Source organism: Luteimonas sp. 100069, assembly GCF_003813845.1.
GTDB classification, from domain to species: Bacteria; Pseudomonadota; Gammaproteobacteria; order Xanthomonadales; family Xanthomonadaceae; genus Luteimonas; species Luteimonas chenhongjianii.
On sequence record NZ_RPFN01000004.1, the window covers coordinates 1 to 114,178 of the forward strand.

The following is a 114,178-nucleotide window of genomic DNA, read 5'->3' on the forward strand; positions in this document are numbered from 1 at the left end:
GCTCGGGTGGCTGTGTTGTCGGGGCTGCGCGGGCTGGGGTCGGCGCGGGCGTCGGCCCTCACCCCAACCCCTCTCCCGGGGGGAGAGGGGCTTTGAGCGCGGAGCGGCGGCTCGGGTGGGCTGTGCGCGCCCGAGGCTGCGTGGACTTGGCATCGGGGCGAGGTCGGCCCTCACCCCAACCCCTCTCCCGGAGGGAGAGGGGCTTTGAGCGCGGAGCGGCGGCTCGGGGCGGGCTTTGGTGTCGGGGCTGCGTGGACTTGGGTCGGTGCGGGCATCGGCCCTCACCCCAACCCCTCTCCCGGGGGGAGAGGGGCTTTGAGCGCGGAGCGGCGGCTCGGGGCGCCGGAGCCCCTCTCCCTCTGGGAGAGGGGTGGGGTGAGGGCGACCGGCGCTGCGAAGGCCGATCCCAGGCAATCCCAGCGCGCGGCTTACTCGTCCCGCGTCCAGTCGGACCCGCGCTTCGCCGGCTTCACTCCGGGACGCCCCCCGCTCTTGGGGGCCGGCTTGCCCGCGGGGCGGGTCTCGGCCTTCTGCGCCAGGCGGGTCGCCAGCTGGCCGGCGGCGCCGGCGAGTTCGTCGCGCAACTTGAGATAGTTGCCGACCCGGCGCGGTTCGAGGATGCCCGCTTCCACCGCCGCATGGATCGCGCAGCCCGGTTCGCTGCCATGCGTGCAGTCGCGGAACCGGCATTGCGCGGCGATCGCCTCGACATCGGCGAACCCGCCTTCGGCAAGGTCTTCCTCGCCGGTCGGCTTGAGTTCGCGCATGCCGGGCGTGTCGATCAGGCAGGCGCCCGATGGCAGCGGGATCAGCGCGCGATAGGTCGTGGTGTGGCGCCCGCGGTCGTCGGTCTCGCGCACCGCCGCGGTCTTCATCCGTTCGGTGCCGAGCAGGCTGTTGGTCAACGTCGATTTGCCGGCGCCGGAACTGCCCACCAGCACCGCGGTCATGCCGGGCCGGAGCCAGCGATGCAGGCCCTCGACGCTGCGGGGATCGCGCGCGTTGACCGGCACCACCGCAACACCCAGCCCGGCGATCTCGGTCAGCGCCTCGACCGCGGCAGCGATGTCGGCCTCGGGCTTGTCCGCCTTGGTCAGCACGATCACCGGGGTGCCGCCGCCCTGCACCAGCAGCAGGTAGCGCTCGATGCGCCGCGGATTGAAATCCGCGTCCAGTCCGCAGACCACGAGCACGGTGTCGATGTTCGCGGCGATCAGCTGCTGCTTGTAGTGCTCGCCGGCCGCGGCGCGCTTGATCGCACTGCGCCGGGGCAGCATCGCGACGATGCGCTTGCCGTCCTCGACCAGCACCCAGTCACCGACCGCGGCGCGGTCTTCCGGCGCGATCGTGCCCTTGCGATATCCGCTCCGGCGCAGCCACTCGGGCAGCGATTCGACCGGGATCGCCTCGCCCGGCGCGCCGGCGACCAGATACCCCGAGCGGTGCTGTTCGACCACGCGCATCGGCAGCGCCTGCGGATGGGCTTCCATCACCTGCGCCCATGCGCCAGAAGGCGCCCCGTCGAATGGCCAGCCGATCGCGCGCAGCGCGGCGTCGGCGGAAGTCACGGGATCGGGCGGGCAGTCTGCATGGGCGGATTCTACGTGCGCCGGCGCCGCGCGGGCGATCCGTGGCCTCGGCACCACAGCCGGGACGCGGCCGCGACCACGCGGTTTTCCGCTAGCATCCGGCGACATGCCCGCGCCGAGCCCCGCTCCGATGTCCGCCCCCTTCAAGACCCGCGAACGCCTGACCGAAGTCCGTTACGAGATCCGCGGTGAACTGGCCCGGCGCGCGCGCGAACTCGAGGCGCAGGGTCGCACGCTGATCAAGCTCAACATCGGCAACCCGGGCGCGTTCGGGTTCCGTGCGCCGGAACACCTGCAGCGCGCGATCGCCGAGCGCATCCACGACACCGATCCTTATACCCACCAGCAGGGCCTGCCGGCCGCGCGCGAGGTCGTCGCCGCGCATCACATCGCGCGCGGCGCGCGCGACGTGTCGGCCGAGCGCGTGTTCGTCGGCAACGGGGTCAGCGAACTGATCGACATCGCCCTGCGGGCGCTGCTCAATCCCGGCGACGAGGTCCTCGTGCCCTCGCCCGACTATCCGCTGTGGTCGGCGGCGACCATCCTCAATGACGGCCGCCCGGTCTTCTACCAGTGCAAGGAAACCGACGGCTTCCTGCCAGACCCCGATGCGCTCGAGGCGCTGGTCTCGCCGCGTACGCGCGCGATCGTGCTGATCAATCCCAACAACCCCACCGGCGCGGTCTATCCGCGCGCCCTGCTCGAGCGCATCGTCGCGATCGCCGCCCGCCATGGCCTGCTGCTGCTCTGCGACGAGATCTACGACGGCATCACCTTCGATGGCGCTGCGTTCGAGCCGATCGCGCCGATTGCCGGCGACGTGCCCTGCGTGTCCTTCGGCGGACTGTCGAAGGTGCATCGCGCCTGCGGCTGGCGCGTCGGCTGGGCTGTGCTGTCGGGCGACGAGGCACGCAGCCGCGACTTCCGCAACGCGATGGACCTGCTCGGAGCCTTGCGCCTGTGCGCGAACGTGCCGGGGCAGTTCGCGATCGAGGCCGCGCTGACCGGCACCGACACGATCAGTGCACTGTGCGCGCCGGGCGGCCGCCTGCACGAAGCGCGCCGCGCGGTGGTCGAAGCCTGCGAGGCCAGCGCCTATCTGCGGCTGGTCGCGCCGGCCGGCGCGCTGTACGCGTTCCCGGGCATCGCCGAGGCGGATGCGCAGGGCTTCGACGACCATGCATTCGCCCTCGAGCTGATGGAATCCGAAGGCGTGCTGGTGGTGCCGGGCAACAGCTTCAACGTGCCCTACCGCAACCATTTCCGCGTGACCCTGCTGCCCGAGCCCGCGCAGCTGCGCGAGGTGTTCGCGCGGATCGAGCGCGTGCTGGAACGCCAGATCGGCGACGCGCGCAAGGTCGTACCGCTCGCCACGCGCCGGGCGCGCACGGCATGAGGCCGGCGCGCTATCTCGCGTTGGGCGACAGCTACACGATCGGCGAGGGCATCGCGCCCGAGGATCGCTGGCCGGTACGGGTGGCCGATGCGCTGCGCGCGACAGGCATCGCCCTCGACGAGCCCGAGATCATCGCCACCACCGGCTGGACCACCGACGAACTCGACGCCGGCATCGACGCCGCCGCGCCCGAAGGGCCGTTCGACCTGGTGAGTCTGCTGATCGGGGTCAACGACCAGTACCGCGGCCGCGATGTGGCCAGCTACCGGCCGGCGTTCGCCTCGCTGCTCGAGCGCGCGATCGGTTTCGCCGGCGGCGAGCCGGCGCGCGTGTTCGTGCTCGCGATTCCGGACTGGGGCGTGACCCCGTTCGGCGCGCACTCGGGCCGCGATGTCGAAGCGATCGCGCGCGAGCTCGATGCCTACAACGCTGCCGCGCAGGCGATCTGCGCTGCACGCGGCGTCGCTTTCGTCGACATCGCACCGGTCAGCCGCGCCCTTGGCGGCGAGGTGGAAATGCTCGCCGACGACGGCCTGCATCCATCCGCCGCGCTGCACGCCGAGTGGGCGCGACTGGCATTGCCGGTGGCGCGCGGCTTATTGTCCCGGGCATGACTTCCAACGCTTCCGATTCCACCTCGCTTGCCGATACGCCGCTTTCGACGACACCGTTTCCGCGCGAGGACGCACGCGGCATCGCCCGCGCGTTTCTGCCCGGGCATGTCCTCGGCAACCGCTACGACTACTACTACACGCTGACGAAGCTGCGGACCGATCCGCTGTATCCGGGCGTGTTGCAGGCGCTGCGGCCGACCACTGCACCGGTGCTCGACCTGGGCTGCGGGCTTGGCCTGCTTGCACACGCGCTGCGCGCGGACGGGCAATCGCTTCCCTTCACCGGCGTCGACATCGACGCGGCCAAGATCCGCCGCGGACGCGCAGTCGCCGCGCGCGCGGGACTTGCCGATGTGCGCCTGGATGTGCTGGATCTGGGCGTCGGCCTGCCCGATCACCGGGGCAGCGTCACCATTCTCGACGTGCTGCAGTACCTCTCGCCGGAGCGACAGCGCGAACTGCTCGGCAACGTGATCGCGATGCTGGTGCCCGGCGCGCGCCTGGTGATCCGCAGCGGACTGGCCGACGACACGCCGCGCAGCCGCACCACCCGCATCACCGATCGACTCGCCAATCTCGCCGGCTGGATGCAGGAGCGCGCGAAGAGCTACCCCACCGCCGACGGGCTGCGCAGCCAGCTCGAGGGCGCCGGGCTGCAGACCACGCTGCGGCCGCTGTATGGCGACACGCCCTTCAACAACTGGCTGATCACCGGCATCCGCGCATGACCGCCCGCGACGGACTGCCGCACGCGCCGATGCTGGCGCTCGACGATCCGTCATGGACCCGTCTTCAATGCGCCCACGGTTCGGCGCGCGGTATTCCCGCGCTGCTCGCGCAGCTCGATGGCGCCGGCGAAGACCACGTGCGGGGCGAACCCTGGCAATCGCTGTGGACCGCCATCTGCGATGGCGGGGAGGTGTACCCGGCCGCATTCGCCGCCGTGCCGCACATCGTCGCGATCCTCGCCGAGGCGCCCGAGCGCGCCACGGCCATCCACTTCGCGCTGCCGGCCCGCATCGAACTCGCCCGCGCCGCGCGGGATGCGGAGATTCCGGACTATCTGATCGACGGCTATGTCACCGCGCTCGCGCGGCTGCCGCTGCTCACCGGCCTCGTCGCCACGCCGGCGTGGAACGGGCGGATGTGCAGCGCCGCCCTGGCCGCGACCGCGGCGGCGACCGGTCAGCACGCAGTTGCCGAACTGCTGCTGGAAACCGACGACCTCTGCGAGGTACTCGCAGGGTTGCAGGACGCTTAGCGGTCGATGCGCTGATCGGCGCACACGGCGGAATGGCGAGCGCGTCATCTTCCGGTCCGCCCGCTGGTTGCTGCCACCCTCACCCCAACCCCTCTCCCGGGGGGAGATTCGCCATGCCGGGCGCCGAGGGCCGCAGGGCGGCTGACGATTGAAGTGACGCGCGGACTGCAGCTGTGCTCAGAACAGCCCGCTCCCGGAGGGCGCTCGCCCGCCGCGCGGCCGATCGGTGGCGGCCTGGGTCAGGCGGAGGCGTCTGGCAGCGTCGCGCGCAAGCCCTTCGCCTGCATGCGCGCGAGGACCCGCTCGACCATCGCGACGTTGCGGCCGTGCTTCGCGCCCTCGTGCAGCAGCACGATCGCGCCGGGGGCCAGATCGGCCTCGATGCGTGCGACCACCGCGTCCACGTCCGCCTTCACCGCATCGAAGCCGCGCGCGCTCCAGCCGACGCGGGCAAGCCCCGCCTCGCGCAGCGGCGCGTGCACGAAGGGATTGGTATGGCCCACGACGGAGCGGAACCACGCCGGCGCACGGCCGGTGATCGTGCGCAGCGTGTTCTGGCAGTCGAGCACCTCGCGCCGCATCCGCGCCGGCCCCAGCGCCCAGAACCGGGCCTGGGGATGGGTCTGGCTGTGGTTGCCGATGCCGTGGCCACGCGCGGCGATCTCGCGCACGAGATCCGGCCGGGCGGCGGCGCGCTCGCCCACCAGGAAGAACGTGGCCTTCGCATCGTGCGCATCGAGCAGGTCGAGCAGCGCGCGGGTGTCGTCGGAGGGGCCGTCGTCGATCGTCAGCCAGACATCCTTGCCCGGCAACCGGGTCAGCACCGGCCCGTACAGGCGCGATGCCGGTGCCAGGACGCCCCACAGGCAGATCGCGTGACTGTCCAGCAGCAGCGGCAGGCCCACCGTCCACCCCAGCCGCCACCAGACCAGGGCGATCAGCAGCTGCGAGGCGATCAGCACCGGCAGCCAGAGCTGCGGGCGACGGGGCGGGCGGTGCACGGACATGGCGCGCATGATGCCATCGACCCCGCCGCGCAACGCCGCGTTGCGGGCGCCCAAAGCCCGTCGCGGGCTTGTATCGGCGGCCCCGCGGTACCATGTCGGCCGTCCCCCGCACACCGGATTTACGCCATGTCCCTCGACCCCGCCGTCCGCGCCCGCATCGAAACCCTGCTGCAGGGCAACCGGGCCGTGCTGTTCATGAAGGGCTCGCCGACGACCCCGCAATGCGGCTTCTCCGCCAAGGCCGTGTCCGCGCTGGAAGCGGTCGGCGTCGACTACGCGACCGTCAACGTGCTCGAGGACGGCGAGATCCGCGAGGGCATCAAGGCCTACGGTGACTGGCCGACGATCCCCCAGCTGTATGTCGACGGCGAACTCGTCGGTGGCAGCGACATCATCGAGCAGATGGTCGGCAGCGGTGAGCTGCACGGCCTGTTCGGCGTTGCCCCGCCCGACCGTACGCCGCCGTCGATCTCGATCACCCCGGCCGCGCGCGAGATGATCGCCAAGGCGGTCGGCGACGCCGGCGGCGACTACGTGCTGCAGGTCGACATCGACGCCAGCTTCCGCACGCGCCTGCAGCTGGCGCCGCGCAGCGCCTCGGCGATCCTTGCCCGGGCCGACGGTATCGATGTGCAGTTCGACCTCGCCGGTGCCCGCCGCGCCGACGGCATGACCATCGATTTTGCCGACGACATCCGCGGCCGCGGCCTGGTGATCGAGAACCCCAACGCGCCCAGGCCCGTGCAGGAGATCAGCCCGGCCGAGGCCAACGACCGCCTTGCGGCCGGCACGCTGACCCTGGTGGACGTGCGTCCGCCGGAAGAACGCGCCACGGCGAGCGTCGCGCGGCCGTTCGAGGTCCTCGACGGCGACGCGATCACCCGCCTGCAGCAGCTGCCCAAGGACACGCCGCTGGCGTTCCTGTGCCATCGCGGCGGCCGCAGCCAGCAGGCCGCCGAGCATTTCCGCAACCAGGGCTTCACCCAGGTCTACAACGTCGTCGGCGGCATCGACGCCTGGAGCGACAGCGTCGACGGCAGCGTGCCGAAGTACTGAGCCGTTCAGGCCTTGCGGGGCCGGCGCCACGCGCGTCCGGCCATCCGACGCGCGGGCCGCCAGCGGCGGGTGCAGGGGCCGGCGACCGGAGAACGATCGCCTGCCGCGCGCCGTTGCGTGGAGCCTGGCGCACCCGGCCGGATGATGCACGGGGACCAGGCCCGGTCCGGGCCGAGCGCCGCCGGTCCGGTTAATGCGGTCCCAACGGCGCGTGCGCAGTTCCTCAAGTCGTGGCCGGGCCTGCCGCTAGGACAGAGTCCGCATCCGCGTGCGCGTAGCGCATCGGCGCGCCGTCCTTTCCCGTGAGCCCCATGCCCGCACCGACCGCTCCCAATGCCACTTCGCGCATGCGCGACGCGCCCGACGGCAGCGGAGGGGCAATCGATTCCCGGGCGCTGGTCGCCCTGTTCGCCGGTGCCGACGATCCCCAGCAACTGCTTTCGGCCTTCGCCGACGGCGTCGCCGGCCTGCACGACGAACTCGGCAGCCTGGGTGGCTACCTGCAGTCCGCCCGGCGCAGCGAGGACTGGCCGGCCTACGGGCGGGCGATGCGCCAGCTCATCGACAAGTACATCCGCACCGTCGAACTGGATGCGCCGCCGCCGACCGATGCGCAGGCACTGCGGCTGCGTGACCTGCTGCGGCATGCGGTCGGCAGCGCACTCGCCGGGCTGCTGCGCAGCGAGCCTGCGCTCGCCGACGAAGCGATCGCCCTGGCTGCGGATCTGCGCGGCTGGACACCGGGCCAGGACCTCGACGCACTGTCCCGACGCATCACCGACCTGTGCCATCGCGTCGGCGTGCATGGCCAGGACGCAGAGGAGCACGTTTCGCTGCTGCTCGGCCTGTTCGACCTGCTGCTGGAGAACATCGGCGAGCTGCTCGACGAGAAGAGCTGGCTGCATGGCCAGATCGGGCAGATCCGCAGCCTGCTCTCCGGCCCCCTGAGCCGCTCGGCGATCGAGGGCGCGCGCACCGAGCTTCGACAGATGCTCTACCGCCAGACGCTGCTCAAGACCGGCATAGACGAATCACGGACCGCGATGCGCGCGATGATGGGCACCTTCGTCGAGAGTCTCGACGGCATGGCCGCGCAGACCGGCGAGTACCAGGACCGCCTGACCGGCCACGCGGTACGGATCCGCGAGGCGCGCAGCATCGGTGAACTCAACGGGCTGCTCGACACCGTGCTCGAGGACACCGGGCACATCCAGGCGCGCGCGGTGCGTGCGCGCGACGACCTGGTGGCCGCCCGGCGCGAGCTTGAAGAGAGCGAGCGGCGCCTTGCGCAGATGGAGCAGAAGCTCAGCGACGCCGCCGGACTCGCCCGCGAGGACGAACTCACCGGTTGCCTCAACCGCCGCGGCTTCGATGAAGCCTTCGCGCACGAGACAGCGCGCGCGCGGGAAGACCGGCCGCTGTGCATGGCGCTCGTCGACCTCGACGATTTCCGCCGGCTCAACGCAGTCCACGGCCATCTCGGCGGAGACGCCGCGCTGCGCCACTTCGTCGACATCGCGCGCCTCACCCTGCGTGACCACGATGTCATCGGCCGCTTCGGCGGCGAGGAATTCGTGATCCTGATGCCGGCCATGACCCTGCCGCACGCCCTCGCCGCGATGGCAGGGCTACGCACCGTGCTCTCCCGGCGCCCGCTCGTCCAGGAGAATGCCCGGATTCCGGTGACCTTCAGCGCCGGCATCGCCCTGCGGCGCCCTTCGGAGTCCTTCGAGTCGCTGCTCAAGCGCGCCGACCAGGCCATGTACCAGGCCAAGCGCGCAGGCAAGGACCGCAGCGTGGCCGCATCGGGCTAGGGGGCCACCCCGGCCTCGGCCGGATCGTGAGGTCGGCCCGACCCGCTACACTCCCGCGTCCGCATCGAGGGGAACCGCATGCTGCCGGGCTGGGTACTGCTGCTGGTGTCACTGGGCTACGCGGCGCTGCTGTTCGGGGCGGCCTGGTACGGCGACCGCCGTCCCCTGTATCCGCAGCGCCCCTGGTTGCGCACGGCTGTCTACTGCCTCGCGCTGGCGGTGTACTGCTCGTCGTGGACGTTCTACGGCGCGGTCGGGACCGCGGCGCGGCAGGGCCTGGGCTATCTGCCGATCTACATCGGCCCGCTGCTCTTGCTGGTGTTCGGCTGGCGGATCCTCGAACGACTGGCGTTGATCGCGCAGTCGCAGAACACGGTGTCGATCGCCGACTTCATCGGCTCGCGCTATGGCCGCTCGCAGCGGCTGGCCGCGCTGGTCGCGCTGATCGCGCTGATGGCGGCGGTGCCGTACCTGGCCCTGCAGTACAAGGCGGTGGCGATCAGCCTGGGCGTGCTCGGCGGACCGGACGACCCGGTCACCCCGTTCGGCGATCCGGCGTTCTACGTCGCCGCCCTGATGGCGCTGTTCGCGATCCTGTTCGGCACGCGGCAAGTGGATGCCACCGAGCATCGGCCCGGCATGATGCTGGCGGTCGCGCTGGAATCGCTGATCAAGCTCGTGGCGCTGGTCGCGGTGGGCATCTTCGCGATCATGTGGCTGGACGCGCGCGAGCTGCACCTGCTCGAGGCCACCCGCGCACTGGTCGGCAACGCGCCGCCGACCAGCTTCCTCGCGCAGTGCCTGCTGGCATTCGCCGCACTGATCTGTCTGCCGCGCCAGTTCCACGTTGCGATCGTGGAATGCGGAGACGTGCGCGACATCCGCCGTGCGCGCTGGCTGTTCGGCGGCTACCTCGTGGTCATCTGCCTGATGGTGCTGCCGATCGCGAGCGCCGGCGTCGCGCTGTTCGGGCGCGACGGGCCGGTGGCGCCCGACAGCTTCGTGCTGGCGCTGCCGATGGCGATGAATGCCGATTCGCTGGCGCTGTTCGCCTACATCGGTGGCTTCTCCGCGGCGACCGGCATGGTGATCGTCTCGTCGGTGGCACTCGCGACGATGGTCAGCAACGACCTGGTGATGCCCCTGCTGTTGCGCCGCGGCTATGCCGAGCGCCACGGCGGCAACGTGGCGCGCACGGTGCTGTGGATCCGCCGTGTCGCGATCATCGGTCTCGCCGCGCTGGCCTACGGCTACTACCGCGCCAGCGGCAACGAGACCACGCTGGCCGCGTTCGGCCTGATGGCCTTCGTCGCGGTGGCCCAGTTCGCGCCGGCGCTGATCGGTGGGCTGTACTGGCGCGGCGCGAGCCGGCGTGGCGTGGAGGTGGGCCTGCTGATCGGCTTCGGCGTGTGGATCTACACGCTGCTGCTGCCCACGCTCACGCAGTCGGGCTGGCTCGATCCGCAGTGGCTCGCCAGCGGGCCCTTCGGCATCCACTGGCTGCGTCCGCACGCGCTGTTCGGGCTCGCCGGCTGGGATCCACTGACCCACGGCACGTTCTGGTCGCTGCTGCTCAACGTGGGCGCCCTGCTGCTCGTGTCCGCGCGCTGGCGCCCGACGCTCGACGAGCGCCTGCGCGCGGCGCCGTTCCTGGACCCCTACGCCGAACGACGAACCTTCGCCTCCGAGGAATGGAGCGGCAATGTCGACATCGGCGACCTGCTGACCCTGACCGGACGCATCGTGGGCGAGCGCACCGCGCGCGCGGCGTTCGACGAGCACGCGCAGGCGCAGGCGCAAGGCAAGCCGCTTGTGCACAACACGCCGGCCGACCGCACCTGGCTGCAGTTCACCGAGCGCCAGCTCGCAGCCGCAGTCGGCGCCTCGTCGGCGCGCCTGCTGATGACCAGCGCGCTGAAGGGCTCGGGCATGGAGGTCGACGAAGTCGTCGCGATGCTCGACGAAGCCGGTCAGGAACTGCGTTTCAATCGCGAGGTGCTGTCGTCGACGCTGGAGAACATCGACCATGCGGTCAGCGTGGTCGACCCCACGATGCGGCTGGTCGCGTGGAACCGCAGCTACCAGCGTCTGTTCGGCTATCCCGACAACATGCTCTACGTGGGCCGGCCGGTCGCCGACCTGATCCGCTACAACGCCGAGCGCGGGGAGCTTGGCCCACGCGACGCCATCGACATCGACACCGAGATCGACAAGCGCATTGCCTACATGCGCGCCGGCTCGCCACACGTGTCCGAGCGCGTGCTCGGCAACGGCAAGGTCATCGAGCTGCGCGGCCAGCCGCTCCCCGGCGGCGGCTATGCGACCAGCTACAGCGATGTGACCGACTACAAGCGCGTCGAGCGCGAGCTGCGCGACATCAACGAGACCCTGGAGCATCGCGTCGCCGAGCGCACCCGCGAAGCCGAGGCTGCGCAGGAGTCGCGCTCGCGCTTCCTCACCGCGGTGAGCCATGACGTGCTGCAGCCGCTCAATGCCGCGCGCTTGTTCACCTCCGCGCTGCGCGAAACCCAGGATGGCGCGGAACAGAAGCATCTCGCCGAACGCGTCGACACCTCGCTGCGCGCCGCCGAGGAACTGCTCGACGGTTTGCTCGATGTCTCGCGCCTCGACGCGGGCGCGCTGAGGCCCGAGATCGTCGACTTCGACGTGTCCGAACTGCTGCGCCAGCTTGCCGGGCAATACGCGCCGATGGCGAAGGCGCGCGCGCTCGATATCCGCCTGCATGCACCGCCCATGCCGGTGCGCAGTGACGCTCGGCTATTGCGCAGGGTGCTGCAGAACTTTCTTGCCAATGCGCTGCGCTACACCCGCAGCGGTCGCATCGTGCTGGCGGCGCGCCGCCGGGGCGACCAGGTAGCGCTGCAGGTCTGGGATTCGGGTCCCGGCATTCCCGAACACCACATGAGCCAGATCTACGACGAATTCCACCGCTACGAACAGAACTTCGACTGGGACGGGCGCGGCTTGGGCCTGGGCCTGTCGATCTGCCAGCGCATCTCGCGCCTGCTCGGCCACACGCTCGATGCACGTTCGACCGTCGGCCACGGCAGCATGTTCTCCATCACCGTGCCGCGCAGCACCCTCGCGGTGTTGCCGCCCATCGTGCCGCCGACGCCGCTGCAGGACGAATCGCTGCACGGCCTGCGCGTGCTGTGCGTCGACAACGACGACGACATCCTTGCCGGCATGCGCGCCCTGCTGCGGCGCTGGGGCGTCGAGCCGCTGTGCGCCAAGACCATCGACGAAGCGATCGCGTGCATGGAACAGGGGCCTGACGTGCTGCTGGTCGACTACCACCTGCACGACCGTCTCGACGGCCTGGATACCCTCGATACGCTGCGCGGCATCGCACCCGACGTGCCCGGCGCCCTGCTGACCGCCGACGGCAGCGACACGCTCAAGCAGACCGCGCGCATCCGTGGCTACACGGTGCTCACCAAGCCGGTCAAACCGGCCTCGATGCGCGCCTTCCTCGGTGCCCAGCGCATGGCCGCCAGCGCGCGGCGCGCGCGCACGGCCTGAGCGCCGCAGCGGCGCGCGGACGCACAGGCGCGCGCCGATCGACCCTGCCCGGTGCCGCCGCGCCGTTCGCCGCCTGGAAAGTGCCCCATGTCGAACGCGCCGCTGCCGTGAACGCCGGGCGCGGTGGCCACGCTGATCACCGATGCCCAGTCGCGCAGCGTGATCGCGCGGATTCGCAGCGCGGAATGACGGATTTCTAACGCGTCCGGTTGCTAGGCTTGCGCCTTCGCAACGCGATGGACGCCGCATGAGTACACGCTATCTGATCCGACTGCCCGAACCCGAACAGGCGCGCGCCTCCGGCGTCCATGCGATCCGCGCGCAGGGTGCCGCCGGCATCGCCGCCGAAGTGGAAGACGCGCTGCGCGGCAATGCGCTGTTCACGCGCTGGCGCTCGGAGCAGCCCGACCCCGACGACGTCGACGAGGCCCTCGGGGTCACCGACCCGTCCGCCCGGGTCACCGGCGAGGATCGGGATCTCGGCGTCGATCTGGTCGTGAACACGTCCATCTCCAGCACCGTGCTCAAGCATCGCCTGCGCCTGCTTGCCGGCAGCGCCTGGGAACTGCGCGACGTCCGCGCCGGCTGAGTGACCGCGCCTCCGCCGAGCCAGGTGCTGCTGTCGTGGAGCGGCGGCAAGGACGCAGCCTGGGCCCTGCACGTGTTGCGCCAGCGCGGCGATGTCGATGTGGTCGGGCTGCTGACGACGATCGTCGAAGGCGCCGATCGTGTGTCGATGCAGGACATCCGCGTCGAGGTCGTCCATGCGCAGGCCGCGTCCGCTGGCCTGCCGCTGATCGAGATGCGCGTGCCGCGGCAGCCCGACAACGCCGTCTACGGCGCGCGCTTGGCCGAGGCGCTGCAGGTCGCACGTAGTCGTTGGCCATCGCTGCGCACGCTCGCGTTCGGCGACCTGTTTCTGGACGACATCCGCCACTGGCGCATGCAGCAGTGCGCGCGCCTGGGATGGGAGGCGGCGTTCCCCCTGTTCGGGCGGGACACCGCCGCGCTGGCGCGCGAGATGCAGGCCGGCGGGCTGCGTGCGGCGCTGTGCTGCGTCGACACCACGCAGCTCGACGCCAGCTTCGCCGGAAGCGACTTCGATGCCGACCTGCTGGCCGCGCTGCCGGTGCAGGTCGATGCCTGCGGCGAACGCGGCGAGTTCCACACCTGCGTCCTCGACGGGCCGATGTTCGCCGCGCCATTGATGCTGGCGCGCGGCCCCACCGTCCTGCGCGAGGGGCGCTTCGCCTGCACCGACTTCCTCGCGCGCACCTGAGCCCCGTGCTCGCGCGTTGATGCGGGAGAGGAGTCAGCCCCCGTCGCGCAGCGCCCGGGCGTGATGCGCGATGTGCTCGCCGATGAAGCTGGCGATGAAGTAGTAGCTGTGATCGTAGCCGGGTCGCATGCGCAGCTCGAGCGGATGGCCGGCCGCTTCGCAGGCGGCGCGCAGCACTTGCGGCTTGAGCTGGCCTTCGAGGAACTCGTCGGCCTCGCCCTGCTCGATCAGCAGCGCGAGCCGCTCGGGTGCATCGGCGATCAGCGCGGTGGCGTCGTACTGGGCCCATGCGCTGCGGTCGTCGCCGAGGTAGGCACCCAGCGCCTTTTCGCCCCACGGCACCTGGCTGGGCGCGACGATCGGCGAGAACGCCGACACGCTGCGATACCGACCCGGATTGCGCAGGGCGATCACCAGCGCCCCGTGCCCGCCCATCGAATGCCCGCTGATGCCGCGCGCATCCGTCACCGGGAAGTTGGCCTCGATCAGCGCCGGCAGCTCGCGCACCACGTAGTCGTACATGCGGTAATGCGTCGCCCAGGGCTGCTGCGTGGCATCGACATAGAAGCCGGCACCCTTGCCGAGGTCGTAACCGTCGGCATCGGGTACGTCGTCGCCGCGCGGACTGGTATCGGGCGCGACCAGGATCACGCCGTGCTCGGCGGCATAGCGCTGCGCGCCGGCCTTGGTGATGAAGTTCTGCTCGTTGCAGGTCAGGCCCGACAGCCAGTACAGCACCGGAAGTCGCGCCCGCTCCGCCTGCGGCGGCAGGTACACCGCGAAACGCATCGTGCAGTCGAGCGTGTCGGAGGCGTGTTCGTAGACATCCTGCCAGCCACCGAAACAGGCGCGGTGTTCGATGCGTTCGATCGCCATGTCAGCGCTCGCCCTGTGCGGCAAGGCGGACCTGGAGGGTCTTGAGCACCGCCGGATCGCCGCGGGTTTCGATGCGCGCTGCCTGGGCAAGCGCGCGGATACGCAGTGCGTAGAACGCTTCGGGAAGTTCCTCGTATTCGTCGGGCGCGGCGATCATGACCCCCGCCGTGATCAGGCCCGCCTGCTTCCATTCGCGGTCGAGGGCGGTGAGGATCGCCCCGTCGATCAACTGCAGGTCCCGCTCGTCCAGGCGTTCGATCGCGTCGCGCGCTTCCTGTCCGACCTCGACACTGTCGAGCATCGCCGCCAGGGCGGACTTCTCCACGGGCCCGGCCATCAGTAGTGCACCACGGAGCGGATCGACTTGCCTGCGTGCATGAGCTCGAAGGCGTCGTTGATCGCGTCCAGATCCATCGTGTGGGTCACGAACGGCGCAAGTTCGATGTCGCCCTTCATCGCGTCCTCGACCATGCCCGGCAGCTGGCTGCGGCCCTTGACGCCGCCGAAGGCGGTGCCCATCCACTTGCGCCCCGTAACCAGCTGGAACGGACGCGTGCTGATTTCCTGGCCGGCGCCGGCGACGCCGATGATCACGCTCTGGCCCCAGCCGCGGTGCGCGCACTCGAGCGCGGCGCGCATCACGTTGACGTTGCCGATGCACTCGAACGAATGATCGACGCCCCAGGTGGTCATCTCGACGATCACCTGCTGGATCGGCTTGTCGTGGTCCTTCGGATTGATGCAGTCGGTGGCGCCGAATTCTTTGGCGAGTTCGAACTTCGACGGATTGGTGTCGATCGCGATGATGCGGCCGGCCTTGGCCTGGCGCGCCCCCTGGATCACCGCCAGGCCGATGCCGCCGAGGCCGAACACGGCGACGCTGTCGCCCGGCTGGACCTTGGCGGTGTTGTGCACGGCGCCGATGCCGGTGGTCACGCCACAGCCGAGCAGGCAGACCTGCTCGGGATTCGCTTCCGGGTTGATCTTGGCCAGCGACACCTCGGCCACCACGGTGTACTCGCTGAAGGTCGAGCAGCCCATGTAGTGGTAGATCGGCTCGCCGTTGTAGGAGAAGCGGGTGGTGCCGTCGGGCATCACGCCCTTGCCCTGGGTCGCGCGTACTGCCACGCAGAGGTTGGTCTTGCCGCTCTTGCAGAACAGGCACTCGCCGCACTCGGCAGTGTAGAGCGGAATCACATGGTCGCCGGGCTTGACCGACGTCACGCCCTCGCCGACCTCCACCACGATGCCCGCGCCCTCGTGGCCGAGCACGACCGGAAACAGGCCCTCGGGATCATCACCCCACAACGTGAACGCGTCGGTGTGGCAGACGCCGGTGTGGGTGATGCGGACCAGCACTTCGCCCGCCTTGGGCGGGGCGACGTCGATCTCGACGATCTTCAGCGGTTCGCCTGCGGCGAACGCGACTGCGGCGCGTGACTTCATGAGGGAACTCCCGGAAACGGTGATTACTTGAGATAGGTCCGCACCAGCGCGACGGCATCGTCGACGCTGGCGCGGCGCTGCTCGGGCGATTCGGCCGGCTGGCCGAGCTCCCCGCGCAGGTGGCTTTCGAGCACGCCCGACATCACGCCATTGACCGCCCCGCGCAACGCCGCGAGCTGCTGCAGCACGGGGCCGCAGTCGGCGCCGTCCACGAGCGCGCGCTCGAGCGCATCGAGCTGCCCGCGCATGCGCCGCACGCGGGCCAGGACACGCTTCTTCTCGTCGGGGGAATGCGGCATGACGTCCGGCCTGAATACTCCCGGGGAGTATACGCCAGCGCGCCTGACGGGTCAGCCGGTCGGAGACTCGTCGGGGATCAGGCCGGCGCCGACCAGCATCCGGTGCACACGCTCCTGCACATAGGCATCGTGCTCTTCGGGCACCTGCTCGATCAGCGGCGCGGCTTCGTCGGAGAATGCGTCGAGTACGCCGTCGTGCGGCGTCTGCGCCATCAGTTCCCGGAGCCGCGCTTCGAGCCGGGCGAGCATCGCGTCGATTTCGGTTCTGGTCTGCATGGCGACCATCGTGGACCTGCCGATGTCATGCAGGTGTCGATGCGCAGCCGGCATACGGACCGCTCAGCGCGACTTGCCGGCCACCGGCACCGCCACTCGCGCCCAGGTAGGCGCATGGTCGCTGGCCTTCTCCTGGAGCCGCGCCCAGCGATCGACGCCCACTTCCTCGAGCCCGCCGGCCAGCACCGGATTGAGCAGTATGTGGTCGATGCGCAGGCCGCGGTCGCGCTCGGCATGCTGGCGGAAGTAGTCCCAGAATGTGTAGACCACCTCGTCACCGAACACCTCGCGCAGCGCGTCGGTCCACCCCTGCGCGAGCAGCGCCGCATAGGCCTCGCGCACCTCCGGCTGGATCAGCGCGTCCTTGCGCCATGCCTTGGGGTCGTAGACGTCGATGTCGTCCGGGATGACGTTGAAATCGCCGAGCAGCACCACCGGATGCGGCAGGTCCACCAGCGTGCGCGCGTGTTTCGCCAGCCGCGCCATCCAGCGCAACTTGTAGTCGAACTTCGGACCGGGCTGCGGATTGCCGTTGGGCAGATACAGCGCGCCGACGACAATGCCGTGCGCCGCCGCCTCGAGGTAGCGGCTCTGCGTGTCCGTGGGGTCGCCCGGCAGACCGCGCCGGTTCTCGACCGGTATCGCGTCGCGGGCCAGGATCGCCACGCCATTCCATGACGACTGGCCGTGCCAGATCGCGCCATAGCCCGCCGCCTCGATGGCCGCAGCCGGGAACGCGGCGTCGGTTGCCTTGAGCTCCTGCAACGCGACGATGTCCGGCGCCTCGTGCGCCAGCCATTCGAGCAGGTGCGGCAACCGCGAGGCGATGCCGTTGACGTTGAAGGTGGCGAGTTTCAGGTGGCGCTTTCGGGGGGCCATGCGGTCGGGCTCCGATCGGGTGACGTGTTCCTCGGCGGTCGCTTCCGCGTGGCCGGCAATGCCAGGAGCAGACGGGAACGCTCAGCGGTCCCAGGGCAGCCAGCGGTGCCTGGGCACCTTGCGCGACGCCACCAGCACGATCACCGCGCTCGACAGCAGGATGCCCGAGACCAGGCCGCCGACGGCCAGCAGGCCGCGGGTGGAGATCGAGACCGCGCCGTCGACCGAGGCATTGCCGACTCGGATGCGCAGGCTTGCGGTGTGCGCGGGCGAGGTGTCGGACAGGTCGATCGTGCGCTGGAGGTCGCGTGCCATGGGAGTCTCCGGTACCGGGAAGACCCGCATGCTCTCAGGCGCGCCGTGAAAGCAGAGCGCGAACTCGGGGGCCAAGCACTGCACGCCGATACCGCGCCGCCATGCTGCTGTTCGACGCCTGCGGCAACGGCAGGCGCCCCCGCTCGCCGATGGCCCGGGTGGCCCACCGAGGCGGCAGAAGCCCGCTGGCGCCACCCGACCTCGAGCCCGCCACGCTCGCGCCAGCTATCGTCGTGCTTGTGGGCGGCGACGTCGGCGTCAGTGTCGAACAAGCGATGCTGCGACGCTGAGCTGCAATCAATCCGCGGGCGTGGGCATCGCCGCATCGTCGAGCGCGGTCGCGCGCTGCCAGGCAGGACGCGCCTGCAGCCGGGCGGCGTATTCGACGAACGCGGGCCGCGGCGGCAGCGACTTGAACAGCTGCCCCCAGATGACCTGCGCGCCGGCATAGACGTCCACCGCGGTGAAGCGCTCGCCGGTGAGCCAGGGCGCTGCGGATGCGGCCGCGTGCTCGAGCGTATCGACGGTACGCTCGAAGCTGCCATAGCCGACCGTGCCCGCACGCTCCGGCGGCGCCAGCAGGTCGAGCGCTTTCGCCGAGACCGCGGCCTCGAGCGGGCCGGCGGCGAAGAACATCCAGCGGTAGTAGGCAGCGCGCGCGGCCGGGGTCGGCGCGGGCAGCAGGCCGGCCTGCGGAAAGGTCTCGGCGAGATAGGCGCAGATGGCCGCGGTCTCGGTGACCACGACCCCTTCATGCACCAGCACCGGCACCTTCCCCATCGGGTTGAGCGCGAGGAACTCCGGGGCGCGCATGGCACCGTCGTAACCGGTCAGCTCGACACGATAGGGCTGGCCGACTTCCTCGAGCATCCAGCGCGCGATGCGGCCGCGCGACATCGGGTTGGTATAGAGGACAAGCGCTTCGTTGGCCACGGGCGGTGCTCGCGTTCGGGGAGCGGCCGAGTGTGCGCCCGACGCGCCGCAGGCGGCAATCGCGGCGACCGCTGAGCGTTTCGCAGCGCCGCTCTCAACCGGTGTTCTGGATCCCGGCCGCAATTCCGTTGACGGTCGAGACCAGGGCCCGCAGCAACGCCTCGTCCTCGCGACCGGTCTCGCGCCAGCGCCGCAGCAGTTCCACCTGCAGCAGGCTGATCGGATCGACATAGGGATTGCGCAGACGGATCGACAGCTGCAGTCGATAGTCGTCGGCAAGCAGCACATCCTGCGACTTGAGCAGCAGGATGGCATCGCGCGTGCGCAGGAATTCGTCGAGGATGCCCGGGAAGAACGCCTCGTGCGCGTCGCCGGCCAGCTGCGAATAGCGTTCGAAGATCGCGATGTCGCTCTTGGCCAGCAGCATCTCCACATCGTCGAGCGCTGCGCGGAAGAACGGCCAGTCGCAAGTCATCTCGGTCATCGCCTGCTGGCCATGCACGACGATGCCGTGCTGGAGCGCGGTGCCCAGCCCGTACCAGCCGGTGAGTCCGGAACGATTCTGCGACCAGGCGAACACCCAGGGGATCGCCCGCAGGTTGCCGATGCCGCCTTCGCGCCTGCGCGATGGACGCGAGCCGATCTGCAGCCGTTCGATCACGTCGATCGGCGTCGCGGTGCGGAAGTAGTCGGGAAAATCGCTGCGCTCGTGCACCAGCGCGCGGTAGTGCGCGCGCGACACCTCGGCCAGCTCGGCGGCGATCGCGCGCCAGCTGTCTTCGCGCGGGTCGGGCGCGCGCGGGCGCAGGGTCGCCTGCAGCACCGCGGCGGTCGACTGTTCGAGGTTGCGCAGCGCGAGCGCACGGATGCCGTACTTGCGGTGGATCACCTCGCCCTGTTCGGTCACCCGCAGGCTGCCGTCCACCGAACCACGCGGCGCCGCATCGATCGCGCGGCCGGTCTTGCCGCCACCGCGGCTCACCGAGCCGCCACGGCCGTGGAAGAACACGATGCGCAGGCCGGCCTCGCGGGCGAGCGCGGTCAGCTCGACCTGGGTGCGCTGCAGCGCCCAGCGCGAGGCCAGCAGGCCGCCATCCTTCGCGCTGTCGGAATAGCCGAGCATCACCACCTGCCGGTCGCCCCGCGCGGCCAGGTGCGCGCGGTAGCGCGGGTCGTCGAACAACGCGCGCATCACCGCGGGCGCGGCCTGCAGATCGTCGACGGTCTCGAACAGTGGCGACACGTCCAGCGGCACCTGGCCGGCCTCGACGCAACCGGCAATGCGCGCGAGCGCCAGCACCGCCAGCGCATCGGCCGCGCTGCGCGCCATCGAGATGATGTACAGGCCGGTCGCCGCAGCGCCATGGCTGCGGCGCAGATCGGTGACCGCATCGAACACGCCGAGCGTCGAGGCAACGCTCTCGTTCGACATCGCGCCCCCGGCCCCCGGCGGCGCGTCGAGCATCGCGTGCAGTCGCGACACGCGCGTTTCGACATCGAGCGCGCTCCAGTCGCTGCCGTCGATGTGGCCGAGCACCTCGTCGTGCACCGCCGAATCCTGGCGCAGGTCGAGCGCAGCGAGATGGAAGCCGAAGGTCCGCGCGCGCCACAGCAGACGCTCGAGCGCGAACAGGCCGGCGTGCGCGCCGCGGTGCTCGCGCAGGCTCGCCTCCATCAGTGCCAGGTCGTCGAGGAATGCGGTGGCGTCCGGGTAGCCGGCGCGGTGGTCGGCATCGGTCAGGCGCAAACGCAGCTGCATCAGGTCGAGCAGGCGCCGGTAGGGCATGTCGGCATGGCGCGGATTGAGCACGGACTCCGCATCCGGCAGCCGGCGCCGGTAGTCGTCGACGCGCGCGATGACCGCTTCGTCGACCGACACCCGATCGGAGGTCTGGGTCAGCACGTTACCCAGCGCGCGCAGGTCGCGGCGGTACTGCGCCAGTGCCTGGCTGCGCTGCGCGCCGAGCGCCGCGCGCATGGTGTCGGCGTTGACGTTGGGGTTGCCGTCCATATCGCCGCCGACCCAGGTGCCGAAGCGCAACACCTGCGGCAATGCGGGACGCGTGCCGTACACGGACTCGATGGCATCGCCGAGCGCCTCGTAGAACACCGGCAGCACGCGATAGAGCACGTTGGACAGGTAGTAGCCGACATGCTCGACCTCGTCGGCGACGGTCGGCTTGCGCGCGGGCGATTCCGAGGTCTGCCAGGCCGAGGTCAGCGCCAGCACGATGCGCTCGTCGTCGGCGCGACGCTCGATCGGCGTGCGCTCGCGATCGATGTCGGCAATCAGGCGCTCGACAATCGTCCGCTCCTTCTCCAGCAGCACGCGGCGAACGGCCTCGGTCGGGTGGGCGGTGAACACCGGCTCGATGCTCAGGCGTGCCAGCACGGCCTCGAGCTGTGGCAGATCGACGCCGGCGTCCCGCAGCGAACGCAATGCCGCTTCCAGCCCGCCAGGCTGCGGGCCATCGCCGGCGCGCTGGTAGTCGCGGCGGCGGCGGATGCGATGGACACGTTCGGCCAGGTTGATCGCGCCGAAATAGGCGGCGAATGCCCGCACCAGCGCGTCTGCATCGTCGAGCGAAACCCCGGCCAGGCTCTCTGCGAGCGCGTCCACCGGCGCGCCCATCTCGCGCCGCGCGATCGCCGCCCGGCGCACACCTTCCACCTGCTCGAGCAGGGCTGGCGAGACCTGTTCCGAGAGCATGTTCCCGACCATCGCACCGAGCCGGCGCACATCGTCGCGAAGCAGGCGGTCGGTCTGGGCGAATCCGATATCGCGCAGCGGCGGCAGATCGTCTTGGGCACTCATCCGGTCACGTTATACAAGCCCCACGTGACTGTCGCGCAAGCGGATCAGTAGGCGAACTCGCGGAACACGTGGTCGATGTCGCCTTGCCAGGGACCGTGGAACAGTTCGAGCTTGCGCTCGGCCGGCGTCTGCCCCGACTCGGCGATCTCGATCAGGGTGTCGAGGAACACGCGCTCGTCCTGGCCGCTCGAATTGAGCTGGGCGCGGCGCTGCAGGCCACCGGCGGAGATCTTCAGCGCCTCGATCGCGAGGTCGCGCAGCGTGCCGCCGCGGAACGGCGTCTTCAGCGCGAGCCTGGGCACGTCGTCGCGCAGGGCGTTGCGCTCGGCCATCGTGAAGTCGCGCACCAGATCCCAGGCCGCATCGAGCGCCGTGTCGTCGTAGAGCAGGCCCACCCAGAACGCAGGCAACGCGCACAACCGGTTCCACGGGCCGCCGTCGGCGCCGCGCATCTCCAGGTACTTCTTCAGTCGCACCTCGGGGAACGCGGTGGTCATGTGGTCCGACCAGTCGCGCAGCGTCGGCAGCTGGCCCGGCAGCGCCGGCAGTTCGCCGCGCAGGAAATCGCGGAAGCTCTGGCCGGCGGCGTCGTGGTAGACGCCGTCGCGATACGAGAAGTACATGGGCACATCGAGCAGGTAGTCGACATAGCGCTCGTAGCCGAAACCGTCCTCGAACACGAAATCCAGCATGCCGGTGCGGTCGGGATCGGTGTCGGTCCAGATCTGCGAGCGGTAGCTCAGGTATCCGTTCGGCCGGCCTTCGGTGAACGGCGAATCGGCGAACAGCGCGGTGGCCACCGGCTGCAGCGCCAGCGACACCCGGAACTTCCTGACCATGTCCGCTTCGGACGCGTAGTCGAGGTTGACCTGGACCGTGCAGGTGCGGGTCATCATGTCCAGGCCGAGGTCGCCGACCTTCGGCATGTAGTCACGCATGATTTTGTAGCGGCCCTTCGGCATCCACGGCATCTCGTCGCGGCGCCACTTGGGCTGGAAGCCCATGCCGAGGAATCCCAGGCGCAGTTCGTCGGCGACGCTCTTGACCTCGAACAGGTGCGCGCCGACCTCGCCGCAGGTCTCGTGGATCGTCTTCAGCGGCGCGCCGGAGAGTTCCAGCTGGCCGGCCGGCTCCAGGGTCACCGAGGCCGCGTCCTTGAGCAGGGCGATCGTGCGGCCGTTCTCGTTCACGGGTTCCCAGCCGAAGCGGGTGAGCCCACGCAACAACGCCTCGATGCCACGCTCGCCATCGAAAGTGGGCGCGCGCAGGTCGTCGAAGCGGAAGCCGAACTTCTCGTGCTCAGTGCCGATGCGCCAGTCGGCGCGCGGCTTCTCGCCTGAGGCAAGCACCTCGACGAGCGTCGCGCGGTCGGTGATCGGGGTGTCGGCGGTATGGCTGGGGCTGGACAAGGTGACGGACTCGCAATCGGGCCAAGCCCGCACGCCGGCACTATAAGCGTCCGGCCGGTGGATGTCGGCCCTGCCGACGTGTCGTGACGCCCGCGTCACGCCGCCACATATGTGCTGAGGCGATGGCCGCCACCCAGATTCCGCACCGTCCGTCTCCCGAGCGCCACCGCGGCGAACGGGTGGGCTGGCTGCGCGCGGCGGTGCTCGGCGCCAACGACGGCATCGTGTCCATCGCGGGCCTGGTCGTCGGCGTGGCTGCCGCGGGCAGCCCGTATACGACGGTGCTGCTGACCGGCGTCGCCGGCATCGTGGCCGGCGCCATGTCGATGGCCGCAGGCGAATACGTGTCGGTGCGCTCGCAGGCCGACACCGAGCAGGCGGATCTGAAGATCGAGCGCAGCGAACTGCGCGATGCCCCGGAAGAGGAGCTCGAGGAGCTGGCCGGCATCTACCAGGCCCGCGGCCTCGATGCGGCGCTGGCGCGACAGGTCGCGGAACAGTTGACCGCGCACGACGCGCTGGCCGCGCACGCACGCGATGAGCTCGGCTTCACCCCCACGCTGGCCGCGCGTCCACTGCAGGCCGCAGGGGCGTCGGCGGCCGCGTTCTGCGCCGGTGCGGCGCTGCCGATGGTCGCCGCCCTGATCGCGCCTCCCGCCTATGCGGAACCGGCGATCATCTCCACGACATTGATCGCGTTGTTCATCTCCGGCGCCCTCGCCGCATGGGCCGGCGGCGCGCCGATCCTGCGTGGCGCGCTGCGGGTCGCGTTCTGGGGCGTACTTGCGATGGCTGCCGCCAGTGTGATCGGGCGGCTGTTCAACGTTGCGGTCTGAGGCGGCACCTGATGCCGGGCCGGCGCCTCAGGAGCGCGGGCCGCCGATTTCCAGCCAGCGTGCGATCACGCCGCGCGCCTCGTCGACGCCGATCTTGGATTCACCCGAGAAGGTCTGCACGCTGACCTTGTCGCCGTGTTCGGCCTGCAGCTCCTTGCGCACCGCCTGCAGCGTGTTGCCCGCCGCGCCACGGCCGAGCTTGTCGGCCTTGGTCAGCAGCGCATGGGCGGGCATTCCGTTTTCGACCGCGAAGGCGATCATCTGGCGGTCGTAATCCTTGAGCGGATGACGGATGTCCATCACCACAACGAGGCCCTTGAGCGCCTCGCGCTCGCGGAAGTAGCGGGCCAGGAACGCCTGCCAGTGCGCCTGCAGGTCACGGGGCACCTTGGCATAGCCGTAACCGGGCAGGTCGACCAGATAGCGGTTCGCATGCGACGGAAGATCGAAGAACACCAGCTGTTGGGTGCGACCGGGGGTCTTGGACACCCGCGCGAGCGCGTTCTGCTGGCACAGGGCGTTGAGTGCGCTGGACTTGCCGGCGTTGGAGCGGCCGGCGAACGCGACCTCGAAGCCCCCGTCGGGCGGAAGCTGCTGCGGGGTGTGGGCGGCCAACAGATATTTGGCGCGTGCAAATGGATTCGACATGGCGATAGCTTGGCACGACCGGCGCCGGACTGCCCGCCGCGCGGTTTGACCGGCCCGGTGCAGGCCAACATAATCCGGGGACTTGCGCCCGGCATCGGCTGGACGCGGCATCGAAGCTCTCGGAGCCCAGCAATGCGCCACGCTCGTGCTTTTGGTATCGCCGGTCTTGTGGTTCTGGCCGTGGGCGCTGTCGCGTTCGCGCAGTCCACGGTTCAACCGTTGCCCGACGCGCCCCCGGTCGAAACCCGGGATCTCAACGACAATGCCGTGGCCGAGCTGGCCGAGGCGACCTATGGCGATGCCCAGCGCGGCGCCCAGCTCGCCGGCACCTGCGCGGCCTGCCACGGACTGGACGGCAATGCCGACGCCGACCCCTCGCTGTATCCGCGCATCGCCGGGCAGAACGAGCGCTATGTCGCCCACCAGCTGGCGCTGTTCAAGAGCGGCCAGCGGCAGAGCCCGATCATGCAGCCGTATGCGATGCCGCTCAGTGCGCAGGACATGCGCGACCTGGGCGCGCATTACGCCCAGCAGTCCAGCGGCGCCGGCATCGCCGACGATGCCGTGGTCGAGAGTGGCCCCTACGCGGGCATGAAGTTCTACGAGATCGGACAGACGCTGTTCCGCAGCGGCAATACCGAACGCGGCATCCCGGCGTGCATGGCCTGTCACGGCCCAGCCGGCAGTGGCAATCCCGGCCCGGCCTACCCGCATGTCGGTGGTCAGCAGGCCTGGTACAGCGCGGCCCGGCTCTACACCTATCGCGAAGGCCAGACCCTCGAGGACAACCGCCATCTGTTCGATGTCATGGCCTCGGTGGCCAGGCAGCTGAGCGACGAGGAAATCGAGGCCCTGGCCAGCTACATGCAGGGCCTGCACCATCGCCCGGACCCGGCCATGCTGGCGGCGATCGAGGCCCAGGCCGCGGCCACGCCGGCGCCTGCGACGATGCCCGAGAACCAGCCGGTGCCGGCAACCGACCCGTCCGCGCAGCAGGCGCAGGACGCGGAGCCGGCGCCGCAGGCCCAGTGATGGGGCAGCGGCCGATCGGCCTGGCAGGCGTGCCCTCGTCAGAGCCGCGCCGCACCGCCGCGATCCCGCACCGCATGTGCGCCGGGCCAGCCATCCTCCGCCTGTTGGAACATCCACGATGAGTGCATTCCCCACCTTCAATTGGCGTCCGCTGGTGCTGCTTGCGCTGCTCCTCGGCGCATGGCTGCCGGCCACCGCCCAGCCCCATGCACCGCTCGAAGGACGCGACTACGCGTTGATCGCCGACGGCCAGCCCTGGCAGCCCCTGGACGGCAGGATCGAGGTCGTCGAGGTGTTCTCCTATGGCTGCGTGCACTGCTTCCGTTTCCAGAAGCTCCTGGATGCCTGGCGCGCGAAAGCCCCGGCCGACGTGCGCCTGACCTACGTGCCCGCCGCGTTCTCGGCCGGCGACAACTTCGCGCGCGGTTTCTTCGTCGCGCAGGACCAGGGCCTGGACGCGCGCAGCCACCACGCCCTGTTCTCGGCGGTCCACGACACCGGCGCCCTCCCGCGCAGCGGCGCCAGTCCCGAGGCGATCGCCGCGTTCTACGTCGGCCAGGGTGCGCGCTCTCAGGCGCGCTTCGCCGCCGCGATGGCCAGCCCCGCGACCGACGAAAAACTGAACGCCGCGCGTGCCTTTGCCACACGCAGTGGCGTAGAGGGCACGCCCACACTCATCATCAATGGCCGCTACCGGGTGATGGGACGGTCGCTGGAGGAGCTCCTCACGGTGACCGACCAGCTGATCGCACGCGAACGCGCCGCGCGCTGACGCCACCCGTCGAACGATTTCCTTCAAGAGAGTCTCCATGAAGATCCGCCACACCCTGCTCGTGATGCTTGCCCCCATCCTTCTCGCCGCCTGCGGCCAGCAGCCCGACCCGGCCGCATCGCCCACGCCGACGGCGCCGAGCGCGGAAACCGCGCCCGCCGACACCATGTCCCCGCCGGTCGCCAGTGCACCGGTCCGCGCCGACGACCGCGCCGAGGCCCAGGAGGCCGCGCCCAACAACAACCCGGTGACCGCGCCGCAGGGCCCGGCCCCGGTTGCCGGCAAGGACTACGTGGAGATTGCGGGCGGCCAGCCCTTCGCCAGCGCCCCCGGCATCGAAGTGGCCGAGGTGTTCGCCTACTGGTGCGGCCATTGCGCCGCGTTCGATCCGCTGGTCAACGCCTGGAAGGCGCGCCTGCCGGCGGACGTGAACTTCGTCGCGGTGCCGGCTGTGTTCAACGATCAGGACCACTTCCCGCGCGCGTTCTACGCATCCGAGACGATGGGCACCCTGGACCAGACCCACACGCCGACCTTCAACGCGATCCACATCGACGGGAAGCTGCGGCCCAATGCCGATCCGGCCGCGATCGCCGCGTTCTACGGCACCCTCGGGATCGACCAGGCCCGCTTCGCCAGCACGATGCAGAGCTTCGCGGTCAACGCCAACCTCGGCCGCGCGCGCCAGTTCGCCACGCGCAGCGGCGTCGAGGGCACACCGTCGATGATCGTCAACGGAAAGTACCGGGTGATCGGCGGTACCTCGCTCGAGGACATCCTGCGCATCACCGATCATCTGGTCGCGATGGAGCGCGCGGCGCAGTAAGCGCTTGTCGTGAACGTTCCCGACGCCCCCTCCGATGAGTTTTCGCGCCGGCTCAAGCTGCTGAGCGCGAACATCCAGGCCGGCTCCAGCACGCGTCGCTACAGCGACTACGCGACGCGCAGCTGGTCGCACGTGCTCCCGGCCGGCAAGCGCAACGCGCTCGACGCGATCGCCACGCTGGCGGGCACCCACGACATCGTGGGCCTGCAGGAGGCTGATCCGGGCAGCTGGCGGTCGGGCTTCACCAACCAGACCCATTACCTCGCCGAACGTGGTGGATTCGAGTACTGGACCCACCAGCCCAACCGGCGCGTCGGCGCGGTGGCATCGAGCGCCAACGGGCTGCTGAGCCGGCTCGAGCCCATCGAGGTCACCAACCATGCCCTGCCCGGCCGCATCGGCGGCCGCGGCGTGCTGCTGAGCCGCTTCGGCGAAGGCAACGAGGGCCTGGTGGTCGCGGTGGCGCATCTTTCCCTGGGCGCGCAATCGCGGCATTCGCAGCTGTCGTTCATTGCCGAGCTGCTGGCCGACCATCCGAACGCGGTGCTGATGGGCGATTTCAACTGCACCTCCGACCGTCCGGAGATGTCCGCGCTCTATCGCGGCACCTCGCTCCAGCCGCCGTCGTGCGCGGTGCACACGTTCCCGAGCTGGCGTCCGCAGAAGGCGATCGACCACATCCTGGTCACCAGCAACCTCAAGGCCGCCGGCATGAAGGCGCTGCCGGCCGCGTTCTCGGACCATCTGGCCCTGTCCACCGAACTGCATGTGCCAGACGCCGCGTTGCGGCGCTGAGGGTTCGAACAGTCTGTAGACGGCGGAGCGCAGCGTCCTCGTCGTGCCCATGCGGCCGACTCGCGGATGCCGACCTGCCGCCCTCACCCCAACCCCTCTCCCGGAGGGAGAGGGGCTTCCTTTCGCGGCTCACAGCTCACGCTTCGCGCGCCGGGGCAGGCGCGCCTGCCGACTCAGAAATCGATGCCCACGCGTGCGTACACGAAGCGGCCGGGCAGGTCGTAGGTCGAGGCGTCATAGCCGTTGAGGCTGCAGCTCAGGCACACCGGCGGCTCCTTGCCGGTGAGGTTGTTGACGCCCAGCGCCAGACGCGTGCCCTTGAGCCAGGCGGTGTTGTGCCAGGCCAGCTGCAGGTCGTGGTACGTGGTCGAGCCGAGCCCGTTGATATCAAGCGCGCTGTCGTCGCAGATCGCAAAGCCATTGGCGCCGCCGCAGGATTCGACCAGCCGGTCGATGTAGCGCATCGTCCACGCCAGCGACCAGGGGCCGCGGGTCCAGTCGGTGGTCAGGGTGCCGCTCCATTCGGGAATCGCGCTGTTGTTGACCTCGACGCCCGGACGACGCGGCTCCAGCTCGCCGGTCTCGTTGGCCAGCTCGTAGCGCGTGACCCACGTGGTCTTGGCATCGAAGCGCAAGCGGCCCCAGTCGCGCTCGGGCAGCGTCCATGCGGCGGAGAAGTCCCAGCCATCGGTCTTGATCGTGCCGAGGTTGGCCAGGATGTCGTCGAAGCGGATGATCTGGCCGCGCTCGCTGCGGTCGTAGGACGCGCAGGCGAGCGGATCGCGCGTGGCGATGCAGCGATCGAGGATCGCCTGCGCATCGGGGGCCTGGATCGCATCGTCGATGTGGTGGCGATAGAAGGTCACGCCGAGGTCGAGACGGTCCGACCACCACACTTCGTCGGCGAACGACGGGCTCCACACCGAGCCGATCATCAGGCTGCGGCTGCGCTCGGGTTCGAGCGCGGCATTGCCCGAGGTCACGACCGAGATCTGCGAATTGGTCTGCTCGTAGCCCGGCGGCACGCCGTCCGCGGCGCAGGCCGGCGACGGCAGGGCGGCGCCGGAACACGGATCGACGAGCGTGGCGTCGAAGCGGCTCAGCGTGCCGTAGAGCTCGCCGATCGACGGTGCGCGGAAGCCTTCGGCATAGCTCATGCGCCACAGCAGTTCGTCGACCGGCTGCCAGCGCAGGCCGACCTTGCCGGTGGTCTCGCCGCCGAAGGTCGAATAGTCGGAATAGCGACCGGCGATGCTGAGGTCGAGCGTCTCGCCGAACGCGGTGTCGCGCATCAGCGGCACGCTGAACTCGGCATAGGCCTCGTTGACGTCGTAGTCGCCGCGGGTGATGCCCGAGGGCACGCCGTTGTATTCGCCAGCGACGGTGATCGGATCAGGCGTGTAGCTGCCGTCGTACTTGCGGTATTCGAGGCCCGCGGCGAAGGCCAGTGGACCTGCCCACATCTCGAACAGGTCGCCGGTGACGTTGGCCGAGGCCAGGGTCAGCGCATTGCTGCTCTCGTCGCGGACGATCGGCTGGATGAAGGCGAGCATCTGCGGCGTGATCGTGCCCGGGCCACCGAACAGATTGAGCGGCGTGCACCCGGCGATCCCCGCACATGCGGCCGGGTCGCCCAGCGCTTCGTTGATCCGCCGGATGTTGTAACTGCCGGTATTGGTCTGCTCGGCGCGACTCTGGCTGCGCACCAGGTTCACGTCCCAGTTCCAGGTGCGCACGCCCACCGCGAAGGTGCCTTCGAGGCCACCGGCGGCATACCAGGTCTTGACGTCCTGCCGGTAGCGACGCGGGCCGCCTTCGACCGGACGGCGCCCGAGCAGGAACAGGTTCGGATTGTCGCCCTCGGTGGTGAGGTCGAAGCCGAACGGGTTGAACGGGTTGAGCGCCGAGATCGTGAGCGTGCTTTCGGCGTAGGCGTTGTACACACCGGCGTCGGTGCCGAGGAAGATCGGCTCGGGCGCGGCCTGGTTGGCCGAAGTGCGCTCGTTGTAGAGCACGCGGACATGGCCCGAGACCTGCGGCGTGAACTCGAAGCGCACCTGGCCGAACACCGACTTGCGCTCCGACGGCGTCAGCAGCAGGTTGTTGGGCGCGAAGTTGTAGCGGTTCGCGGTCCCGAACCGGATGTAGTCATCGATGGTCGTGCCGCCCGGGAAGCTCGCGTCGTTGGGCAACGTGATGTCGCAGGTGGCCGAACCGGGAATCGGCGCGCCGCTGTCGTCGGTTCCGAGCGGGCACAGACCGCCATAGGTATTGTTGCCGTCCGCAGGCGCAAAGAGGAACCGCCCGCCCGGCGTCGCCGAACTGCCATTCGACAGCCCGGTGCCGGGCACCGGCACGCTGGCATTGGCGAATTTCGACGAAGCGATTTCCCGCTGCTTGTAGTACGAAGCGCCGAGGAACCACTGCGCACGCTCGTTGGTGCCACCCCAGCCCAGGTCCGCGCCCCAGGTGGCGCCACCGAGACCGTCGTACTCGCCGTAGTGCAGGTCGAGCGTGCCGCCCTCGGCGTCGCGCCTGGTGATGATGTTGACCACGCCGGCGATCGCGTCGGAGCCGTAGATCGAGGACGCGCCGTCCTCGAGCACTTCGATGCGATCGACAAGCGCGAGCGGGATCGTGTTGAGATCGACCGCCGACCCCACGCCCGACCCGGAGGACTCGTTGACCCAGCGGATGCCGTCGACCAGCACCAGCACGCGCTTGGCGCCGAGATGCCGCAGGTCGACCGTCGCCGCGCCTGCGCCCACGCCGCCGCCGTCGGGCGGGAAACCGAAGTTGCCGCTGGAATTGAACTTGGTGTTGAGCCCGGCCCCGCTGCCGGTGAGGTTCTGCACGATGTCGGCGATCGAGGTGAAACCGCTGCGATCGATGTCCTCGCGCGTGAGCACCTGCACCGGTACCGCGGTTTCCAGTTCGGCCTTACGGATGCGCGAACCGGTGACCTGCACGGTATCGAGCGTGCGCGCTTCGGGCTGCTGAGTGGGGGTCTGGGCGGTGGCGGCGGCCGGCAGTGCCAGCAGCAGCGACAGCTGGACTGCGGCAGCGAGGCGGTGTCGAGGCATCGTCATGTGTGCAACTCCGTGGGCGGATGGTGTGCCGGAGCCCCTGTCCTGCCGGCAATTCCTTGTAACGAATCCTTAACCTCGCTGCACCTAGGGTCAACCCCAGCTTGACCGTCAGTTGGCAGCCTCACCCGCCGTCGGCAGTGGAGGCAAAGCCGCGGCCTGCTCGGCCACCGCCCGGACCAGGGTGTCAGCCGCGTCCATGTCGAAGCCTTGGGCGGCGTACCAGTCGGGCGCGTAGTAGCTGTGCGCGTAGCGCTCGCCGCCGTCGCACAGGATGCTGACGATGGAACCGCTGCGCCCCGCCGCGCGCATCGCATGCGCGGCATGCAGCACACCGATGACGTTGGTGCCGGTGGAGCCGCCGACGCGCCGACCCAGACGCGTATTGGTCCAGCGCATCGCCGCGAGGCTCAGGGCGTCGGGCACCTTGAGCATCGCGTCGACGCAGCCGGGAATGAAGCTGGCTTCCGCGCGCGGGCGGCCGATGCCCTCGATCCGCGACGGCGGTGCCGGGGCCGGGTCGCCCGTCGCTTCGCCGACGATGCAGCGTGCGTAATGGGCGAAGAACGCGGAGTGCTCGGGATCGGCGCACAACACCCGGGTGTCGTAGCCGCGGTAACGCGCGTATCGTCCGATCGTGGCGCTGGTGCCGCCGGTGCCGGCGCTGCAGACGATCCAGCGCGGAACGGGATGGGCCTCATGCGCCATCTGCTTGAAGATCGACTCGGCGATGTTGTTGTTCGCGCGCCAGTCGGTCGCGCGCTCGGCGTAGGTGAACTGGTCCATGAAGTGGCCGCCGGTCTCGCGCGCAAGGCGCACCGAAGCCTCGGCGATACCGCAGGCGCTCGGCACCAGATGGCAGCGTCCCCCGTGGAATTCGATCGCAGCGATCTTCTCCGGCGACGTCGACGACGGCATCACCGCGACGAACGGCAGGCCCAGCAGCCGCGCGAAATACGCTTCCGATACCGCGGTCGAGCCGCTCGACGCCTCGACCACCGTGCTGCCCGCATGCAGCCAGCCGTTGGCCAGCGCATAGAGGAACAGCGATCGCGCGAGACGGTGCTTGAGGCTGCCGGTGGGATGGCTCGATTCGTCCTTGAGGTAGACGTCGATGCCGGGAAAGCCGGGCAGCCCCAACGGAATCAGATGCGTGTCGGCCGAGCGGTTGAAATCGGCTTCGATCTTGCGGATGGCCTGGGCCACCCAGTCGCGCTGTGACATGGGGCGCTCGCGTGGAGGTCGACGCGCCGCATCGGCCGGCGGCGCGGCGCACAGCTTACGCCGGCTGACGGAGGCGTGCCGGGCCGTGTCGGCGATGACCGCGAAGGCGGGGTCTTCCCCTCGCGAGCCCCCTCGGCCAAAGCAGTGGACGCGTCGACCGCTCCCGGAGGGAGCGGTATCCGCCATCACCCTTCCCCGCGACTTCCGCTTCAGCCCAGACGGCGCCGCACGATACGGTCGAACACGGCGGCCGCGACCGGCAGCAGGCCGTCGTCGAAACGGAACGTCGGGTGGTGGCACATCGCGCTGTCCATGCCGAGGAACATGTAGGCGCCGGGCCACTGCTCGAGCAGATAGGAGAAATCGTCGGAGAACGGATACGCGCGCAGGTCGGTCTTCACGTGATCCGCGCCGAGCACGTCGGCGATCGCCTCGGCCGCCAGTGCAGCCTGTTCGGGCGCGTTGACGCAGGGCGGGCACGAATGCGGAATCTCGAGCGCGATGCGGCAGCCGGAGATCTGCGCGTGGCCCTCGCACAGCGCGCGCAGGCGCTTGAGCAGCTCGTCGTGCACGTCCTTCGACAGCGAGCGGATGGTGCCGCTGAGCGATGCTGTCGAGGGAATGATGTTGTGGGTGGTACCGGCCTGCAGCGAGCCGACGTTGATCAGCGCCGCTTCCATCGGATCGATGTGGCGACCAACGATCGCGGAGATGTCCACGGCCAGGCGGGCCGCGACCTGTAGCGGATCGTTCGCCCGGTGCGGCGCGGCGGCGTGCCCGCCGACGCCTTCGATCGCGATCTCGAACACCGCCAGCGACTGCAATGTGGCGCCGCTGCGCACGCTGGCCTCGCCGGTCGGCAGCGCCGGCATGTTGTGGAAGGCATAGACCTCGTCGCAGGGCCAGCGGGTCAGCAGGCCATCCTCGATCATCCGGATCGCGCCGCGCCCGCCTTCCTCGGCCGGCTGGAAGATCAGCACCACGCGGCCGCTCGCCGGCGGATGCGCGACCAGGTGCCGGGCGGTGCCCAGCAGTGCCGCGGTATGGCCGTCGTGGCCGCAGGTGTGCGCCACGCCCGGGCGCTGCGAGCGATACGGCAGCTCGCCCCGCTCGCCGGCGACTTCGTCCATGGGCAGCGCGTCCATATCGGCGCGCAGGCCGATCGACATGCCCGGCTTGCCGCTGTCGATCACCGCGACGATGCCGGTGACGCCCAGGCCCGTATGGACCTCGAGTCCGAGCGCACGCAGCTCGCGTGCGACCAGCGCCGAGGTCTTCACCTCCTCGAACCCCAGTTCCGGCCAGGCGTGGATCTCGTGGCGCCAGGCGGTCATCTGCGCCGCCAGCGCGGCGACGGGCTCGGGAATGGCGGGAAGCTTGGCGGTCATGGGAAGGTCCAGCAATAGAAGGGGCTTGCCTGTGCGCGGGGCGCAGGAAGGCGCGACGCTTGAGTCCTGCGCAGGCTCAGCGCAGTTCGATGCCGATCGCGGCGGCGGCGTCACGGGCGATGGTGCGTGCAGCGTCGACGTCGCCTGCACGCGCCAGCGTCACGCCGACCCGGCGCTGGCCGTCCACCCGCGGCTTGCCGAACAGCCGCACCGCGCTGTGCGGCGCGCGCAGGGCGACGTCGACATTGGAGAACACCGGCACGCCGGTGCCCTGCGCGAGCAGCGCGCACGAGGCGGCCGGGCCGGCCTGCAACACCACGCCGTCGGCGTCCACCGGAACCGGCAGGCCGAGGATCGCGCGCGCATGCAGGGCGAACTCGCTGAGTTCCTGCGAGGCCAGCGTGACCAGGCCGGTGTCGTGCGGGCGCGGCGAGACCTCGGAGAACCAGACCTCGTCACCCTTGACGAACAACTCCACGCCGAACACGCCACGGCCGCCCAGATCATCGGTGACCGCGCGCGCCACCTCGCGTGCGCGCTGCAATGCCGCCGGCGACATCGCCTGCGGCTGCCAGCTCTCGCGGTAGTCGCCGGCGATCTGCACATGGCCGATCGGCGCGCAGAACGCGGTGCCCCCGGCATGGCGCACGGTCAGCAGGGTGATCTCGTAATCGAAGTCGATGAAGCCCTCGACGATGCAGCGCCCCGCACCGGCGCGGCCGCCGGTCTGCGCGTAGTCCCAGGCCGCATCGATGTCGGCCTCGCTGCGCACGGTGCTCTGGCCCTTGCCCGAGGACGACATCACCGGCTTGACCACGCAGGGCAGGCCGACCGCATCGATCGCGGCGCGGTATTCCTCGCGGGTGTCGACGAAGCGATAGGGCGAGGTCGGCAGGCCGAGGGTCTCGGCGGCAAGCCGGCGGATGCCTTCGCGGTCCATCGTCAGCCGCGTGGCGCGCGCGGTCGGCACGACATTCAGGCCGCCCTGCTCCAGCGCGACCAGGGTGTCGGTGTGGATCGCCTCGATCTCCGGCACCACCAGATGCGGCTGCTCGGACTCGATGAGCGCGCGCAGCGCGGCCGGATCGAGCATGTCGAGCACATGGCTGCGGTGCGCGACCTGCATCGCCGGGGCGTCGGCGTAACGGTCGGCGGCGATGACCTCCACGCCGAAACGCTGCAGCTCGATCGCGACCTCCTTGCCCAGCTCTCCCGAGCCGAGCAGCAGCACGCGGGTGGCGGAGGTGGAGAGCGGCGTGCCGAGAGTGACCATGGATGCGGACCGGAAGGACTGGGGTCGCCATTCTAGTGGGTGACGCACCGGACCCTGGCCGCAGCCGCGCCCTCGGCCGCTGGCCCTTTCGCGGGCATGGGCCGCCTGGGTCCGACAGGCCTGCGCGCCGGGCGCCGCGACAGCCGTGCACGCCTGCACGGCGCTTCAGGCCGCCTTCGCTATAGTCGGTCGCCGCTCTCGACATGCCGATGCCGATGCCGCCGACCCACCGTGTGAACCCGCCGACATTCCGCTCAGTGCTCACGCGCGCACTGCTGCTCCTGTTCGCACTGGGCCTGCCCCTGGCCGTCTGCGCGCAGGCGCCCGACGACGCCGCGTTCCGCGCCGCGATGCAGGCCGCCGAACGCGGCCAGCCGGTCGACCCGGCGATGCGGAGCCATCCCGCGGCCGCCTGGCTGGAGTTCGCCTCGCTGCGCCGCAATCTCGACACCCTGCCGCTGGCGCAGGGGCGCGACTTCATCGCCCGGCACCAGGGCGCGCCGGTCGCCGAGGTGTTCCGCGAAGCCTGGCTGCGTGCGCTGGCCAAGCGCGAGGAATGGGCCGCGGTGCGCGAAGCCTGGGCACCGGGCATCACCAATACCGCGTTGCGCTGCATCGAACTCGACGCGCGCGCGCGCACCGGCGCCACCGACGCCCAGTGGACGCGCGATGCCCAGGCCCTGTGGCGCAGCACCGGCGCCTCGCTGCCGAACGAATGCGATGCGCCGCTCGCGACGCTCGCAGCGCGCGGCGGCCTCGACGATGCCCTGCGCTGGGAGCGCTTCGACCTGGCCGTCGCGGCGCAGGACGTCGGCGTGATGCGCAGCATCGCCCGTGGCCTGTCCGGCAGCCAGCAGGCCCTTGCGGAGGACTACGCCGCCTTCATGCAGGCGCCGCACGACCGGGCGCTGCAGTGGCCGAAGACCGCGCGCAGTCGTCTCGTCGCCTCGCACGGCCTGGCGAAATACGCCAAGGACGATCCACTGGGCGCCGAGCGCCGGCTGCCGGCGCTGGCGGAGGCGCTGGGCTTCGGCGAAACCGAGAACGGCCGCGTGCTGTACCAGGCCGCGCTGTGGACCGTGGCCTCCTATCTGCCCGATTCGGCGCGGCTGCTCAACCGCGTGCCCGCGAGCGCCTACGACGAACGCCTGCACGAGTGGCGCGTGCGCGAAGCCCTGGCGCGCAAGGACTGGGCGGCGGCACTGGCCGCGATCCGCAAGATGGGCCCGGCCCAGCGCAGCCAGTCGCGTTGGACCTGGTTCCAGGCGCGCATGACCGAACTCACCGGCGATCGCAGCGGCGCCCAGCCGCTGTTCCGCGAAGCGGCGAAACAGCCCGATTTCCACGGTTTCCTGGCCGCCGACCGGCTGGGCCAGCCGTATGCGCTGTGTCCGCTGGACTTCTCCCCCTCGAGCGATGCGCGCGCCAGGGTGGCCGCCGATCCCGCCCTGATGCGCGCACTTGCGCTGTACCGCATCGACCGTCCTGGCTGGGCGGCGCGCGAATGGGCCGACGCGCTCACCCGCTTCGACGACACCCAGCGACGCATCGCGGTGCAGGTCGCGCAGGAAAGCGGCTGGTACGACCGCGGCGTTCTGGGGCTGGGCCGCCAGCCGGAGGAATCGCGGCTCTACACCCTGCGCTTCCCGCTGACCCAGCAGGCGCTGATCGAACGCGAGTCGCAGCGGCACGGCCTCGACCCCGCGTGGGTCGCGGCGGAGATCCGCGCCGAGAGCACGTTCAATCCCAATGCGCGCTCGCCCGCCGACGCCCGCGGCCTGATGCAGGTGATGCCGGCGACCGGCGCCGCGGTCGCGCAGCGCCTGGGCCTGCCCTGGAGTGGGCCCGAGGGCCTCTACGACCCGGCCACCAACGTCGCGATCGGCACTGCCTACCTGCGCGAGAAGAAGGACATGTACCAGCTGCCCTATGTCGCCATCGCCGCCTACAACGCGGGGCCGACACCCACCGGCCGATGGCTGGCGCAGCGTCCGGACATGGACCCCGACATCTGGATCGAGACCATCAGCTATCGCGAGACGCGCGAGTACGTCGCCCGCGTGCTGGCCTTCAGCGTGATCTACGACTGGCGGATGTACGGCAAGGCCGCACCGCTGGATGCACGCATGCGTGGCACCAGCGACGCCCGTACCCGGACCTTCGCCTGCCCGGCCAGCTGACGCGCCTTGCCGCGCGGCACCGGCGTCGTGGCGTCGCCCTCTTCAGTCGCGCGAGGCGTATACGGCCGAACACGCGCTTCTGCTGGGACAGGTGGAGAGGGTCGCGGAACTCCGGCGCTCCGCGCGGCGCGGCCACCCGCGAGTTTTCGCGCGACTGATGCGCAGCCCGGCCCCGACCGCTCAGCCTTGAGCGCCGCCCGGATTGGCAGGGTCCGATCGATCGTGTTCGTGATCGCCGGGCGAGACCGCCAGCCCGTGCGCGGCGGCGCGCTCCTCCCAGCGACGGCGTGCCAGCCGCTGCATGTCGTCGACGCGATCGCTCTCGTCGACGATCTCCTGGCCGAGCAGCGTCTCGACCACGTCCTCCATCGTCACCAGCCCGCGGGTGGCGCCGTACTCGTCGACCACCAGCACGATCTGCTGGCGGCCGTCGAGCAGGAAATCCAGCAGCGCGGTCAACGGCATGCCTTCGGGCACGCTGCGCAATTCGCGCGCCAGTGGCCGCAGCGGCCCGCCGCCCTCATCGCGGGCCTCGGCCTGTAACAGTTCGGCACGCAGCACGAAGGCATCCGCATCGTCGATGTCCTGCCGGTATATGGGGATACGCGAGAACGGCGCGACGCGTGGATCCGCAAGCGCCTGCGAGACCGTGGTGTCGTCGCGCAGCGCGGCCACCACCGGGCGCGGGGTCATCACGTCTTCGGCGCGCAGCTCCGCCATGCGGAACAGGTTGCGCAGCACCCGCGATTCGCGCGGCAGGATGTCGCCGCTCCGTTCGCCCACGCCGGCCATCGCGATGAACTCCTCGCGATTGAAGACATGCGCCCGGCGCCCGCGCGAGATCAGCCGCGTCAGCATGTCCGACAGCCGGATCAGCGGGTACAGCACCACGATCAGCAGGCGCACGAAGCTGGCCACGGGCGCGGCCAGCTGGCGCCAGTACTGCGCGCCGAGGGACTTGGGCACGATCTCCGACAGGAACAGGATCAACAGGGTCGCCACTGCCGAGAACACACCGACCCAGGCGCTGCCGAAGGCATCGGATGCCTTGGCTCCGGCGCCGACGGCGCCGGCGGTGTGGGCGATCGTATTGAGGGTGAGGATCGCGGCCAGCGACTGGTCGATGCGGTCGTAGCGCAGCGTCTTCAGCGTGCCGGCCAGATGCGGACGCTCGGCCCGCAGGTGGGCGATGAACGACGGCGTGATGCTGAGCAGCACCGATTCGGCGATCGAGCACAGGAAGGACAGCACGATCGCCAGGCCCAGATAGACCAGCATCAGCGTGATGTCGAGGACGTCACCCGAGCCGGCCGTCGCCGTCGCTGCCGCCGCGGGTAGCGGCAGGGCCAGCAGCAGACCGAACCACCGGGGCGCCGGGCGTCGCAGGACGGGCACGGGAAATCCGGCTGACGGCGGGCCAGTCTAGGCGGCCGGATGTGCAGCGCATGGCATCATCCGGTGATGGAGATCTATCTGGTGGGTGGCGCGGTGCGCGACCGGTTGCTCGGACTGAGCCCGGGTGACCGGGACCACGTGGTCGTGGGCGAAACCCAGGCTTCGATGGAAGCGGCCGGCTTTCGCCCGGTCGGGCGGGATTTCCCGGTCTTCCTGCATCCCGCGACCCAGGAGGAGCACGCGCTCGCGCGGACCGAGCGCAAGTCCGGACGCGGCTACCGCGGCTTCGTCGTCGACGCCGATCCTTCGGTCACGCTGGAGCAGGATCTGGGGCGCCGAGACTTCACGATCAATGCGATCGCGCAGGCGCCGGACGGCACGCTGATCGATCCTTACGGCGGCAGGTCCGACCTCGAGGCACGGGTGCTGCGTCACGTGGGCCCGGCGTTCTGTGAAGATCCGCTGCGGGTGCTGCGCGCGGCGCGGTTCATGGCGCGTTTCGCGCCCTTGGGCTTCACGGTCGCCGACGAGACCATGGCGTTGATGCGCGGCATGGTGGACGCCGGTGAGCTCGAGGCGCTGACGCCCGAGCGGGTGTGGCAGGAGCTGGCGCGCGCACTGGCATCCCGGTCGCCTTCGGCCTTCCTGCGCACGCTGCACGACTGCGGTGCACTCGCGGTGGTGCTACCGGAAGTGGACGCGCTCTACGGCGTGCCGCAGCGCGCCGAATTCCATCCCGAGGTGGATACCGGGGTCCACGTCGAGCTGGTCGTCGACATGGCCGCGCGCCTCGCGCCGGGGGATGCGCGCATCGGATTCGCCGCGCTGACCCACGATCTGGGCAAGGCCCTGACCCCTGCAGACAGATGGCCGCGCCATGTCGGCCACGAGCACACGGGCATCCGGCCGCTCGAGGCCCTGTGCGCGCGACTGAAGGTGCCCGCCGAGCACCGCGATCTCGCGATCATCGCCTGCCGTGAGCACCTCAACGTCCACCGCATCGAGGAACTGCGCGATGCCACGCTGCATGACCTGATCGCGCGGTGCGACGGCTTCCGCAAGCCCGCACGTATCGACCAGCTGGCCACGGTGTGCGAATGCGACAAGCGCGGCCGGCTGGGCAGTGCCGAGGCTGCCTACCCGCAGGCCGACCTGCTGCGGCGCGCCCATGCCGCGGCGCTCGCGATCAATGCGCGCGAGCTGGTGGCCGAAGGCATCACCGGCCCGGCGATCGGCAAGGCGCTGCGCAAGGCCCAGATCGCGGCGATCGCCCGGTCGCGCAGTCCGGACTGAATCCCGAGGCGGATCCGCGGGCGCGCACCTGGGCTGTGCGCCTGGTGCATCGCGCGCGAACCGTCGATTCCCTAGACTTCCGGCCCCCAGGACACTGCTGCCATGCCCACACGTCGTCACCTCCTGATCGGCGCCGGCAACCTGCTGCTGGCCGCCGCCGCGTCGCCGCTGCTCGCCGCCGCCGACGACGACGCGACGCTGGATGCAGCGCTGGCCGCGCTGGAACAGGCCGCCGGTGGCCGGCTCGGCATCGCCCTGTTCGATACCGGCACCGGGCGCAGGCTGGGCCGGCGCGAGAAGGAACGCTTCCCGATGTGCAGCACGTTCAAGGCGCTGCTGGCAGGGGCGGTGCTACACGCCGTCGAACGCGGGCACGTGCGCCTGGATCAACCGGTGGACGTGGCCGCGGGCGATCTCGTCCCGTACTCGCCCTACGTGGAAACGCGCGTGGCCCAGGGCAATGCGCGGGTCGACGACTTGTGCCGCGCGACGGTCACGCTGAGCGACAACGCAGCCGCCAACCTGCTGCTGCCGCTGGTCGGCGGGACTTCGGGATTGACCGCGTTCCTGCGCGCACTCGGCGATCCGGTCACGCGCCTGGACCGCTGGGAACCGGACCTCAACGAGGCCGCGCGCGATGATCCGCGCGACACCACCAGCCCGCGCGCGATGGTCGACAGCCTGCAGCGGCTGCTGTTCGGGGACGTGCTGCGCGCGCCCTTGCAGGCAGTCCTCGCCGCATGGCTGATCGAGAACCGCACTGGCGAGGCGCGCATCCGCGCGGGCGTGCCGGCAGGCTGGATCGTCGGCGACAAGACCGGTACCTGCGGCGCGGGTACGGCAGCGGACGTGGCCGTGCTGTATCCGCCCGCTCGCGCGCCACTGCTGCTGGCGGTCTATGTGCACGGCGCCGGGGTGAGCGGGCCCGCGATCGACGCGCTGCAGGCCGACGTGGCCCGCGCCGTGCTCGGCTGAGCCGCGAACGCGCGCGTCGCCCTACTTCGCGGCCGCTTCCAGGCGCTGCTGCAACGCCATCGCCGCGGCGGGGTTGCGCGCCTTGGCGGCGGAGATGAAGAACACGAAGGTCTCGCGCGGCACGACCGGCGCGGCGTCGCGCGCGCCGGCATAGGGCAGATCGCCAGGTGCCTCGCCCCTGGCCCACTGCAACGCGCGCTGGGCCCAGGCATCGAGCTGCAGACCGGGGTAGCCGGTCGGGCTGTTCTCGCGGCTGGCCATCAGTCGCGCATAGATGAAGTCGCCGGTGATGTCGGCAAACGACGGATAGTCGCTGGAATCGGTGAACACCGTCGCCACGCCACGCGCGCGCGCCAGCCGCAGCCAGGTTTCGCTCTGGAACGACGGATGCCGCACCTCGACTGCATGACGCAGCGGCAGGCCCTCGACACTGTCGGGCAGCAGTGCGAGGAAAGCCTCGACATCGTCGGCATCGAAACGCCGCTGCGGCGCGAACTGCCACAGCAGCGGGCCCAGATGGTCGCCGAGTTCGGCGATGCCGCCTTCGACGAAACCCGCGATCTGCTTCGCAGTACCGGCCAGCGCACGCGCGCCGACGATGTGGCGCGGCGCCTTGAGCGAGAACACGAAGCCCGGCGGCGTCTCGCTGCCCCACTTCGCATAGGTCGCGGGCTTCTGCGCGCCGTAGAAGGTGCCGTTGATCTCGATCGCGGTCAGCCGGCGACTGGCGTATTCGAGCTCGCGCTTCTGCACCAGGCCCTTGGGGTAGAAGTTGTCGCGCCACTCCGGAAACGTCCAGCCACCGATGCCGGTACGGATGCCGTGGACCGGCGACGGCGCGCTCGAGAACAGGTCATTCATCGCACTCTCCGGGACAAGCCGTGGTCAGTCTGCATGCTGCGCGAACCGCAGCCGGTTGTGGTCGGGGTCGATGAGCACCATCTCGCGCGTGCCCCAGTCCGTGCTCCACGGCGCCTGCATGATCGGCACGCCGGCAGCGGCGAATGCGCGCGCGCAGGCATCGACGTCGACCACCTTGAAGTACACGGCGCCGCCCACCGCACAATCGCCGGCATGCGCGGTCAGGAAGAGCGTCTGCCCGTCGCGGGTGAGCTGCGCGAACAGCGGCATACCGGAGTCGAAGCGGTGTTCCCGGTCGACGGCGAAGCCGAGCGCGGCATAGAACGCGAGACTGCGGTCGGCATCGGTCATGCGCAGCTGCGGGATCACGGTCTGCATGGCGAAGCCTCCTCGGCGTCAGGTGGCGGACAGATGCGGCCGCACGTGGCGGTCGAGCAGCGCGCCGAGCGGCGCGAGGGCGGGGTCGCGCGGCACCACCGCATCGAGATAGGCCAGGAAGCGCGGCGCGTCGGCGAGGTACTTCGGCTTGCCGTCGCGGTGGTGCAGGCGCGCGAAGATGCCCATTACCTTGAGATGGCGCTGCACACCGGTGAGGGCGGCATCGTGCGCGAACCGGGGCAGCGCCGGCACGGGCAGCCCGGCCGCCTGCGCGCGGGCGTGGTACTGCGCCAGCCATGCTTCGGCCTGCGCGACGGGCCAGCTGTGGAAGGCATCGCGCAGCAGGCAGGCCACGTCGTAGGCGATCGGCCCGATGACCGCATCCTGGAAATCCAGCACCGCGACGCCGCCTTCGACCGGCATCAGATTGCGCAGCATGAAGTCGCGATGCACCAGCACCTGCGGCTGCGCGAGCATCGCGGCGACCAGATGCGCCTGCACCGCCTCCCAATCCGCGCGCTCGGCGTCCGACAGCGTGACACCGAGGTGGCGGCCGAGGAACCAGTCTTCGAAGAGCGCGAGTTCGCGCTGCAGCATGGCCGCATCGAACGCCGGCAGATCGTCCGGTGGCGCGATCGCCTGCAATCGGAGCAGCTGTTCGAATGCCGCTTCCATCAGTGCGTCGGTATCGAGCGAATCCAGCGCCTGCAGGCAGGTTTCGCCACCGAGATCCTCGAGCAGCAGGAACCCCGATTCGACGTTGCGCGCGCGCACGTGCGGCACGCGCACGCCGTGCATCTCCAGCAGATCGCGGATGCGCAGCCACGGGCGTACGTCCTCCAGCTCCGGTGGCGAATCCATGACGATGCGCGACAGGCCGTGCGCCTCGCCGCGCCAGTAGCTGCGGAAACCGGCATCCATCGAGGCGCGCACGAGCGTCAGCGTCGCGTCGCCGCTCGCATCGCGTGCCCAGCTCAAGCGCGCAGCGGCGCGGGCGGCGTCGTCGTCGGCAGGCGCGGTCGGCGCGTTGGAAGGCAGGGCAGCGGACATGCGGTGGGCCGGGTCGGGAAGGGAGGAATTATCGGCGAATCGAGGCCACGCTCAGCGTCCGCGCCCGCCGAGTCCGCGGGTGTCCCACCGCAGCAGCGCGTCACGGAACAGCGTCAGCCGCGTGGACAGGCCGACGATCACGCCCAGCGTGTTGGCGAAGGCATCAGCGGGATCCTGCATCCGCGTGTCGGTCAACGCGCCCTGCGCATATTCAAGACCGATGCCCAGCAGCACCAGGCCGATGCCGGCGCCGAGCAGCGCAGGCCAGCGTGCGTAGAGCTGCACCGCGGCCGCGGCGAGCGTGAAGTAGGCAAGGAAATGGCCGAGTTTGTCGCCGCTCCGCACATCCGGCATCGGCACCGACGGCGCGAGCGACAGCACCACGACAACGGCGACCGCGGCGATCCACAGCCCGCCCCACAACGCCGGCCGCCGCAGCGGCTTGAACGACCGGCCCAGACGCGGACGTCGGCTCACGCGGGCCTGCTCACAGCCGGTGACTCATGTCGCCGATCAGGAAGGCGTGGTCGAACTCCACGTCCTTCGCGAAGCCGATCGCCTGGAAGGCCTCGCCCATCTCGCCCGGCAGGGTGAGCCGCTTGGCCTGCTGGCGCAGCGCATAGCGGGCGGCCTCGTCGGCGGCCAAGGCCTCGTGCGCGGCCAGGCGTTGTTCGAGCCGGTTGCCGAGCAGCAGCGAGGTCTGGTTGCAGTAGCCGGCAAAGTCGAACCCCGCGTGGGTGCCGGCCTCGGCCAGCGCGGTGAAGTCGACCGATGCGGTGAGATCCTGCAGGCCCGGCAGCGCGAACACATCGCCCGAGACCTGGTGGCGGTGGAATGCGCGCAGCGTGCCGGCGTCGCGGTCGTCACGGTAGAACTCGCGGCGTGCATAGCCGTAATCGACGAACAGCATCGCGCCGCGGGTCAGGCCGCCGGCGACGGCCTGCACCCAGTACGGCAGCTGCGGCAGAAGTTCGGAGCGGTAACCGTCGGGCAGCGGGGCGCCGCGCTGGCGCTCGACATGACGTACGGCCGCGCCCAGCAGCGCATCGGCCGGGTGCAGGGTCCGGCCGAAGCCGTCGCCGTCGCGGGTCACGTATTCCTCGTAGACCTCGCCCTCGCCGATGACGAAGCGCGGCGTCGGCAGCGCATCGACGACCTCGTTGGCGAACAGCGCGCCCTGCCAGTCGCCGGGCATGGGGCCGTCGAGCCATTCGACGCGGGCGAACAGCGCCGCCGGCAGGCGCTGCTGCAGGTGGGCGCGCTGCCGCTCGCGCAGGTCGGCGCTGGGCTCGAGGATCGCGTAGCGCGCAGGCGTCGCATCGAGGGCCGCGAGATGGCTCAGCGCATCGCCGGCGAACGCACCGCTGCCGCCCCCGATCTCGAGGAATTGCGCATCGCTGCCGATCTCGCGCAGCACCGGCGCAAAGGCCTCGGCGATGCATTCGGCGAACAGCGCGCCGAGTTCGGGCGCGGTGACGAAATCGCCCGCCGCGCCGAACTTCGCCGCGCCGGCGCTGTAATACCCCAGCCCGGGCGCGTAGAGCGCCAGCTCCATGAATTTCCAGAACGGAATCGCGCCGCCCGCCTCGGCGATCTGCGCATGGATCAGTGCGCGCAGCCGTGCACTGTGCGCGAGCGCGTCTTCGGACGGACCCTGGACAGAAGCGGACATCGCAAAACTCTCGACCAAACGTACGGGCTTCAGGATACGCGAGGCGCCGCAACGGCCGCTGTCAGACCGCGCCGACAGTTCCAGGCACGTGCTTGCGGAAGATGCCCATCGCAGGGCGCCTCGCCGGTTGCGCCGGGCATCGGACGGCGAGCCGGGCTCGGGGCAGCACAAGGACGGGACATCCGCGGACATCGTGACCGCAGCCCGGGCGGCCGGGCCGGCCGGCGGACAGCACGATGAACGGCGGGTGGCGTAAGGTGGCCACCCGCGCCACATTCCTGATCGGCATGCCTGCATCCAGCCCCGTCGTCCTGGTCACCGGCGCCGCCCGTCGTATCGGCGCGGCCATCGCGCGTCGCCTGCACGCGGACGGTTACGCGGTGGCGCTGCACTGCCACCACTCGCGCGGCGATGCCGATGCGCTGGCCACGGCGCTCGAGGCGCAGCGGACAGGCAGCACTCTGGTGCTGGAGGGCGACCTGGCCGATCCGGGTGTACTGCCGGGGCTCGTCGCCGGCACCGTCGCACGGTTCGGCCGGCTCGACGCCCTGGTCAACAACGCCGCCGCGTTCGCACCGACCGCGTTCGCCGACACCGATGCCGCTGCATTCGACGCATTGATGGCGACCAACGCACGCGCGCCGTTCCTGCTCGCGCAGGCCGCGGCGCCGCATCTGCGCGCCAGCCGCGGCGCGATCGTCAACATCGGCGACCTGTACGCCGAACGCCCGCGCGCGGATCTGGTCGCGTATGCGGCATCGAAGGCCGCGCTGCTCGGGCTGACCCGGGGCCTGGCGGTCGCGCTGGCACCGGAGGTCCGCGTCAATGCGGTGTCGCCTGGCGCGATCCTGTGGCCGGAGGACGGCGCGGATGCGACGCGGCAGGCGCACATCCTCCAGGCCACCCCGCTGGCCAGGCTTGGCACGTCCGGGGAAATCGCCGATGCGGTCGCCTGGCTGCTGCGCGGCGGATTCATGACCGGCGAAGTGCTGCGGCTCGACGGCGGCCGCTCGATCTAGCTACAGCTGCTGCGAGCCTTGGGCACAAATGCTGCGCAGGCGCCTCGCATCAGGGTGCGCCGGCGCTGCTCAGCGCCTGGGTTCGAACGCCTGCGCGAGCTGCGCACCGGAGAATCCAGGCGGCACTTCGTGGCTGACCGCATAGCGGTACAGCGCCGCCGAATAGATGCCGGTCAGCGCCGTCTGGTAGACGGCCACCAGCATCAGGCCGATCGCGCACAGCACGGCTACCGCGATGCCGAGCGCCGCCGAGCCCATGAAGGCCAGATAGCTCAGCGCCACGCCGGTCACCGCGCCCAGTCCGATCAGCAGCCCGAACGCCGCGCCGATGCCAACGCTGCCGATCGCGTTCTCGCCCCAGGTGCGCTTGAGCAGCGCGACGCTGTCCTTGAGCGCGTCGATCGCGCCGATGTCGCGGCTCACCAGCACCGGCACCACCAGGAAAGTCGCCAGCGTCCATGCCACGCCCAGGCCGCTGCCGAGCAGGCGCACGAGGAAGTTGGTCTCGTTGCGCTTCATCGCCTGCAGCAGCACACCGACCGTCGCAGCGATCGCCGCGTAGCCGAGGATCGCCGGCAGCCGGCGCCTGGCCGCGGCGAATCCGTCCGACAGCGTCGGGTTGCCGCCTTCGAGGCGGATCATCGCCGCGCCCACCAGCGCCGCATTGAAGAACACGATCACGCTGTACTGGCAGAAATAGAAGACGAAGGCGACGGGCAGCCAGGCGAGGCCGATACCGTGCTCGAAGATGCGCAGCGCGAACAGTGGCAACGCGAACGTCGCCAGGACGCCGAGCGTTGCCAGCCCGGACAGCACCGGAAACAGCATCAGCTCCTTGTCCGAGCGCAGCACGCCTGCGCTCGCCTTCACCAGGTCCCAGCTCCGCGACAGCCTGTCGAACATGTCCGCACTCCCCCGTGGTTGCCTGCATTCTCCCGTCCACCCCGGCGGGCCGGCAATGGATGGAAGTCATCTCCAGGACGTGGGAATAGACCCGATGTGACAGACCCCGGTCCAGGACGTGGGAATAGACCTGATGCGACAGGCTCCGGATCCGATGCCCGCTTCAGTCCGGCAAGGCGACCCGTTGGAAGTCCACGTGCCGATCGGGATGCGCGTCCCACAGCCGTGCCAGGGTCTGCCCCGACACCGGATGCCGCCAGTCGGGGGCGATCTCGGCCGCCGGCCGCAGCACGAAGGCGTGACGCAGTTCGTCGCGGGGGATGTGCAGATGGCCCGGGCCTTCGAGTACCGCGTCGTCGTAGAGCACGATGTCGATGTCGAGCGTGCGGTCGCTGTAGCGCGGGCCACTGCGGTCGCGGCCCTGGGCATCCTCGAGCGCGTGCAGCCAATCGTTGAGGGCCTCCGCCGCGAGATCCGTGTGCACGACCGCGGCGGCATTGAGGAAGTCCGGCCCGGCGTAGCCGACGGCCGGAAAGCGGTACACCGCCGACACCACGAGCCCGTCGAAGCGCGCGCGCAAGGCGCGGATGGCAGCGCTCAGGTGGATCTCGGGATCGACGTTGCTGCCGAGACTGAGCAGGGCGATGGACATGGCGCGCTCCGGTGGGGACGCCATGATCGCCGAAGCTTCCCGCCCGCGGCGAGGGGGTGCACTCAGTCGTCGTCGGGCGGCGCGGGCAGCGGCGGCGCTGCGTGCGGCGCGACGGGCGCGACGGGCGCAGCGCCCGTGTCGTCCGGCAGGCGCCGCAACCTGACCTCCACCGGCGCATCGCTGTGCGCCTGGAACACGCGCAGGTCGAACTCGGGCAGGATCGCCAGCAGGTGGTCGAAGATATCCGACTGGATCCCTTCGTAGACACCCCAGCTGGTGTCGCGGGTGAAGGCGTAGATCTCCAGCGGCAGGCCGCTTTCGGTGGGCTGGAGCTGTCGCACCAGCAGCGTCAGGTCCTGGTTGATGTCGTGGCGGCCGCGCAGATAGTGCTGGACGTAGGCGCGGAACGTCCCCAGGTTGGTGACCCGGCGATGGTTCACCGGCTCGGCGCCACGTGCGGCGAGCGCGGCATTCCATTCGCGCAGCTCCCGTTCCTTGCGGTCGAGATACTCGTCGAGCACGATGAAACGACGGAAACGCTCGATTTCGTCGGGCTCAAGGAATCGTACGCTGCGCTGGTCGAGCTGCAGCGCCCGCTTGATCCGCCGACCGCCGCCTTCGGACATGAAGCGCCAGTTCTTGAAGGAATCGCTGAGCAGCTTCTTGGTCGGCACCGTGGTGACCGTGCGGTCCCAGTTCTGCACGGTGATCGTGTGCAGGGCGATGTCGATGACGTCGCCATCGGCGTTCTCGCTCGGCATCTCGATCCAGTCCCCCACCCGCACGCGGCCGTCATTGCTGATCTGCACGCTGGCGACCAGGGACAGGATGGTGTCCTGGAAGATCAGCATCAGCACCGCGGTCATCGCGCCCAGGCCGGTGACGATGTGCAGGAACTGGGCGCCGATCATCGTCGCCACGGCGGAGATCGCGACCAGCGCGAACATCACGATCTTCGCCACCTGCAGGTAGCCCTTGATCGGCTTGTTGCGTGCCTGCGGGCGCTGCTCGTAATGACGGTTGATCGCGTCGAGCGCCTTCGCCACCGCCACAGCGATCGTCACCACGATGAACACCTGGCACAGGTTCTCGATGATCCGCACCAGTTGTGGCGGAAGGTCGGGGACCAGCGAGACACCTGCCGAGATCACCAGCGCCGGCACCACGTTGGCCAGCCGCGGAATCACCTCCAGCCGCACGCCGTGGTCGTGCTGGGCGCCACCGAACGGCGATTTCGAAAGCAACTGGCGCAGCCCGCGCAGCAGCACGCGCTTGGTCAGGAAGTTGGCCAGCCACGCGACCAGGAGCACGGCGGACAACACCGTGATGGTATAGGCCCAGGGATAAGGTGCCAGCGCGTCGTGTAGCCGGTCGAGGTAGAGCTGCATCGGGGATGTTCTCCTGCGCGGACCGCCGCGCCGGGGGCCACGATCAGGTACTGCGCGTGCGTTGGATCTGGACGCCGACGGCGCGTGCTCCACGCACGGCGCCCGGCTTGCTGAGCTTCAATCGTACCGAAGCGACATTGAACTCTTCGATCACGATTGCCGCGCAGCGCTCGGCCAGCGTTTCGACCAGGCCGAATTCCGACGCCGACACGTACTCGATCAGGCGCTTGCTGACCGCCTTGTAGTTCAGCGTGTCGGCGATGTCGTCGCTCGCCGCCGGAATGCGGTTGTCGAACGCCATCTCGATGTCGAACACCAGCGGCTGGCGGATGCGCCGCTCCCAGTCGTAGATGCCGATCAGGGCCTCGATCTCGAGGCCTTCGATGAAGACGTGGTCCATTGGGGGCCGGATGCGCGTAGCGGAAAGCCGCAGCTTAGCGGCAGCGACGCGACGCCGCCGCGCTCAGGCTGCGGCAAGCGGCGGCAGCGTCGCCATGTCCCAGCGCGGGGTCACGTGAACTGCGGCATCGCTGGACTGGCCCGCCTCGAGACGCAGCGCACCGGCGAACGCGATCATCGCGCCGTTGTCGGTGCACAGCGCCGGACGCGGGAAACACACGCGGCCCCCGCGCCGCTGCGCATCGGCCTGCAGCTTCGCGCGCAGGCGGGTGTTGGCGCCGACGCCGCCGGCGACGACCAGGGTGTTGCAGCCGGTCGCGTCCAGCGCGCGCGCGCACTTGATCGTCAGCGTGTCGACCACTGCGTCCTCGAACCCGCGTGCGATGTCGGCCCGGGTCGCCTCGGACTGGTCGCTGCCCTGCCAGGCCAGCAGCACCTGGGTCTTGAGCCCGCTGAAGCTGAAGTCCAGACCCGGCCGGGTGGTCATCGGTCGCGGGAAGCGGAACGCGCCCGGCGTGCCGTGCTCGGCCAGCGCCGCGAGTTGCGGGCCACCGGGATACGGCAGGCCCATCAGCTTGGCGGTCTTGTCGAAGGCTTCGCCGGCGGCATCGTCCAGAGTCTCGCCGAGCAGACGGTAGACGCCGATCGCGTCGACCGCGACCAGCTGGGTGTGGCCACCCGAGACCAGCAGCGCGACGAATGGCGGTTGCGGCGGGCCCAGCAGCGGATCCGCATCTTCCATCAGTGGCGCCAGCAGGTGGCCTTCCATGTGGTGGACCCCGATCGCCGGCACGTCCAGCGCCCAGGCCAGCGACCGGGCGACGCCGGCGCCGACCAGCAAGGCGCCGACCAGGCCGGGCCCCGCGGTATAGGCCACGCCGTCGAGATCGCGGGTCGACAGGTCGGCCTCGGCCAGGGTCTGCCGGATCAGCGGCAGCAGCTTGCGCACGTGGTCGCGACTGGCCAGTTCCGGCACCACGCCGCCGTATTCGGCGTGCAGCGCGATCTGGCTGTAGACCGCATGCGCGCGCAGGCCCGCCGCCCCGCCGATGGCCGTGTCGAAGACGGCCACGCCGGTCTCGTCGCAGGAGGTTTCGATGCCGAGCACTTTCATGGATGCACTTGCCTGGGAAGCGGATGGAAGGCCGCGCCGGCCGCGGCACCGGGGGCGGCTTGCACCGCCGACCGGGACGCGGCTATGATACGCGGCTCGCCGGGCTGGAGTCCGGTCGAAACACGCATTCGATTCGATCCGGCTACACATTCGTGCCGGACGTTCAAGTCCCCGGAGATTCCATGCCTAGCGTCAAAGTCCGCGAAAACGAGCCCTTCGAGTTTGCGCTGCGTCGTTTCAAGCGCACCTGCGAGAAGGCAGGCGTGCTCGCCGAAACCCGCAAGCGCGAGTTCTACGAGAAGCCGACCCAGGAGCGGAAGCGCAAGGCCGCTGCCGCCGTGAAGCGCCAGTCGCGCCGCGTTTCGCGCGACGTCACCAAGCGTAAGCGCCTGTACTGATCGGCGCGCGCCGGGCGTCCGCGTCCGGTTCGATCGTTTGATGACGCAAACAGCCGGCAGCGCACTGCGCCGCCGGCTTTTTGTCGTGTCCGGCGTATGCCGAAATCCGCCCCGCCCGCACCCATCCGCCCCCGGAGACGTCCCATGACCCTGAAGCAGCAACTCACCCAAGACATGAAGGCCGCGATGAAGGGCGGCGACAAGGACGCGCTCGGCGTGATCCGCCTGATGCTCGCGGCGATCAAGCAGCGCGAGGTGGACGAGCGCATCGAGCTCGACGATGCCGCGGTGCTGGCGGTCCTGGAGAAGATGGTCAAGCAGCGGCGCGATTCGGTCAGCCAGTACGAAGCGGCCAGCCGCGAGGACCTGGCCCAGGTCGAGCGCGACGAGATCGTCGTCATCGAACGCTACCTGCCCGAGAAGCTGGGCGAGGCCGAGATCCTGGCCGAGATCGAAGCGGCCAAGGCCGAATCCGGCGCCGCCGGCCCCAACGACATCGGCAAGCTGATGGGCGTGCTCAAGCCCAGGCTGGCCGGCAAGGCCGACATGGGCGTGGTCTCGCGCCTGGTGAAGCAGTCGCTGTCGAACTGATGGCCGCCGACGGCATCGCCCTGCGCCCGGCCCGGCCGGGCGACGTGCCGCTGGTGCTTGCGCTGATCCGCGAGCTGGCCGACTTCGAACGGCTCGCCGATGCGGTCGTTGCCGACGAAGCGGTGCTCACCGCGTCGCTGTTCGGCTCCGCGCCCGCAGCCGAGGTGGTGATTGCCGAAGCCGATGGCGAGGCCGCGGGCTTCGCGGTCTTCTTCCACACCTTCTCGACCTTCGTCGGCCGCCGCGGCCTGTATCTCGAAGACCTGTTCGTGCGGCCCGCATATCGCGGGCGCGGTATCGGCGCGCGGCTGATGCGGCATCTCGCCGCGCTCGCGGTGGAACGCGGCTGCGGCCGTTTCGAGTGGACCGTGCTCGACTGGAATGCCCCGGCCCTCGCCTTCTACCGCCGGCTGGGCGCAGCGCCGCAGCCGGGCTGGACCGTGCAGCGGCTCGAAGGCGACGCCTTGCGCGCCCTCGCCGCCGGCACCGTCTGACCGCCTCGCAGATCGTCACGCCGCGCAACGGCATCGCACCTAAGGTGACGGCAACGCCGCAGGGGACGCACGCGTTGCGCGCCCGCCGGCCCCAAGACCGATCCGCATGAGCACACCGCAGGACCAGCCCGACCCCGATGCACCCGTCCGCCACACCCGCTGGGGCCGTCTGCGCACCCGCATCGACCGACGCGTCGAGATCATCGAGGACAGCCTGCCCGCCGCACTGGTGAAGCGCTTCGTCGATGCGGACCTGCTGACCCAGGCCGCCTCGCTTTCGTTCTACACACTGATCTCGCTGGCGCCGATGCTGGTGCTGGTGCTGTGGATCACGGCATCGCTGTATCCGGCCGCGCAGGAGGCCTTGCTGGCGCAGATCGGATCGCTGGCCGGCGAAGGCGCGCAGACGGTCGCCACCACCGTCATCCAGAACGCGAAAGAGCAGCCCGATGTCGGCTCGCTCGCCGGGCTCTGGAGCACGCTGCTGCTGTTCGTCGGCGCGACCGTGGTCTTCGCCCAACTGCAGGGCACGCTGAACCTGATCTTCCACACCGACGGCGACCGCCTGCCGGGTGGGCTGATGGTGTTCCTGCGCAAGCGCGTGTTCTCGGCCGGCGTGGTGTTCGCACTCGGCTTCCTGGTGCTGGTGTCGACGTTGATGACGACCGCCCTGGAAGTGATCTTCGCCAACGTGCCCACGCTGCTACCGCTGGTCGGCAATGCGCTGATGCTGGTGATCTACTCGCTGGCCTTCGCCCTGCTCTACCACTACCTGCCCGACCGCCGCGTGCGCTGGCGCCAGGCCCTGTTCGGCGGCGTGATCACCTCGCTGCTGTTCGTGCTGGGACGCTGGGTGATCGGCATCTACATCACCCACGCCGCCCCCGGCAGCGCCTACGGCTCGTTCGGCACGCTGGTGATCCTGCTGATCTGGATGTACTACGCGGCGACGATCTTCTTCGTCGGCGCCCTGATCACTGCGGTCATCGACGAGCGCCATCGCCGCGCCTCGGTCGACCGCAAGCTGCGGCAGCGCGCGGAACGCAAGGCCGCCAGCGCCGCGGCAAGCGGGCCGCCTGCCGCCTCCTGAGCACGGCCGATCGCGGCAAGGCGCGTGTGGCGTGGCATCCTATTACCCGCATGCACCGCGCCTTCCGCTCCTGCTCCACCGCCCGGCGACCCCGTCCCCCGGCACGGCCACGCCTGCGGGAGCGCCACTGATGGCCCGGATCCCCGACGCGTTCATCGACGACCTGCTGGCGCGCACCGACATCGTCGAGCTGATCAACGCGCGCGTGCCGCTGAAACGCCAGGGCAAGGAGTATTCGTCGCGCTGCCCCTTCCACGACGAACGCTCGGCGAGCTTCACGGTGTCCCCGACCAAGCAGTTCTATCACTGCTTCGGCTGCGGCGCCCATGGCACGGCGATCAGCTTCCTGATGAATTACGACCGCCTCGAGTTCCTCGATGCGGTCGACGAGCTGGCCAAGCGCGCCGGCATGGAAATCCCGCGCGACGCCCAGCAGCGCGAGGCACGGCCCGACAGCGCGCCGATGTACGACGCGCTCGAGGCGGCGTCGCGGTTCTTCGTCCGCCAGCTCGCCGGCAACGACGCGGCGCGCAGATACCTCGACGAGCGCGGGCTCGACGATGGGATCCGCGACACCTTCGCGATCGGGTATGCGCCCGATGGCTTCAGCACCCTCAAGGACGCGCTCGGCAAGGACGATCCGCGCCGCATCGCCGTACTCGAGAAGGTGGGCCTGCTGTCGAAGAACGAACGGGGCCACAGCTACGACAAGTTCCGCGACCGGGTGATCTTCCCGATCCACGACCGCCGCGGCCGGGTGATCGCATTCGGCGGCCGCGTGCTCAAGCCCGAGGATTCGCCCAAGTACCTCAACTCGCCCGAGACGCCTCTGTTCCACAAGGGCCGCGAGCTCTACGGCCTGTGGCAGGTGCGCCAGGCCAACCAGAAGATCGAGCGCCTGATCGTGGTCGAGGGCTACATGGACGTGGTCTCGCTGTTCCAGTTCGGCGTGCCGCAGGCCGTGGCGACCCTGGGCACGGCGACCACGCCCGACCACGCCGAACTGCTGTTCCGAAACGCGCCGGACGTGTTCTTCTGCTTCGACGGCGACGCCGCCGGCCGCCGCGCGGCCACCCGGGCGATGGAATCGGTGCTGCCGCGCATGCGCGACGGTCGCCAGGCCTTCTTCCTGTTCCTGCCCGACGGCGAGGATCCCGACTCCATCGTGCGCAGCGAGGGTGCCGCCGGCTTCGAGGCGCGCCTGGCGGGGGCGACGCCGCTGTCGACGTTCTTCTTCGACACCCTGGGCGAGGCCATCAACCTGGCGACGCTCGACGGCAAGGCACGCCTGGCCGAACGTGCCAAGCCGATGCTGGCGCAGATTCCCGACGGCGCCTTCGCCGACCTGATGCGGCTGCGGCTGGGCGAGCTCACCGGCCTTGGCGCTGCCGTGCAGGCGACTCAGCCCCCCCCACCGCTGCGCCCGGCGCGCGGTGGACGCGGCGCGCCGCCGCCCCGTCGCAGCCTGGTCCGCCACGCCATCGCCCTGCTGCTGCAGAAGCCCGGCCTCGCCGCCGGCCTGCCGCCGCCGTATCCGTTCGTCGCGCTGCGCCAGCCCGGCATCGAACTGCTGACCGAGCTGATCGCCATCGCCAGCGTGCGCCCCGAGATCACCACCGGCGTGCTGCTGGCGCAGTTCGACGAGCGCGAGGAGGCCCCGGCCCTGCGCAAGCTCGCGACCATGCCACTGGCCGGCGAGGAATCCTCGTGGGAGGTCGAACTGCGCGACGTCATCGGCCAGCTCGACCGCCAGGCGCTGCAGCAACGGATCGACGACCTTCTGGCCCAGCAGCGCGAGGGCACGCTCGACGCCTCCGGCAAACAGACCCTGCGTGAACTGCTGGCCCAGAGTGCCCGCTGAAATATCCCGACGCTTCGAGCCGCCTCTCGCCGCTCCACCGCGACGGCGCCTTAACCCCTTCGCAGGTCTGATGCCGGCCGGGGACCGGCCGACAACAGGCGCACGCGCCGGCGATCGGCCAACCAGCATCGCGCTCACCGGAATCCGCGCAGATGGATCGGCACGGCGGCCCTTTTTTACAGGTGAAGACCATGTTCCGCACGCTTTTCCCGCATTCCGCCCGACCCGGCGCAGGCCTGGCGCTTGCGGCCGCCCTGCTGCTCGGCGCCTGCGCGAAGATCGACACGCCCCCCGCCCTCGTCAAGCCGTTGCACATCGACCTGAGCGCGCCGGTCGCCGAACAGGTCGACCTGGCCTGGCCGCAGACCGGCGGCGTCCCCGCCGAGGCGCACACGATCGCGCAGCCGCGTGACGTCAGCCTGCGGTTGCCGGGCGGCCAGCAGATTCTCCTGCCGGCCGACCGGGTCAGTTTCAGGCAGCGCGACGGCATGCTGGTCGGGGTGCACATCCAGCCCAGCGGCGGCGCGGGCGAGCACCCCGACGCGGTCGCCCGCACGCGGGCACTGCTTGAAGCCAACCGCCTGCTCGACCCGGCGCTGGCGCACACGCTGCAGGCCTGGGGTCCGGACGCGGCTGCGCCGCAGACCGCACGGATCACCATTCGTGAGGTCGACGTGGATGTCGCCCTGGCTCCAGCGCGCCGTGCCGGCTGGCAGGCGACGCTGGACTTCGCACCGCGTGCCTGCGAGATGCCGGCCGGCCTCGACGGTGACCCGGAGGCCTGCCTGCAGGCCACACCGACCTCGACGATCGTCGCAGGCGGCTGATCGCGGCAACTCCCTCCCCGGCCTGCACCTCCCCGGCGCTGCGTCCGGCGGGATCGCAAGGCCAAGCGGATGCGCTTCGCGTCATCCCGGGCGGGGCTGCACGCGGCGCGCATCGCGCTCACGACGCTGCGACCGGCGACCGGCCAGGCGACCGACGTGGGCGCACCGCGCAACTCGGCGTAGCATGCGCGGTGATCCGGCGGCATGCCGGATCAGATCCGGCACGGAACACCGTTCCGCCGCCGCCCGAAGGACCCCCAGCGGAGCGCAACGATGGCCAAGAGCCTCGACAAGAAGAAAGAGACCAAGAAGAAACCGGTCAAGACGATGAAGGAAAAGCGGGCCGAGAAGGCCGCGAAGAAGGCCTGACGCCGACTGCGCCGGCGGGCTCGCGCCCGCCGGAGCGTCGCGCGGCTTCAGCCGATGCGCTGGAAGTCGAGTCCGCCTGCAGCCGCGCCAGCGCCCGGCAACCACGGCAGCAGCCAGTGGTCGATCAGCAGGAACGCGAACAGCGCCATCAGATAGACGACCGAATAGTTGAACATCCGCATCGCGAAGAACTCGTCCGGCGGATCGAGCATGCGCCAGGCGTACCAGAGAAACACCAGCCCCAGCACGACGGCACCGCCGAGATAGAACACGCCGCTCATGCCGATCGCGACCGGCAGCAGCGTGACCACGACCAGCAGCACGGTATAGATCAGGATCTGCCAGCGCGTGTAGGCCACCCCATGGGTGACCGGCAGCATCGGCACCAGTGCACGCGCATAGTCCTCACGGCGGAAGATCGCCAGCGCCCAGAAGTGCGGCGGCGTCCACACGAAAATGATCAGCACCAGCAGCAGCGCATGCGCCCAGTCCCACTGGCCCTGCATGTTGGTCACCGCGGCCCAGCCCAGCAGCGGCGGCGCCGCGCCGGCGATCCCGCCGATGACGATGTTCTGCGGCGTCGCGCGCTTGAGGAAGCCGGTGTAGATGACCGCGTAGCCGATCAGCGAGGCGAAGGTCAGCGCGGCCGTCAGCGCGTTCACCAGCAACGTCAGGATCACCATCGAGAGCGCGCCGAGCGCGAGCGCGAACACCAGCACCTGCACCGGACGCAATGTCCCGGTCGCCAGCGGACGGTTCGCGGTCCGGGCCATGAGTTTGTCGATGCGCTGGTCGATCAGGTGGTTGATGGCCGCTGCCGAGGCGGCCGCCAGCCAGATGCCGAGCAGACCGCACACGGTCTCGCGCAATGGCGGCAGTCCAGGCACGGCGAGGAACATGCCGACCAGCGCGGTGAACACGATCAGCGCGACCACGCGTGGCTTGGTCAGCTCCCAGTACTGGCCCGCGACATGCGCCATCAGTCGGGCCGCTTCAGACGCGCGAGCAGCGACACGAGCACGAACAGCAGCAGCGCGGCGCCGGCGTTGTGCATGACCGCGACCGCGAGCGGCAACGCGAGCTTGACGTTGAGGATGCCCAGCACGACCTGCGCGCAGGTCAGCAGTGCGAGCGCGATCGCCCAGCCACGCAGCCCGGGCGTGCGCAGCAACCGGACGGAAAATGCGATCAGGTAGGCGAACACCGCGATCGCCATGACCCGATGGGCGAGCTGGATCGCGATCCGCGCCGCACCGTCGAGCACGCCGCCCTCGTAGTCCACGCCGACCCCGCGCCACAGCACGAAGCCCTCGCGGAAATCGGCCTGCGGCCACCACTCGCCGACGCACCTGGGGAAATCGACGTAATGGTGGGATTCGGTGACCCAGCCACCGGCGCCGCAGGCCAGCGCCGCATAGTTCGCGCTGACCCAGCCCCCGAGCGCGATCTGCACGGCGAGCAGGCCGATCGCGCCGAACGTCCAGCGTCGCAGCGCAGGCGCATCGACCAGCACGATCGGCTGCATGGTCGCGCGCCAGGCCATCCACACCAGCAACGAGAACGTCAGCATTCCGCCGAGCAGGTGACCCATGACGATCACCGGCTTGAGCAGCATGGTGACCGTCCACTTGCCGAGCAGCGCCTGGAAGATCACCACCGCCAGCGTCAGCGCCGCCGCCCGCGCAAGGTCGATGTTCGACCAGCGCAGCGCCGCGAACAGCAACAGCGCCTCGCCCAGCGCCGCGATACCGAGCGCGGCCATCACATGGCCCTGCATGTACAGCGGAATGGCGAGGGCGACCAGCAACGAGGCGCCGAGCACCTGCAGCACGCCGTAGCGGCGCCTGCGCGCGGCCAGCAACGCCAGGCCCAGCACCAGCACGCCCAGGGTCGCCGCGAGATGGCGGTGCACCTGCTCGCGCCAGGCCTTGTCCGACTCGAACTCGCGGATCGCGGTGGCCGCGTGGTCGACGACCTCAGAGGCCGCCTGCGGCCATGCGGCGCGCCCGTAGCAGGTCGGCCAGTCCGGACAGCTCAGGCCGGCATCGGACAGGCGCACGAATGCGCCGAACACGATCACGCACAGCGTCAACGCCGCCGCCAGCCACGCGATGCGGTGGAAATGCTTGTGGGTCGCCGGTCGGAACGCCGTCGCGTGCGCAGGAAGCCTGTGGGTCATCTGAGTTTCAGCAGCTTGGCCATGTCGCCGCGCAGATCCCCCGGATCGAAACCCGGGGCGTAGCGCAGGATCACGAACCCGTTGGGGTCCACGACGTAGGCGGGGACGCCATTGTCCGCTTCGCCGGTGCCGCCGTCGACGCGCGGTAATGTCGCACGCAAGTTCCGGTCAGCTTCGACGACGCGCCAGGCGGAATTGCGGATCGCGCCCTCGGGCACCTCGCCGACCCACAGGATGTCGACGCGGTCGGCGTTGCGGCCGAACAGTTGCCACACCAGATCGAGCTGGCGCGACAGTTCCACGCAGTCGCTGGCGCAGTCCGCCGGCGGCGCGACGAGGATGCGCCAGTGGCGCTCGACCGGGCGCCAGTCGTACACCGTCCCGTCGCTCAGGCGCAGGGTCTGGCCGCGCAGGTCGGCCGGCGGATTGAGCAACTCGCCGCGGTTCTGCATGCCGGCGGGGCGCCAGCCGGAGAAGCGCAACGCGCCCGCGACCAACGCGCTGCCGAGGAACAGCACCAGGATCAGCACCAGCAGCCAACGGTTGCGGTCGCGCTGGACGGGTGGCAGTGGCGGTTCGACGCGAGGAGCGGTCATCGACGGCGGTTCCGGATCGTGAGTACGAGGGCGATGACGAACACCGCAGCCGCCAGCCCGAACCACTGGACCGCGTAGCCGAGATGCTTGTCCGGGGACAGCGTATTGGGCAGCACATCGAGATCGCGCTGGTAGCCGACATCCAGCGCGGGATCGAGCCGCAGCACCCGCGGTGGCAGCGCGTCCAGACCCGCTTCGGCGGCGATTGCGGCGGGCTCCACACGGGTCATCAGCACCGCGTCTCCGGGCACCAGGGCCGGGCCCAGCGCAAGCCCCGGCGACGGTGGCGGCGCGAGCAGTCCGCGCAGTTCGAGGTCGCGGCCGAGCAGACCGTCGCCGCGGACGATGGCCGCGTCCGGCAACCGCGTGCCCCGGTCGACCAGCGCGGTCCAGCCCAGGTCGACCAGCAACGGTGGGCCGGCCTCCGGAGCGAACAAGCGATAGACCCGCAGCCCGGGTATGCCGGCGCGAATCTGGTTGTCGAGCACGAAGGCCGCGCGGTCGACGAAGCGGCCGCGCCCGGCGCTCCAGTCATAGCTCCGCGCGCGCGCGGGGTCGGCGGCTGCGGCCAGCGGCACCGCGTCGCCGGACGCGAGCGTGGCGGCGACCGCGTCGAGGGTCGCCTGCTTCTGGCTCATCCGCGACAGCTGCCATTGGCCGAGCGAGGCGAAGGCGACGATGAGCACCGCTGCTGCGCTCCAGCCCACGATGCGGGTCAGTCGCGGACTCACGCGCCCGGCCCGGCAGGCTGCAATAATCGCTCCCGGTGCACATGCCCCGGGAGCCCGCGATGGTGATGAACGACTCGCTCAAGACCCTGCTGATCATCGCCTTCGTGCTGCTGATCCTGTGGAATCTGGGCAGCGCGCTGTACTACATGATGACCGACAAGGGCACGACCGATCGCACGGTCAAGGCATTGACGCGCCGAATCGGCTTGTCGGTCGGCCTGATCCTGCTGGTGATGCTGGCGATCTGGATGGGCTGGATCAAACCGCACGGCGTAGGCGGCTGACGCCCGCCACTGCACACGGGAGACGGGCGCCGGCCTCACGGCCGCGCCTGCGTAGCGTTGACACCCCAATCCCGGTTCCCCGATCCCGCCGCGCTCAGACGACGTAGACGAACAGGAACAGGATCAGCCAGACCACGTCGACGAAGTGCCAGTACCAGGCGACCGCTTCGAACGCGAAGTGATGCTCGCGGGTGAAGTGCCCGCGGTAGCAGCGCAGCCAGATCACGATCAGCATGATGGTGCCGAGCGTCACGTGCGCGCCGTGGAAGCCGGTCAGCATGAAGAACGTCGAACCGTAGATGCCCGATCCCATCGTCAGATTGAGATCGCGGTAGGCGTGCACGTATTCCTCGATCTGGAAGAACAGGAACACCGAGCCGAGCAGGATCGTCGCGCCGAGGAACACCAACAGGCGGGTGCGATGCGCAGCGCGCAAGCCATGGTGGGCGATCGTGATCGTGATGCCCGACGCGAGCAGGATCAGCGTATTGAGCAGTGGCAGGCCCCAGGCCGGGATGGTCTGGAACGCGCCACCGACGGCGCCCGGACCGCCCGACGGCCACGCTGCGCTGTAGCCGTCCCAGAGCACGGCATTGGTCATCGCGCCCGAACCTTCGCCGCCCAGCCACGGCAACGACAGGGTGCGCGCGTAGAACAGCGCGCCGAAGAACGCGGCGAAGAACATGATTTCCGAGAAGATGAACCACACCATCCCCATCCGGAACGACACGTCCACCTGCCTGTTGTAGTAGCCCGACACGGACTCGAGGATCACGTCGGCGAACCACTTGAACAGGATCAGCGCCAGCACGGCGATCCCGACGAAGAACATCGGCCGGCCCCAGCTGGCCTCGTTGAACCAGCTGGCGAGGCCCAGCATCGTCACGAACAGGGCGACCGAAGCGAACACCGGCCACTTGCTGTCATGGGGAACGAAGTAGATGTCAGGGTCCTGCTCGGGCTTGGCGTGGGCCATGGCGGTATCCGGATCGTGGTTTTCGGAAGGCGTGGTGCGGCTCAGGGCGCCGCGGCCACGCCCGGATTGCCGCGTGCCGGCGCCGCTTGGGCGGCCAGACGCGAGGTCAGTACATCGTTCTTGAAGAAGGTGTAGCTCAGCGTGACCGTGTTGACGTCCTTCGGCAACGACGGATCGATGATGAAGCGGACCGGCATGTCACGGGTCTCACCGGCCTGCAGGGTCTGCGCGGTGAAACAGAAGCACTCGGTCTTCTGGAAGAATCCCGACGCCCGCGCTGGCGCCACCGACGGTGTCGCGCTGCCGACGACAGGCCTGTTGCTGTCGTTGTGCGCGTAGTACGTGGTCTCGTACTGCTCGCCGACCCGCACCCGCATGCGGGTCTCGTTGGGACGGAACGACCAGGGCAGCCGCGAGTTCACCGTCGCGTCGAACTCGACCGTCACCCAGCGCTCGCCCGGTGTGGCACTGGTCGCCGGCGCGCTGGCAGCGCTGTTCTCCAGGCGGATGCCGAACACCTTCTCGCACGCGATGCGGTACAGCGGCACCAGCGAGAAGGTGAAGGCGAACGCCGCGATCGAGATCGCGACGAGCTTGCCGATGCCGAAGGTCTTCGACTTCGGACGGTTGTCGGGCGCCTGCCCCGGCAGATCGTTGCTCATGCCAGCAGCACCCCGCGCGCGATGAAGCCCAGGTACACCGCCGCCGCGATCACCGCGATGATCACCGCCGTGCGCCGTGCGCGACGGCGGCGCTCGGCGAGATCGGGATCAGGGGTGGGCGTCGGCATCGCGGCGACCTCAGTGGCTGATGTCGTCGTGGGCGAGGTCGCCGGGCTTGAGCACCGGCGGCTTGGAGAAGGTGTGGTGCGGCGCCGGCGACGGCACCGTCCACTCCAGCCCGCGCGCGCCTTCCCATGCACGTGCTGCGGCCGGCGCGCCGCGCAGCTTCGAATGCAGCAGGATCGCGAACATCATGAAGGGCGTGACGAACATGCCGAACGCGCCGATCGAGCTGATCAGGTTCCAGTCGGCGAACACGACGTTGTAGTCGGGAATGCGCCGCGGCATGCCGGCCAGGCCGAGGAAGTGCTGCGGGAAGAACAGCAGGTTGACGAAGACGATCGTCCACCAGAAATGCACCTTCGCCCAGAACTGGCTGTACATGCGGCCCGTCCACTTCGGCCACCAGTAGTAGGTCGCCGCGATGATCGCGAACAGCGCGCCGGTCACCAGCACGTAGTGGAAGTGCGCCACCACGAAATAGGTGTCGTGGTACTGGAAGTCGGCCGGCACGATCGCGAGCATCAGGCCCGAGAACCCGCCGATGGTGAAGAGCAGCACGAACGCGATCGCCCACAGCATCGGGGCCTCGAACGTCAGCGCGCCGCGCCACATCGTCGAGACCCAGTTGAAGACCTTCACGCCCGTGGGAATGGAGATCAGCATGGTCGCGAACATGAAGTAGATCTCGCCGCCCAGCGGCATGCCCACCGTGAACATGTGGTGGGCCCAGACGATGAAGCTCAGGAACGCGATCGCCGCCGTCGCGTAGACCATCGCCTGGTAACCGAACAGCGGCTTGCGGCTGAAGGTGGGGATGATCTCCGAGACGATGCCGAACGCCGGCAGGATCATGATGTAGACCTCGGGATGCCCGAAGAACCAGAAGATGTGCTGGTACATCACCGGGTCGCCGCCGCCGGCGGCGTTGAAGAACGAGGTCATGAAGAACTTGTCGGTCAGCAGCATCGTGACCGCGCCGGCCAGCACCGGCATCACCGCGATCAGCAGGAACGCGGTGATCAGCCACGTCCAGCAGAAGATCGGCATCTTCAGCAGGTCCACGCCGGGCGCGCGCATGTTGAGGATCGTCGCGATGACGTTGATCGCGCCCATGATCGAGCTGATGCCCATCATGTGGATGGCGAAGATGGTCAGCGACACGTTGCTGCCGCCCTGCAGCGACAGCGGCGGGTAGAGCGTCCAGCCGCTGGCCGGGCCGCCGCCGGGCAGGAACAGCGTCATCAGCAGCATCGTGAACGCGAACGGCAGGATCCAGAACGACCAGTTGTTCATGCGCGGCAGCGCCATGTCCGGCGCGCCGATCTGCAGCGGGATCATCCAGTTGGCCAGGCCCACGAAGGCCGGCATCACGCCGCCGAAGATCATCACCAGCGCGTGCATGGTGGTCATCTGGTTGAAGAACATCGGGTCGACGAACTGCAGCCCGGGGACGGTCAGTTCGGCGCGGATGATGACGCTCATCGCCGCGCCGATGATGAACATCATGAAGGAGAACAGCAGATACAGCGTGCCGATGTCCTTGTGGTTCGTGGAGAAGAACCAGCGCTGGACGAAACCCTGCGTGTGGCCGTGATCGTCGTGGTGGTGCGCGTCAGCAGTTGCGGGATGCGTCGACATGTGCGGTGTGCCTCGATCGATCAGCCGGCCGCGGGAGCGGCGGGGGCGGACGGGAACTGCGTGGCGGCATCGGCCTGGGCCGGCGCTGCCTCGGATGCCGCAGGCGCGGCGTCGGCCGGGACCGGAGCGGCGGGGGCGGGCGCCGCCGGTGCGTTCCGGGCCTTTTCGGCAGCGAGCCAGCTGTCGAACTCCTCGCGAGGCACGGCGCGCACCACGATCGGCATGAATGCGTGATCCTTGCCGCACAGCTCGGCGCACTGGCCGCGGTAGATGCCGGGCTCGAGGATCTCGGTCCAGGCCTCGTTGACCAGGCCCGGAATCGCGTCCTGCTTCCAGCCGAGCGCCGGCACCCACCAGGAATGGATCACGTCGTCGGCAGTGACGACGAAGCGGATCTTGGTGTTGGTCGGCAGGACCAGCGGGTGGTCGACGTCGAGCAGGTAATGGGGGTGGGCGTCGAGCTCGGCGCGGGTGACGTTGCGGTCCTGGCGCAGGCGGTCGCTCTCGCGATCCAGGCGGCTGGTCAGGCTGACGTCCTCGCCCATGTATTCGTAGCGCCACATCCACTGCACGCCGGTGACCTTGACGGTCATCTCGGAATCACGGGTGTCGTACATCGCGATCAGCTTGCGCGTCGCGGGCACCGCCATGGCCACCAGGATGACGATCGGAACCACCGTCCAGATGATCTCCGCGGTGGTGTTGTGGGTGAACTGCGCCGGGGTGACACCGCGGGACTTGCGGAAGCGGAACATGGCCACCGCCATCGCACCGAACACGATCAGGCCGATCGCCACGCAGATCCACAACGCGAGCATGTGGGCGTCATAGGCATGTTGCGCAGTGGTGGTGACACCGCGGCCCATGTTGAGCTGCCACGGCTTGGGGTCGGCGGACTGTGCCCCGGCCCCTGCGGACACCAGAAGCGCGGCTGCGCCCCCCATCCACTGTTTCAAACGACAGGCTTGCTTCACATCGGACCCCATACCTGAGCTGGCCTTGTGCTGGCGGGAACGCGTCCGTCCTTGCCCGGTTTTGAGGTGCCGGCAAGTCAACGCAGGAGCGGCGGCGTACTGCGAATAACGAATGAATGGTAGCTGTCGGCAATCAACAGGGGCAAGCCGCGCCTCGCCGGCCCCGTCGCGGCGCCTTGTTCAGCTTCTGAGAGCCGCGATCCGGCAAGCGCATGATCCGGACTCGGGACGGATCTGCTCTGGAAATTTCGAAGACGTTAGGCGCAAATGCCATTTTTTGGCAGACTTTCAAGACAGTGACCTCTGCAACTTGGCGCCCGCGCCAGGTGCTGCGTCGCCGCAACTTCGGCACTGTCCCTCGAGCGAACGCTCTCCCTGCGTACGCCCTGCCCCCGCAAGTCAGGGTGGCTACGGCGGAGGCTTGGCGCCCCACCGGGCCGACGCTCGTCCTGCATCGGCTCGGCCAATCTCCCCGGACGATTGCTACGCCGCCTGGATAGGCGACGGACCCCCTGGCGGCGACGCCCGTCGCGGGCAGGGGCAAGCATGACTCCAGGTGTTGTCCCGGCACACCCGCAGAGCGGGCGTTGGCCACCGGGGGACGCCCGAGGCGCTGCGGGAGCCTCGCGGGACGGCGATGCGTGTCCCGGCAGCGGAGACTGCTGGCGAGGGGCGCTGTGTACCCATTCGTGCGCCCACTTTGCGAGCGACCGTGGACGCCGCGCAGGCGTCTGAACGCGCGTCCGGCGGGCGCGGCTCCGGGCGGGTTCCGCACAGTGGCGAGCGCCGTCGGCAGGCTAGAATTCCGCGTCTGTCCCTGCCGGTCGCATTACTTGAACGCCAGCCTGTCGCCCGCCGCCCCCGCGACCTCCCTCCAGCCGCTGCGCGCCGCGATCACCGCGGCCTGGGCCGGCGACGAAACCGAACGCGTCCACGCGCTGCTTGCCGAAGCGCGCCAGCCCGATGCCGACCGCGCCGCGATACAGGCGACAGCGGCCGATCTCGTCCGCCGGGTTCGCCTGCGCGCGCAGGATCGTGGCGCGATCGAAGCCTTCATGCAGCAGTACGACCTCGGCAGCGAGGAAGGGGTGCTGCTGATGTGCGTGGCCGAGGCGCTGCTGCGGATTCCCGACGAGGACACCGCCGATCGCCTGATCCGCGACAAGCTCGGCGAGGCCGACTGGCGCAGGCACATGGGCCAGTCCGACTCGGTGCTGGTCAACGCGTCCACCTGGGGCCTGATGCTGACCGGGCGCCTGGTCGACCTGGCCGACGAGACCAAGCGCAATGTCCACGGCGCATTCAAGCGCCTGGTCGGCCGCGTCGGCGAGCCGGTGATCCGCCTGGCGGTGCGCCAGGCGATGCGGATCATGGGCCACCAGTTCGTCATGGGCCGCACGATCGGCGAAGCGCTCGCGCGCAGCCGCAAGGGCGACAACGCCGCCTATCGCTATTCGTTCGACATGCTCGGCGAAGCCGCGCTGACCCAGGCCGACGCCGACCGCTATCTGAAGGCCTACCAGGACGCGATCGAAGCGATCGGCGCCCACCACGCCAGCCGCCAGGGCAACGTCACCGCGATCGCCGATGCGGCGGCCGAGATCGGCGCGGCGTCGATCTCGGTCAAGCTGTCCGCGCTGCACCCGCGCTACGAACATGCCAAGCGCGACCGAGTGGTCGCCGAGCTCGCGCCGCGGCTGCTCGACCTCGCGCAGCGCGCCCGCCGCCACCGCATCGGCCTGACCGTGGACGCCGAGGAAAGCGATCGCCTCGAGCTGTCGCTGGACGTCATCGAGGCGGCCTACAGCGATGCCTCGCTCGCCGGCTGGCAGGGCTTTGGCATCGTCGTGCAGGCCTACCAGAAGCGCGCGCCGTTCGTGATCGACTGGATCGCGGCGCTTGCGCGCATGCACGGACGCCGCATCCCGGTCCGCCTGGTCAAGGGCGCGTACTGGGACAGCGAGGTCAAGCGCGCCCAGGTCGAAGGCCTCCCGGGCTATCCGGTCTTCACCCGCAAGCCCAATACCGACGTCAGCTATCTGGCCAATGCGCGCCGGCTGCTGGCGGCCACGGATGCGATCTATCCCATGTTCGCCACCCACAACGCGCACACCATCGCGGCCGTGCACAGGCTGGCGCTGGCGATGCATCCGGCCGCGGCCGCGCGTGGCGCCAAGCCCTACGAATTCCAGAAGCTGCACGGCATGGGCGACGACCTCTACGCCGAGGTCATTCCGGCCGACCGCCTCGACGTGCCCTGCCGGGTCTATGCGCCGGTCGGCTCGCACGAGGACCTGCTGCCCTATCTGGTGCGTCGCCTGCTCGAGAACGGCGCCAACTCCAGCTTCGTCAACCGGATCAGCGACGAGGACGTCGCCATCGACGACCTGATCCGCGACCCGGTCGAGGTGGTCGCCGGTTTCGAATCCATTCCCCATCCCCGCATTCCGCTGCCGGTCGATCTCTACCGCAGCCAGTCCCAAGACAGGAGCAACTCCATGGGCGTCAACCTCGCCAACGATGCCCAACTCGCCACGCTTGCCGAGCAGATCCAGGCCGCCACCGGCCCCTGGACCGCCGGCCCGCTGGTGCCGGGCGCGACCGGCGGCGGCGACACCATCGAGGTCACCAGCCCGGCCGACCGCCGCGTTCGCGTGGGCCAGTGGCAGGCCGCCGACGCCGCGACCGTCGAGCAGGCGCTGCGCAACGCGACCGATGCGCATGCGGAGTGGAACGCCGTGCCCGCGGCGTCGCGCGCGGCGATCCTCGAACACGCCGCCGACTTGATGGAAGCGCGCACCGCCGAGTTCATCGCCATGTGCACGCGCGAAGCCGGCAAGACCATTCCCGATGGCGTGGCGGAAGTGCGCGAGGCGGTGGACTTCCTGCGCTACTACGCCGCCGAGGCGAGGCACCTGTTCGTCGTCGAGGCGCTGCCCGGCCCGACCGGCGAATCCAACAGCCTGCAGCTGTCGGGCCGTGGCGTGTTCGTGTGCATCAGCCCCTGGAACTTCCCGCTGGCGATCTTCGCCGGCCAGATCGCCGCCGCGCTCGCCGCCGGCAATACCGTCATCGCCAAGGCCGCCGAGCAGACCACGCTGATCGGTCATGTCGCGGTCAAGCTGCTGCACGAAGCCGGCATTCCGAAGGACGTGCTGCAGTACGTGCCCGGCGACGGCGCGACGGTCGGCGCGGCCCTGACCAGCGATCCGCGCGTGGCCGGCGTGGTGTTCACCGGTTCCAACGCCACCGCGCTGGCGATCAACCGTGCCCTCGCCGCGCGCGATGGCGCGATCGGCACGCTGATCGCCGAGACCGGCGGCCAGAACGCGCTGATCGCCGATTCCTCGGCGCTGCCCGAGCAGCTGGTCAAGGACGCGCTGGCCTCGGCGTTCACCTCGGCAGGCCAGCGCTGTTCGGCCGCGCGCGTGCTGTTCGTGCAGGACGACATCGCCGACAAGGTGATCGGCATGCTCTCCGGTGCGATGCAGGAGCTCACCGTCGGCGATCCGGCCCTGCTGTCGACCGATGTCGGCCCTGTGATCGATGCCGACGCGCTGCGCATGCTCGACGCGCACGCCGAGCGCATGGCGGGCGAGGCACGCCTGATCGCGACCACGCCGGTCGGCCCGGAAACCGCGCATGGCACCTTCTTCGCGCCGCGCGCATGGGAGCTGCAGTCGCTGTCGCAGCTGCAGCGCGAGAACTTCGGTCCGGCGCTGCACCTGATCCGCTGGAAGGCCGATCAGCTCGACGCGGTCATCGATGCGATCAACAACACCGGGTACGGCCTGACCCTGGGCATCCACTCGCGCATCGACGAGACGGTCGAGAAGATCGCCGCGCGCGCGCGGGTCGGCAACGTCTACGTCAACCGCAACCAGATCGGTGCCGTGGTCGGCGTGCAGCCGTTCGGCGGCCAGCGCCTGTCGGGCACCGGGCCGAAGGCCGGCGGTTCGCACTACCTGCCGCGCTTCACCACCGAGAAGACCGTGACCATCAACACGACCGCCGCCGGTGGCAACGCCTCGCTGCTGACGCTGGGCGAGTAAGCACGGCAACGCAGCAGGGCTTCGTGCGCTAAAGCCCGCCATGCTCTGGCGGGCCGGAACGGGTGAGCCCGGCGACGAGGCGAAGCTTCGGCGGCTGACGATGGTCATCGCGCCCGGGCCGGTTGCTGGTGCGGCGCAAACTGCGGTGCAACCCGGCTGGACACGCGGGGGTTCTGCGCGGAAGCGGTTGATTGCGCGAGTGAGGTGCCGTTGCGGCGTGGGCGTGGGTGGCGGGTGCCCTCACCCCAACCCATCTCCCGGAGGGAGAGGGGCTCCAGGCAGCGCCAACTGGAGGGTCGGTTGATGGCGCCGCGCAAACTGACGTGCAACCCGGCTGGACACTCGGGGGTTCCTGCGCGGAAGCGGTTGATTGCGCGAGTGGCGTGCCGTTGCGGCGTGGGTGTGGTGGCGGGTGCTCTCACCCCAACCCCTCTCCCGGAGGGAGAGGGGCTCCAGGCAGCGCCAACTGGCAGACCGCCTGGAGCCCTTCACTTCGTTCGCTCGTTCGTTTCTTCCACGCCTTTGCCGCCTTCACTGTCCATTCGCTTCTTCAGGCTCCACCCCGCACACCGGATTTTCGATTCTCCGCTCGGTCCAGGCCCTCGCGGCTTGCCGGCTTGTCGGCTGTTGAGCTTTCGAGTTTTGCTTTTCGCTCGCTTGCGGTCTTCCGCCTTCTGCTTCTGCAGCGTCCGCGTCGCTTCGGTTTCCTCGCGCCCGGCGTGGCTTGCGCCCGGCTTCGCGATTGCCGTCGTCGCCCGCTAACATCGGGCGCCCTCCACGCCACTGCCGGCCCATGGCTTTCGACGCCTTTGCCCTGATCCTGGCGATGCTTGCGCTGGGCATGCTCTTCGCCCGCCTGCGGGTCATGCCTGCCAACGCCGCCGAGGTGCTCAACCTCGTGGTGCTCTATGTGTGCCTGCCGGCTGCGGTGCTGGTGCATGTTCCCAAACTCGTCTTCGACGCTGCCCTGCTGGGGCTGGCAGCGACGCCATGGCTGCTCGCGATCGCAACGCTCGCGCTGGTGCTGCCGCTGGCGCGATGGCTCCGGTTCGGCCGCGACGAGACCGCCGTGGTGGTGCTGTGCGTGGCGCTGTGCAACAGCAGCTTCATCGGCTATCCGATGGTGGCCGCGCTGCTTGGGCAGGACGCGGTCGCCTACGCGGTCGTCTACGACCAGTTCGGCACCTTCGTGTTGCTGTCGACGTTCGGCCTGACGGTCATCGCCCGCTACAGCGGTGACACACCGCCGGGCTGGCGCGACATCATGCGCCGCATCGTGCGCTTCCCGCCGGTGTGGGCGCTGGCCTTCGGCCTGACCCTGATGCCGGCCGCGCCGCCGGCCTGGATCGCCGCGGCGCTGGAGAATCTCGCCGGTGCGCTGCTGCCGCTGGTGATGCTGGCGGTCGGCCTGTCGATCCAGCTGCGCATGCCCCGCGACGAGATCCGGCCGCTGGCGACGGGCCTGCTGCTGAAACTGCTGGTGATGCCGGCGCTCGCGCTGCCACTGTCACTGATGTTCGGCATGACCGGGACGATGCTGCAGGCGAACGTGCTGGAGTCGGCGATGCCGAGCATGATCACCGCGGCGGCGCTGGCGATCGCCGCCGGCCTCGCGCCGCGGCTCGCCGCCGCGCTCGTCGGCTACGGCATCCTGCTGTCGCTGGTGACGCTGCCGGCGTGGGCATGGCTGCTGGCGCGGATCGCATAAAGTCCGCGGCGCACTTCCGCAGGCGCGCTGACGCGCGCGGCAGGCTTTGACGAGAGGCGCCGTGGCGCGCGAACGCGCTTCCGGCGGAGCCGGCGCGATGCCGGGATCGCGGCTCGCCCGCACAATCACGCGTCGACCCGGGCGCATCGCCGGACACGATGCGTCGCGCCAGCGCCAGCCGCGACTGCACCGGCAACCGCGTTCCGCGCCCGCCGGAACGCGACACAAAAAAAGCCCCGCCGAAGCGGGGCTTTTCCTGTTCCAGACGCTTGCGCGTGGATCAGAAGCGGTACTGCGCCGACACGCCGAACAGGTTGGCGTTGCCGTCGTAGCCACCGGTCACGCGGCTGCCGCCGCTGGTGGTGTCGATCTTCGGATCGCGCGGTTCGATGCGGGTGTAGCCGAAGTTCACATCGAACGCGTCGTTCATCGTCCAGGTCGCACCGAGCGAATAGAAGATGCGGTTCGCGTCGGGCAGGCGCGGGGTGCGGTGCTCGAGGTTGGTCGGGGTTTCGTCGTACGCAACGCCGCCGCGCAGCTTCCAGCTCTCGTTGAGCTTGTACTCGGCGCCGAGGGCGGCGAAGTACGTGTCCCGCCACTCGAAGGGCTCGACCGAATCCGCATCGGGGTTGTCGAACTCGATGCGGACTTCACGCAGCGATTCCCAGCCGGTCTGGGCGTAGGTGGCCGACAGCATCAGCGCGTCGTTGACCTGCCAGGTGGCACCGACGTTGAGGATCGACGGAGTGGTCAGATCGGCGCCGCCGGGACCATCGAGGAACAGGCCCGGCTGGGCCTGGCCCAGCACCGCAGCCACGTTGCCCGGCACGGTCCAGTCGGCGGTGCCGTGCAGTTCGTAATCGATCTCGGAGCGGTAGCTCACGCCGACCGACACCGTGTCGGTCGGACGGAAGTGCGCGCCGACGATCCAGCCGAAGCCGTTGTCCTTGCCCTGGATCTCGGCGAGGCCGTCCGCGCTCTGCGGCAGGAAGCCGGGGACGCGGGCCTGCGCGAGCAGTGCGCCGAAATCCACAGCGCGCGACAGCGTGACGTCGGCGCGCGAAGCGATGACACCGAGGCCGACCGAGAAGCGGTCGCTCAGGTCGATCGCACCCGACAGCGTCAGGTCGATGACCTTCACGTCCGAGGTCTGCGCGGCATAACGGCCCACCCAGTCGGCGTCGTATTCGGTCTTCAGGCCGAACGGCGCGCTGATCATCGCGCCGAGCGCGACGCCGTTGTCGAGCTTGTGCACGACCGACAGTGCCGGCACCGGGGTGACGTCGCCGGCGTTGCCGCCGTTGCTGCCGGTCAGCGGACGGCCGAGCGCATCGCGGCCGCTGCCCTGGAATTCGTAGTTGAGGTCGATGACGGTCAGGTCGGCCTGCACCGTGGTGCCTGCGAACTGGGTCATCACTGCCGGGTTGTTGGTCACGACCGAGCTGTCACCGGTCTTGGCGGCGGTGCCGGCGAAGGCGCTGCCCATCGACTTGACGCTGTTTTCCTTGAGCTGGAAACCGGCGGCATGTGCCTGCCCGGCGAAAGCCAGCGCGCCGGCGATGCCGAACGCCAGTGCGGTGGTGTGCATGAAGCGGGGGGTGGTAGCCATGTGTCTCGTTCTCTCCCAAACAGGTTGTTGTCGTGTGCTTCGCCCAGCGCGGACGGGGCCCCCTCCGTCAACGCCACCCTGTCGGAATTCCCCTCCCGAACCGCGTCGCGGGCGCACTATACCGTACTGTCCCGTGCGGACGTCTTGCTGCATTGCGGCATCGTCCATGCCCTCTACCGGCGCGCTTTACCGGCGGCTGCGTGGACCCCGACAATGGCCGCAGATGTTCGTTTCGATCCCCAACCGTCGCGCCCGCACGCCGCTCCGCTGGGCGGTGCCGATGCTGTGCGCGCTGCTGTGGCTGGCGTTCCTGTGGGCGAGTACGCGTTCAGCCAACGAGCACTACACGCTGCTGCTCGACTGGGGTGCGCTGTACGGCGGTCCGGTCGGGACCGACGGGCTGCTGGCGAACTGGGTGGAGCCCGGACCCTGGCTGAGACTGGTGACCGCGTTGTTCCTGCACGCGGACTGGACCCACCTGCTCGGCAATCTGGTGTTCCTGCTGATCTTCGGCCTTCCCGCCGAACGGCTGATGGGCGCGTGGCGGTTGCTGGTGCTGTTCGTTGTCGGGGGCGCGCTGGCGAACCTGTCGGCGGTGCTGGCGATCGGCACGCCCGACCGCCTGATCATCGGCGCGAGCGGCGCGGTCTCGGCGCTGATCGGCGCCTACCTCGCGCTGTTTCCACGCGCGCGCCTGGGCGTGGTAGTGCCACTGGGACTGTTCCTGGAATTCGTACGCGCGCCGGCCTCGCTGCTGATCGGGCTGTGGGCGGGCCTGCAGGTGATCTTCGCCTACATCGGCCCGGCCTTCGGCGCCGTCGCCTGGACCGCGCATCTGGCCGGACTGCTGTTCGGCGTGGTGTTCGCGCTGGTCTCGCGCCGCGCGATCGGGCAGCGGCTGCGCCGGCTCAAGGGTTACTGAGCGCGCGTTCTATAATTGCCGCATGACAGGCAAGCCGCTCTACAAGATCACCTTCCTCAACCACGGCAAGGTCTACGAACTCTACGCACGTCACGTCGAGAGCGGCCGACTGTGGGGGTTCGTCGAAGTCTCCGAGCTGGTGTTCGACGTGCACGAGGGCCTCGTGGTCGATCCGACCGAAGAACGCCTGCAGGCCGAGTTCGGCGAGACACGGACGCTGCACCTGCCGATGCAGAGCGTGCTGCGCGTGGAGGAAGTGGAGAAGAAGCGGCAATCCGCGATCCGCGACGCTGCCTCCGGCGAGGCCGTGATCACGCCGTTTCCGATGCCGACACGGCCGCGCTGATCTCTCCGCGACCGACCAGGCACGCATCCATCGCACTCCGGTTGCGATACTCACCTCCGCACACCCGTACCCGCGTGCACCGCGCAAGGCAACGATGACGACTCCCCAGACACTGCTCGACACCCACGGCCCACGCGAATCGATGGAGTACGACGTCGTCGTCGTGGGCGCCGGACCCGGCGGCCTGGCGACCGCCATCCGCCTGAAACAGCTGGCCGCCGAGGCCGGCCGCGAAGTCTCGGTCTGCGTGCTGGAGAAAGGCTCCGAGCCGGGGGCGCACATCCTCTCGGGCGCGATCATCGACCCGCGTGCGCTGAGCGAACTGATCCCCGACTGGAAGGAGAAGGGTGCGCCCCTCAAGCAGGCGGTCACCCGCGACGAATTCCTGTTCCTCGACGAGACCGGGGCGAAGTCCACGCCGGATTTCTTCCTGCCCGACTGCTTCAAGAACCACGGCAACTACATCATCAGCCTCGGCGCGCTGACGCGCTGGCTGGCCGCGCAGGCCGAAGCCCTCGGTGTCGAGATCTTCCCCGGCTTCGCTGCTGCCGAAGTGCTCTACACCGATGCGGGCGTGGTGCGCGGCGTCGCCACCGGCAACCTCGGGATCGGCAAGGACGGCCAACCGACCGCCGAGTTCCAGCTGGGCATGGAACTGCTGGCCAGGTACACGATCTTCGCCGAAGGCTCGCGCGGCCAGCTGGGCCGCGAACTGATCGCGAAGTTCGCACTCGACGAGGGTCGTGACCCGCAGAGCTACGGCATCGGCATCAAGGAGCTGTGGCAGGTCGATCCGGCGAAACACGAACCCGGTCTTGTCGTGCACACCGCCGGCTGGCCGCTCACCGACGATACCTACGGCGGCTCGTTCGTCTACCACGCCGAGGACGGCAAGGTCGCGATCGGTCTCGTCGTCGGGCTCGACTACAGGAACCCGTGGCTGAGCCCGTTCGAGGAGTTCCAGCGCTTCAAGACCCACCCGGCGATCCGCAAGTATCTCGAAGGCGGCAAGCGCATCGGCTATGGCGCGCGCTCGATCACGGCCGGCGGGCTGCTGTCGATTCCCAAGCTGGTCTTCCCCGGCGGTGCCTTCGTCGGCTGCGAGGCCGGCACGCTCAACGCCAGCCGCATCAAGGGCAGCCACGCCGCGATCAAGACCGGCATGCTCGCGGCCGAGGCCGCGTTCGCCGCGCTGGGCGAGGGCCGCAGCGCCGACGAACTGTCCGCGTATCCGGCGGCCTTCGAGGCCAGCTGGCTGCATGCCGAACTGGCGCAGGCCAAGAATTTCAAGCAGTGGTTCAAGAAGGGCCGCACGACGGCGACGCTGATGACCGGCGTCGAGCAGTGGCTGCTGCCCAGGCTCGGCATGCGCGTGCCGCCGTGGACGATCCACCGCGACCGCCCCGACCACGCGTGCCTGGAACCGGCCGCCCAGCACACGAAGATCGACTACCCCAAGCCCGACGGGGTGCTGACCTTCGATCGCCTGAGTTCGGTGTACCTCTCGAGCACCAACCACGACGAGGACCAGCCGCCGCACCTGACGCTCAAGGATCCCTCGGTGCCGGTCGACGTGAACCTGGCGATCTATGCCGGACCCGAGGCGCGTTACTGCCCGGCCGCGGTCTACGAATATCTCGACGGCCCGGACGGCCCGTTCCTGCGGATCAATGCGCAGAACTGCGTGCACTGCAAGACCTGCGACATCAAGGATCCCACCCAGAACATCGTCTGGGTGGCGCCGCAGGGCGGGGGCGGCCCCAACTACGCGGGCATGTGAGTCCGGCCGTACCGGCGCCGCGCGCACGGTGCGCCGGCAACCGCCGAGCGGGCGCAGGGGGTCGCCCCGCGCCCGCGTCTGCCGTGTGCGATGGCCCGGATGACGCGCGATCCGCGAAGCGGGCGCACGTCGCTGCAGGCGCATCGGCAGCGCGCCTGGCGCCCGTGCCCGCGTCCGGCGCGAACGCAGCATTCTTGAAACCCTGCCCGTATACTCGGGCGCAGCTGTGGCCGAGGGCCATGCCGCCAAGGGTGTTTCGTGCGTAATTACGATCTCGAATTCCTCAAGCGCTTTTCGATGGTCCTGCTGTTCCTGACCGTCGTGACGCTGGGTCTGATCATCGGAGCCTGGTTCCTGCACAACTCCCTGCCTGCGGAAGTTCCGCCAGGCGCGGCCAAGCGGACCGAAGCGCGCATCGCGCCAGTCGGTGCGGTCTATGCCGGCGCAACCGGCGCCGCCTCGCAGGCGGCCGCCACCGCCGCGGCTGCCGCGGCTGCCGCAGCGCAAGTGGCCTATGGCGGCACGCTCGACGGTTCGGTCATCTACCAGAACCTGTGCGCGGGCTGCCACACCTCCGGCGCCGGTGGCGCGCCGACGCTCGACCACCAGCACTGGGACAGCCGCCTGGCCCAGGGCACCGAAACGCTCTACCGCCACTCGATCGAAGGGTTCACCGGCGAGGCGGGCGTCATGCCGGCTCGCGGCGGCAACCCGGCGCTCAACGACGAGCAGATGCACGCCGTCGTCGACTGGATGATCGAGAACATCAAGTAAGCCGGCCGGGTCCCGTACCCGCCACACGCCGCCCCCGGGCGGCGTTTTCGCATCCGGCCTTCCACGGCCGCTGGAGTTCCCCGCCGATGATCCGCCCCGCCACCGCGCTGCTCGCCTGCGCCCTGCTCGTCGCCTGCCGCACCGGCGCGCCGGGCGCCGATTCCGCGCTGCCGATCGGCAGCCTGGCGATGGCGCCGCAGGATGCGCCGGTGACCGTCCAGGGCCGGGTCACCGCACGCTTCGACGCACTCGGCGGCTGGTTCGTGCAGGACGCCGGCGACGGCGATCCGGCGACGCCCGACGCGGTGTTCGTGCAGGGCCCCGCCGGGGACGCGTTTCCCGAGGTCGGCGCGCACGTGCGCGTGACCGGCCAGCGCGAAGGCACGACGGCGCTGCGCGCGCAGCAGGTGACCGTGCTGCCGACGCCGGCGCCCGCGATCGCGCCGCTGCGCCTGGACGCCCCGCCCGCCGACTGGTCCGCGCTGAGCGGTACCTGGGTCCGGATCGACGCGCCATTGACGCTGACCGGCCAGCACGAGCGCGACCGCCGCGGCACGCTGGCCGCGAGCTTCGATGGCCGCCTGTTCACGCCGACCGAGCGTGCGCGGCCCGGGACCGAGGCCGCGTCCGTCGCCGCCGCCAACGCCAGCCGTCGGGTGCTGCTCGACGACGGCCGCGAAGACGCACCGCCCGACGGCCGGCTCTGGTATCTGCCCGAGACCGCGCAGGCACTGCGCACCGGCAGCGTGCTGACCGGCGTCGAAGGCATCGTCGACCATCGCCATGGCGCCTGGCGTCTCCAGCTGACCGCACCGCTGCAGCCGCAGCCCGCGTCGCGGCCGCCGGCGCCGGTGGTCGACGGCGATGTCCGGATCGCCGCCTTCAATCTGGAAAACCTGTTCAACGGCGATGGCCGCGGCGGCGGCTTCCCCACCCCGCGCGGCGCGCGCTCGCCCGAAGCGCTGGCCCGGCAGCTCAAGGGACTGGTGGCGACGATCGCCGCGCTGGATGCCGACATTGCCGCGCTGATGGAACTCGAGAACGACGGCTTCGACGCGCATTCGAGCATCGCCCAGCTGGTCGATGCGCTCAACGCCGAAGGACCGGCGCGCGACTGGCGCTTCGTCGATGCCGGTGAAGGCCCCGGCAGCGATGCGATCCGGGTCGGGCTCATCTATCGCCAGAGCCGGGTGCGACCGCAGCGCGCGCCAGCCACGCTCGGCGGCGGCCCGTTCGAGACGCTGAGCCGGGCGCCACTGGCGCAGGCCTTCGTGCCGCTCCGCGACGGCCGCGTGGACGGCCCCGACTTCACCGTGGTCGCCGTGCATTTCAAATCCAAGGGGTGCGGCAACGCCGACGGCGCCGACCGCGACCAGGGCGACGGCCAGGCGTGCTGGAACGCGGCCCGGGTCGACTCCGCGCGGCGTCTGCGCGACTGGCTCGCCGGCGCGCCGACCGGCACCGGCGACCGCGTCGCGATCGTGGGTGACTTCAATGCCTACGGCATGGAAGATCCGGTACGCGTGTTCACCGACTCCGGCTGGCGCGACCCGTTCGCGGGTCGCGATGGCGATGCGCATTACAGCTTCGTGTTCGACGGCCAGGCCGGACGCCTCGACCATCTGCTGCTGGGCCCGTCGCTGGCGGCGCGCGTCGCCGGGGCCGCCAAGTGGCACAGCAACGCCGACGAACCCGACGACATGCGCGACCGGGAAGCGGCCGGCCCCTGGCGCAGTTCCGACCACGACCCGCTGGTGGTGGGGCTGCGACTGCGCGGGCGCTGAGCCTCGGATCTTCCGCCCGTGGCAGGTCGGCCGATGATCCGACGGCGCGGCAAGTCGGTGACGGGCAGAACGCACGGTTTCCCCCTCGCGGCTGATCCGGGGCGCGCGCGGCATTCGCCCGCATCCGCCCTGCCTGCACCCCGGGAAGGCGCCGCTTCGGTGGGCGAAGGCCGCTGCCGGCCACTGCCCCGTCGCGGCGGCCCCGGTATCATCGCCGCATGATGTCCCCCACATTCCCCACGACTTCCGGCCCCATCGTGTTGCCCGGTCCCGTCGGCGACCTCGAGGCGATCATCGATCTGCCCGACGCCGACGTCACCGCACTGCCGCTGGTCGCCGTGATCTGTCACCCGCTGCCCACCGAGGGCGGCACGATGCACAACAAGGTCGTCACGATGGTCGCGCGGTCGCTGCGCGAACTCGGCGCGACCACAGTGCGCTTCAACTTCCGTGGTACCGGCGCCTCCTCCGGCAGCTTCGACCGCGGCGATGGCGAAACCGACGATCTCGCCGCAGTCGTCGACTGGGTGCGCCGCGAGCGTCCCGGTCATGCGCTGTGGCTGGCCGGCTTCAGTTTCGGCGCCTATGTGACCCTGCGCGCCAGCGATGCCCTGCAGCCCGACCTGCTGATCTCGATCGCGCCGCCGGCCGGTCGCTGGGATTTCGATTCCATCGTGCTGCCGCAGTGCCCGTGGCTGGTGATCCAGGGCGATGCCGACGAGATCGTCGACCCCGAAGCCGTCTACCAGTGGCTCGAGGATCGCGGGGCGCAGGCCGAGGTGGTGCGCATGCCGGACACCAGCCACTTCTTCCATCGCAAGCTGATCGACCTGCGCGGGGCGGTGAAACACGGCGTGCGCGCCTACCTGCCGCGGGCCGCGGCTTGATGCGGCGCGGGTCCACGGCCGCGGCGCGCAGCGCGACCGCGGCGATGCCGGCATGAGCGCGGCGCCGTCGCCGAGCGAGCGCTACGCGGCCGGTGTCGCACGTGGCGACTGGCAGGCCGATCCCGCGCAACAACCGGCGCTGGTCGAACTCGACCGCCTGCATGCCGCGCTGATCGAGGCGCCCGCGCGACGTGGCCTGCTCGGCCGCCTGCTGGGTGCGCAGACGCCGCAGGCGCCTGCCGGCCTGTACCTGTGGGGCGGCGTGGGGCGCGGCAAGACCTTCATGATCGACCTGTTCCACGACGGCCTGCCCCTCGAGGTCCTGCGCACGCACGGCAGCTCCAGCGCGTCGCAGCCCCCCATCGGCGCGAGCGGGCCTTCGCAGGATGACGCCGCATCCACGGCGCCTGGCGCCCCCGTTCCCGGCGATGCGCGGCGCGCACTTCCGTCACGGTCTGTCGGGGAAGGCCACGAACCGCTGGACGCTCCCGGCGGCGCGCCGACGCGTCATCGCGATCTCCGCCACGCCCCTGCCGATCCGAAACTCGGCCGCAAGCGACGCACGCATTTCCACCGTTTCATGCGCGAAGTCCACGACGCGCTGCGCAGCCATGCCGGCGAGCGCGATCCGCTGGCGGCGATCGTGCGCGGCTGGCGCGACGCGGGCTTGCGCGTACTGGTGCTCGACGAGTTCTTCGTCAGCGACATCGGCGATGCGATGCTGCTCGCGCGCCTGCTCGACCGGATGTTCGCCGACGGCATCGTGCTGGTGACCAGCTCCAACGTCGATCCGAAGGATCTGTACAAGGATGGCCTGCAGCGCGTGCGCTTCCTGCCGGCGATCGACCTGCTGCAGCGCCACACCCACGTGGTGTACCTGCAGAGTGATACCGACTACCGCATGCGCGCACTGACCCGCTCGCCGGTCTACCGCACCCCGCTCGATGCGGACGCCGAGGCCTGGCTCGACACGCGCTGGCACGAGCTCGGCGGTGACGACGAGCACCGCGATGCAGGCGTCGAGATCGATGGCCGCCGCATCTGCGTGCGTGCCCGCTCGCCGGGCATGGCCTGGTTCGATTTCGATGCCCTGTGCGAAGGCCCGCGCGGCGCCAGCGACTACATCCAGATCGCCACCGAATTCCATACCGTGCTGCTCGGCGGCATCCCGCGCATGGACGCCAGCCGCGACGACGCTGCGCGCCGCTTCGTCACCCTGATCGACGAGCTCTACGACCGCAACGTCAACCTGGTCTGCACCGCCGATGCCGAGCCGCCACAGCTGTATTCCGGCGAGCGGCTGGCCGGCGCGTTCGAGCGCACCGCCTCGCGTCTGATCGAGATGCGCAGCGCCGAGTACCTGCAGCGCGAACATCGGGCCTGAGCGCCTGCGGCGCGAGCGGGCCCGGCCAACCCCATCACACCGATCGCGGGCCGGGCTGCGCCCGCCGCGACGCCATCCGCGCAGCGCTGCGCACTGCGTGCGCTGGCGGAACGTGACACCCGCGAGACCCGGCGACGCTGGCCGCGGGCAACCGCTGCGCAGGCTTGATGCGGGCGCGAACCCCGCGTCGCTACGATCCACCGGAGCTCGCCTGGGACGTCCGCCATGGCCATTTTCAGGAAATCCTCGCCTTGCCGCGGATCCGGCCGTCGCGATCCGCGGGCAGCCGGGCACGCTGCACCGCGCCCGCGGGCGCACGCCGGCCTGGCGCGCCCAGCCGGCGACGCGACCGCCAAGGCCTTAGATGCGACACCGACCCCGGGCCCCGCCTCCGTGCCGGCCGGCACCGGGGCCGCAGCATGAGCAGCCCGTTCGACCCGCGCAGCCATGCCGACGTGCTGGCCCTGGTGCGCGCGTATCCGCTGGCCTGGGTGATTGGCCATGGCGGCGCGATGGAGCCGCTCGATGCGACGCCGCTGCCCTTGCTGCCGGAGCTCGACGACGGTGGCCGCATCGTATCCTTCCTCGGCCACTTCGCCCGGGCCAATCCGCAGGTGGACGCGCTGCGGGCCGACCCGCGTGCACTGCTGCTGTTCAACGGGCCCGATGGCTACATCCCGCCGCGCCTGGTCAGCAATCCCAGATGGGGGCCGACCTGGAACTACGCCGTCGCACGTTTTGCGGTCCGCATCGAATTCGTGCCCGACGAGAACGCCCATGCGCTCAAAACGCTGGCGGCGACGCTCGAGGCGGGCAATCCCGAGCCCTGGACGCCCGAGCGGATGGGCCCGGACTATCCCCGCAAGCGCCAGCACATCATCGCCTTCCACGCGCACGTCGAGCAGGCGCGGGCGACCTTCAAGCTGGGCCAGGACGAACAGCCGCGGACCTTCCACGAGATCGTCGCCGGCATGGACGACCCGGCGCTGCGCGCGTGGATGGTCGCGCAGCGCGACTGACCACGCTGGCCGCAGGTGTCCGGCCGGGCCTTCGCCGGGGTGAAATGCGGACCTCCGGGGCTTGCCTGGCGCAGCCCGATCTGCATCGGCAGCGCCTCCGCAGGGGTTGACGAATGACGATCGCCGTCCTGATGGGCCCCGGCGCGCGTTCACTACATTTAGCGTTGACCCCGCCAATGGACCCCACTATCTTGGGCCGCGTCGGTTCCGGGCCCCAAGGGGATTCCGGATGAAAAGGGAAGCCGGTGACGCGTTCGCGCCACTCCGGCACTGCCCCGCAGCGGTAATTGGGAACAACCCCGCCAACAGCACTGGAGCGATCCGGGAAGCGGCGGGCGAGGAGAAGGCCCGCCTTCGCACCCATGAGTCCGAAGACCTGCCGACAGCCGCGTGAAAGCACGACGCGCGGTGCCGGCTGTGGTCGCTCCGAGGGGAGCGGGGTGCGGAGCGGACTGCGATGGCGCGAAGCGTCGGATCGCGGCTCCTGCGACGCCGCCCCACCACCCTTGGATTCGACTGCAGCCGCCGGTTCCGACGCGGGCGGAGCCGGTGGTGCGCGAATGCAATGGACCCAGAGAGAACGCATGACCAGCCAGGACACCATCACGACCGGAACTCCGGCCGCCGCAGACGCCGCACAGACCCCCGCCATGCCCCCCACTTCCGCCGCGCCCGCCGTCGAACCCGACGACACGGTGCCGCCGCCCCCGAGCGCCGCCATGCACACCGCAATTGCCGAAACCGCCGACGTCGATGCCGACGTCTCCACCTGGATCACCAAGGAAGCCGGCAACCGCCGCATTCCGTACGACCGTGCGCGCCTGGAGCGCAGCATCGACCGCACCCATGCCGAGTTCCCGCAGCTCGACATCGCCGACTACAAGCGCAGCGTGTTCGGCTTCGTCGAGCGCAAGGAAGCCGTCAACGCCGACGATCTCACCGACCACCTGATCCGCGAGGCCGAGGCCCGCGTCGATGTCACCGCGCCGGAGTGGGAATTCTTCGCCGCGCGCCTGTACCTGCACCGCCTGTACAAGCGCGCCAGCCGCAACCGCTTCTACGATGCCGAGCAGAAGTACGGCTCGTATGTGGGCCTGCAGGAGTCGCTGGCCGACCGCAACATCTATTCCAACGACATCCTGCGCGCCTATTCCAAGGAAGAGCTGCAGGAAGCCGGTCGCATGATCGACGCCGAACGCGACAAGCTGTTCGCCTACAACGGCCTGTACCTGCTGGCCACGCGCTACCTCGCCACCGACCATTCGCGCGCGGTGTTCGAGCTGCCGCAGGAGCGCTGGCTGACCATCGCCCTGTACCTGATGCAGAACGAGACCCGCGGCGGCCGCGAGCGCCGCATGCAGCTCGTCGGCGAGGCCTACTGGGCGCTGTCGAACCTGTACATGACCGTGGCCACGCCGACGCTGCAGAACGCCGGCAAGGTCGGCGGCCAGCTGTCGTCGTGCTTCATCGACACCGTCGACGATTCGCTGCAGGGCATCTACGACTCCAACACCGATATCGCCCGCGTCTCCAAGGGCGGCGGCGGCGTGGGTGCGTACATGGGCTATGTGCGCTCGAGCGGTTCGGCCATCCGCGGCGTGCCCAATTCCTCGGGCGGCGTGGTGCCGTGGATCAAGCAGCTCAACAACACCGCCGTGTCGGTGGACCAGCTGGGCCAGCGCAAGGGCGCGGTCGCGGTGTACCTGGACGTGTGGCACCGCGACATCGAGAACTTCCTCGACCTGCGGCTCAACAACGGCGACCAGCGCCTGCGCGCGCACGACGTGTTCACCTCGATCTGCATCCCCGATCTCTTCATGGAAGCGGTCGAGCGTCGCGGCGACTGGTACCTGTTCGACCCGCACGAGGTCCACCGCATCAAGGGCTGGTACCTGCAGGATTTCTTCGACGAGAAGAAGGGCGATCCGAACGGCAGCTTCCGCAAGCGCTACGAGGAAGTCGTCAATGACGAGCGCATCTCGCGCAAGACCGTCAAGGCGATCGACATCTTCAAGCGGATCATGGTGTCGCAGCTCGAGACCGGCAATCCCTTCATGTTCTACCGCGACGAAGTGAACCGGAAGAACCCGAACAAGCACGTCGGCCGCGTGTATTCGTCGAATCTCTGCACCGAGATCCTGCAGAACATGAGCCCGACGAAGATGATGCAGGAGATCATCTCCGGCAATCAGATCGTCACCACCAAGCAGGCCGGCGACTTCGTCGTCTGCAACCTGTCGTCGGTGAACCTCGGCCGCGCGGTCGTGCCGCAGGAAGGCCAGGGCGATCTGATCACCGACGTGCTCGAGCGCCTGATCCCGATCCAGGTGCGCATGCTCGACAACGTGATCGATCTCAACCAGCTGCCCGTGCCGCAGGCCACGATCACCAACCAGAAGTACCGCGCGATCGGCCTGGGCACGTTCGGCTGGCACCACCTGCTGGCGCAGAAGGGCATCCACTGGAACGAAAAGGCCGCCGAGGACTTCAGCGATTCGCTCTACGAGCGCATCAACTTCCTCACCGTGCAGGCCAGCATGGAACTCGCCAAGGAAAAGGGCGCCTACCCGGTCTTCCAGGGCAGCGACTGGCACACCGGCGCGTACTTTCGCGACCGCGACTACAACAGCCCGCAGTGGCTGGACCTGGCCGCGCAGGTCGGCGTCAACGGCATGCGCAACGGCTGGCTGATGGCGGTCGCGCCGAACATGTCCACCGCGCAGATCGCCGGCTCCACCGCGTCGATCGATCCGATCTACTCGGCGTTCTATTACGAGGAGAAGAAGGACTACCGTCGCCCGGTCGCAGCGCCCGGCCTATCGCTCGAGACCTGGCCCTACTACGAGAAGGGCGCCTACAAGGTCGACCAGTTCGCGTCGGTGCGCCAGAACGCGCGTCGCCAGCGCCACGTCGACCAGGCGATCAGCTTCAACCTCTACGTGCCCAGCACCATCCGTGCGAGCACGCTGCTGGAGCTGCACATGACCGCATGGCGCGAAGGCATCAAGACCACGTACTACGTGCGATCCAACGACATCGACATCGCCGAATGCGAGTGGTGTTCGAGCTGATCGCAGCGTAGCCCGACGCCCCAGGAACCAAGCCCTTCTCCCTCCGGGGGAAGGTGCCCCGAAGGGGCGGATGAGGGCCGCTTTTCGCGAAGCGCCCCGCCCTCACCCCAACCCCTCTCCCGCGTGCGGGAGAGGGGCTAAAAGACCGAATCACGAGAAGCCGAACATGTCCGCCACGCTCAGTGCCACCCCGCTCGACCGCATCAAGATCCTCGAGCCGCGTCACCCCAACCGCTCCACCGGCATCATCAACGGCCAGACCAGCGGCATCCTCAACTGGAACGACATTCCGTATCCGTCGTTCTACCGCGCCTACAAGGAACTGACGACCAACTTCTGGATTCCGGACGAGGTCGACATGAAGAGCGACGCCAAGCAGTACGGCGAGCTCTCGGCGCGCGAGAAGAATGCCTACGATTCGATCATCGGACTGCTGGCCACGCTGGATTCGCCGCAGACGCGCTTCATCTACAACGTCGCCGAATACATCACCGACCCGGCCGCGCATGCCAACGCCGCGATCATCGGCCAGCAGGAAGTGATCCACAACGAGAGCTACAGCTACGTGCTGGCCTCGATCACCGGCCTCGCCGACCAGAACCGCGTGTTCGAACTCGCGCGCACGCATCCCACGATCATCGCGCGCAACCAGCCGATCATGGAGTCCTACAACGACTTCATGCGCGAAAAATCCGCCGAGACGCTGATCCGCTCGCTCGTGCAGTCGTCGATCCTCGAAGGCATCAACTTCTATTCGGGCTTCGCGTACTTCTACAACCTGGTCCGCCAGAACCGGATGACCGGCACCGGCAAGATCATCAGCTTCATCAACCGCGACGAACTGGCGCACAGCAAGTTCATCAGCGAGCTCATCCGCGCCATCGTCGGCGAGAACCAGTCGCTGCAGGGCGACCAGCTCACCCAGTACGTGCACGACGCGTTCGAACACGCGATCCAGCTCGAGACCCGCTGGACCTCAGAGGTGCTCGACGGGATCGACGGCATCGACGTCGACGAGATGGTCCGCTACGTGAAGTACCGTGCCAACAAGATGGCCGGCATGCTCGGCATCGAGAAGCTGTATTCCGACACCACCGACAACGTGATGCCGTGGATCAAGGCCTACGCCGACAACTTCACCGAGACCAAGACCGACTTCTTCGAGATGCGCAATGCGTCGTACAAGAAGACGAATTCGGATAACGGGTTCGACGATCTCTGAATGGATAACTTGATGCGCGCCTTGAAGATCGCGGCTTCAGCTGGGCTGCTCGTGTGCATCGTTTGGTTCGTAATGGATCCAGGCTTCGAGCCGCTCACGGGCGCCATTGCGGCCCTATTAGGACTTGGTGGATTGTTCGGCAGGGAGGCTAAGGGACGTGGCACGAACACTACTAAGCAAGATCAGTCAGTTTCTGGGGCCTCTACCGGCTTCCAAGCAGGTAGAGACATCCACTACAGCCGCGAGCGTGAACGCAGTGGCGAGTAAATCCACCGATCAGAATCAAACTGCCACGGAAGGCGCAGCCGCATTCCAAGCAGGCCGCGACATAACGGTGACTCAAGGACTGAATTATGCGGACGCACGACAGATCGCTCTGGATGTCTTCCGCGCAAACTTTTATGAACTTGCGGGTCTCGCAAAACAAGAAGCCGCAGCACGCGCAGAGGAAGTTACTGAAGCATTTCTGAGCAAGCTCAGCAAAGAAAATCCGGAGGCTTTTCGACAAGCAAATGACCCCGGATTCCAGCATGCTCTGTACACAATGCAGAAAGAGCATGCAAAAACAGGGGATAAAGACCTAGGCGAGCTGCTCGTGGATCTGCTTGTAGATAGGACCAAACACACTCAACGGGACATAATGCAGATTGTCCTTGATGAGTCTCTGAATACGGCATCGAAACTGACGGAGGGGCAACTCGCTAATCTTGCGATAGTCTTCCTCCTGCGTTACACGGCAAACCAAGGCCTCGGCAATCACGCGCTGTTTGCGGAGTATTTGGATAAGTATGTCGAACCCTTCGCTAATAAGCTCAGGAAGAGTCAAGCTTCGTTTCAACACCTGGAATTTTCCGGATGCGGCTCAACTTCATTAAGCCAGTTACCTCTGGAGGAGCTGTTTAGCAGGACATATCAGGGCCTTTTCGTAAGGGGATTTGATCCGGGCGATGTAGCTACCCGCGGAATTACTTTAGGTGTCGACGATAGAGTTTTTGTCCCTTGCCTCAATAATGCGTCCAAGTTGCAGATACGTGCACTTAACCATGATCAGCTTGATGCAACTTTGACCGCTATCGAGGCCAATGACGAGGACAAGGAACGCATTAAGTCACTTTTCGATCAGGACAAGATGAGCCCTGAGGAAATACGGTCTAAATGCATTGAAACCAGAGAGTACATGAGGGTGGTTTTTGATTTTTGGTCTGATTCTGCGGCAATGAGCTTCATGCTTACGAGCGTGGGCATCGCTATCGGTCATGCGAATATAAAAAGACTCGCGGGCGAGTTCGCTGATCTAGCAATATGGATCAACTGAATCCTCATCTCCCAGAACGGGGGGCCTAAGTCCGCACTGATCGAGAATTGAGTCTGACCCATGCGCATCCTCCTCGCCCACACCTCGCTGAGCGGCAACACCCGCGATGTCGCGCGTGCGATCCATGCGCGGTGCGAGGCGCTGGGCCATGTCGTCACCTGGATCGATGCCGATATCCAGAACCTTGCGCAGGCCTGCCCCGATGGCGCCGAGCACGATCTCTACATCCTCGGCAGCTGGAGCATCAACGCCGGGCGCACGCCGCCGGAGATGAAGCGCTTCATCGCCGAGCTGGTCGAGGCGGTCGGCAAGCCCGAGCGCGTCGCGGTGTTCGGCACGGGCGAAACACAGTGGGGGGAGGAGTATTACTGCGGCGCGGCGCGGCGCATCGCCGCGTTCTTCGGCACGACGTTCCCGCGGCTGGAAATTGAACAGATGCCGCACGGCGAGCGCGACGCCCTGAAGATCCAACGCTGGACCGATACCATTCTTGCCTGTAACGAGAGCATCCCCCATGCAGACCTTCCACGCCTCCACGCCTGACGACTACGCCGCCGCCCTTGCCGCGCATCCGCGCCTGCTGGTCGACTACTACAAGGACGATTGCCCGGGCTGCAAGATGCTCGACATGTCGCTGGCGAAGTTCGCCGCGAGCGCCGACGCCGAAGGCCTCGCGCTGCTGAAGGTGAAGATGGAGGTCATCGGCGAGGACTTCTTCCGCGGACTGAACCTGCGGCAGACGCCGACGCTGTCGCTGTTCAAGGACGGCAGCGAAGCCGCGCGCCTGCCGGGCTTCCAGGCACCGCCGCAGATCGCGCAGGCGGTGGCGACGCACTTCGCGACGGCGGACGCCTGACATGGCTCCGCTCGCCGACACGCCCAAGACCGAGGCGCGCATGCTGGAGATCGTGTTCCCCGATCACACCAACCACATGGGCACGCTGTTCGGCGGTACCGCGCTGGCGTGGATGGACAAGGCCGCGTTCATCGCTGCCTCGCGCTATGCACGCCGCACCGTGGTGACGGCGCGTTCGGAACAGGTGGATTTCAAGCTGCCGATCCGCCAGGGCCAGCTGGTCGAGACCATCGCGCGCGTGGTCGAAGTGGGCCGCACCTCGATGCAGGTGGAAGTGGAACTGATCGCCGAAGACCTGCTCAGCGGCGAGCGCGAACTGTGCACGCGCGGCCGTTTCGTGATGATCGCGCTGGATGCGCGCGGCCGCCCCGTGCAGGTGGCTCCGTTGCCGGGAGGCCCCGCATGAACGAACTCTCGCTGTTGCAGTGGATCGCGCTGGGACTGTGCATCGGCCTCGTCTGCGGCGCGGTGCTGACCTTCATCAACCGCAAGCGCTGACCCGCCGCACGTCACTGCGCACCGGTCCCGCACGCCGGCGCGGGCGATGGGCGACAATGACGCTTCATCCGCCGGATCCGAATCGATGCCCGCTCGCAAGGCCACGCCCGCCGATGCGGCCCCGGACCGCGCCCCGAAGGCCGGGCTGCCCGATGCCAGCGTGCACGTGGAGAACTTCCGCCAGGTGCGCGAAGCGCGCCGGGCCGAGCTGGTCGAGGACTACGTCGAGCTGATCTCCGATCTCATTGCCGACGGGGGCGAAGCGCGGCAGGTGGATATCGCCGAACGCCTCGGCGTGGCCCAGCCGACCGTCGCCCGCATGTTGCAGCGCCTGGTGCGCGACGGCCTGGTGCTGCAGAAGCCCTACCGCGGCGCGTTCCTGACCGACGCCGGCGAAAAGCTCGCCCGCGCAAGTCGCGCGCGCCACCAGGCCGTCGAAGCCTTCCTCGTCGCGCTCGGCGTGCCGCCCGACATCGCGCGGCGCGATGCCGAGGGCATCGAGCATCACGTCAGCCCCGAAACGCTGGCCGCGTTCGAGGCGTTCGTGCGGGACGCGAAGGCCTGACGGGCCGCCATCGGCTGGCGCCCCCGGGCCGGCAGGAATCAAGGTGACCCTTGCTGTGCGCACACGCGCCGGTGCCAGGCGCGCGGGTGCATGGCTCAGAACCGGTAACTCACCCCGCCAAAGATCGACGGCACGCCGTGGGCGTTGCGCTCCAGCAGCGGACTGTCGGAAAGCTCGTCGGGCAGCAGGCGGTAGGTGAAGCCACCGAGGAAGTTCCAGCGCTCGCCAAGCGGACGCGTCGCGGCAACGCTGAGCGACGGCACGACCGCCGAGCCCGGGTTGTAGCGCGGCACACCGCGCTCGACTTCGGCGTCCTGCGTGCCGAAGTAGTAGTTGGTCAGGTCCTTCGACATCCAGCGTACGCCGGCGCTGGGCAGGATCGTCCACATGCCCGAGCGCAGCATGTAGGTGTATTCGACGCCGATGTCGTGGCCACCGCTGGTGTCGGTGACATCGGCCAGTGCCTGCAGCCGCACGCGGCCGAAGCTGCCGGACCAGGCCGCGCCGATGCCGGCGTCGAGGCCGTGGTCACGGTCGTCGAGCAGCACCGCCTCGAGGCCGTTCGCGGCGAGCCCCGATGCGCTCAGGTCGTCGATGTCGAAACCGTCGAGCCGCGCCGATACCAGCGCGTCGATCTGGAACGCGCCGGTGTCGATCAGATGCACGCCACCGGAGATCCCTCGAAGGAACAGGCGCTCACCCTCGTAGGCGAACATCGGGAACGGCAGGATGCGCGCGCCTTCGCCCACGTAGGGACTGTCGGCGGCGGCAACGGCCACGCCGACCGACCAGCCGCGCTGAGACGCGGCGCCCGCCTGGTCGCGGCTCTGGGCGAAGGCGAGACCGGGCATAACAACGAGCAGCAGAAGCGCAGCTTTCATCGGGGATTCCGTGACGTGGGGGACGCCGCACGATAGCAAGCGCCATCCAACGCGCGCGTGCGCGTCGCCGCGGGCTTTGCTGCAAGGGAGCACGCCGCAGCCGGATGTGCGAAACCGATATGCAGCGCGCGCCCGTGCGAGGCAGGCGAGCCGGGCTCAGCCGGCGCGTCGCCAGTCCCTCGCCTGCGCGTTATGCGCGGCATCCTCGCGGGCTTTGGCCGGCGTGTGGCTGGCGCGGCCGGGGCGTCGCTCGAATGCGGCAGCGCCTCCGGCGGACGCGCCGGAGCCCTGCTCCGCGGACCGGGGGCGACGCACCATGTAGTAGGCGGCGAAGGTGGGATAGGACATCTATGGACTCCTCCGGGACGATGGCTTCGATGGATCCACGCTATGCGCCGACCGGACAAACCGCAGTGGATTCGGAGGCATCACGGATTTGCCGTTTAGGCACTCGCAGGGGTTGTCGAGAGCGCGGTGGTCGCAACAAACCCGTTTCTAACGTTTGGGTCCGAATGGTTCACGCGCCGACGCCGGATGCTTCACGTCGCGCTGATCCGATTCGATCGCGGTGCCCTGCGACCCGTCTGCGGACAGCACGTCCAGCGCGTGCGCGAGGCGGATCGGCCAAAAGAAAAGCCGGCGCGTGTGCGCCGGCTTCCTGTCACCACCCCGGGCGCGAGGCTCAGGCGATCGATGCGCGGTAGATCGATTCGATCGCGGTATCGAGCGCGGCGTTGAACGCGTCGTCGCTCTGCTGCGCGCTCAGCCCTTCGGTGAGTGCGCGGCTGAAGCTCGCGACCACGCCCGGGTTCCTGGCGAGGCGCGCGTTGGCGTCGTCGCGGCTGTAGCCGCCCGACAGCGCGACGACCTTCAGCACGCTCGGGTGATCGACCAGTTCCTGGAAGAAACCGTCGACTTCCGGCAGCGTGAGCTTGAGGATCACCGGCGTCGATGCATCCATCTTGTCGAGCCGCTCGAGCAGGCCCTGCTTGAGCGTGGTCTCGATGTCCGCCTTGTCGGCGGCATTGATGTCGACCTCGGGCTCGATGATCGGCACCAGGCCGGCGTCGAGCACCTGCTGGCCGAGTTCGAACTGCTGGTCGAGCACCGCGGCGATGCCGGCGGCATTGTTCTGCTTGATGACCGAACGTTCCTTGGTGCCGAACACGCCCTTGGCCTTGGCGCGGGCCAGCAGCGCGTCGAGGCCCGGGATCGGCTTGAGCAGCTGCACGCCGTTCGCCTCGTCTTCCAGGCCCTTGTCGATCTTCAGGAACGGCACGACGCCCTTGACCTGCCACAGGTACTCGGCGGCGTCGCGGCCGTCGAACCGGTCGTCGAGCGTGCGCTCGAACAGGATCGCGCCGAACACGCGCTCGCCGCTGAAGGCGGGGCTGGTGACGATGCGGCTGCGCATCTTGTGCACGAGGCCGAACATCTCCGCGTCATCGGCGTACTCGTTCTCCTCGATGCCGTAGAGCTTGAGCGCCTTGGGCGTGCTGCCCCCACTCTGGTCGAGAGCGGCGATGAAGCCCTTGCCTGCCCTGATCCTGTCCAGCTGTTCCTGATTGACTGCCACGTTCGAAAGTCCTGTGCGAGCGGTGGTAACCGGGGCCCGAGATGATACCCCCCAACGTCGGGCACAGCCCGACGACGGGCGCGAGCTCAGTCCGCGTCGGGATGGCGCGCCCGCCAGGCCGCGAGTTGCTCGCGGTAGTACTGCAGGTCCTCGGCGTAGCTGTCGTGCACGCACACCGCGCAACCGCTGTCGCAGCAATCGCTGGGCAGCGGTGGTTCCGGCGCCTGCGGGCGCGGATCATCGGGCGCCGGCACCTGCGCGGTCATTCGCGCGCGTCGGCGACCGGCAGCGGCGAGCGCCGCAGGGCGGCAGCCTCGTCATCGCAATGCCGCGGCGTCGCACCGGCAGCCCGTTGCGTGGCGATCTCGCGGCGCGCGGCGGAAAGGTCGGCACGGAACTCGGGCGCTGCCTGCAGGCGTGCATAGGTCGCCGCGCCGACACGCTCGCCCGCGACGATGTCGCTATGCCAGTGCACGTTGCAGACCAGGCGGCTCTCGCCGAAGCTGCGGCCGCGCTGCAGCAGCGGATCGGCGCGTTCGGGCGCAAGTTCGACCAGCGCCAGCGCCCAGGTCCAGCCGATCGCAGCGTGACCGGAGGGATACGCGGCGCTGGCCATCAACTTGGCGCTGTCCTGCGGGGTACAGACCGGAGCGCCGTTGCGCACGAACGGGCGCGCACGCTGCCAATGGTCCTTGGCCGCGCGGCCGGCGGTGGCGGCGTCGGCCAGGCTGCGTCGCAGCAGCCGCACCAGATGCGGCGTGCGCTGCGCGTCGATCTCGACGCCGAGCGCACAGGAGAACAACGGCTCGGCGGCCGGAAATGTCAGGTCCGCATCGGCCACTGCCTGGCGCCAGCGGGCAGTGCCCTGCAACGGCAGGCTGCGGGCGGCGATCGCGTCGTCATGGGCCTGCGCGGCCGAACCCGGCGCGGGTGGCGGCGGCAGCAGCGGGACGCTGTCGAACGCGGGCGCATCGAGATAACCGATGCTGACCCCGGGCGCGGACTCGGGCACGGGCGCGGCGGCAAACCGCGCCTCGCGCGTGGCGAGCGCGCAGCCGGCCAGTGCCGGCAACAGGGCGGCAAGCGCGGCCGCCCGAATACCCGCACGCATATCAGCCGGCCTGCAGCCGCCCGGCGATGGTGGCCCGCAGCGCGTGCAGATCCTTGGTGAAGGCGGCGATCCCGCTTTCCAGCTTCTCGGTGGCCATCTGATCGGCGGCCATGTCGCGTGCGAAACGCTCGGCATCGACCGGCGTGCCGCCGACGCCGTCGGCCTTGCCCGGAAAGAGCCGGCGCGGCAACTCGCCGTATTCCTTGTCCAGCGCTTCGAGCAGCTCCGGCGAGATCGTCAGGCGGTCGCAACCGGCGAGCGCCTCGATCTGCGCGGTGGTGCGGAACGACGCACCCATCACCACGGTCGGCGAACCGCGACGCTTGAACTCGGTATAGACGTCGCGCACGAAACGCACGCCCGGATCCTCGTCGATGGTCGCCGGCGTTTCGCCGCGCGCGACATACCAGTCGAGGATGCGGCCGACGAATGGCGAGATCAGGAAGACGCCGGCTTCGGCGCAGGCGATCGCCTGGGTGCGGTTGAAGATCAGCGTCAGGTTGCAGTCGATGTCCTCGCGCTGCAGCTCCTTGGCGGCGCGGATGCCTTCCCAGGTCGCGGCGATCTTGATCAGCACGCGCTCGCGCGAGACGCCGGCGTCGCGGTACATCTCGATGAACTGACGGGCCTTGGCGATGGTCGCCTCGGTGTCGTGCGAGAGATCGGCGTCGACCTCGGTCGACACCCGGCCGGGGACAAGGCCGGCGAGCTTGCGGCCCACGCCGATCGTCAGCCGATCGACGACCTGGCGGGCGACGGCGTCGGCATCGCCGGACAACTCATTCGCGCGAGCGAGTTCACGATCGACCAGATCGGCATAGATCGGCAGGTCCAGCGCCTTGCGCACGAGGGTGGGATTGGTCGTGCAGTCGACCGGCCGCAGGCGGGCGATGGCCTCGGCGTCGCCGGTGTCGGCGACCACGACGGAGAGCTCGCGCAGCTGGGCGAGTTTGGACGCGGTTCTTGGAGCAGACATGGAGACCTCCGGGTTGGGACACGTGCCGCGCTTCAGGCGGAGCCCTTATTGTCGCGCCCGGCGTCGCCGAGGGCCACCCTGATCGCGTCGGTGTGCTCGCCGAAGCCCGGCGCGGCGAAAGGCGCTGGGCCAGGCGTGCGGCCGAAGCGGATCGGACGGGAGACCCCCTGATAGCTGCCCAGTCGTGAATGGGCGATGGTCGCGACCATCTCCTCGGCCAGCACCTGCGGGTGCTCGAACATGTCCTCCACCGCGCGCGCGGCCGCGCACGGCACCGCTTCGCCGAAGTGCGCCTCCCACGCCAGCGCATCGCGCGTGGCCAGCGCCGCATGCAATTGCGGCAGGATCTCGTCGGCGTGCAGCGCCCGCTTGCGCACGCTGTCGTAACGCGGATCGTCGGCCAGCGCGTTCAGGCCGGTCAGCGTGCACAGCGCGCGCCAGAAGCGCGGCGTGTTGGCCGACACGTACAGCCAGCCCTCGCGGGTCGGATGCAGCCCGGTGACGCCACCCGAGCGCATGTCGCGGCCGACGTCGAGCGCCTCGCCCTCGGCCCAGATCATCCGCGCCGACTGCATCGTCAGCGCGCTGCGCAGCAGCGACACGCCGACGAACTGGCCTTCACCGCTGCGCTCGCGCTCGAACAGCGCCGAGGACACACCGGCAGCGAGCAGCGCGGCGGCGTAGTAGTCGACCACCGAACCGTAAATGAGTTCCGGGGCCCCGCCGCGCTTGCCCTGCAGCGTGCACATGCCGGTCATCGTCTGCAGCACCTGGTCGTAGCCGGCCTTGTCCTTCAGCGGCCCGGTCTCGCCGTACCCGGTGACCGCGCAATAGATCAGCCGCGGATTGAGCGCCGCCAGGGTGGCGAAGTCGATCGCCAGCCGCTCCGGCACGCCGGGGCGGAAGTTGTGCACCAGCACGTCGGCCTCGCGCACGAGCCGATACAGCACCGCGCGGTCGTCATCGTCCTTCAGGTTCAGGGTGACGCCGCGCTTGCTGCGGTTCACGCCGAGGAAGGCGCGGCTTTCGTCGGCGAGCGTGGAGGGATAGTTGCGCAGGTTGTCGCCGTCGGGCGGCTCGACCTTGATCACGTCCGCGCCCTGGTCGGCCAGCAGCGTGCAGCCGTAGGGACCGGCGATGTAGGCGCTCAGGTCGAGCACGCGGACGCCGCTCAGGGGGCCTGCCGGCCCGGGGCGGCCGCTGTCGAAGATGGATCCTGTCATGTCGTCCGACATCCTTTCGTGGCCGGGGCGAAGGCCGCGCGAAGTCTGCGCATGCGCGGCATCGCAACCCATCCATCCGTCCTATGTTCTGGGGCCACGGAAACTTGCTTGCGCGCCGGCATCATCTCAAAGCGCTCCGCAGTCCTCGGGATCGGCGCCATCGCCGACGGGCGCCAGGCCCAGCCAGGTCAGGCGCCAGATGCGGTCGGCGCGCGCGCCGATGCCGTAGTAGGGCGCGAAGTCGATCGCCGGGCGGTCGTCGAAATGCAGGCGCAGCCCGGGCGCGGCATCGTCGCCCTGTGGCGGCAGCGTGTCGATGCGGATCCGTGCATCGTCGTCGGGCAGGCGCACGATCTCCGCCGTCTTGTAGCCGTCGACGAGGCCGGTCGCATAGGCCAGCGGCCCGCGGCCAAGGGCGATCCAGCGGTAATGCAGCACCTGCTGGCGGACGGGGCTGCCGTCGGGCGCACGCGAGACCTGGATGTTGCTGTAGCTGCGGCGATGCACGCGCGGCGACATCGGCAGGTCGAGCGTGACGACGTCGCCGCTGCGCCAGCTGCGCGCGATGCATGCGTAGTCGCCAGGCACCAGCGCGCCGGCGAACGCCACGCCGTTGACCTTCAGCGCCGCGTCCTGCGCCCAGGCCGGCACACGGATGCGCAGCGCGAACGTCGCCTCGCGTTCGACATCGAGCTCGAACCGCACCGCGCCGTCGAAGGGGTAGCGCGTGTCCTGCACGATGTGCACGCGCCCGGCATCGGCGCGTGCGAACGTCGCCTCGCCCGGCCCCAGCAGGTTCACCACCGGCCCGTCATCGCGCTCGGCCCAGGCGATGCCCTGCAGTTCCTCGATCGCCATCGCGCCGCTGGATTTGCAGCAGCGCCAGTAGTTGGTGTGGATGCGCCGGCCGTTGGCATAGGAGTAGTAGCACCAGTCCTCGCCGTTGGGCGCCTGGGCGCCGAGCAGGTCGTTGTAGGCGGTGCGTTCGATCTCCTCCGCATGACGCGCATCGCCGGTGATCGCCAGCAGTTCGCGGTTGAGCTGCAGCCAGGCGAGGATCGAGCAGGTCTCCACGTACGCCTGCGGGTCGAACACGAACGCGGGGTTGAACACTTCGCGCGAGCGGTGGCCGATGCCGCCGAACGGGCCGCCACCGAGGCTCAGGTGATGCGCGGCGATCGCCTGCCACTGCGCATCGAGCACCTGGCGATGGCGCGGATCGCCACTGACGCGCGCGAGCTTGGCCAGGCCGACGAGGTTCCAGCAGAGCTGATAGGCCTTGCCGGTGGCGATCTCGGACGGATCGGCGCCCTCGAGCGCGCGCTCCACCAGCGCCAGCCGCGGGTTGGCCGCCATCTGTTCGACGATGCGCCGGGCCAGTTCCAGCAGGTCCGCATCGCCGGTGAGCGCGTGCAGGTCCATGACCGGATCGAGCAGCACCGTCGCCGACATGCCGTGATGGTTGCCGACGCTGGTGATGTCGATGCCGTCGATGCAGAACGTGCGGAAGCACAGCGCGCCGATCCGCCGCGCCGCATCGAGAGCGCCGGAATCCGGGAACGCGCGGTGCACGTCGAGCAGGCCGAGCAGCAGGTAGCTGTGCGTCCACACGTCCCAGGTCCGCAGCGCCGGTTCGCCGTTCCAGCTTTCCGGTTTGGGGGGCTGCGCGACCATGAAACGCCGCGCCGGGGCATAGGTGCCGAGATATCCGTCGGCGTCCTGCACGTCGGCGAGATACCCCACGACTGCGCGCAGATGCGCTTCGAGGGTGGCATCGCCGCTGCGCGCGGCGGCCTTGGCGGCCGCCGACAGCCACTTGCCGGCGTGTTCGCCGTACCAGTCGCCTTCGTCGTTGTGCGCCCGCTGGGCGGGGTCGAAGATCGCGATCGCGGGGCTGTCGGGACCGGTGACGAAGGTCGACAGCCGGCCGCGGCGGTTGGCCTCCAGCGCCTCGCCGAGCAGGCCGCCCAGGCGCACGTGCGAAGGCGCGGGTGGACGCTGCACGTCGCGTGTCGACGGGCCTGCCGGCGCGCTCATCGCACGTCTCCGCCGGCCTCGACCACGCAGCGGAAGCCGATCGTGCCCGAGCGGTCCTTGGCGGGCGCCATCAACAGGTACTTGCCGTGCTGGTCGAGGCGGTAGGCCTGCGGGAAGTACCAGTGCGAGGTCTGCGGCTGGTAGCTGCTGCCGCCGCGCAGGATGGCCGCGCGGGTGTGGTCGTCGACGAACTCGTCGGTCCACTGCCAGACATTGCCGACCAGGTCCTCGACGCCGAACGGCGACGCGCCCTGCGGATGTGCGTCGACATCGGCCGGTGGCTGCAGGCGACGTCCGCGGTTGATGCGCGGCGCGAAGCTGTCGTGCCAGTCGTTGCCCCAGGGATAGCGACGGCCGTCGTGGCCCTGCGCGGCGTACTGCCATTCCCATTCGCGCGGCAGGCGCTTGCCGGCCCATTGCGCATAGGCGCGGGCGTCTTCCAGCGAAACCCAGGTCACCGGCTTGTGATCCCAGCCCGCGCGCGGCGCGCCGTCGACCCAGTGGCGCAGGAAATTGTGCGCGTCACGCGGCGCGTAGCCGCTCGCATCGATGAACCGCTTGAACTGCGCGTTGGTGACCGGATGGCGGTCGATGTGGAACGCCGCCAGATCCATGCGCCGCCGGTGATGGCGACGCGGGCTGTCCTCCCACGGGTACTGCACGTCGACGCCGGACCAGTTGAAACCTTCGATCTCGATGCCGCCGACCTGGAACAGGAACGAGCCCGCCGGGATGGTCACCATGCCCTCGGGCGCCGTGGGCCGTGGTGCGGTCGGCGCCACGTCGACGAGCGCCTGCGGCAGTGCGCGCCAGGTGGCCGAATGCGCAGCGAGCGGCGTGGCCGCCTGCGCGGCGACGGTGGCCAGGAAGCCGTCGAGGCCGTCGACGGTGACGCCCGGCTCGACCGCGAGCACCGCGCCGAAGCCACGCGCTTCGAGCGGCAGTTCGAAGATGGCCTGGCCGTCGATGATGCGCGGCGCGAGTTCGCGGCCGTTCCACACGTCGTAGTAACGCGTGCCGGCGACATGGGCCTCGGCGAGCTGTTCGCCATCGACCGCATAGGGGTTGCGGTTGACCACCGTCCACAGGGTGCGGCCGACGCCGGGGAAGCGACTGATGAACACGCCGCGCTGCAGGCTGGTCTGGTACGGGGCCCAGTCCATGGACACGACGAGATCGGGGAACTGGCGATAGATCGTCGCGATGCGGCGCAGCACTTCGGCATCGCGCGGGGTGAACTGGTTCCAGATGCCCCAGATGTTTTCCCAGGCGTTGTAGCCGATGCCGTTGAAGAAGCAGTACTGCAGGTCGTGGGTGCGGTCGCGACCCCAGCGGTTCTCGTAATTCACCATGTGGCGCGGCTCGAGCCACTTCCACTTCGACACCGGCGGCACCGGGCCGTCGGGCGCCTTCTTGCCCCAGCTCTGCACGTTCCAGATCAGCTGTTCTTCCGAACTGATCGTCGACTCGGGCTGCAGCACCACGGTGCGACCGAGTTTCTGGCAGGCGTCGAAGAACGCGCGCGGCACGCCGTTGAAGGTGTCGCCGTTGATGCCGTCCGCGCCGACCGCGACGACGATCTCCGCAAGGCCTTCCCAATGGCTGACGCCCGGATCGCGGGTGCCGTGGTCCCAGGGCTTGGCCGGCAGGAACACGCGCACGCCACGCGCCTGGAAGGCCTGCACCGCCTGGCGCAGGCCGTCGAGGCCACCGGGCATGTCGTGGGCCAGATCGAACTGGTTGCGGTCGTCGACACCGATGTTCGGATACACGTACCAGATCAGCACCGAGTCGAGTCCGCCGAAACGCGCGGTCAGATCGTCGAGATAGCGGTCGACGGTATAGGTGCCGGTGTCGGGATCGAAGAAGTAGCGGTCCTCGACCATCATCTGCGCGTGCACGAAGTTGCGCTGTGCCCACTGCAGGTCGGGGTGGCGATAGTTCGCATCGTCGTAGCCGATGCGTACCAGATGCTCCTGGCGCCAGTCGCGCAGTTCGGCCAGCCAGTCCTGCGCGCTGTCGTTGGCGTCGATCATCCAGTCGCCGATGTCGGCGAACGGCCAGCCCGGCGCCTTGCCCGGCGTGGGCAGGTAGCGGCCGGTGGTGACGTGCGAGAACTTGTACTCGGTGCGGCGCGGCGCCGGGCCGTAGTCCGCTTCGACGGACATGCCGTCGCCGGACGGGTCGGCGTCGAGGATGCTGTAGGGGGTCTGGCTCATGCGTTCTATCTCGGAATAGGAATCAGGCGGCCCGCGAGCCACAGCAGGCGGCAAGTGCATCGAGGCCCGCGGCATCGGCCTGGCCGCGCAGCAGCGCCTCGACATCCGCGTGCGCGGGCACGCTCGACTGCGCGCCGAGCGCCGTGCACGCCAGCGCCGATGCCGCGGCCGCGGCACGCATCGCAGCAGGCAACGCCTCGCCCTGGGCCAGGGCGGCCACCAGCACCCCGCAGAACGTGTCGCCGGCCGCGGTGGTATCGACGGCGGCGACCGGAAACGCCGGCTGCAGGTGCAACTGCGTGCCTTCGCGGGCGATGCAGCCGGCAGCGCCGAGGGTGACAACCGCCACCGGCACGGGCAGGCGCTGGAGCGCGCCGATCAGATCGCCTGCCTGCCCGTCGATCATCGCCAGTTCGCCTTCATTGACGATCAGCACGTCCACGTTGCGCAGCAGGGCCTCCGGCAGCGCCCGCGCCGGCGCGGCGTTGAGCGCGACCCGCACGCCCGCCTCGCGCGCGCGGGCGGCCCAGGCGGCCACCGCGTCGAGCGGGGTCTCGAGTTGCAGCAGCAGGGTGTCCACGCCCGCGAGGTCCGGCAGGTCGTCGGCGACCAGCGCCGTGTTGGCGCCCGGCGCGACCGTGATCGCGTTCTCGGCGCCATCCGACAGACAGATGAAGGCGACGCCGGAGGCGTGGGCATGCTGGCGGCGGATGTCGAGCGTCACGCCCGCGTCGCGCAGCGACGCCTCGACCGGCTGCGCGTGGGCATCGTCGCCGAGCGCGAGCAGCATGTGCGTCTCGGCGCCGCCTGCGCGCGCAGCGGCCACGGCCTGGTTGGCACCCTTGCCGCCGGGAAATGTCTGGAAATCGCGCCCGAGCACGGTTTCGCCGGGCGCGGGAATGGACTCGGCGCGCACCACGAAATCGAGGTTTGCGGAACCGGCGACGAGGACGCGGGGACGCGGTTTCACTTTGAGATCACCTGTTGCACATGGTTGTAGAAGCGGGTGGAGACCTGGGGCAGATCGTCGGCGCTGCCGTTGCGCACGTGCTGGAGCAGCAGCACGCCGATGCTGCGGGTGGCCGGATCGATCACGAACCAGGTCGACGCCGCACCGGACCAGCCCGCCTGCCCGGCTGCGCCGGTGCGCTCGCGCGCCGGCGGATCGAGCAGCACCGACACGCCGAGCCCGAAGCCCTGGCCGGGCCGGTCGTCGACATACGGCACCGCCAGGCCCATCGGCTGCAACTGGTCGGTCAGCATGTCCGCGACCAGCGCCCGCGGCAGCCATTGCCCGGTGCCCACGCGCCCGCCATCGAGCAGCATGCGGGCGAAAGCCAGGTAATCGTCGGCGGTGGAGTACAGGCCGCCGGCGGCGCCGGGATAGGCACGCAGGCGGGTCCCCGGCGCCCGCGCGTGCGGGGCGTCGTGGGCGACGAGGCGCCCGTCGACCATGCGGCTGAGCGCGACGACGCGGTCACGGTGTGCCGGTGGCACCTCGAAACCGGTGTCGGTCATGCCCAGGGGCCCGAACACGGCCTCGCGCAGGTGCACGTCGAGCGGCTGTCCGCTCCAGACCTCCAGCAGGCGCCCCAGCACTTCGGTGGCGATGCTGTCGTAGGCGAAGCGGCTGCCGGGATCTTCCGCCAGCGGCACGTCGGCCAGGCGCGACACGTATCCGGCCAGGTCCGGGCTGTCTTCGAGGCCGGCCGCTTCGCGCAGGCGCAGCGCCGGCCCCGGCGACACCGGGAAGCCGGTCGTGTGGGTGAGCAGATGGCGCAGGGTCAGCGCGCGAAGCGGCGCACGGGCGTGGCCATCGGCAGTCATGACCTGCAGGTCCGCCAGACCCGGCAGATGCAGGGACACCGGGTCGTCGAGCCGCGCCCGGCCCTCGGCGACGAAGCGCAGGACCGCGGCGGACACCACGGGCTTGGTCATGGAATAGATGCGGTAGATCGCATCGCGACGCAGGGGCTGTGTGCGCGCGAGATCGGCATGGCCGACGGCCGCGTCGACCAGCGTCTGGCCGTCGCGGACGACGACCATGCGCGCCCCGGGATAGCCCGCTTCGACCAGGGACGCCAGCAGGACATCCTGCTGGGCCTGGCGGTCCGGCGACGCCGCTGCGCCGCCGACGGCCATCGACGCGCCTGTCATGACCAGCAGCAGGCAGGCACGCCACCAGGTGGACGGACGCAGGCCATGCCAGCGCAGATGGTCTGCATGGCCTGCTTCCGACCGCATCGCCATCAGAAGCGGATGCTGTGCGTCAGCGAGTAGGTCCGGCCCCGGCCTGCCATCCAGTCGTCGTTGGCGGTGCTGGCCTCGGACGTGAACAGGATGTACTGCTTGTCGAACAGGTTCTCGATGCCGAACGACAGGGTGCCGAAGCGGCCGGTGTCGTAGCCCACGGTCGCGTCGAGCAGGGTGCGGCCGGAGGTCCGTTCGCCCGTGTTGAGGCTGCGGCCGAGATAGCTGGTCGAGCTCACCACCAGGTCGGCGTTGGGCACGAACTTCCACGACACGTTGGCCGAGATCTTGTCCGGGCTGATGTCGTTGGCACCCATGTGCTTGTCGAGGGCCTCGCCCGCGCGCCACCAGGTCTTGCCGATCACGCGCGAGTACATCGCGTTGAGGGTCAGCGCATCGCTGGCGATGTAGCTGCCGCTGACCTCGAAGCCGCGGATCAGCACCGGCCCGCGGTTCATCACGAAGTCGCCGGTCAGCGGATCGGTGCTCAGCGACACACCCAGCTCCGAATAGCTGCGGTAGGCCGAGGCGCTGGCGGTGAACTGCCTGGTGCGGTAGTTGAGGCCGATTTCCTTGTTGTCGACCACGATCGCCTGCAGGTCGAGGATGCCGGCGACGGACTGGCCGGGGCGGTTGATGTTGCGCAGCGGGATGCCGACGTTGGGCAGGCTGAAGCCTTCCGAGTACGACGCGAACGCCGACAGGGCGTCGTTGAAGCGCCACACGGCGCCGAAGTTCGGCAGCGTCGCGCTGTATTCGAGCGTGCCCCCTTCCACGAATACGCGGTTGTTGTACCAGGTGGTGGTGTAGCCATCGACGCTGAGCTCGCCGTCTTCGTGACGCACGCCGGCGCTCAGCGTCAGCCGGTCGAGGTCGTAGGAGAGCTGCGCGTACGGCGCCAGGCTGGTGTACTCCATCGGCGGCACCCACACGCGCCTGGTGATGGCCAGACGCTGGTCGGTGGTGTCCTTGACCGAGTCGACGCCGGTGCTCAGCTCGAGCCCGCTGATGCCGAAGATGTCCGGGCGCGAGAACGAGCCGCGCAGGCCGCGCTTGGACGACGTCACTTCCGACTGGTCGATCAGGGTGCCGAGCGGTGCGATGTCCGGATCCTGGCGGTCGCGGCCATCCTCGGCCGGATAACGCATCGCCTGGTCGGCGCGGTAGGCGTCGACCACGAGGGTGCCACCGAACAGATCGTCGTGGCGGTACTGCAACTGCATCTGGTCGAAATCGTTGAACTCGGTCAGCGAGCCCAGCGGCGTGCCGCGCACGGCGGTCGCGGTCAGGCCTGCGGCGCGGTCGGCGTTGACGCCGGTGTAGTTGCCCTTGCCGGTGAGGTTGAAGCGGCTGATGCTCGCCTGCAGGCGCTGCATGTCGTTCTCGCCGAAGTTCATGCCCGCCTTCAGGAACAGGTTCTTGGCTTCCGAATCGCTGATCGAGCCCGACCCGCGCATGCCGATCGCGCGACCGTTGCCGTCGTAGGACATGCCGCGATCGACGAACGATGTGGCCACGAACACGTCGTATTCGTCCTGCTTGTGGCCCACGGTCAGCCCGAGCTTCCAGCCGTCGCTGTCGCCGGTGCCCTGGGTCGACCAGCGCGTGGTGAGGGTCGCGTTGGTGCCTTCTTCCGGCACCTTGGAGATGTAGTTGATGATGCCGCCGGCAGCGCCCAGGCCCTCGGCCGCGGACGGGCCGTTGATCACCTCGATGCGGCCGACGATGCCCAGATCGGTGAAGCTGCCGGCGCGGTTGGTCTCGCGCAGCGGCGAGGTCTGCGGCACGCCGTCGAACAGGCGCAGCGCGATGCGGCCGCGCAGGGTCTCGCCCGAGTTGGTCAGCGCCTGGGTGGATTCGGAGTAACCGGGGATCATGCGCGACAGCACCGCGGTCGCGTCTTCGCTGAGGGTCAGCGAATTGTTGATCTCCTGGGTGGTGATCACGCTGACCGCGCCCGGAATGCGGTCCACGGCGCGCGGTGCGCGGCTGCCGGTGACGATGACGTTGTCGAGCGTCCTCAGGTCCCGTTCGCGGGTCTGGGCGGCGGCGGCGGCGTCGCTGTCCTGGGCCTGCGCCGAGTGGACGCCCGACAGTGCGATGACGCCAGCGATGGCAATGCAAAGCGGCTTGATCATGGTGTGGTTCCCCGTGGATGTGCTGGATGCCCCGGGCAGCAGTGCACTGCCCCTCGGACGCCGGCGCATGGTAGGGGGCGCCCGCCGGCCAACGGGCCCGAGTGGTCTACCTTCAGGCGCTAGAAAAACTATCTTTTCGAGACAGCCAAAATATGTTGCGCCGCAGCAACAATGCCTGCCGCCCGTTCGGCCCCCTTGTGCGCAGGACGTTGGCGACCTCTGGCTTCCCGCAGGTGCCGCGATGTCGTGTCGCTCTTTCCTTCGTACCGGCGTGATCATGGTGATCGCGGCCTGGACCATCAGCATGCCGGCCCGCACGTCGGTGCCCGACGGCTCGCCGCCGCCGCGCGAAAGCCCGGAGTGGTGGTACCTCCAGGGCGCCCAGTACGCGGCGGGCAACGGGGCCACGCACGGCCGGGCGCGCAATGTGATCGTGTTCCTCGGCGACGGCATGAGCCTGACCACCGTCGCGGCCGCCCGCATCCTCGAAGGCCAGCGCCTGGGCGGACCGGGCGAAAACCACGCGCTGTCGTGGGAACGCTTTCCGCACACCGGCCTGGGCAAGACCTACAACACCGACTCGCAGACGCCCGATTCCGCCGGCACGATGACCGCCATCGCGACCGGCATCAAGACCCACATGGGCGCCATCGGCGTGGCCGCCGGCGCTGTCGACGACTGCGCCGACAGCCAGCGCAAGCACGCGTTGTCGTGGCTGCGCCTGGGTGCCAGCGCCGGCATGGCCACTGGCGTGGTGACCACCGCCCGCCTGACCCATGCGACCCCGGCGGCCACCTATGCCCACACCCCGAACCGGCGCTGGGAGGGCGATGCCGACCTGTCCGACGATGCCCGGGCGCAGGGTTGCCGCGACATCGCGGCGCAGCTGGCCGGACTGGCGCCCACCGTCGCGCCACGCGTCCTGCTGGGTGGAGGCCGCGCGCGCTTCCTGCCGCTGGAGACACCGGATCCCGAGTACCCCGACCTGACCGGCGCGCGCCGGGACGGCCGCGACCTGGTGCACGAATGGCTGCAGGCGCATCCCGAGGGGCGCTTCGCGTGGAACCGCGAACAACTGCGCAAGGCGCGCGGCAGCCGCCATGTCCTGGGCCTGTTCGAGCCGCAGCACATGCAGTACGAACACGACCGCGAGCGGGGCCCGACCGGGGATCCGGACCTGGCGGAGATGACCCGCTTCGCGATCGAGCAGCTGGCCTCCCACGAGGACGGGTACGTGATGCTGGTCGAGGGCGCACGCATCGACCATGCCCACCACGCCGGCAACGCCTTTCGCGCACTGGACGAGACCCTCTCGCTTGCGCGCGCAGTGCAGGCGGCGCTCGATGCCACTTCGCGCGAGGACACCCTGATCCTCGTCACCGCCGACCATTCGCACACGCTGGGGTTCGTGGGCTATCCGCACCGCGGCAACCCGATCCTGGGGACGGTCCGTGACCGGCCCGGCGAGGATGGCCAACCCGGCCCGGAGGCGCTCGACGCGCTGGGCCTGCCCTACACCACGCTGGTCTATGCCAACGGCGCAGGCAACACGGGTGCCAGCGACCACCAGCCTGCCGGGCCCAAGTCGCTTCCGCACAAGCCGCGCGACTACACCCCGGCCACAGGTCGCCCCGACCTGCGCCAGGTCGACACCGCGCATCCGGACTACCTGCAGGAGGCGCTGGTGCCGATGTGGGACGAGACCCACGGCGGGGACGACGTGGGGATCTGGGCGATCGGTCCAGGCAGCCAGGCCGTGCGCGGCACCATGGAGCAGCACGCGCTGTACCACATCATCGTGCAGGCCACCCCGGCCCTGCGCGAGCACCTGTGCCGCGCCGGCACCTGCGACGGCGACGGAGTGCCGGTGCGGCGTCCCGATCCGGCCGATTTCCCGCCGCGCTGAAACCGCGTGCCGCCGGGGCGGTCAGCGCTGTGCGCTGACCGCCTTGCACTCCTCGCGCAGCGCCGCCACGGCCCGCGCGCGCGCGCCGCCCGTCGCCCAGACCAGGCCGATCCGCCGCGCCTTGCACGGCCCGGGCAAGGGCAGCCGCGCAAGCCTCACGCCCTCGGGCCACGGCCGTGACCAGTCGGGCACGAGCGACACGCCCAGCCCCCGGTCCACCATCACTGCGATCGCATTGAGCGCGTTGAGCTCGAACCGCTCCTTCGGCACGATGCCGGCCGCGCGCAGGTACTCGTCGGCCTGGCGCCCGCCCCACTGGTGGCGGTCGTAGCGGATCAGCGGTTCGCTGCGGAGCACGTCGTGCGGGTCGCGAGCGGCCATGGACTCGGGCACCAGCACGACCAGCGGCTCCTCGCGCAGCAGTTCCCAGTTGCAGGCCTTGGGCAGGGGATACGGCGCTTCGAGCACCACCGCCGCGTCCAGTGCGCCGGCGTCGACCTCGCCATAGAGTTCGGCCGAATAGCCCGGCTGGATGAACACGTTGATCTGCGGGAACGAGCGCACCATCCGCGCCAGCACGTCAGGCAGCATGCCGGCCAGCGCGGTGGGACAGGCGCCCAGCCGCAGTTCGCCGGACACCGACAGATCGTTGGCCGCGCTGCGCAGGTCGGTGACGTCGCGCAGGATGTCGCGTGCGCGCTGCAGAATCCGCGCGCCTTCCTCGGTCACCGCCACCGTACGGCCGGCGCGGGCGACCAGCGGCGCCCCGAGTTCGCGCTCGAGGGTGCGGATCTGCTGGGCGACGGCTGCGGGCGTGATGTTGAGGTGGCGGGCCGCGGCGGCCATGGAGCCGCGATCGACGACGTAGATGAAGGTTCTGAGGAACTGGGTATCCACGATGGCTGTCTGCTGCGCCGGGTCAGGGCTGGCGCGGCGCACATGATCTCATCCCCGGCGCGCTCAGCGCGGCGCCGGGGTGTGCACGGTCAGGCCTTCGAGCGACCGCGTGGGCGCCGGGAAGAACAGGCTGGCGACGTAGCCGATCACGATGCACAGCATGATCGAGATGCCGAGATAGAAGTATGGATGCACGAGGTTGTACGACCAGGCCAACGTGGTGAGCACGATCGCCGAGCCGATGCCGATCGCCACGCCTGGCGAGTTCGCGCGGCGGGTGAACATGCCCAGCGTGTACGCGCCTGCGAAGCCGCCGCCCAGCAAGCCGGCAAGCTCGATCGACACGTCGAACAGCGAGTGGATGTCGAAGCGCGACAGCAGCAGCGCCAGGGCGATGCCGATCAGGCCGATGACCACCGTCATCCACTCGGCGAAGCGCACGCTGCCGCGCTCGGTCGGCGCCTTCGCCAGGCGATCGTAGAAGTCCACCGACAGCAGCGTGGCGCAGCTGTTGATGATGCTCGACAGCGTCGACATCGCGGCCGCGAAGATGCCGGCAATGATCAGCCCGGTCACGCCGACCGGCAGCTCGGCGGCGATGAACAGCGGGAAGGTCGCGTCGATCGGCAGCAGCGGGTCGAGGCGCTCCGGGTTCTGCCGGTAATACATCCACAGCGCCGTGCCGATCGAATAGAACACGAAGCCGCCGGGGATCATGATCGCGGCGAACACCCAGATCGAGCGACCCGCTTCCTTGTCGGACTTGGTCGACAGCGAACGCTGCATCAGCACCTGGTCCTTGGGGAACGTCAGCACGACGTCGAACACCACCAGGAAGATGAACCCCCAGACCGTGGCCTTGGTCAGGTCGAAGCTGAAATCCAGCAGTTTCGTCTTGTCTTCCAGTACCACCGCCTCGCGCACCGCGCCGAGGTCGCTGCCCAGCGAGTACAGGATGAAGATGATCGCGAACACCGCGCCGCCCATCTTCACGAACACCTGCACGAAGTCGGTCCACACCACCGCGCGCATGCCGCCCATCACCGTGTAGATGATGGTGAACACCCCCATGATCAGGATGCTCCAGGCGACGTCGATGCCGGTGATCGTGGCGATCGCCAGCGCGGGCAGGAACAGGATCACGCTGAGCCGGCTGCCGATCTGCATCAGGATCGCCAGTGCGCTGGCCAGCATGCGGATCGCCGGATGGAAGCGGGTTTCGAGGTACGAGAACACCGACATCAGATCGAGCCGGCGCAGCAGCGGCACGATCCACACCGCCACGAACATCAGTCCCAGCACCGCGACCAGGTTGTTGGTCAGGTATTGCCAGTTGCTCTCGAAAGCCTTGGCGGGAATGGCGATGAAGCTGATCGAACTGGTGTTGGTGGCATACAGGCTCACGCCGGCCGCCCAGAACGGAATGCTGCGCCCGCCCATGAAGAATTCGGCTTCCGAGCCGTTCTGTTCGCGCAGGTAGAAGTATCCGCCGATGCCCAGCATCGCGAGCAGGTAGACCCCGATCACCAGCCAGTCGATCCAGTGCAGCAGATGCTGGCCGGACCGCAGGGTGTCGTGATGCAACCGCAGCTGCGCGCCGTCGCCCTCGGCCCACAGCAGGCCGTTGCCCCAGCCGGTGGCGAGGCGCAGATCGCCGGAGAGTGTTCCCGGCAGCGGCGCCCACGCATCGGTGATCGTGTGGAACAGACGCAGCTCGGCGGCAGCGCCAGGCGCGGCACGCACCAGGTAGAGGATGTGCGCCTGGCCGATGGCACGGGCGACGCCCGTCTGCGGCGCACCGGGCAACTGGCCACGATCGCTCCAGGCGCCTTCGCTCCAGCGGCGCATATGGCCGTCGGCACTGGTGAGGTAAATCCCTGAGCGTTGCGCCGCAATCGTCACCGGCGCCGCGCCACCAGGCCAGGCGTCGAGCGCGCGCCAGGCCTGCGTATCGGACGTGCCCGCCTGCGCAAGAGCGAGGAAGCGGGGGCCGCCATCGTCGCCGAGCCCGGCCACGTAGAGCGTGTCGCCCTGCACCGCCACCTGCGGCTGCTGCAAGGGCTCGGGGAACTCCGCCAGCGGCCGGGCGAGCAACGTCCCGCCGCGCCACGACAGCGCAAGCGGACGGACGGCCCGACCGTCCACTTCCGGCAGCAGGAACGCGCGACCGTCGACGCTGGCCACGGCTGCGACCGGCGCATCCCCCAACCCGGCCGGGATCGCGACCGGCTGCCAGGCGCCCGCATCGGGTGCGAGGATCCAGGCGCGATCGCCAGCCAGCGCCAGTGGGCGGTCATCGACCACTACCAGCGCCTGCACATTGGCGGGTTCCGGCAGGGCGGGCAGCGCGCGCGTATCGACCGAGGTGAGGCTGTCGGCCTGTGCCGCCAGCGGCGCGAGCAGCGCCAGGCAGAGCAAGCCTGTCGCCTGCAGGAGGCGGCGCAGGGGATTGCGGGGCATACGGGACGTTCCGGTGGCGGGCGTGGCCGCGATATGTGGGGGATGCGTCATTGCGCCGGGGCGCTGCGGGCGCGCGCGGCGCGGTGAGCCTGGGCCAGCACGCGTTCGGCCCGGCGCAGATAGGGGGCATCGACCATGCGTCCGTCGACGACGCAGACCGCGTTGCCGTCGCGGCGGGCCTCGGCGGCCCCGTCGACGACCCGCTGCGCGCGGGCCAGCTCGTCGGCGTCCACACTGAAGATCGCGTGCGCCAGCGGCACCTGGCGGGGATGGATACAGCTCTTGCCGACGAAGCCGAGCTCGCGCGCGAGCTGCGCCTCGCGCTGGAAACCGGCATCGTCGCCGAGATCGGCCCAGGCGCCGTCGCAGGCGAACACGCCGGCCTCGGCGGCGGCCAACGCCACCTGCAGCATCACCGCCTGCACATGCGCGGACACGTCGCGGCGGATGCCATTGGGTTCGAACAGGTCGCCGAGGCCGAGTTGCAGGCCGGCCACGCGCGGGTGCGCAGCGGCGATCGCGGCCGCGTTGCGCAGCGCCCTCGGGGTCTCGATGTTCAGCAGCAGGCCGGCCGACGGGGCCAGCCCCAGCGCGCGCTCCTGCGCCTCGATACGCGCGACCGCAGCGCGCACGTCGTCGGCGCTGTCGGTCTTGGGCAGGTTGACCAGGTCCGGGGCGGCCGGCAGGACGGCGGCCAGGTCGGCCTCGAACTCGGGCGATGCGGGTGCATTGGTCCGCACGATCGCCAGCGGCATGCCGGGCCCGCGGGCCCGCGACTGCAGGAATCCCGCCACGTTGCCGCGCGCCTCGGCCTTGCGCGCATCGGCGACGGCGTCCTCGAGGTCGAAGGAGACCGCATCGGCCAGGCCGGTCCAGGCCTTGTCGAACAGGTCCGGGCGTACGCCCGGCACGAACAGTTTGCTGCGCATCGCCCCTCTCCGGTTGCGGGACGCAGTGTGCGTGATGCCCCCCACGGTGGAAGTCGCCCGCGCAATCTTCAGACGATATTTTTTCTGTATTCCGAAGCCGCGATGCAGGCCCGAAAGCGGGTGCAACGCCGCTGCGACCGTGTCTGCCGCGCCGCTCGCCGGGGGGCATGCTGCGCACCCGCGCCATGCCATGGTGAACGCGCACCGGCCGCAGCATCGCAACGGGCGGCGCCATGCCGATGCGCGCGGGACAGCCCTGGGCCGGGCATTCCAGGAGCCTTCCAAATGCGCCACCACGACGAAGCGGGTACCCTATACGGCTCCTTTGCCACATCCGGCGCCCAGCCCATGCTCTTCAAGAACGTCGCCATCGCCGGCCTCGCCCATATCGATGCGCCGCACCGCGTGACCAGCGACGACATCAATGCGCGGCTGAAGCCGACCATCGACCGCCTCGGCATCAAGACCGATGTGCTCAAGGACATCGCCGGCATCCATGCCCGCCGCCTGTGGGACGACGAAGTCCAGGCCTCCGATGCCGCGACCATGGCCGGCCGCAAGGCGCTCGAGGATGCCGGTCTCGACGTGTCGAAGCTGGGCCTGCTGGTCAACACCTCGGTCAGCCGCGATTACCTCGAGCCGTCCACCGCCAGCATCGTCGGCGGCAACCTGGGCATTCCCGATACCTGCCAGAACTACGACCTCGCCAATGCCTGCCTGGCGTTCGTCAACGGCATGGACGTGGCCAGCCGCATGATCGAGCTGGGCGAGATCGATTACGCGCTGATCGTCGATGGCGAGACCGCGAATCTGGCCTACGAGAAGACCATCGAGCGCCTGCTGCGTCCGGAGACGACGGAAGAAGACTTCCGCAACGAGCTGGCCACGCTCACCCTAGGCTGCGGTTCGGCGGCGATGGTGCTGGCCCGCGCCGACCTCCTGCCCGATGCGCCGCGCTACAAGGGTGGCGTGACGCGTTCGGCGACCGAGTGGAACACGCTGTGCCGGGGCAACCTGGACCGCATGGTCACCGACACCCGCATGCTGCTGATGGAAGGCATGAAGCTCGCGCAGAAGACCTTCACCGCCGCGCGCGAAGCGATGGGCTGGGTGGTCGACGAGCTGGACCAGTTCGTGATCCACCAGGTCAGCAAGGTGCACACCGGCGCCTTCGTGCAGACCTTCGGCATCGATCCGAAGAAGGTCCACACGATCTTCGGCGAACACGGCAACATCGGCCCGGCCTCGGTGCCGATCGTGCTGAGCAAGCTCAAGGAGCTGGGCCGCCTGAAGAAGGGCGACCGCATCGCGCTCTTGGGCATCGGTTCGGGCCTGAACTGCTCGATGGCCGAGGTGGAGTGGTAAGGCAGCCGCTGGCAGTGTGAGCACTGGAAAGGCCGGCATGTCCGGCCTTTTCCGTATCCGGGCCTCCGGGTAGATATGATTCATGTCGAATAATTGTTTGTTTATCGACACGTAGGAGGCATCATGTCGACGTCGTCGACATGAGCGATCCGCGTGGATCCCCAGCGCCCTTACAACGATCTCCCCCTGCTTCCGCCCGCCGTTGAGCTGGAAACCCGAGACCTGTTGAAAGCCTGTATCGAAGCGCACAAAGCGCTGGCGTCGCTCCGACAGGCAACGGGCCATCTGCCCAATCCCGCGGTTCTGATCAATACGATTCCGATCCTTGAGGCGCAGGCGAGTTCCGAGATCGAGAACATCGTCACCACGACCGACGAGTTGTTCCGCTACGCGGACCACATCGAGACGGCCAGTCCCGCAACGCGTGAAGCGCTACGCTACCGCAGCGCATTGAACGAGGGCTTCCAGGTCCTGTCCACGCGACCGCTGTCCACAACCACAGCCGAGATCGTCTGCTCCCGGATCAAGAACACCCAGATGCAGGTCCGTCGCATCCCCGGCACCGCTCTGGGCAATCAGCAGACGGGCGAGATCATCTACACGCCGCCTGTTGGCGAAGCCTTGCTGCGCGACAAGCTGGCCAACTGGGAGCGCTTCATCCATGAAGCGCGAGACATCGACCCGCTGATCCGCATGGCGGTCGCGCACTACCAGTTCGAAGCGATCCATCCCTTCACCGACGGCAACGGCCGCACTGGCCGTGTGCTCAACCTGTTGATGCTGGTGGAGCAGAACCTGCTCGACCAGCCTGTGCTGTACCTGTCGCGCTACATCATCGAGCGCAAGGCGGATTACTACCGACTGCTGCTCGAAGTCACGCGGGACGGCGCCTGGACCGAATGGGTGGCCTACATGCTCGACGCGGTCGCCGACACTGCACGCTGGACCAGCGCCAAGATCGAAGCGATCCGGCGCCTGCATGAAGACGCCTGCGAGTGGGTGCGCGGCCAGCGACCCAAGGTCTATACCCGCGAACTGGTCGATGTTCTTTTCAGCCAGCCCTACTGCCGCATCCACAACGTGGTGGAAGCCGGCATCGCCAAGCGAGAGACCGCGGCGCGCTATTTGCGCGAACTGGTGGACATCGGCGTGCTGCAGGAACAACGCATGGGCAAGGAGAAGCTGTTCCTGCATCCAGCCTACCTGCGCCTGCTGTCCGACAACACCCACGCGCCGGAGCGCTACGCACTGCCGCAACAGGATTCTCAGTAAGGCCTGATTACGACACGCTCGATCGCGATACGCTGGTCCGCCTTTTGCAGCGCGCGATGCCGAGCGTCAGCTGGGACTGGTGTGGGAGCGTGATGAGATCGAAGCTGACAACGCGATCAACAGCGACTTCGTCGCCTTGACGCTGGACCCTGCGCTCAGCCACGGCGATGCGGCCTGCGACAACCTGATCATCGAAGGCGACAACTTCGATGCGCTGCGCGCCCTGCGCGTCAGCCGCAAGGGCGCGATCCGTTGCATCTACATCGATCCGCCGGCAACCGCGACTTCGTCTACAACGACCGCTTCGTCAACCGGACCCACCGCTTCCGCCATTTTCACTGTGGCTGGATTTCATGTACCAGCGCCTGCTGCTCGCGAAGGAACTGCTGGCGGACGATGGCGTGATCTTCGTCAGCATCGATGACAACGAGCTGTTCCGGCTCGGGATGTTGACGGACAAGGTGTTCGGCATCGACCCAAAACTGGCTTGCTTTGCTTGGCAAAACGACGGGGATTTCGATAATCAAGCGAAGATAAAAATTTCGCACGAGTATGGTCTCGCTTACACAAAGAACTCGGATTTGTTTCCGATGCCTGCAGTTGTCGATCCCAACATTCCAGACTCAAGCAAACTATTTCGCGCCGAGGTCAGGAACGCGATCCGGACTTTGTCGTTAGCCTGCACGATCGCCCCGGAGACGGCATCGCCTGACTTGAGCCCAAGGGCGCGCATCTGTGGGGCCTCCAAAGTGAGGTCGACAAGGGCGCCGCTGTGCATGCCGACCATGGCCGCGTCTTCATGGTCGGCCGTAAGCGAGGGGAACAAGATTTCACGTTTTTGCGCGCCCTCGGCGGCCGGCTGCAGAGTGACGGCGCCTTCAGCATCGACAGGCTGCGCTTCCTTTAGTCCAATTGCGCAGAAGTTGCTTTCGCGCAGCTTATCTCGGACTTCCGGGTGTGCCATTCGCCATGCGTGGGGTCAAGCCAGGCCCCGAGCCTGGCCGGAATGTGAGTGGCACTTGTGGGCGCCTCTGCGCATCTAGTTGTCGTCGACCGCGCTCACCGTACTGATCAGCGACTGCAGCTCGTTTTCGAGGGTATTGATGCGCGCCGACAGCTGGGCTGCCTCGCGCGGACTGACGTGGACCAGGCCTTCGAGCAGTTCGGACAGCTGCAGCAACCGGCCGCGCTGTTCGCGCACGTCGAGGCGGACCCGTCGCGCGCTCAGGTCACCCACGTTCGAGTGCACCGCGCCGCGGCGGTAACGCTCGCGCAGCATCTGGTGCAGACGCCCGACCACGCGACGGTCGCTGTCGGTCCACGGCAGCCCGTGACCACGCACGGTTTCGTTCCAGGCCGAGAAGCTCGCGCGCGGCCCGATCTTGCCGCCGTCGCCGTCGACCAGGAACGGCTCGTCGGGACGACCCGCCCAGCGCACCTCCTCGATCTGCTCGCGCCGGAAGAAGAACAGCCATTCGTTCCTGGACAGATCCAGCGGAAGGGCCAGTACGCCGGCGAGGCCATCGGCTTCGCCGGGGCCGCGACACCAGTCCGCGGCGTGTTCGGTGGCCACCGGCCCGGCGCCGTTATGGGTGCGGCGCAACCAGTCGAGCAGGTCCGGCATGCGCGATTCGTTCGGGGTGCGACCGGCGCCGTACCAGTGACCCGCTTGCACCAGGCCGACGCCATCGCAGGCGACCGCCCGGCACAGCAGATCGAGCTCGCCCTGCAGGGCCAGGCGCGGATCGGCGGCGGTGTCCAGGCGCAGCGCGAGCGCATCGCGGATGCTGCGCGCGTTTTCTTCCAGGGCCACGGCATCGTGCTGCTCGCGCGAGGCCACGCGCATCGACACGAACAGGCCGAACAGATCGGCGGCGGCGCGGATGCCCGGCGGCACCCGGCGTGCGCTGCGGTGGTGGCAGGCGATCAGCCCCCACAGACGCCCACCAGAAATGATCGAGATCGACATCGAAGCCACGACGCCCATGTTCGCGAGGTATTCGAGGTGCACCGGCGAGACGCTGCGCAGCGCCATCTGGCCCAGATCGAGCGGCGCGCCGCAGCTGTCACGGTCCGGCAGGATCGGCACCGGCACGTAGGTGGCGTCCGGGATCACCCGGATGCGGTTGCGCAGGTACAGCGTGCGCGCCTGCACCGGAATGTCGGAGGGCGGGTAGCGCAGACCCAGATAGGTCTGCAGCGCCGAGTCGCGGGATTCGGCGACCACCTCACCGGCGTCGTCGTGGCGGAAGCGGTAGACCATCACCCGGTCATAGCCGGTCAACAGGCGCACCTGCTCGGCGACGCGCTGGTTGAAATCGTCGATGTCCTCGCTTGCGGCGACGCGCGCGATCATCGTCTGCGCGACGACGGTCGGCGAGCGCTCCCCCGCGCTGCGTGGCTGCGGTTCGATCTCGATGTGCACCAGGCCGTCGGCGACATGCACGCTGATGTCGCACAGGTCCGCCATCGGGCCGATATTGCCGACGGCCGCGCGTTGCGCGGGCGCGCCGGGCTCGCCGAAACCGACCGTCTCGGCGATCGCCTGGATCAGGTCGTCGGTCAGGAACTCGCGCAGCGAGTGCCGCAGCATGTCCTCGGGCTCGGCGCCGGTCAGCGCTTCGACATTCGCCGAGACGTGGCGGATGGTCCAGTCCGGCAGCTGGCAGCTGATCAGGTACCCATGTGGCTGGATGGCACCCGAAAGATGGATCGGTTCGTTGGCGCACTCCTGAAGGGCGCGTTCGAGCTGGGAATTCATGCTGCGGGCTCCTCGGTGGGGGGCGCAGGCAGCGCGCCAAAGCTGCGCTGAAAACACGACTCGACCAGCAGGAATGCATCGCGCGCACCCTCCAGCAGACGGTCCCGCGCTGCCTCTGCGCAATCGCCGTAGGCCTCCAGCCGCTCGAGCACGCGCGACCAGTCGCTGCTGGCCGCGTGCCGGGTCAGGAAGCGCGCACCCGCGTCCTCGTCATGCCCCAGTGCCTGCGCGCCACGCACCAGATAACGCGCGCCCAGGCTGCTGCCGGCCATGACGTAGTCCCAACCCAAGCGTTCCTCGGCATCGGCGGCGCGGCCGCGATACCCCGCCGGCGGCAGTGGCGTCAGCCGCAGCTGCTGCAGATCCGTGGCCAGCCAGAACGATCGCCGGGGCAGCGCATCGACCACGATTTCATGGTCGGCGGCGAAGCGGTGCATGCCGACCAGATAACGGCCGTAGGCCAGGCGCGAGGCCAGGCCCCCGGCGAAACATGCATCGACGCGCGCATGCAGATCCGCGGTTCCGGCACGCAGAAACTGGCGTGTACCCGGAGCGTCGACGCTGGATTTGTCGGCGATCGCATTCATTTTTTCAGCATACGCAAGTGTTCTGAACGTCACCGTCGG

At 69.3% G+C, this 114,178-nt stretch carries 100 protein-coding genes, 4 pseudogenes and 1 riboswitch; of the genes and pseudogenes, 48 read left to right on the forward strand and 56 right to left on the reverse strand.

Translation table 11 applies throughout. The features are described from left to right. Positions 1-428 precede the first annotated feature (428 nt). Positions 429-1,568, reverse strand: a complete 1,140-nt coding sequence (gene rsgA, locus EGK76_RS09105) for a ribosome small subunit-dependent GTPase A (RefSeq protein WP_233580239.1) — start codon at positions 1,566-1,568, stop codon at positions 429-431. A gap of 127 nt (positions 1,569-1,695) precedes the next feature. Here rsgA and EGK76_RS09110 point away from each other — a divergent pair, with 127 nt between their 5' ends. From EGK76_RS09110 to EGK76_RS09125, 4 genes are read left to right on the forward strand one after another with little or no spacing between them, the layout of a single operon-like run. Further along, positions 1,696-2,985: an aminotransferase class I/II-fold pyridoxal phosphate-dependent enzyme gene (locus tag EGK76_RS09110; RefSeq protein ID WP_123832398.1), complete on the forward strand. Its 1,290-nt coding sequence runs from the start codon at positions 1,696-1,698 to the stop codon at positions 2,983-2,985. Continuing rightward, positions 2,982-3,599 (forward strand): SGNH/GDSL hydrolase family protein, encoded by a 618-nt coding sequence (locus EGK76_RS09115; RefSeq protein ID WP_123832399.1) that lies wholly within the window; start codon positions 2,982-2,984, stop codon positions 3,597-3,599. Before EGK76_RS09110 ends, EGK76_RS09115 begins: the two co-directional genes overlap by 4 nt. Beyond that, positions 3,596-4,327: a methyltransferase gene (locus tag EGK76_RS09120; protein WP_123832400.1), complete on the forward strand. Its 732-nt coding sequence runs from the start codon at positions 3,596-3,598 to the stop codon at positions 4,325-4,327. Before EGK76_RS09115 ends, EGK76_RS09120 begins: the two co-directional genes overlap by 4 nt. Next, a complete protein-coding gene (locus EGK76_RS09125) occupies positions 4,324-4,860 on the forward strand; it encodes a hypothetical protein (protein ID WP_123832401.1) in 537 nt (178 codons plus the stop codon). The genes EGK76_RS09120 and EGK76_RS09125 overlap by 4 nt, the downstream gene beginning before the upstream one ends. 239 nt (positions 4,861-5,099) lie before the next feature. On the opposite strand, the gene EGK76_RS09130 is transcribed toward EGK76_RS09125, so the two are convergent. Next, positions 5,100-5,876, reverse strand: coding sequence for a polysaccharide deacetylase family protein (locus EGK76_RS09130; protein WP_123832402.1), 777 nt, complete (start codon positions 5,874-5,876; stop codon positions 5,100-5,102). Between the two features lie 117 nt (positions 5,877-5,993). Between EGK76_RS09130 and grxD the strand changes: the two genes are divergently transcribed. The 5 genes from grxD to EGK76_RS09155 all read left to right on the forward strand — a co-directional run bounded on the left by grxD (position 5,994) and on the right by EGK76_RS09155 (position 13,559). Beyond that, positions 5,994-6,923, forward strand: a complete 930-nt coding sequence (grxD, locus tag EGK76_RS09135; protein ID WP_096296999.1) for a Grx4 family monothiol glutaredoxin — start codon at positions 5,994-5,996, stop codon at positions 6,921-6,923. A 311-nt stretch (positions 6,924-7,234) separates the two neighbouring features. Next, on the forward strand, positions 7,235-8,737 hold the full coding sequence (locus tag EGK76_RS09140) for a GGDEF domain-containing protein (RefSeq protein WP_123832403.1): 1,503 nt from the start codon (positions 7,235-7,237) through the stop codon (positions 8,735-8,737). 78 nt (positions 8,738-8,815) lie between these two features. Beyond that, positions 8,816-12,280 carry a PAS domain-containing hybrid sensor histidine kinase/response regulator gene (locus tag EGK76_RS09145; protein ID WP_123832404.1) on the forward strand — a complete coding sequence of 1,155 codons (3,465 nt, stop codon included), beginning with the start codon at positions 8,816-8,818 and terminating at the stop codon, positions 12,278-12,280. A 247-nt stretch (positions 12,281-12,527) separates the two neighbouring features. Next, positions 12,528-12,869: a hypothetical protein gene (locus tag EGK76_RS09150; RefSeq protein ID WP_096296996.1), complete on the forward strand. Its 342-nt coding sequence runs from the start codon at positions 12,528-12,530 to the stop codon at positions 12,867-12,869. Continuing rightward, positions 12,870-13,559: an adenine nucleotide alpha hydrolase gene (locus EGK76_RS09155; RefSeq protein ID WP_123832405.1), complete on the forward strand. Its 690-nt coding sequence runs from the start codon at positions 12,870-12,872 to the stop codon at positions 13,557-13,559. It begins immediately after the preceding gene. Positions 13,560-13,592: 33 nt separating this feature from the next. Here EGK76_RS09155 and fghA read toward each other — a convergent pair whose 3' ends face one another. The 7 genes from fghA to EGK76_RS09190 all read right to left on the reverse strand — a co-directional run bounded on the left by fghA (position 13,593) and on the right by EGK76_RS09190 (position 17,650). Then, positions 13,593-14,429 carry an S-formylglutathione hydrolase gene (gene fghA, locus EGK76_RS09160; protein WP_123832681.1) on the reverse strand — a complete coding sequence of 279 codons (837 nt, stop codon included), beginning with the start codon at positions 14,427-14,429 and terminating at the stop codon, positions 13,593-13,595. Between the two features lie 7 nt (positions 14,430-14,436). Further along, complete coding sequence (locus EGK76_RS09165) at positions 14,437-14,772, reverse strand: DUF3658 domain-containing protein (RefSeq protein WP_123832406.1); 336 nt, start codon at positions 14,770-14,772, stop codon at positions 14,437-14,439. Then, positions 14,772-15,881 carry an S-(hydroxymethyl)glutathione dehydrogenase/class III alcohol dehydrogenase gene (locus tag EGK76_RS09170; protein WP_123832407.1) on the reverse strand — a complete coding sequence of 370 codons (1,110 nt, stop codon included), beginning with the start codon at positions 15,879-15,881 and terminating at the stop codon, positions 14,772-14,774. The genes EGK76_RS09165 and EGK76_RS09170 overlap by 1 nt, the downstream gene beginning before the upstream one ends. 23 nt (positions 15,882-15,904) lie before the next feature. Beyond that, positions 15,905-16,180 (reverse strand): formaldehyde-responsive transcriptional repressor FrmR, encoded by a 276-nt coding sequence (gene frmR, locus EGK76_RS09175; protein WP_123832408.1) that lies wholly within the window; start codon positions 16,178-16,180, stop codon positions 15,905-15,907. Between the two features lie 51 nt (positions 16,181-16,231). Continuing rightward, entirely contained in the window at positions 16,232-16,456 is a 225-nt protein-coding gene (locus EGK76_RS09180) for a hypothetical protein (RefSeq protein WP_123832409.1), read from the reverse strand. A gap of 63 nt (positions 16,457-16,519) precedes the next feature. Next, entirely contained in the window at positions 16,520-17,335 is an 816-nt protein-coding gene (xth, locus tag EGK76_RS09185) for an exodeoxyribonuclease III (RefSeq protein ID WP_123832410.1), read from the reverse strand. A gap of 81 nt (positions 17,336-17,416) precedes the next feature. After that, positions 17,417-17,650 carry a hypothetical protein gene (locus EGK76_RS09190; RefSeq protein ID WP_123832411.1) on the reverse strand — a complete coding sequence of 78 codons (234 nt, stop codon included), beginning with the start codon at positions 17,648-17,650 and terminating at the stop codon, positions 17,417-17,419. A gap of 101 nt (positions 17,651-17,751) precedes the next feature. Between EGK76_RS09190 and EGK76_RS09195 the strand changes: the two genes are divergently transcribed. Continuing rightward, positions 17,752-17,940, forward strand: coding sequence for a hypothetical protein (locus EGK76_RS09195; protein ID WP_096296988.1), 189 nt, complete (start codon positions 17,752-17,754; stop codon positions 17,938-17,940). A 7-nt stretch (positions 17,941-17,947) separates the two neighbouring features. Here the strand turns inward: EGK76_RS09195 and EGK76_RS09200 are convergent, their stop codons facing one another. From EGK76_RS09200 to EGK76_RS09210, 3 genes are all read right to left on the reverse strand, one after another. Then, complete coding sequence (locus tag EGK76_RS09200; RefSeq protein ID WP_096296987.1) at positions 17,948-18,583, reverse strand: glutathione S-transferase; 636 nt, start codon at positions 18,581-18,583, stop codon at positions 17,948-17,950. Positions 18,584-18,677: 94 nt separating this feature from the next. After that, entirely contained in the window at positions 18,678-21,398 is a 2,721-nt protein-coding gene (gene ppc / locus EGK76_RS09205) for a phosphoenolpyruvate carboxylase (RefSeq protein ID WP_123832412.1), read from the reverse strand. 44 nt (positions 21,399-21,442) lie between these two features. Then, positions 21,443-22,807 carry a glutamate--cysteine ligase gene (locus EGK76_RS09210; RefSeq protein ID WP_096296985.1) on the reverse strand — a complete coding sequence of 455 codons (1,365 nt, stop codon included), beginning with the start codon at positions 22,805-22,807 and terminating at the stop codon, positions 21,443-21,445. A 122-nt stretch (positions 22,808-22,929) separates the two neighbouring features. On the opposite strand from EGK76_RS09210, the gene EGK76_RS09215 reads away from it, so the two are divergent. Continuing rightward, a complete protein-coding gene (locus tag EGK76_RS09215; RefSeq protein WP_123832413.1) occupies positions 22,930-23,643 on the forward strand; it encodes a VIT family protein in 714 nt (237 codons plus the stop codon). Positions 23,644-23,670: 27 nt separating this feature from the next. On the opposite strand, the gene yihA is transcribed toward EGK76_RS09215, so the two are convergent. Beyond that, on the reverse strand, positions 23,671-24,291 hold the full coding sequence (yihA, locus tag EGK76_RS09220) for a ribosome biogenesis GTP-binding protein YihA/YsxC (RefSeq protein WP_096296983.1): 621 nt from the start codon (positions 24,289-24,291) through the stop codon (positions 23,671-23,673). Positions 24,292-24,423: 132 nt separating this feature from the next. Between yihA and EGK76_RS09225 the strand changes: the two are divergent. The 4 genes and pseudogenes from EGK76_RS09225 to EGK76_RS09240 all read left to right on the forward strand — a co-directional run. Further along, positions 24,424-25,188: pseudogene (locus EGK76_RS09225) on the forward strand (cytochrome c4); the annotation flags it as partial. A gap of 253 nt (positions 25,189-25,441) precedes the next feature. Next, positions 25,442-26,095, forward strand: coding sequence for a thiol:disulfide interchange protein DsbA/DsbL (locus tag EGK76_RS09230; protein WP_123832414.1), 654 nt, complete (start codon positions 25,442-25,444; stop codon positions 26,093-26,095). 37 nt (positions 26,096-26,132) lie between these two features. Beyond that, a complete protein-coding gene (locus EGK76_RS09235; protein WP_123832415.1) occupies positions 26,133-26,921 on the forward strand; it encodes a thiol:disulfide interchange protein DsbA/DsbL in 789 nt (262 codons plus the stop codon). A 9-nt stretch (positions 26,922-26,930) separates the two neighbouring features. Then, positions 26,931-27,716, forward strand: a complete 786-nt coding sequence (locus tag EGK76_RS09240; protein WP_233580240.1) for an endonuclease/exonuclease/phosphatase family protein — start codon at positions 26,931-26,933, stop codon at positions 27,714-27,716. A gap of 173 nt (positions 27,717-27,889) precedes the next feature. On the opposite strand, the gene EGK76_RS09245 is transcribed toward EGK76_RS09240, so the two are convergent. The 4 genes from EGK76_RS09245 to purT form a co-directional block, all read right to left on the reverse strand. Then, complete coding sequence (locus EGK76_RS09245; RefSeq protein ID WP_123832416.1) at positions 27,890-30,805, reverse strand: TonB-dependent receptor; 2,916 nt, start codon at positions 30,803-30,805, stop codon at positions 27,890-27,892. 108 nt (positions 30,806-30,913) lie between these two features. Continuing rightward, complete coding sequence (locus EGK76_RS09250; protein WP_123832417.1) at positions 30,914-32,026, reverse strand: PLP-dependent cysteine synthase family protein; 1,113 nt, start codon at positions 32,024-32,026, stop codon at positions 30,914-30,916. 209 nt (positions 32,027-32,235) lie between these two features. Beyond that, the gene (locus EGK76_RS09255) at positions 32,236-33,414 is read right to left on the reverse strand and encodes an amidohydrolase (RefSeq protein WP_123832418.1); all 1,179 of its coding nucleotides are present in this window, start codon (positions 33,412-33,414) and stop codon (positions 32,236-32,238) included. A gap of 76 nt (positions 33,415-33,490) precedes the next feature. Then, positions 33,491-34,687 (reverse strand): formate-dependent phosphoribosylglycinamide formyltransferase, encoded by a 1,197-nt coding sequence (gene purT, locus EGK76_RS09260; protein ID WP_123832419.1) that lies wholly within the window; start codon positions 34,685-34,687, stop codon positions 33,491-33,493. A gap of 209 nt (positions 34,688-34,896) precedes the next feature. On the opposite strand from purT, the gene EGK76_RS09265 reads away from it, so the two are divergent. Then, positions 34,897-36,867 carry a lytic transglycosylase domain-containing protein gene (locus EGK76_RS09265; protein WP_233580241.1) on the forward strand — a complete coding sequence of 657 codons (1,971 nt, stop codon included), beginning with the start codon at positions 34,897-34,899 and terminating at the stop codon, positions 36,865-36,867. Between the two features lie 180 nt (positions 36,868-37,047). Here EGK76_RS09265 and EGK76_RS09270 read toward each other — a convergent pair whose 3' ends face one another. Further along, complete coding sequence (locus EGK76_RS09270; RefSeq protein ID WP_199730893.1) at positions 37,048-38,262, reverse strand: CNNM domain-containing protein; 1,215 nt, start codon at positions 38,260-38,262, stop codon at positions 37,048-37,050. A gap of 66 nt (positions 38,263-38,328) precedes the next feature. Between EGK76_RS09270 and EGK76_RS09275 the strand changes: the two genes are divergently transcribed. Both EGK76_RS09275 and bla read left to right on the forward strand, forming a co-directional pair. After that, complete coding sequence (locus EGK76_RS09275) at positions 38,329-39,555, forward strand: multifunctional CCA addition/repair protein (protein WP_123832421.1); 1,227 nt, start codon at positions 38,329-38,331, stop codon at positions 39,553-39,555. A 102-nt stretch (positions 39,556-39,657) separates the two neighbouring features. Next, a complete protein-coding gene (bla, locus tag EGK76_RS09280; RefSeq protein WP_123832422.1) occupies positions 39,658-40,530 on the forward strand; it encodes a class A beta-lactamase in 873 nt (290 codons plus the stop codon). A gap of 21 nt (positions 40,531-40,551) precedes the next feature. Here the strand turns inward: bla and EGK76_RS09285 are convergent, their stop codons facing one another. From EGK76_RS09285 to EGK76_RS09305, 5 genes are read right to left on the reverse strand one after another with little or no spacing between them, the layout of a single operon-like run. After that, entirely contained in the window at positions 40,552-41,391 is an 840-nt protein-coding gene (locus EGK76_RS09285) for a DUF72 domain-containing protein (protein ID WP_123832423.1), read from the reverse strand. Between the two features lie 24 nt (positions 41,392-41,415). Further along, complete coding sequence (locus EGK76_RS09290; protein ID WP_123832424.1) at positions 41,416-41,769, reverse strand: glyoxalase superfamily protein; 354 nt, start codon at positions 41,767-41,769, stop codon at positions 41,416-41,418. A gap of 18 nt (positions 41,770-41,787) precedes the next feature. Beyond that, positions 41,788-42,819: a phosphotransferase gene (locus EGK76_RS09295; protein WP_123832425.1), complete on the reverse strand. Its 1,032-nt coding sequence runs from the start codon at positions 42,817-42,819 to the stop codon at positions 41,788-41,790. 51 nt (positions 42,820-42,870) lie between these two features. Further along, positions 42,871-43,296: a VanZ family protein gene (locus EGK76_RS09300; RefSeq protein WP_233580242.1), complete on the reverse strand. Its 426-nt coding sequence runs from the start codon at positions 43,294-43,296 to the stop codon at positions 42,871-42,873. A 10-nt stretch (positions 43,297-43,306) separates the two neighbouring features. Then, entirely contained in the window at positions 43,307-44,491 is a 1,185-nt protein-coding gene (locus tag EGK76_RS09305; protein WP_096296971.1) for an SAM-dependent methyltransferase, read from the reverse strand. A gap of 287 nt (positions 44,492-44,778) precedes the next feature. Between EGK76_RS09305 and EGK76_RS09310 the strand changes: the two genes are divergently transcribed. After that, entirely contained in the window at positions 44,779-45,510 is a 732-nt protein-coding gene (locus tag EGK76_RS09310; RefSeq protein ID WP_096300240.1) for a pteridine reductase, read from the forward strand. A 69-nt stretch (positions 45,511-45,579) separates the two neighbouring features. Here EGK76_RS09310 and EGK76_RS09315 read toward each other — a convergent pair whose 3' ends face one another. The 5 genes from EGK76_RS09315 to tsaD form a co-directional block, all read right to left on the reverse strand. After that, positions 45,580-46,413 carry a DUF6159 family protein gene (locus EGK76_RS09315; RefSeq protein ID WP_123832426.1) on the reverse strand — a complete coding sequence of 278 codons (834 nt, stop codon included), beginning with the start codon at positions 46,411-46,413 and terminating at the stop codon, positions 45,580-45,582. 163 nt (positions 46,414-46,576) lie between these two features. Then, a complete protein-coding gene (folK, locus tag EGK76_RS09320; RefSeq protein ID WP_123832427.1) occupies positions 46,577-47,065 on the reverse strand; it encodes a 2-amino-4-hydroxy-6-hydroxymethyldihydropteridine diphosphokinase in 489 nt (162 codons plus the stop codon). Positions 47,066-47,127: 62 nt separating this feature from the next. Beyond that, positions 47,128-48,453, reverse strand: a complete 1,326-nt coding sequence (locus tag EGK76_RS09325; RefSeq protein WP_123832428.1) for a mechanosensitive ion channel family protein — start codon at positions 48,451-48,453, stop codon at positions 47,128-47,130. 43 nt (positions 48,454-48,496) lie between these two features. Next, complete coding sequence (folB, locus tag EGK76_RS09330) at positions 48,497-48,853, reverse strand: dihydroneopterin aldolase (RefSeq protein WP_096296967.1); 357 nt, start codon at positions 48,851-48,853, stop codon at positions 48,497-48,499. Positions 48,854-48,916: 63 nt separating this feature from the next. Next, the gene (gene tsaD, locus EGK76_RS09335; protein ID WP_123832429.1) at positions 48,917-49,966 is read right to left on the reverse strand and encodes a tRNA (adenosine(37)-N6)-threonylcarbamoyltransferase complex transferase subunit TsaD; all 1,050 of its coding nucleotides are present in this window, start codon (positions 49,964-49,966) and stop codon (positions 48,917-48,919) included. A 182-nt stretch (positions 49,967-50,148) separates the two neighbouring features. Between tsaD and rpsU the strand changes: the two genes are divergently transcribed. From rpsU to EGK76_RS09365, 6 genes are all read left to right on the forward strand, one after another. Continuing rightward, positions 50,149-50,364: a 30S ribosomal protein S21 gene (gene rpsU, locus EGK76_RS09340; RefSeq protein WP_055251159.1), complete on the forward strand. Its 216-nt coding sequence runs from the start codon at positions 50,149-50,151 to the stop codon at positions 50,362-50,364. Positions 50,365-50,508: 144 nt separating this feature from the next. After that, entirely contained in the window at positions 50,509-50,955 is a 447-nt protein-coding gene (locus EGK76_RS09345) for a GatB/YqeY domain-containing protein (protein WP_123832430.1), read from the forward strand. Beyond that, a complete protein-coding gene (locus EGK76_RS09350; protein ID WP_123832431.1) occupies positions 50,955-51,449 on the forward strand; it encodes a GNAT family N-acetyltransferase in 495 nt (164 codons plus the stop codon). Before EGK76_RS09345 ends, EGK76_RS09350 begins: the two co-directional genes overlap by 1 nt. 106 nt (positions 51,450-51,555) lie before the next feature. After that, complete coding sequence (locus EGK76_RS09355) at positions 51,556-52,539, forward strand: YihY/virulence factor BrkB family protein (protein WP_123832432.1); 984 nt, start codon at positions 51,556-51,558, stop codon at positions 52,537-52,539. A gap of 130 nt (positions 52,540-52,669) precedes the next feature. After that, the gene (gene dnaG / locus EGK76_RS09360; protein ID WP_096296962.1) at positions 52,670-54,400 is read left to right on the forward strand and encodes a DNA primase; all 1,731 of its coding nucleotides are present in this window, start codon (positions 52,670-52,672) and stop codon (positions 54,398-54,400) included. A 191-nt stretch (positions 54,401-54,591) separates the two neighbouring features. Beyond that, positions 54,592-55,227: a hypothetical protein gene (locus EGK76_RS09365; RefSeq protein ID WP_123832433.1), complete on the forward strand. Its 636-nt coding sequence runs from the start codon at positions 54,592-54,594 to the stop codon at positions 55,225-55,227. Between the two features lie 416 nt (positions 55,228-55,643). Here the strand turns inward: EGK76_RS09365 and cyoE are convergent, their stop codons facing one another. From cyoE to EGK76_RS09385, 4 genes are read right to left on the reverse strand one after another with little or no spacing between them, the layout of a single operon-like run. Then, on the reverse strand, positions 55,644-56,576 hold the full coding sequence (gene cyoE / locus EGK76_RS09370; protein ID WP_233580243.1) for a heme o synthase: 933 nt from the start codon (positions 56,574-56,576) through the stop codon (positions 55,644-55,646). Next, entirely contained in the window at positions 56,576-57,775 is a 1,200-nt protein-coding gene (locus EGK76_RS09375) for a COX15/CtaA family protein (RefSeq protein WP_096296960.1), read from the reverse strand. The genes cyoE and EGK76_RS09375 overlap by 1 nt, the downstream gene beginning before the upstream one ends. Next, positions 57,772-58,371 carry a hypothetical protein gene (locus tag EGK76_RS09380; protein ID WP_123832434.1) on the reverse strand — a complete coding sequence of 200 codons (600 nt, stop codon included), beginning with the start codon at positions 58,369-58,371 and terminating at the stop codon, positions 57,772-57,774. The genes EGK76_RS09375 and EGK76_RS09380 overlap by 4 nt, the downstream gene beginning before the upstream one ends. Further along, positions 58,368-59,102, reverse strand: coding sequence for an SURF1 family protein (locus tag EGK76_RS09385; RefSeq protein ID WP_123832435.1), 735 nt, complete (start codon positions 59,100-59,102; stop codon positions 58,368-58,370). Before EGK76_RS09385 ends, EGK76_RS09380 begins: the two co-directional genes overlap by 4 nt. 65 nt (positions 59,103-59,167) lie before the next feature. On the opposite strand from EGK76_RS09385, the gene EGK76_RS09390 reads away from it, so the two are divergent. Beyond that, the gene (locus EGK76_RS09390; RefSeq protein WP_096300236.1) at positions 59,168-59,386 is read left to right on the forward strand and encodes a twin transmembrane helix small protein; all 219 of its coding nucleotides are present in this window, start codon (positions 59,168-59,170) and stop codon (positions 59,384-59,386) included. A gap of 94 nt (positions 59,387-59,480) precedes the next feature. Here EGK76_RS09390 and EGK76_RS09395 read toward each other — a convergent pair whose 3' ends face one another. The 5 genes from EGK76_RS09395 to coxB are packed head-to-tail and all read right to left on the reverse strand — an operon-like array spanning position 59,481 to position 63,729. Next, positions 59,481-60,362 (reverse strand): cytochrome c oxidase subunit 3, encoded by an 882-nt coding sequence (locus EGK76_RS09395; RefSeq protein ID WP_123832436.1) that lies wholly within the window; start codon positions 60,360-60,362, stop codon positions 59,481-59,483. A 41-nt stretch (positions 60,363-60,403) separates the two neighbouring features. Next, the gene (locus tag EGK76_RS09400; protein WP_123832437.1) at positions 60,404-61,024 is read right to left on the reverse strand and encodes a cytochrome c oxidase assembly protein; all 621 of its coding nucleotides are present in this window, start codon (positions 61,022-61,024) and stop codon (positions 60,404-60,406) included. Beyond that, positions 61,021-61,152, reverse strand: a complete 132-nt coding sequence (locus EGK76_RS15715; protein WP_255409780.1) for a hypothetical protein — start codon at positions 61,150-61,152, stop codon at positions 61,021-61,023. Before EGK76_RS15715 ends, EGK76_RS09400 begins: the two co-directional genes overlap by 4 nt. Positions 61,153-61,162: 10 nt before the next feature. Further along, the gene (ctaD, locus tag EGK76_RS09405) at positions 61,163-62,785 is read right to left on the reverse strand and encodes a cytochrome c oxidase subunit I (RefSeq protein ID WP_123832438.1); all 1,623 of its coding nucleotides are present in this window, start codon (positions 62,783-62,785) and stop codon (positions 61,163-61,165) included. Positions 62,786-62,805: 20 nt separating this feature from the next. Continuing rightward, complete coding sequence (coxB, locus tag EGK76_RS09410) at positions 62,806-63,729, reverse strand: cytochrome c oxidase subunit II (protein ID WP_233580269.1); 924 nt, start codon at positions 63,727-63,729, stop codon at positions 62,806-62,808. Between the two features lie 863 nt (positions 63,730-64,592). On the opposite strand from coxB, the gene putA reads away from it, so the two are divergent. Both putA and EGK76_RS09420 read left to right on the forward strand, forming a co-directional pair. Continuing rightward, on the forward strand, positions 64,593-67,811 hold the full coding sequence (gene putA, locus EGK76_RS09415) for a bifunctional proline dehydrogenase/L-glutamate gamma-semialdehyde dehydrogenase PutA (protein ID WP_123832439.1): 3,219 nt from the start codon (positions 64,593-64,595) through the stop codon (positions 67,809-67,811). Positions 67,812-68,604: 793 nt separating this feature from the next. Then, positions 68,605-69,519 (forward strand): AEC family transporter, encoded by a 915-nt coding sequence (locus tag EGK76_RS09420; RefSeq protein WP_096296952.1) that lies wholly within the window; start codon positions 68,605-68,607, stop codon positions 69,517-69,519. 280 nt (positions 69,520-69,799) lie between these two features. Here EGK76_RS09420 and EGK76_RS09425 read toward each other — a convergent pair whose 3' ends face one another. After that, positions 69,800-71,128: an outer membrane protein transport protein gene (locus EGK76_RS09425; RefSeq protein WP_157745244.1), complete on the reverse strand. Its 1,329-nt coding sequence runs from the start codon at positions 71,126-71,128 to the stop codon at positions 69,800-69,802. Positions 71,129-71,351: 223 nt separating this feature from the next. On the opposite strand from EGK76_RS09425, the gene EGK76_RS09430 reads away from it, so the two are divergent. From EGK76_RS09430 to mntR, 16 genes and pseudogenes are all read left to right on the forward strand, one after another. Then, the gene (locus EGK76_RS09430) at positions 71,352-72,050 is read left to right on the forward strand and encodes a rhomboid family intramembrane serine protease (protein ID WP_096296950.1); all 699 of its coding nucleotides are present in this window, start codon (positions 71,352-71,354) and stop codon (positions 72,048-72,050) included. 22 nt (positions 72,051-72,072) lie between these two features. Next, positions 72,073-72,396: a DUF1820 family protein gene (locus tag EGK76_RS09435; protein ID WP_096296949.1), complete on the forward strand. Its 324-nt coding sequence runs from the start codon at positions 72,073-72,075 to the stop codon at positions 72,394-72,396. 94 nt (positions 72,397-72,490) lie between these two features. Next, positions 72,491-74,176: an electron transfer flavoprotein-ubiquinone oxidoreductase gene (locus EGK76_RS09440; RefSeq protein WP_123832441.1), complete on the forward strand. Its 1,686-nt coding sequence runs from the start codon at positions 72,491-72,493 to the stop codon at positions 74,174-74,176. A gap of 258 nt (positions 74,177-74,434) precedes the next feature. Beyond that, positions 74,435-74,950, forward strand: coding sequence for a c-type cytochrome (locus EGK76_RS09445; protein ID WP_096296947.1), 516 nt, complete (start codon positions 74,435-74,437; stop codon positions 74,948-74,950). 86 nt (positions 74,951-75,036) lie between these two features. After that, complete coding sequence (locus EGK76_RS09450) at positions 75,037-76,734, forward strand: ExeM/NucH family extracellular endonuclease (RefSeq protein WP_123832442.1); 1,698 nt, start codon at positions 75,037-75,039, stop codon at positions 76,732-76,734. A gap of 218 nt (positions 76,735-76,952) precedes the next feature. Next, positions 76,953-77,621, forward strand: a complete 669-nt coding sequence (locus tag EGK76_RS09455) for an alpha/beta fold hydrolase (protein WP_123832443.1) — start codon at positions 76,953-76,955, stop codon at positions 77,619-77,621. Between the two features lie 52 nt (positions 77,622-77,673). Next, a pseudogene (gene zapE, locus EGK76_RS15790) lies at positions 77,674-77,955 on the forward strand (AFG1/ZapE family ATPase); the annotation flags it as partial. Positions 77,956-78,165: 210 nt separating this feature from the next. Further along, positions 78,166-79,005 (forward strand): annotated as a pseudogene (gene zapE, locus EGK76_RS15795) (cell division protein ZapE); the annotation flags it as partial. A gap of 419 nt (positions 79,006-79,424) precedes the next feature. Next, positions 79,425-80,024: an FMN-binding negative transcriptional regulator gene (locus tag EGK76_RS09465; RefSeq protein WP_158613478.1), complete on the forward strand. Its 600-nt coding sequence runs from the start codon at positions 79,425-79,427 to the stop codon at positions 80,022-80,024. Between the two features lie 185 nt (positions 80,025-80,209). After that, positions 80,210-80,423: riboswitch (cobalamin riboswitch) on the forward strand. Between the two features lie 251 nt (positions 80,424-80,674). Next, positions 80,675-83,095 carry a ribonucleoside-diphosphate reductase subunit alpha gene (locus EGK76_RS09470; RefSeq protein ID WP_233580246.1) on the forward strand — a complete coding sequence of 807 codons (2,421 nt, stop codon included), beginning with the start codon at positions 80,675-80,677 and terminating at the stop codon, positions 83,093-83,095. Between the two features lie 166 nt (positions 83,096-83,261). Beyond that, on the forward strand, positions 83,262-84,317 hold the full coding sequence (locus EGK76_RS09475) for a ribonucleotide-diphosphate reductase subunit beta (RefSeq protein WP_123832446.1): 1,056 nt from the start codon (positions 83,262-83,264) through the stop codon (positions 84,315-84,317). Between the two features lie 247 nt (positions 84,318-84,564). Further along, complete coding sequence (locus EGK76_RS09480; RefSeq protein ID WP_199730894.1) at positions 84,565-85,632, forward strand: LPO_1073/Vpar_1526 family protein; 1,068 nt, start codon at positions 84,565-84,567, stop codon at positions 85,630-85,632. 60 nt (positions 85,633-85,692) lie between these two features. Then, positions 85,693-86,175: a flavodoxin gene (locus EGK76_RS09485; RefSeq protein WP_123832447.1), complete on the forward strand. Its 483-nt coding sequence runs from the start codon at positions 85,693-85,695 to the stop codon at positions 86,173-86,175. After that, entirely contained in the window at positions 86,147-86,488 is a 342-nt protein-coding gene (locus EGK76_RS09490) for a thioredoxin family protein (RefSeq protein WP_123832448.1), read from the forward strand. Before EGK76_RS09485 ends, EGK76_RS09490 begins: the two co-directional genes overlap by 29 nt. 1 nt (position 86,489) lies before the next feature. Beyond that, positions 86,490-86,894 (forward strand): acyl-CoA thioesterase, encoded by a 405-nt coding sequence (locus EGK76_RS09495; RefSeq protein ID WP_123832449.1) that lies wholly within the window; start codon positions 86,490-86,492, stop codon positions 86,892-86,894. 177 nt (positions 86,895-87,071) lie between these two features. After that, positions 87,072-87,551, forward strand: coding sequence for a manganese-binding transcriptional regulator MntR (gene mntR / locus EGK76_RS09500; RefSeq protein WP_123832450.1), 480 nt, complete (start codon positions 87,072-87,074; stop codon positions 87,549-87,551). A gap of 95 nt (positions 87,552-87,646) precedes the next feature. Here the strand turns inward: mntR and EGK76_RS09505 are convergent, their stop codons facing one another. The 12 genes from EGK76_RS09505 to EGK76_RS09560 all read right to left on the reverse strand — a co-directional run bounded on the left by EGK76_RS09505 (position 87,647) and on the right by EGK76_RS09560 (position 101,962). Continuing rightward, a complete protein-coding gene (locus EGK76_RS09505; RefSeq protein WP_123832451.1) occupies positions 87,647-88,432 on the reverse strand; it encodes a MipA/OmpV family protein in 786 nt (261 codons plus the stop codon). A gap of 156 nt (positions 88,433-88,588) precedes the next feature. Next, positions 88,589-88,780 carry a hypothetical protein gene (locus tag EGK76_RS09510; protein ID WP_123832452.1) on the reverse strand — a complete coding sequence of 64 codons (192 nt, stop codon included), beginning with the start codon at positions 88,778-88,780 and terminating at the stop codon, positions 88,589-88,591. A 334-nt stretch (positions 88,781-89,114) separates the two neighbouring features. Beyond that, positions 89,115-90,008, reverse strand: a complete 894-nt coding sequence (locus EGK76_RS09515) for a fructose bisphosphate aldolase (protein ID WP_123832453.1) — start codon at positions 90,006-90,008, stop codon at positions 89,115-89,117. 86 nt (positions 90,009-90,094) lie between these two features. Then, positions 90,095-90,274, reverse strand: a complete 180-nt coding sequence (locus EGK76_RS09520) for an oxidoreductase-like domain-containing protein (protein WP_123832454.1) — start codon at positions 90,272-90,274, stop codon at positions 90,095-90,097. Continuing rightward, positions 90,271-91,119: a phosphatase PAP2 family protein gene (locus EGK76_RS09525; RefSeq protein ID WP_123832455.1), complete on the reverse strand. Its 849-nt coding sequence runs from the start codon at positions 91,117-91,119 to the stop codon at positions 90,271-90,273. Before EGK76_RS09525 ends, EGK76_RS09520 begins: the two co-directional genes overlap by 4 nt. A gap of 1 nt (position 91,120) precedes the next feature. Next, the gene (locus tag EGK76_RS09530; RefSeq protein ID WP_123832456.1) at positions 91,121-92,095 is read right to left on the reverse strand and encodes a transaldolase; all 975 of its coding nucleotides are present in this window, start codon (positions 92,093-92,095) and stop codon (positions 91,121-91,123) included. A gap of 32 nt (positions 92,096-92,127) precedes the next feature. Then, positions 92,128-93,318 carry a CoA transferase gene (locus tag EGK76_RS09535; RefSeq protein ID WP_199730895.1) on the reverse strand — a complete coding sequence of 397 codons (1,191 nt, stop codon included), beginning with the start codon at positions 93,316-93,318 and terminating at the stop codon, positions 92,128-92,130. Between the two features lie 126 nt (positions 93,319-93,444). Then, complete coding sequence (locus EGK76_RS09540) at positions 93,445-95,355, reverse strand: beta-L-arabinofuranosidase domain-containing protein (RefSeq protein WP_123832457.1); 1,911 nt, start codon at positions 95,353-95,355, stop codon at positions 93,445-93,447. Next, positions 95,352-97,574: an SUMF1/EgtB/PvdO family nonheme iron enzyme gene (locus tag EGK76_RS09545; RefSeq protein WP_233580247.1), complete on the reverse strand. Its 2,223-nt coding sequence runs from the start codon at positions 97,572-97,574 to the stop codon at positions 95,352-95,354. Before EGK76_RS09545 ends, EGK76_RS09540 begins: the two co-directional genes overlap by 4 nt. 22 nt (positions 97,575-97,596) lie before the next feature. After that, entirely contained in the window at positions 97,597-98,544 is a 948-nt protein-coding gene (locus EGK76_RS09550) for a ribokinase (protein WP_123832458.1), read from the reverse strand. Then, positions 98,541-99,824 carry a serine hydrolase domain-containing protein gene (locus tag EGK76_RS09555; protein ID WP_123832459.1) on the reverse strand — a complete coding sequence of 428 codons (1,284 nt, stop codon included), beginning with the start codon at positions 99,822-99,824 and terminating at the stop codon, positions 98,541-98,543. Before EGK76_RS09555 ends, EGK76_RS09550 begins: the two co-directional genes overlap by 4 nt. Then, positions 99,824-101,962: a TonB-dependent receptor gene (locus EGK76_RS09560; protein WP_123832460.1), complete on the reverse strand. Its 2,139-nt coding sequence runs from the start codon at positions 101,960-101,962 to the stop codon at positions 99,824-99,826. Before EGK76_RS09560 ends, EGK76_RS09555 begins: the two co-directional genes overlap by 1 nt. A 241-nt stretch (positions 101,963-102,203) precedes the next feature. On the opposite strand from EGK76_RS09560, the gene EGK76_RS09565 reads away from it, so the two are divergent. Beyond that, positions 102,204-103,868, forward strand: a complete 1,665-nt coding sequence (locus EGK76_RS09565; protein WP_123832461.1) for an alkaline phosphatase — start codon at positions 102,204-102,206, stop codon at positions 103,866-103,868. A gap of 21 nt (positions 103,869-103,889) precedes the next feature. Here EGK76_RS09565 and EGK76_RS09570 read toward each other — a convergent pair whose 3' ends face one another. The 3 genes from EGK76_RS09570 to EGK76_RS09580 all read right to left on the reverse strand — a co-directional run bounded on the left by EGK76_RS09570 (position 103,890) and on the right by EGK76_RS09580 (position 108,154). After that, the gene (locus tag EGK76_RS09570; RefSeq protein WP_096300226.1) at positions 103,890-104,765 is read right to left on the reverse strand and encodes a LysR family transcriptional regulator; all 876 of its coding nucleotides are present in this window, start codon (positions 104,763-104,765) and stop codon (positions 103,890-103,892) included. 63 nt (positions 104,766-104,828) lie between these two features. Further along, positions 104,829-107,225, reverse strand: coding sequence for a sodium:solute symporter (locus tag EGK76_RS09575; protein ID WP_096296929.1), 2,397 nt, complete (start codon positions 107,223-107,225; stop codon positions 104,829-104,831). A gap of 47 nt (positions 107,226-107,272) precedes the next feature. After that, positions 107,273-108,154 (reverse strand): CoA ester lyase, encoded by an 882-nt coding sequence (locus EGK76_RS09580; RefSeq protein WP_096296928.1) that lies wholly within the window; start codon positions 108,152-108,154, stop codon positions 107,273-107,275. A gap of 348 nt (positions 108,155-108,502) precedes the next feature. Here EGK76_RS09580 and EGK76_RS09585 point away from each other — a divergent pair, with 348 nt between their 5' ends. The 3 genes and pseudogenes from EGK76_RS09585 to EGK76_RS09595 all read left to right on the forward strand — a co-directional run. After that, positions 108,503-109,519 carry a 3-oxoacyl-ACP synthase III gene (locus EGK76_RS09585; protein WP_096296927.1) on the forward strand — a complete coding sequence of 339 codons (1,017 nt, stop codon included), beginning with the start codon at positions 108,503-108,505 and terminating at the stop codon, positions 109,517-109,519. A gap of 222 nt (positions 109,520-109,741) precedes the next feature. Continuing rightward, positions 109,742-110,791, forward strand: coding sequence for a Fic family protein (locus tag EGK76_RS09590; protein WP_233580270.1), 1,050 nt, complete (start codon positions 109,742-109,744; stop codon positions 110,789-110,791). A 32-nt stretch (positions 110,792-110,823) separates the two neighbouring features. Next, positions 110,824-111,387, forward strand: a pseudogene (locus tag EGK76_RS09595) (site-specific DNA-methyltransferase); the annotation flags it as partial. Here the strand turns inward: EGK76_RS09595 and EGK76_RS15540 are convergent. From EGK76_RS15540 to EGK76_RS09605, 3 genes are all read right to left on the reverse strand, one after another. Beyond that, entirely contained in the window at positions 111,354-111,755 is a 402-nt protein-coding gene (locus tag EGK76_RS15540) for a hypothetical protein (RefSeq protein WP_199730904.1), read from the reverse strand. The pseudogene EGK76_RS09595 and the gene EGK76_RS15540 overlap by 34 nt on opposite strands. A gap of 75 nt (positions 111,756-111,830) precedes the next feature. After that, the gene (locus tag EGK76_RS09600; RefSeq protein ID WP_123832463.1) at positions 111,831-113,552 is read right to left on the reverse strand and encodes a GAF domain-containing protein; all 1,722 of its coding nucleotides are present in this window, start codon (positions 113,550-113,552) and stop codon (positions 111,831-111,833) included. Further along, positions 113,549-114,139: a biliverdin-producing heme oxygenase gene (locus EGK76_RS09605; protein WP_123832464.1), complete on the reverse strand. Its 591-nt coding sequence runs from the start codon at positions 114,137-114,139 to the stop codon at positions 113,549-113,551. The genes EGK76_RS09600 and EGK76_RS09605 overlap by 4 nt, the downstream gene beginning before the upstream one ends. Positions 114,140-114,178: the final 39 nt, after the last annotated feature.

Coding starts and splice junctions, on each gene's coding strand:
- EGK76_RS09110 (WP_123832398.1), top strand. CDS start 1,696: ATGCCCGCGCCGAGCCCCGCTCCGATGTCCGCCCCCTTCAAGACCCGC.
- EGK76_RS09115 (WP_123832399.1), top strand. CDS start 2,982: ATGAGGCCGGCGCGCTATCTCGCGTTGGGCGACAGCTACACGATCGGC.
- EGK76_RS09120 (WP_123832400.1), top strand. CDS start 3,596: ATGACTTCCAACGCTTCCGATTCCACCTCGCTTGCCGATACGCCGCTT.
- EGK76_RS09125 (WP_123832401.1), top strand. CDS start 4,324: ATGACCGCCCGCGACGGACTGCCGCACGCGCCGATGCTGGCGCTCGAC.
- EGK76_RS09130 (WP_123832402.1), bottom strand. CDS start 5,876: ATGCGCGCCATGTCCGTGCACCGCCCGCCCCGTCGCCCGCAGCTCTGG.
- grxD (WP_096296999.1), top strand. CDS start 5,994: ATGTCCCTCGACCCCGCCGTCCGCGCCCGCATCGAAACCCTGCTGCAG.
- EGK76_RS09140 (WP_123832403.1), top strand. CDS start 7,235: ATGCCCGCACCGACCGCTCCCAATGCCACTTCGCGCATGCGCGACGCG.
- EGK76_RS09145 (WP_123832404.1), top strand. CDS start 8,816: ATGCTGCCGGGCTGGGTACTGCTGCTGGTGTCACTGGGCTACGCGGCG.
- EGK76_RS09150 (WP_096296996.1), top strand. CDS start 12,528: ATGAGTACACGCTATCTGATCCGACTGCCCGAACCCGAACAGGCGCGC.
- EGK76_RS09165 (WP_123832406.1), bottom strand. CDS start 14,772: ATGGCCGGGCCCGTGGAGAAGTCCGCCCTGGCGGCGATGCTCGACAGT.
- EGK76_RS09170 (WP_123832407.1), bottom strand. CDS start 15,881: ATGAAGTCACGCGCCGCAGTCGCGTTCGCCGCAGGCGAACCGCTGAAG.
- frmR (WP_123832408.1), bottom strand. CDS start 16,180: ATGCCGCATTCCCCCGACGAGAAGAAGCGTGTCCTGGCCCGCGTGCGG.
- EGK76_RS09180 (WP_123832409.1), bottom strand. CDS start 16,456: ATGCAGACCAGAACCGAAATCGACGCGATGCTCGCCCGGCTCGAAGCG.
- xth (WP_123832410.1), bottom strand. CDS start 17,335: ATGGCCCCCCGAAAGCGCCACCTGAAACTCGCCACCTTCAACGTCAAC.
- EGK76_RS09190 (WP_123832411.1), bottom strand. CDS start 17,650: ATGGCACGCGACCTCCAGCGCACGATCGACCTGTCCGACACCTCGCCC.
- EGK76_RS09195 (WP_096296988.1), top strand. CDS start 17,752: ATGCTGCTGTTCGACGCCTGCGGCAACGGCAGGCGCCCCCGCTCGCCG.
- ppc (WP_123832412.1), bottom strand. CDS start 21,398: ATGAGTGCCCAAGACGATCTGCCGCCGCTGCGCGATATCGGATTCGCC.
- EGK76_RS09215 (WP_123832413.1), top strand. CDS start 22,930: ATGGCCGCCACCCAGATTCCGCACCGTCCGTCTCCCGAGCGCCACCGC.
- yihA (WP_096296983.1), bottom strand. CDS start 24,291: ATGTCGAATCCATTTGCACGCGCCAAATATCTGTTGGCCGCCCACACC.
- EGK76_RS09230 (WP_123832414.1), top strand. CDS start 25,442: ATGAGTGCATTCCCCACCTTCAATTGGCGTCCGCTGGTGCTGCTTGCG.
- EGK76_RS09235 (WP_123832415.1), top strand. CDS start 26,133: ATGAAGATCCGCCACACCCTGCTCGTGATGCTTGCCCCCATCCTTCTC.
- EGK76_RS09245 (WP_123832416.1), bottom strand. CDS start 30,805: ATGACGATGCCTCGACACCGCCTCGCTGCCGCAGTCCAGCTGTCGCTG.
- EGK76_RS09250 (WP_123832417.1), bottom strand. CDS start 32,026: ATGTCACAGCGCGACTGGGTGGCCCAGGCCATCCGCAAGATCGAAGCC.
- EGK76_RS09255 (WP_123832418.1), bottom strand. CDS start 33,414: ATGACCGCCAAGCTTCCCGCCATTCCCGAGCCCGTCGCCGCGCTGGCG.
- purT (WP_123832419.1), bottom strand. CDS start 34,687: ATGGTCACTCTCGGCACGCCGCTCTCCACCTCCGCCACCCGCGTGCTG.
- EGK76_RS09265 (WP_233580241.1), top strand. CDS start 34,897: ATGCCGATGCCGCCGACCCACCGTGTGAACCCGCCGACATTCCGCTCA.
- EGK76_RS09275 (WP_123832421.1), top strand. CDS start 38,329: ATGGAGATCTATCTGGTGGGTGGCGCGGTGCGCGACCGGTTGCTCGGA.
- bla (WP_123832422.1), top strand. CDS start 39,658: ATGCCCACACGTCGTCACCTCCTGATCGGCGCCGGCAACCTGCTGCTG.
- EGK76_RS09285 (WP_123832423.1), bottom strand. CDS start 41,391: ATGAATGACCTGTTCTCGAGCGCGCCGTCGCCGGTCCACGGCATCCGT.
- EGK76_RS09290 (WP_123832424.1), bottom strand. CDS start 41,769: ATGCAGACCGTGATCCCGCAGCTGCGCATGACCGATGCCGACCGCAGT.
- EGK76_RS09295 (WP_123832425.1), bottom strand. CDS start 42,819: ATGTCCGCTGCCCTGCCTTCCAACGCGCCGACCGCGCCTGCCGACGAC.
- EGK76_RS09305 (WP_096296971.1), bottom strand. CDS start 44,491: ATGTCCGCTTCTGTCCAGGGTCCGTCCGAAGACGCGCTCGCGCACAGT.
- EGK76_RS09310 (WP_096300240.1), top strand. CDS start 44,779: ATGCCTGCATCCAGCCCCGTCGTCCTGGTCACCGGCGCCGCCCGTCGT.
- EGK76_RS09315 (WP_123832426.1), bottom strand. CDS start 46,413: ATGTTCGACAGGCTGTCGCGGAGCTGGGACCTGGTGAAGGCGAGCGCA.
- folK (WP_123832427.1), bottom strand. CDS start 47,065: ATGTCCATCGCCCTGCTCAGTCTCGGCAGCAACGTCGATCCCGAGATC.
- EGK76_RS09325 (WP_123832428.1), bottom strand. CDS start 48,453: ATGCAGCTCTACCTCGACCGGCTACACGACGCGCTGGCACCTTATCCC.
- folB (WP_096296967.1), bottom strand. CDS start 48,853: ATGGACCACGTCTTCATCGAAGGCCTCGAGATCGAGGCCCTGATCGGC.
- tsaD (WP_123832429.1), bottom strand. CDS start 49,966: ATGAAAGTGCTCGGCATCGAAACCTCCTGCGACGAGACCGGCGTGGCC.
- rpsU (WP_055251159.1), top strand. CDS start 50,149: ATGCCTAGCGTCAAAGTCCGCGAAAACGAGCCCTTCGAGTTTGCGCTG.
- EGK76_RS09345 (WP_123832430.1), top strand. CDS start 50,509: ATGACCCTGAAGCAGCAACTCACCCAAGACATGAAGGCCGCGATGAAG.
- EGK76_RS09350 (WP_123832431.1), top strand. CDS start 50,955: ATGGCCGCCGACGGCATCGCCCTGCGCCCGGCCCGGCCGGGCGACGTG.
- EGK76_RS09355 (WP_123832432.1), top strand. CDS start 51,556: ATGAGCACACCGCAGGACCAGCCCGACCCCGATGCACCCGTCCGCCAC.
- dnaG (WP_096296962.1), top strand. CDS start 52,670: ATGGCCCGGATCCCCGACGCGTTCATCGACGACCTGCTGGCGCGCACC.
- EGK76_RS09365 (WP_123832433.1), top strand. CDS start 54,592: ATGTTCCGCACGCTTTTCCCGCATTCCGCCCGACCCGGCGCAGGCCTG.
- cyoE (WP_233580243.1), bottom strand. CDS start 56,576: ATGGCGCATGTCGCGGGCCAGTACTGGGAGCTGACCAAGCCACGCGTG.
- EGK76_RS09375 (WP_096296960.1), bottom strand. CDS start 57,775: ATGACCCACAGGCTTCCTGCGCACGCGACGGCGTTCCGACCGGCGACC.
- EGK76_RS09380 (WP_123832434.1), bottom strand. CDS start 58,371: ATGACCGCTCCTCGCGTCGAACCGCCACTGCCACCCGTCCAGCGCGAC.
- EGK76_RS09390 (WP_096300236.1), top strand. CDS start 59,168: ATGAACGACTCGCTCAAGACCCTGCTGATCATCGCCTTCGTGCTGCTG.
- EGK76_RS09395 (WP_123832436.1), bottom strand. CDS start 60,362: ATGGCCCACGCCAAGCCCGAGCAGGACCCTGACATCTACTTCGTTCCC.
- EGK76_RS09400 (WP_123832437.1), bottom strand. CDS start 61,024: ATGAGCAACGATCTGCCGGGGCAGGCGCCCGACAACCGTCCGAAGTCG.
- EGK76_RS15715 (WP_255409780.1), bottom strand. CDS start 61,152: ATGCCGACGCCCACCCCTGATCCCGATCTCGCCGAGCGCCGCCGTCGC.
- ctaD (WP_123832438.1), bottom strand. CDS start 62,785: ATGTCGACGCATCCCGCAACTGCTGACGCGCACCACCACGACGATCAC.
- coxB (WP_233580269.1), bottom strand. CDS start 63,729: ATGGGGGGCGCAGCCGCGCTTCTGGTGTCCGCAGGGGCCGGGGCACAG.
- EGK76_RS09420 (WP_096296952.1), top strand. CDS start 68,605: ATGGCTTTCGACGCCTTTGCCCTGATCCTGGCGATGCTTGCGCTGGGC.
- EGK76_RS09425 (WP_157745244.1), bottom strand. CDS start 71,128: ATGGCTACCACCCCCCGCTTCATGCACACCACCGCACTGGCGTTCGGC.
- EGK76_RS09430 (WP_096296950.1), top strand. CDS start 71,352: ATGTTCGTTTCGATCCCCAACCGTCGCGCCCGCACGCCGCTCCGCTGG.
- EGK76_RS09435 (WP_096296949.1), top strand. CDS start 72,073: ATGACAGGCAAGCCGCTCTACAAGATCACCTTCCTCAACCACGGCAAG.
- EGK76_RS09440 (WP_123832441.1), top strand. CDS start 72,491: ATGACGACTCCCCAGACACTGCTCGACACCCACGGCCCACGCGAATCG.
- EGK76_RS09450 (WP_123832442.1), top strand. CDS start 75,037: ATGATCCGCCCCGCCACCGCGCTGCTCGCCTGCGCCCTGCTCGTCGCC.
- EGK76_RS09455 (WP_123832443.1), top strand. CDS start 76,953: ATGATGTCCCCCACATTCCCCACGACTTCCGGCCCCATCGTGTTGCCC.
- EGK76_RS09465 (WP_158613478.1), top strand. CDS start 79,425: ATGAGCAGCCCGTTCGACCCGCGCAGCCATGCCGACGTGCTGGCCCTG.
- EGK76_RS09470 (WP_233580246.1), top strand. CDS start 80,675: ATGCCCCCCACTTCCGCCGCGCCCGCCGTCGAACCCGACGACACGGTG.
- EGK76_RS09475 (WP_123832446.1), top strand. CDS start 83,262: ATGTCCGCCACGCTCAGTGCCACCCCGCTCGACCGCATCAAGATCCTC.
- EGK76_RS09485 (WP_123832447.1), top strand. CDS start 85,693: ATGCGCATCCTCCTCGCCCACACCTCGCTGAGCGGCAACACCCGCGAT.
- EGK76_RS09490 (WP_123832448.1), top strand. CDS start 86,147: ATGCAGACCTTCCACGCCTCCACGCCTGACGACTACGCCGCCGCCCTT.
- EGK76_RS09495 (WP_123832449.1), top strand. CDS start 86,490: ATGGCTCCGCTCGCCGACACGCCCAAGACCGAGGCGCGCATGCTGGAG.
- mntR (WP_123832450.1), top strand. CDS start 87,072: ATGCCCGCTCGCAAGGCCACGCCCGCCGATGCGGCCCCGGACCGCGCC.
- EGK76_RS09505 (WP_123832451.1), bottom strand. CDS start 88,432: ATGAAAGCTGCGCTTCTGCTGCTCGTTGTTATGCCCGGTCTCGCCTTC.
- EGK76_RS09510 (WP_123832452.1), bottom strand. CDS start 88,780: ATGTCCTATCCCACCTTCGCCGCCTACTACATGGTGCGTCGCCCCCGG.
- EGK76_RS09520 (WP_123832454.1), bottom strand. CDS start 90,274: ATGACCGCGCAGGTGCCGGCGCCCGATGATCCGCGCCCGCAGGCGCCG.
- EGK76_RS09525 (WP_123832455.1), bottom strand. CDS start 91,119: ATGCGTGCGGGTATTCGGGCGGCCGCGCTTGCCGCCCTGTTGCCGGCA.
- EGK76_RS09530 (WP_123832456.1), bottom strand. CDS start 92,095: ATGTCTGCTCCAAGAACCGCGTCCAAACTCGCCCAGCTGCGCGAGCTC.
- EGK76_RS09535 (WP_199730895.1), bottom strand. CDS start 93,318: ATGACAGGATCCATCTTCGACAGCGGCCGCCCCGGGCCGGCAGGCCCC.
- EGK76_RS09540 (WP_123832457.1), bottom strand. CDS start 95,355: ATGAGCGCGCCGGCAGGCCCGTCGACACGCGACGTGCAGCGTCCACCC.
- EGK76_RS09545 (WP_233580247.1), bottom strand. CDS start 97,574: ATGAGCCAGACCCCCTACAGCATCCTCGACGCCGACCCGTCCGGCGAC.
- EGK76_RS09555 (WP_123832459.1), bottom strand. CDS start 99,824: ATGGCGATGCGGTCGGAAGCAGGCCATGCAGACCATCTGCGCTGGCAT.
- EGK76_RS09560 (WP_123832460.1), bottom strand. CDS start 101,962: ATGATCAAGCCGCTTTGCATTGCCATCGCTGGCGTCATCGCACTGTCG.
- EGK76_RS09565 (WP_123832461.1), top strand. CDS start 102,204: ATGTCGTGTCGCTCTTTCCTTCGTACCGGCGTGATCATGGTGATCGCG.
- EGK76_RS09575 (WP_096296929.1), bottom strand. CDS start 107,225: ATGCCCCGCAATCCCCTGCGCCGCCTCCTGCAGGCGACAGGCTTGCTC.
- EGK76_RS09580 (WP_096296928.1), bottom strand. CDS start 108,154: ATGCGCAGCAAACTGTTCGTGCCGGGCGTACGCCCGGACCTGTTCGAC.
- EGK76_RS09585 (WP_096296927.1), top strand. CDS start 108,503: ATGCTCTTCAAGAACGTCGCCATCGCCGGCCTCGCCCATATCGATGCG.
- EGK76_RS15540 (WP_199730904.1), bottom strand. CDS start 111,755: ATGGCACACCCGGAAGTCCGAGATAAGCTGCGCGAAAGCAACTTCTGC.
- EGK76_RS09600 (WP_123832463.1), bottom strand. CDS start 113,552: ATGAATTCCCAGCTCGAACGCGCCCTTCAGGAGTGCGCCAACGAACCG.
- EGK76_RS09605 (WP_123832464.1), bottom strand. CDS start 114,139: ATGAATGCGATCGCCGACAAATCCAGCGTCGACGCTCCGGGTACACGC.